General features: G+C 57.6%; 102 protein-coding genes, 4 tRNA genes and 6 pseudogenes (2 of these 112 only partly in view). 64 read left to right on the top strand and 48 right to left on the bottom strand.

What is annotated here, in order from left to right; genetic code table 11:
- The 3 genes from katB to radA form a co-directional block, all read left to right on the top strand.
- Positions 1-1,269 carry the 3' portion of a catalase KatB gene (gene katB / locus HX805_RS12505; RefSeq protein WP_003215817.1) on the top strand. It extends 273 nt beyond the left edge of the window, so 1,269 of the gene's 1,542 nt are visible here — the last part of the coding sequence; the start codon falls outside the window, past its left edge; it ends in the stop codon at positions 1,267-1,269.
- Between the two features lie 105 nt (positions 1,270-1,374).
- Positions 1,375-1,914, top strand: a complete 540-nt coding sequence (locus HX805_RS12500) for an ankyrin repeat domain-containing protein (protein ID WP_102369936.1) — start codon at positions 1,375-1,377, stop codon at positions 1,912-1,914.
- 35 nt (positions 1,915-1,949) lie between these two features.
- Positions 1,950-3,317 carry a DNA repair protein RadA gene (gene radA / locus HX805_RS12495; RefSeq protein WP_003215821.1) on the top strand — a complete coding sequence of 456 codons (1,368 nt, stop codon included), beginning with the start codon at positions 1,950-1,952 and terminating at the stop codon, positions 3,315-3,317.
- 115 nt (positions 3,318-3,432) lie between these two features.
- Here radA and HX805_RS12490 read toward each other — a convergent pair whose 3' ends face one another.
- Entirely contained in the window at positions 3,433-3,801 is a 369-nt protein-coding gene (locus HX805_RS12490) for a PilZ domain-containing protein (RefSeq protein ID WP_177116889.1), read from the bottom strand.
- A 173-nt stretch (positions 3,802-3,974) separates the two neighbouring features.
- Between HX805_RS12490 and HX805_RS12485 the strand changes: the two genes are divergently transcribed.
- The 3 genes from HX805_RS12485 (at position 3,975) to yjiA (ending at position 7,361) form a co-directional block, all read left to right on the top strand.
- A complete protein-coding gene (locus tag HX805_RS12485) occupies positions 3,975-6,041 on the top strand; it encodes a carbon starvation CstA family protein (protein ID WP_177080074.1) in 2,067 nt (688 codons plus the stop codon).
- 15 nt (positions 6,042-6,056) lie between these two features.
- Positions 6,057-6,254, top strand: coding sequence for a YbdD/YjiX family protein (locus HX805_RS12480; RefSeq protein ID WP_003176208.1), 198 nt, complete (start codon positions 6,057-6,059; stop codon positions 6,252-6,254).
- A gap of 147 nt (positions 6,255-6,401) precedes the next feature.
- A complete protein-coding gene (yjiA, locus tag HX805_RS12475; RefSeq protein WP_003215828.1) occupies positions 6,402-7,361 on the top strand; it encodes a GTPase in 960 nt (319 codons plus the stop codon).
- A gap of 197 nt (positions 7,362-7,558) precedes the next feature.
- Here the strand turns inward: yjiA and glyA are convergent, their stop codons facing one another.
- Both glyA and HX805_RS12465 read right to left on the bottom strand, forming a co-directional pair.
- A complete protein-coding gene (gene glyA / locus HX805_RS12470; protein ID WP_003215829.1) occupies positions 7,559-8,812 on the bottom strand; it encodes a serine hydroxymethyltransferase in 1,254 nt (417 codons plus the stop codon).
- A gap of 241 nt (positions 8,813-9,053) precedes the next feature.
- Positions 9,054-12,905, bottom strand: coding sequence for a bifunctional diguanylate cyclase/phosphodiesterase (locus HX805_RS12465; RefSeq protein ID WP_023659180.1), 3,852 nt, complete (start codon positions 12,903-12,905; stop codon positions 9,054-9,056).
- A gap of 285 nt (positions 12,906-13,190) precedes the next feature.
- Between HX805_RS12465 and ettA the strand changes: the two genes are divergently transcribed.
- Both ettA and gdhA read left to right on the top strand, forming a co-directional pair.
- A complete protein-coding gene (ettA, locus tag HX805_RS12460; protein WP_003215833.1) occupies positions 13,191-14,855 on the top strand; it encodes an energy-dependent translational throttle protein EttA in 1,665 nt (554 codons plus the stop codon).
- A gap of 349 nt (positions 14,856-15,204) precedes the next feature.
- Positions 15,205-16,542, top strand: coding sequence for an NADP-specific glutamate dehydrogenase (gene gdhA / locus HX805_RS12455; RefSeq protein ID WP_003215835.1), 1,338 nt, complete (start codon positions 15,205-15,207; stop codon positions 16,540-16,542).
- Here the strand turns inward: gdhA and HX805_RS12450 are convergent.
- The 4 genes from HX805_RS12450 to HX805_RS12435 all read right to left on the bottom strand — a co-directional run bounded on the left by HX805_RS12450 (position 16,539) and on the right by HX805_RS12435 (position 20,289).
- Positions 16,539-17,036: a GreA/GreB family elongation factor gene (locus HX805_RS12450; protein WP_177021861.1), complete on the bottom strand. Its 498-nt coding sequence runs from the start codon at positions 17,034-17,036 to the stop codon at positions 16,539-16,541. The two genes, gdhA and HX805_RS12450, sit on opposite strands and share 4 nt — an antisense overlap.
- A 70-nt stretch (positions 17,037-17,106) precedes the next feature.
- The gene (locus tag HX805_RS12445; RefSeq protein ID WP_003215838.1) at positions 17,107-17,463 is read right to left on the bottom strand and encodes a hypothetical protein; all 357 of its coding nucleotides are present in this window, start codon (positions 17,461-17,463) and stop codon (positions 17,107-17,109) included.
- A 390-nt stretch (positions 17,464-17,853) separates the two neighbouring features.
- Positions 17,854-19,707, bottom strand: a complete 1,854-nt coding sequence (locus tag HX805_RS12440) for a DUF4105 domain-containing protein (RefSeq protein WP_087695249.1) — start codon at positions 19,705-19,707, stop codon at positions 17,854-17,856.
- Between the two features lie 93 nt (positions 19,708-19,800).
- Complete coding sequence (locus HX805_RS12435) at positions 19,801-20,289, bottom strand: DUF3015 domain-containing protein (protein ID WP_003215845.1); 489 nt, start codon at positions 20,287-20,289, stop codon at positions 19,801-19,803.
- Between the two features lie 267 nt (positions 20,290-20,556).
- Between HX805_RS12435 and HX805_RS12430 the strand changes: the two genes are divergently transcribed.
- Together HX805_RS12430 and HX805_RS12425 are read left to right on the top strand one after the other, a co-directional pair.
- On the top strand, positions 20,557-22,995 hold the full coding sequence (locus HX805_RS12430) for a Lon protease family protein (protein ID WP_003215847.1): 2,439 nt from the start codon (positions 20,557-20,559) through the stop codon (positions 22,993-22,995).
- Positions 22,996-23,195: 200 nt separating this feature from the next.
- Positions 23,196-23,522, top strand: coding sequence for a hypothetical protein (locus HX805_RS12425; protein WP_003215849.1), 327 nt, complete (start codon positions 23,196-23,198; stop codon positions 23,520-23,522).
- Positions 23,523-23,573: 51 nt separating this feature from the next.
- Here HX805_RS12425 and HX805_RS12420 read toward each other — a convergent pair whose 3' ends face one another.
- On the bottom strand, positions 23,574-25,409 hold the full coding sequence (locus HX805_RS12420) for a hypothetical protein (RefSeq protein WP_003215851.1): 1,836 nt from the start codon (positions 25,407-25,409) through the stop codon (positions 23,574-23,576).
- 166 nt (positions 25,410-25,575) lie between these two features.
- Here HX805_RS12420 and HX805_RS12415 point away from each other — a divergent pair, with 166 nt between their 5' ends.
- A complete protein-coding gene (locus HX805_RS12415) occupies positions 25,576-26,064 on the top strand; it encodes a TIGR00645 family protein (RefSeq protein WP_003215853.1) in 489 nt (162 codons plus the stop codon).
- A gap of 113 nt (positions 26,065-26,177) precedes the next feature.
- Positions 26,178-26,795, top strand: a complete 618-nt coding sequence (locus tag HX805_RS12410) for an FKBP-type peptidyl-prolyl cis-trans isomerase (protein WP_003215854.1) — start codon at positions 26,178-26,180, stop codon at positions 26,793-26,795.
- A gap of 54 nt (positions 26,796-26,849) precedes the next feature.
- On the opposite strand, the gene HX805_RS12405 is transcribed toward HX805_RS12410, so the two are convergent.
- From HX805_RS12405 to HX805_RS12395, 3 genes are all read right to left on the bottom strand, one after another.
- The gene (locus HX805_RS12405) at positions 26,850-27,107 is read right to left on the bottom strand and encodes a hypothetical protein (RefSeq protein WP_003215856.1); all 258 of its coding nucleotides are present in this window, start codon (positions 27,105-27,107) and stop codon (positions 26,850-26,852) included.
- A 197-nt stretch (positions 27,108-27,304) separates the two neighbouring features.
- Positions 27,305-27,646 (bottom strand): zinc ribbon domain-containing protein YjdM, encoded by a 342-nt coding sequence (locus HX805_RS12400; RefSeq protein WP_003215858.1) that lies wholly within the window; start codon positions 27,644-27,646, stop codon positions 27,305-27,307.
- Between the two features lie 188 nt (positions 27,647-27,834).
- Positions 27,835-28,803, bottom strand: coding sequence for a polyprenyl synthetase family protein (locus tag HX805_RS12395; protein WP_003215860.1), 969 nt, complete (start codon positions 28,801-28,803; stop codon positions 27,835-27,837).
- 239 nt (positions 28,804-29,042) lie between these two features.
- On the opposite strand from HX805_RS12395, the gene rplU reads away from it, so the two are divergent.
- From rplU to HX805_RS12370, 5 genes are all read left to right on the top strand, one after another.
- Positions 29,043-29,357 (top strand): 50S ribosomal protein L21, encoded by a 315-nt coding sequence (gene rplU, locus HX805_RS12390; RefSeq protein ID WP_003176051.1) that lies wholly within the window; start codon positions 29,043-29,045, stop codon positions 29,355-29,357.
- 34 nt (positions 29,358-29,391) lie between these two features.
- Positions 29,392-29,667, top strand: coding sequence for a 50S ribosomal protein L27 (gene rpmA / locus HX805_RS12385; RefSeq protein WP_003215862.1), 276 nt, complete (start codon positions 29,392-29,394; stop codon positions 29,665-29,667).
- A 193-nt stretch (positions 29,668-29,860) separates the two neighbouring features.
- Positions 29,861-31,084 carry an Obg family GTPase CgtA gene (cgtA, locus tag HX805_RS12380; protein ID WP_003215864.1) on the top strand — a complete coding sequence of 408 codons (1,224 nt, stop codon included), beginning with the start codon at positions 29,861-29,863 and terminating at the stop codon, positions 31,082-31,084.
- A gap of 123 nt (positions 31,085-31,207) precedes the next feature.
- Entirely contained in the window at positions 31,208-32,326 is a 1,119-nt protein-coding gene (gene proB, locus HX805_RS12375) for a glutamate 5-kinase (protein WP_003215866.1), read from the top strand.
- 17 nt (positions 32,327-32,343) lie between these two features.
- Positions 32,344-32,808, top strand: a complete 465-nt coding sequence (locus tag HX805_RS12370) for a CreA family protein (protein WP_008432835.1) — start codon at positions 32,344-32,346, stop codon at positions 32,806-32,808.
- A gap of 100 nt (positions 32,809-32,908) precedes the next feature.
- Here the strand turns inward: HX805_RS12370 and rpsT are convergent, their stop codons facing one another.
- Positions 32,909-33,187 (bottom strand): 30S ribosomal protein S20, encoded by a 279-nt coding sequence (gene rpsT / locus HX805_RS12365; RefSeq protein WP_003215870.1) that lies wholly within the window; start codon positions 33,185-33,187, stop codon positions 32,909-32,911.
- Positions 33,188-33,441: 254 nt separating this feature from the next.
- On the opposite strand from rpsT, the gene murJ reads away from it, so the two are divergent.
- From murJ to ispH, 6 genes are all read left to right on the top strand, one after another.
- On the top strand, positions 33,442-34,980 hold the full coding sequence (gene murJ, locus HX805_RS12360; RefSeq protein ID WP_003215872.1) for a murein biosynthesis integral membrane protein MurJ: 1,539 nt from the start codon (positions 33,442-33,444) through the stop codon (positions 34,978-34,980).
- A gap of 118 nt (positions 34,981-35,098) precedes the next feature.
- Positions 35,099-36,037, top strand: a complete 939-nt coding sequence (gene ribF, locus HX805_RS12355) for a bifunctional riboflavin kinase/FAD synthetase (RefSeq protein ID WP_003215874.1) — start codon at positions 35,099-35,101, stop codon at positions 36,035-36,037.
- Between the two features lie 13 nt (positions 36,038-36,050).
- Positions 36,051-38,882, top strand: coding sequence for an isoleucine--tRNA ligase (gene ileS / locus HX805_RS12350; protein ID WP_177116888.1), 2,832 nt, complete (start codon positions 36,051-36,053; stop codon positions 38,880-38,882).
- Positions 38,875-39,384 (top strand): signal peptidase II, encoded by a 510-nt coding sequence (gene lspA / locus HX805_RS12345; RefSeq protein WP_093204931.1) that lies wholly within the window; start codon positions 38,875-38,877, stop codon positions 39,382-39,384. The genes ileS and lspA overlap by 8 nt, the downstream gene beginning before the upstream one ends.
- Before the next feature lie 7 nt (positions 39,385-39,391).
- Complete coding sequence (gene fkpB, locus HX805_RS12340) at positions 39,392-39,829, top strand: FKBP-type peptidyl-prolyl cis-trans isomerase (RefSeq protein WP_003215879.1); 438 nt, start codon at positions 39,392-39,394, stop codon at positions 39,827-39,829.
- Positions 39,830-39,945: 116 nt separating this feature from the next.
- A complete protein-coding gene (ispH, locus tag HX805_RS12335; protein WP_003215881.1) occupies positions 39,946-40,893 on the top strand; it encodes a 4-hydroxy-3-methylbut-2-enyl diphosphate reductase in 948 nt (315 codons plus the stop codon).
- Here the strand turns inward: ispH and HX805_RS12330 are convergent.
- Entirely contained in the window at positions 40,847-41,428 is a 582-nt protein-coding gene (locus HX805_RS12330) for a GspH/FimT family pseudopilin (RefSeq protein ID WP_008432843.1), read from the bottom strand. The two genes, ispH and HX805_RS12330, sit on opposite strands and share 47 nt — an antisense overlap.
- A 218-nt stretch (positions 41,429-41,646) precedes the next feature.
- Between HX805_RS12330 and pilV the strand changes: the two genes are divergently transcribed.
- The 5 genes from pilV to thiO all read left to right on the top strand — a co-directional run bounded on the left by pilV (position 41,647) and on the right by thiO (position 44,948).
- Positions 41,647-42,123, top strand: a complete 477-nt coding sequence (gene pilV / locus HX805_RS12325; protein WP_177116887.1) for a type IV pilus modification protein PilV — start codon at positions 41,647-41,649, stop codon at positions 42,121-42,123.
- A complete protein-coding gene (locus HX805_RS12320) occupies positions 42,120-42,827 on the top strand; it encodes a PilW family protein (RefSeq protein WP_134327338.1) in 708 nt (235 codons plus the stop codon). Before pilV ends, HX805_RS12320 begins: the two co-directional genes overlap by 4 nt.
- Before the next feature lie 7 nt (positions 42,828-42,834).
- Entirely contained in the window at positions 42,835-43,362 is a 528-nt protein-coding gene (locus tag HX805_RS12315) for a PilX N-terminal domain-containing pilus assembly protein (RefSeq protein ID WP_177116886.1), read from the top strand.
- A gap of 12 nt (positions 43,363-43,374) precedes the next feature.
- Positions 43,375-43,776 (top strand): type IV pilin protein, encoded by a 402-nt coding sequence (locus tag HX805_RS12310; RefSeq protein WP_003215892.1) that lies wholly within the window; start codon positions 43,375-43,377, stop codon positions 43,774-43,776.
- A 62-nt stretch (positions 43,777-43,838) separates the two neighbouring features.
- Positions 43,839-44,948, top strand: coding sequence for a glycine oxidase ThiO (gene thiO, locus HX805_RS12305; protein ID WP_003215894.1), 1,110 nt, complete (start codon positions 43,839-43,841; stop codon positions 44,946-44,948).
- Here thiO and HX805_RS12300 read toward each other — a convergent pair.
- Together HX805_RS12300 and HX805_RS12295 are read right to left on the bottom strand one after the other, a co-directional pair.
- Positions 44,935-45,168 (bottom strand): PP0621 family protein, encoded by a 234-nt coding sequence (locus HX805_RS12300; RefSeq protein WP_026078011.1) that lies wholly within the window; start codon positions 45,166-45,168, stop codon positions 44,935-44,937. The two genes, thiO and HX805_RS12300, sit on opposite strands and share 14 nt — an antisense overlap.
- 126 nt (positions 45,169-45,294) lie before the next feature.
- A complete protein-coding gene (locus HX805_RS12295) occupies positions 45,295-46,320 on the bottom strand; it encodes an outer membrane protein assembly factor BamD (RefSeq protein ID WP_177116885.1) in 1,026 nt (341 codons plus the stop codon).
- A gap of 149 nt (positions 46,321-46,469) precedes the next feature.
- Between HX805_RS12295 and rluD the strand changes: the two genes are divergently transcribed.
- From rluD to HX805_RS12260, 7 genes are all read left to right on the top strand, one after another.
- A complete protein-coding gene (gene rluD / locus HX805_RS12290) occupies positions 46,470-47,432 on the top strand; it encodes a 23S rRNA pseudouridine(1911/1915/1917) synthase RluD (protein WP_003215899.1) in 963 nt (320 codons plus the stop codon).
- The gene (pgeF, locus tag HX805_RS12285; protein ID WP_177116884.1) at positions 47,429-48,154 is read left to right on the top strand and encodes a peptidoglycan editing factor PgeF; all 726 of its coding nucleotides are present in this window, start codon (positions 47,429-47,431) and stop codon (positions 48,152-48,154) included. Before rluD ends, pgeF begins: the two co-directional genes overlap by 4 nt.
- A gap of 151 nt (positions 48,155-48,305) precedes the next feature.
- On the top strand, positions 48,306-50,870 hold the full coding sequence (gene clpB / locus HX805_RS12280) for an ATP-dependent chaperone ClpB (protein ID WP_003215904.1): 2,565 nt from the start codon (positions 48,306-48,308) through the stop codon (positions 50,868-50,870).
- Between the two features lie 300 nt (positions 50,871-51,170).
- Positions 51,171-51,246 (top strand) — tRNA-Asn (locus tag HX805_RS12275).
- 10 nt (positions 51,247-51,256) lie between these two features.
- Positions 51,257-51,333: transfer RNA gene (locus tag HX805_RS12270), tRNA-Pro, on the top strand.
- Between the two features lie 5 nt (positions 51,334-51,338).
- Positions 51,339-51,414 (top strand) — tRNA-Lys (locus HX805_RS12265).
- A 189-nt stretch (positions 51,415-51,603) separates the two neighbouring features.
- A tRNA-Pro gene (locus HX805_RS12260) sits at positions 51,604-51,680 on the top strand.
- 173 nt (positions 51,681-51,853) lie between these two features.
- On the opposite strand, the gene xerC is transcribed toward HX805_RS12260, so the two are convergent.
- Both xerC and mobH read right to left on the bottom strand, forming a co-directional pair.
- Entirely contained in the window at positions 51,854-53,173 is a 1,320-nt protein-coding gene (gene xerC, locus HX805_RS12255; RefSeq protein ID WP_047543628.1) for a tyrosine recombinase XerC, read from the bottom strand.
- Entirely contained in the window at positions 53,170-55,056 is a 1,887-nt protein-coding gene (gene mobH / locus HX805_RS12250) for a MobH family relaxase (protein WP_137205950.1), read from the bottom strand. The genes xerC and mobH overlap by 4 nt, the downstream gene beginning before the upstream one ends.
- 455 nt (positions 55,057-55,511) lie before the next feature.
- Here mobH and HX805_RS12245 point away from each other — a divergent pair, with 455 nt between their 5' ends.
- Positions 55,512-55,844 (top strand): hypothetical protein, encoded by a 333-nt coding sequence (locus HX805_RS12245; RefSeq protein WP_177116883.1) that lies wholly within the window; start codon positions 55,512-55,514, stop codon positions 55,842-55,844.
- Between the two features lie 31 nt (positions 55,845-55,875).
- On the opposite strand, the gene HX805_RS12240 is transcribed toward HX805_RS12245, so the two are convergent.
- Genes HX805_RS12240 through HX805_RS12220 form a run of 5 tightly spaced genes read right to left on the bottom strand, consistent with a single transcriptional unit; the run spans position 55,876 to position 60,522 of the window.
- Positions 55,876-57,393: a conjugal transfer protein TraG N-terminal domain-containing protein gene (locus HX805_RS12240; RefSeq protein ID WP_047543620.1), complete on the bottom strand. Its 1,518-nt coding sequence runs from the start codon at positions 57,391-57,393 to the stop codon at positions 55,876-55,878.
- The gene (locus tag HX805_RS12235; protein WP_047543618.1) at positions 57,390-57,758 is read right to left on the bottom strand and encodes a hypothetical protein; all 369 of its coding nucleotides are present in this window, start codon (positions 57,756-57,758) and stop codon (positions 57,390-57,392) included. The genes HX805_RS12240 and HX805_RS12235 overlap by 4 nt, the downstream gene beginning before the upstream one ends.
- Positions 57,759-57,771: 13 nt before the next feature.
- Positions 57,772-59,130: an integrating conjugative element protein gene (locus HX805_RS12230; RefSeq protein ID WP_047543617.1), complete on the bottom strand. Its 1,359-nt coding sequence runs from the start codon at positions 59,128-59,130 to the stop codon at positions 57,772-57,774.
- A 22-nt stretch (positions 59,131-59,152) separates the two neighbouring features.
- Positions 59,153-60,094: a TIGR03756 family integrating conjugative element protein gene (locus HX805_RS12225; RefSeq protein ID WP_047543616.1), complete on the bottom strand. Its 942-nt coding sequence runs from the start codon at positions 60,092-60,094 to the stop codon at positions 59,153-59,155.
- Positions 60,091-60,522, bottom strand: coding sequence for a TIGR03757 family integrating conjugative element protein (locus tag HX805_RS12220; RefSeq protein WP_177116882.1), 432 nt, complete (start codon positions 60,520-60,522; stop codon positions 60,091-60,093). The genes HX805_RS12225 and HX805_RS12220 overlap by 4 nt, the downstream gene beginning before the upstream one ends.
- Positions 60,523-60,720: 198 nt before the next feature.
- Here HX805_RS12220 and HX805_RS12215 point away from each other — a divergent pair, with 198 nt between their 5' ends.
- The 4 genes and pseudogenes from HX805_RS12215 (at position 60,721) to HX805_RS12200 (ending at position 63,345) form a co-directional block, all read left to right on the top strand.
- Positions 60,721-61,149 (top strand): LexA family transcriptional regulator, encoded by a 429-nt coding sequence (locus HX805_RS12215; RefSeq protein WP_047543613.1) that lies wholly within the window; start codon positions 60,721-60,723, stop codon positions 61,147-61,149.
- A complete protein-coding gene (locus HX805_RS12210; protein WP_047543611.1) occupies positions 61,139-62,437 on the top strand; it encodes a Y-family DNA polymerase in 1,299 nt (432 codons plus the stop codon). Before HX805_RS12215 ends, HX805_RS12210 begins: the two co-directional genes overlap by 11 nt.
- A 28-nt stretch (positions 62,438-62,465) precedes the next feature.
- Positions 62,466-63,095 (top strand): annotated as a pseudogene (locus tag HX805_RS12205) (SOS response-associated peptidase family protein).
- A gap of 52 nt (positions 63,096-63,147) precedes the next feature.
- Positions 63,148-63,345: a hypothetical protein gene (locus HX805_RS12200; protein WP_047543610.1), complete on the top strand. Its 198-nt coding sequence runs from the start codon at positions 63,148-63,150 to the stop codon at positions 63,343-63,345.
- A gap of 204 nt (positions 63,346-63,549) precedes the next feature.
- Here HX805_RS12200 and HX805_RS32340 read toward each other — a convergent pair.
- Positions 63,550-63,735 (bottom strand): annotated as a pseudogene (locus HX805_RS32340) (integrase); the annotation flags it as partial.
- 177 nt (positions 63,736-63,912) lie between these two features.
- Between HX805_RS32340 and HX805_RS12195 the strand changes: the two are divergent.
- Together HX805_RS12195 and HX805_RS12190 are read left to right on the top strand one after the other, a co-directional pair.
- Positions 63,913-64,131 (top strand): hypothetical protein, encoded by a 219-nt coding sequence (locus HX805_RS12195; protein ID WP_068937482.1) that lies wholly within the window; start codon positions 63,913-63,915, stop codon positions 64,129-64,131.
- Positions 64,132-64,273: 142 nt separating this feature from the next.
- A complete protein-coding gene (locus tag HX805_RS12190; protein WP_068932268.1) occupies positions 64,274-65,704 on the top strand; it encodes an IS1182 family transposase in 1,431 nt (476 codons plus the stop codon).
- 463 nt (positions 65,705-66,167) lie between these two features.
- Here the strand turns inward: HX805_RS12190 and HX805_RS12185 are convergent, their stop codons facing one another.
- The 3 genes from HX805_RS12185 to HX805_RS12175 all read right to left on the bottom strand — a co-directional run bounded on the left by HX805_RS12185 (position 66,168) and on the right by HX805_RS12175 (position 69,064).
- Positions 66,168-66,398 (bottom strand): alpha/beta hydrolase, encoded by a 231-nt coding sequence (locus HX805_RS12185; protein ID WP_371317075.1) that lies wholly within the window; start codon positions 66,396-66,398, stop codon positions 66,168-66,170.
- A gap of 661 nt (positions 66,399-67,059) precedes the next feature.
- Positions 67,060-67,851, bottom strand: a complete 792-nt coding sequence (locus HX805_RS12180; RefSeq protein ID WP_197999053.1) for an alpha/beta hydrolase — start codon at positions 67,849-67,851, stop codon at positions 67,060-67,062.
- Between the two features lie 259 nt (positions 67,852-68,110).
- Positions 68,111-69,064: an aromatic alcohol reductase gene (locus HX805_RS12175; protein WP_047541008.1), complete on the bottom strand. Its 954-nt coding sequence runs from the start codon at positions 69,062-69,064 to the stop codon at positions 68,111-68,113.
- Between the two features lie 96 nt (positions 69,065-69,160).
- On the opposite strand from HX805_RS12175, the gene HX805_RS12170 reads away from it, so the two are divergent.
- The gene (locus tag HX805_RS12170) at positions 69,161-69,619 is read left to right on the top strand and encodes a helix-turn-helix domain-containing protein (protein ID WP_047541009.1); all 459 of its coding nucleotides are present in this window, start codon (positions 69,161-69,163) and stop codon (positions 69,617-69,619) included.
- Between the two features lie 389 nt (positions 69,620-70,008).
- Here HX805_RS12170 and HX805_RS32235 read toward each other — a convergent pair whose 3' ends face one another.
- From HX805_RS32235 to HX805_RS12155, 4 genes are all read right to left on the bottom strand, one after another.
- Complete coding sequence (locus HX805_RS32235; protein WP_197999054.1) at positions 70,009-70,548, bottom strand: MFS transporter; 540 nt, start codon at positions 70,546-70,548, stop codon at positions 70,009-70,011.
- Between the two features lie 368 nt (positions 70,549-70,916).
- On the bottom strand, positions 70,917-71,108 hold the full coding sequence (locus HX805_RS32230; RefSeq protein WP_197999055.1) for a hypothetical protein: 192 nt from the start codon (positions 71,106-71,108) through the stop codon (positions 70,917-70,919).
- A gap of 318 nt (positions 71,109-71,426) precedes the next feature.
- Positions 71,427-72,314 carry a GntR family transcriptional regulator gene (locus HX805_RS12160; RefSeq protein WP_047541010.1) on the bottom strand — a complete coding sequence of 296 codons (888 nt, stop codon included), beginning with the start codon at positions 72,312-72,314 and terminating at the stop codon, positions 71,427-71,429.
- Between the two features lie 114 nt (positions 72,315-72,428).
- A complete protein-coding gene (locus HX805_RS12155) occupies positions 72,429-73,745 on the bottom strand; it encodes a CitMHS family transporter (RefSeq protein WP_047541579.1) in 1,317 nt (438 codons plus the stop codon).
- Positions 73,746-74,093: 348 nt separating this feature from the next.
- Between HX805_RS12155 and HX805_RS12150 the strand changes: the two genes are divergently transcribed.
- The 7 genes and pseudogenes from HX805_RS12150 (at position 74,094) to HX805_RS32600 (ending at position 83,036) form a co-directional block, all read left to right on the top strand.
- On the top strand, positions 74,094-76,700 hold the full coding sequence (locus HX805_RS12150) for an aconitate hydratase (protein WP_047541011.1): 2,607 nt from the start codon (positions 74,094-74,096) through the stop codon (positions 76,698-76,700).
- Positions 76,701-76,731: 31 nt separating this feature from the next.
- Positions 76,732-77,880, top strand: a complete 1,149-nt coding sequence (gene prpF, locus HX805_RS12145) for a 2-methylaconitate cis-trans isomerase PrpF (protein ID WP_137205930.1) — start codon at positions 76,732-76,734, stop codon at positions 77,878-77,880.
- A 79-nt stretch (positions 77,881-77,959) separates the two neighbouring features.
- Positions 77,960-79,186, top strand: a complete 1,227-nt coding sequence (locus tag HX805_RS12140; RefSeq protein ID WP_235364489.1) for a lactonase family protein — start codon at positions 77,960-77,962, stop codon at positions 79,184-79,186.
- Positions 79,187-79,219: 33 nt separating this feature from the next.
- Complete coding sequence (locus HX805_RS12135; protein ID WP_137205929.1) at positions 79,220-79,930, top strand: TerC family protein; 711 nt, start codon at positions 79,220-79,222, stop codon at positions 79,928-79,930.
- A complete protein-coding gene (locus HX805_RS12130; protein ID WP_047541021.1) occupies positions 79,927-80,664 on the top strand; it encodes a transporter substrate-binding domain-containing protein in 738 nt (245 codons plus the stop codon). The genes HX805_RS12135 and HX805_RS12130 overlap by 4 nt, the downstream gene beginning before the upstream one ends.
- Before the next feature lie 746 nt (positions 80,665-81,410).
- Positions 81,411-82,181: pseudogene (locus HX805_RS32605) on the top strand (MCP four helix bundle domain-containing protein); the annotation flags it as partial.
- On the top strand, positions 82,173-83,036 hold the full coding sequence (locus HX805_RS32600; RefSeq protein ID WP_371317074.1) for a methyl-accepting chemotaxis protein: 864 nt from the start codon (positions 82,173-82,175) through the stop codon (positions 83,034-83,036). The pseudogene HX805_RS32605 and the gene HX805_RS32600, both read left to right, overlap by 9 nt.
- A 340-nt stretch (positions 83,037-83,376) precedes the next feature.
- On the opposite strand, the pseudogene HX805_RS32335 reads toward HX805_RS32600, so the two are convergent.
- The 3 genes and pseudogenes from HX805_RS32335 to HX805_RS12105 form a co-directional block, all read right to left on the bottom strand.
- A pseudogene (locus HX805_RS32335) lies at positions 83,377-83,850 on the bottom strand (SMP-30/gluconolactonase/LRE family protein); the annotation flags it as partial.
- 39 nt (positions 83,851-83,889) lie between these two features.
- Entirely contained in the window at positions 83,890-84,363 is a 474-nt protein-coding gene (locus HX805_RS12110) for a DMT family transporter (RefSeq protein ID WP_047541029.1), read from the bottom strand.
- Positions 84,364-84,374: 11 nt separating this feature from the next.
- A complete protein-coding gene (locus tag HX805_RS12105) occupies positions 84,375-85,772 on the bottom strand; it encodes an amidohydrolase family protein (RefSeq protein WP_047541031.1) in 1,398 nt (465 codons plus the stop codon).
- Positions 85,773-85,916: 144 nt separating this feature from the next.
- On the opposite strand from HX805_RS12105, the gene HX805_RS12100 reads away from it, so the two are divergent.
- Positions 85,917-86,828, top strand: coding sequence for a LysR family transcriptional regulator (locus tag HX805_RS12100; protein WP_137205926.1), 912 nt, complete (start codon positions 85,917-85,919; stop codon positions 86,826-86,828).
- Here the strand turns inward: HX805_RS12100 and HX805_RS12095 are convergent.
- A complete protein-coding gene (locus HX805_RS12095; RefSeq protein ID WP_137205925.1) occupies positions 86,741-87,988 on the bottom strand; it encodes an MFS transporter in 1,248 nt (415 codons plus the stop codon). The genes HX805_RS12100 and HX805_RS12095 overlap by 88 nt on opposite strands.
- Positions 87,989-88,076: 88 nt before the next feature.
- Between HX805_RS12095 and HX805_RS12090 the strand changes: the two genes are divergently transcribed.
- On the top strand, positions 88,077-88,871 hold the full coding sequence (locus HX805_RS12090) for a helix-turn-helix domain-containing protein (RefSeq protein ID WP_137205924.1): 795 nt from the start codon (positions 88,077-88,079) through the stop codon (positions 88,869-88,871).
- A gap of 357 nt (positions 88,872-89,228) precedes the next feature.
- Here the strand turns inward: HX805_RS12090 and HX805_RS12085 are convergent.
- The 13 genes and pseudogenes from HX805_RS12085 to HX805_RS12025 form a co-directional block, all read right to left on the bottom strand.
- Positions 89,229-90,457 (bottom strand): annotated as a pseudogene (locus HX805_RS12085) (transposase); the annotation flags it as partial.
- Between the two features lie 192 nt (positions 90,458-90,649).
- On the bottom strand, positions 90,650-91,312 hold the full coding sequence (locus HX805_RS12080) for a thioredoxin domain-containing protein (RefSeq protein WP_047541039.1): 663 nt from the start codon (positions 91,310-91,312) through the stop codon (positions 90,650-90,652).
- Positions 91,312-91,611, bottom strand: a complete 300-nt coding sequence (locus HX805_RS12075) for a hypothetical protein (RefSeq protein WP_047541041.1) — start codon at positions 91,609-91,611, stop codon at positions 91,312-91,314. The genes HX805_RS12080 and HX805_RS12075 overlap by 1 nt, the downstream gene beginning before the upstream one ends.
- Positions 91,608-94,571, bottom strand: a complete 2,964-nt coding sequence (locus tag HX805_RS12070) for a conjugative transfer ATPase (protein ID WP_137205923.1) — start codon at positions 94,569-94,571, stop codon at positions 91,608-91,610. Before HX805_RS12070 ends, HX805_RS12075 begins: the two co-directional genes overlap by 4 nt.
- A complete protein-coding gene (locus tag HX805_RS12065) occupies positions 94,571-95,014 on the bottom strand; it encodes a TIGR03751 family conjugal transfer lipoprotein (RefSeq protein ID WP_137205922.1) in 444 nt (147 codons plus the stop codon). Before HX805_RS12065 ends, HX805_RS12070 begins: the two co-directional genes overlap by 1 nt.
- Positions 94,992-96,482 (bottom strand): TIGR03752 family integrating conjugative element protein, encoded by a 1,491-nt coding sequence (locus HX805_RS12060; RefSeq protein ID WP_137205921.1) that lies wholly within the window; start codon positions 96,480-96,482, stop codon positions 94,992-94,994. Before HX805_RS12060 ends, HX805_RS12065 begins: the two co-directional genes overlap by 23 nt.
- A complete protein-coding gene (locus HX805_RS12055) occupies positions 96,472-97,365 on the bottom strand; it encodes a TIGR03749 family integrating conjugative element protein (RefSeq protein WP_137205920.1) in 894 nt (297 codons plus the stop codon). The genes HX805_RS12060 and HX805_RS12055 overlap by 11 nt, the downstream gene beginning before the upstream one ends.
- Positions 97,365-98,018: a PFL_4703 family integrating conjugative element protein gene (locus tag HX805_RS12050; protein WP_137205919.1), complete on the bottom strand. Its 654-nt coding sequence runs from the start codon at positions 98,016-98,018 to the stop codon at positions 97,365-97,367. The genes HX805_RS12055 and HX805_RS12050 overlap by 1 nt, the downstream gene beginning before the upstream one ends.
- Positions 98,015-98,395 carry a TIGR03750 family conjugal transfer protein gene (locus HX805_RS12045; protein WP_137205918.1) on the bottom strand — a complete coding sequence of 127 codons (381 nt, stop codon included), beginning with the start codon at positions 98,393-98,395 and terminating at the stop codon, positions 98,015-98,017. Before HX805_RS12045 ends, HX805_RS12050 begins: the two co-directional genes overlap by 4 nt.
- Positions 98,396-98,407: 12 nt before the next feature.
- Complete coding sequence (locus tag HX805_RS12040) at positions 98,408-98,746, bottom strand: TIGR03745 family integrating conjugative element membrane protein (RefSeq protein ID WP_047541053.1); 339 nt, start codon at positions 98,744-98,746, stop codon at positions 98,408-98,410.
- Between the two features lie 18 nt (positions 98,747-98,764).
- Entirely contained in the window at positions 98,765-99,004 is a 240-nt protein-coding gene (locus HX805_RS12035) for a TIGR03758 family integrating conjugative element protein (protein ID WP_019819651.1), read from the bottom strand.
- The gene (locus tag HX805_RS12030; protein ID WP_189663491.1) at positions 99,001-99,309 is read right to left on the bottom strand and encodes an RAQPRD family integrative conjugative element protein; all 309 of its coding nucleotides are present in this window, start codon (positions 99,307-99,309) and stop codon (positions 99,001-99,003) included. The genes HX805_RS12035 and HX805_RS12030 overlap by 4 nt, the downstream gene beginning before the upstream one ends.
- Before the next feature lie 157 nt (positions 99,310-99,466).
- Positions 99,467-99,778, bottom strand: a complete 312-nt coding sequence (locus HX805_RS12025; RefSeq protein WP_047541057.1) for a hypothetical protein — start codon at positions 99,776-99,778, stop codon at positions 99,467-99,469.
- Positions 99,779-101,055: 1,277 nt separating this feature from the next.
- On the opposite strand from HX805_RS12025, the gene HX805_RS12020 reads away from it, so the two are divergent.
- Both HX805_RS12020 and HX805_RS12015 read left to right on the top strand, forming a co-directional pair.
- On the top strand, positions 101,056-102,078 hold the full coding sequence (locus HX805_RS12020) for a diguanylate cyclase (protein WP_177116881.1): 1,023 nt from the start codon (positions 101,056-101,058) through the stop codon (positions 102,076-102,078).
- Positions 102,079-102,428: 350 nt separating this feature from the next.
- Positions 102,429-102,631 (top strand): annotated as a pseudogene (locus HX805_RS12015) (IS3 family transposase); the annotation flags it as partial.
- 462 nt (positions 102,632-103,093) lie between these two features.
- On the opposite strand, the gene HX805_RS12010 reads toward HX805_RS12015, so the two are convergent.
- The gene (locus HX805_RS12010; RefSeq protein WP_137205916.1) at positions 103,094-104,026 is read right to left on the bottom strand and encodes a LysR family transcriptional regulator; all 933 of its coding nucleotides are present in this window, start codon (positions 104,024-104,026) and stop codon (positions 103,094-103,096) included.
- Between the two features lie 235 nt (positions 104,027-104,261).
- Between HX805_RS12010 and HX805_RS12005 the strand changes: the two genes are divergently transcribed.
- The 10 genes from HX805_RS12005 to HX805_RS11960 form a co-directional block, all read left to right on the top strand.
- Complete coding sequence (locus HX805_RS12005; protein ID WP_137205915.1) at positions 104,262-105,266, top strand: 4-hydroxythreonine-4-phosphate dehydrogenase PdxA; 1,005 nt, start codon at positions 104,262-104,264, stop codon at positions 105,264-105,266.
- A gap of 54 nt (positions 105,267-105,320) precedes the next feature.
- Positions 105,321-106,604, top strand: coding sequence for an MFS transporter (locus HX805_RS12000; protein WP_137205914.1), 1,284 nt, complete (start codon positions 105,321-105,323; stop codon positions 106,602-106,604).
- Between the two features lie 26 nt (positions 106,605-106,630).
- Positions 106,631-107,557, top strand: a complete 927-nt coding sequence (locus tag HX805_RS11995; RefSeq protein WP_137205913.1) for a YncE family protein — start codon at positions 106,631-106,633, stop codon at positions 107,555-107,557.
- On the top strand, positions 107,554-108,513 hold the full coding sequence (locus HX805_RS11990; protein ID WP_318279305.1) for an amidohydrolase family protein: 960 nt from the start codon (positions 107,554-107,556) through the stop codon (positions 108,511-108,513). The genes HX805_RS11995 and HX805_RS11990 overlap by 4 nt, the downstream gene beginning before the upstream one ends.
- Before the next feature lie 30 nt (positions 108,514-108,543).
- Positions 108,544-110,055: a sugar ABC transporter ATP-binding protein gene (locus tag HX805_RS11985; protein WP_137205912.1), complete on the top strand. Its 1,512-nt coding sequence runs from the start codon at positions 108,544-108,546 to the stop codon at positions 110,053-110,055.
- Positions 110,056-110,100: 45 nt separating this feature from the next.
- Positions 110,101-111,120, top strand: a complete 1,020-nt coding sequence (locus HX805_RS11980) for an ABC transporter permease (RefSeq protein WP_244657470.1) — start codon at positions 110,101-110,103, stop codon at positions 111,118-111,120.
- 25 nt (positions 111,121-111,145) lie between these two features.
- Complete coding sequence (locus HX805_RS11975) at positions 111,146-112,261, top strand: substrate-binding domain-containing protein (RefSeq protein ID WP_137205911.1); 1,116 nt, start codon at positions 111,146-111,148, stop codon at positions 112,259-112,261.
- Positions 112,262-112,272: 11 nt separating this feature from the next.
- Positions 112,273-113,184, top strand: a complete 912-nt coding sequence (locus HX805_RS11970; RefSeq protein WP_137205910.1) for an SMP-30/gluconolactonase/LRE family protein — start codon at positions 112,273-112,275, stop codon at positions 113,182-113,184.
- Positions 113,185-113,223: 39 nt separating this feature from the next.
- On the top strand, positions 113,224-114,240 hold the full coding sequence (locus HX805_RS11965) for a c-type cytochrome (protein WP_137205909.1): 1,017 nt from the start codon (positions 113,224-113,226) through the stop codon (positions 114,238-114,240).
- Between the two features lie 92 nt (positions 114,241-114,332).
- Positions 114,333-115,343: the 5' portion of an OprD family porin gene (locus HX805_RS11960; protein WP_137205908.1), read on the top strand. It continues 237 nt past the right edge of the window; 1,011 of the gene's 1,248 nt are visible here — the first part of the coding sequence; it begins with the start codon at positions 114,333-114,335; its stop codon lies off the right edge, out of view.

The raw sequence follows: 115,343 nt of genomic DNA, 5'->3' as shown, positions 1-115,343 counted from the left end.
ACCGTCACCGATAACCTCAGCGACCTGACCAAGGCCAAGGTATTTGCCGCCGGCGAAGCCACGCCGGTATTTGTGCGCTTCTCTGCGGTCGTTCACGGCAACCATTCGCCGGAAACCCTGCGTGACCCGCGCGGCTTCGCCACCAAGTTCTACACCGCCGAAGGTAATTGGGACCTGGTCGGTAATAACTTCCCGACGTTCTTTATTCGCGATGCGATCAAGTTTCCGGACATGGTTCACGCCTTTAAACCCGATCCGCGCACTAACCTGGACGATGATTCCCGTCGCTTTGACTTCTTCTCCCATGTTCCGGAGTCCACTCGTACGTTAACCGAGTTGTACTCGGACTCCGGCACTCCAGCCAGTTACCGGGAAATGGACGGTAACGGTGTACATGCCTACAAGTTGATTAACGCCAAGGGCGAAGTGCACTACGTCAAGTTCCACTGGAAGAGCCTGCAAGGCATCAAGAACCTCGATCCTAAACAAGTGACTGAAGTACAGGGCCGCGACTACAGCCATATGACCAATGATTTGGTCACGCACATCAATAAGGGCGACTTCCCCAAGTGGGACCTGTATGTGCAAGTGCTGAAACCGGAAGACCTGGCCAAGTTTGATTTCGACCCGTTGGATGCCACCAAGATCTGGCCGGACGTACCGGAGCGCAAAGTCGGGCAGATGGTGCTGAACCGTAACCCGGCCAACGTCTTCCAGGAAACCGAGCAAGTCGCCATGGCGCCGGCCAACCTGGTGCCGGGCATCGAGCCGTCGGAAGACCGCCTGCTGCAAGGCCGGGTGTTCTCCTATGCCGATACGCAAATGTACCGCCTGGGGCCAAACGCCCTGCAACTGCCGATCAATGCACCCCGGGTGACCGTCAACAACGGCAATCAGGATGGCGCCATGAACTTCGGCAAGACCACCACTGGCGTGAACTACCAGCCAAGCCGCCTGCTGCCACGGGAAGAGCCGCAAACCGCGCGGTACAGCCAGTCGGCCCTGTCGGGCAGTACCCAGCAAGCGAAGATCCAGCGTGAGCAAAACTTCAAGCAGGCCGGCGACCTGTACCGCTCGTTCAACAAGAAAGAGCGTCAGGACTTGATCGACAACTTCGGCGGCTCCCTGGCCACCACCGATGACGAGAGCAAGCACATCATCCTGTCGTTCCTCTACAAGGCGGATCCGGAGTACGGCACCGGCGTGACCAAAGTGGCCAAGGGCGACCTGGCCCGCGTCAAGGCATTGGCCGAAAAGCTGACCGACTAACCGCCCACGCTCCCTGTAGGAGCCGGCTTGCCGGCGATAACGCCCACAAGTACGCCATCGCCGGCAAGCCGGCTCCTACAGGTGGCACATCATTGAGAATTTGCCATGCGAATCTTTATAGGCGCTGTCCTTGCGTGTTTGTCGTTCAGCGTATTGGCCGAACAAGCTGCCCCGGCCGCGCTTAAGGCACAACTGCAGGATTACTACTTCGACGCCGCCCGCCGTGGCGACGTGGAAATGCTCAACACCTTCATCGAATCCGGCTATTCGCTGAACACCCAGGATGAAAAAGGCTACACGGCGCTGATTCTCGCCGCCTATCACGGTGAAAGTGCCTACGTGGACCGATTGCTCGCCGCCGGCGCCGATGCCTGCGTGCAGGACAAACGCGGCAACACCGCCTTGATGGGCGCGATCTTCAAGGGTGAGCTGAAAATCGCCCAGCGCCTGCTCGCCACCGACTGCAACCCCGACCAGCGCAACGGCGCCGGACAAACGGCGGCCATGTATGCCGGGCTGTTCAAACGCGTGGAACTGCTGGATGAACTGAAAGCCAAGGGCGCCGATCTGAATGCCGAAGACCCGATCGGTAACAGCGCTTCACGTTTGGCCAGCGGTGAAATCCGTACCCCGGCGCCGCGCTGAGCTATCATCGCGGTTTTTCGGTTGGAGGTTCTCAAATGGCAAAGGCCAAGCGCATGTATGGCTGCACGGAGTGCGGCGCGACCTTTCCCAAGTGGGCCGGCCAGTGCACGGAATGCGGTGCGTGGAACACCCTGACCGAAACCATGATCGAAAGCGGCGGCGCCGTGGCCCCCAGCGGCCGTTCCGGCTGGACCGGGCAACAAACCCAGATCAAGACCCTGGCAGAAGTCAGCGTCGAAGAAATCCCGCGTTTCTCCACCGCTTCCGGTGAACTGGACCGGGTGCTGGGCGGCGGCCTGGTGGATGGCTCGGTGGTGCTGATCGGCGGTGACCCGGGCATCGGTAAGTCCACGATCCTGCTGCAAACCCTGTGCAGCATCGCCAGCCGCATGCCGGCGCTGTATGTCACCGGCGAAGAATCCCAGCAGCAGGTGGCCATGCGTGCGCGCCGCCTGGGCTTGCCTCAGGACCAACTGCGGGTGATGACCGAAACCTGCATCGAAAGCATCATCGCCACCGCGCGCCTGGAAAAGCCCAAGGTGATGGTGATCGACTCGATCCAGACGATTTTCACCGAACAACTGCAATCGGCACCGGGTGGCGTGTCCCAGGTGCGGGAAAGTGCCGCGCTGCTGGTGCGCTATGCGAAACAGAGCGGCACGGCGATTTTCCTGGTGGGCCACGTGACGAAAGAAGGCGCACTGGCCGGCCCGCGGGTGCTGGAACACATGGTCGACACCGTGCTGTATTTCGAAGGCGAGTCCGACGGGCGGTTGCGTTTGTTGCGGGCGGTGAAGAACCGTTTTGGCGCGGTCAACGAGTTGGGTGTGTTCGCCATGACTGACCGGGGCTTGAAAGAAGTCTCCAACCCGTCAGCGATTTTTCTTACCCGCGCCCAGGAAGAAGTCCCGGGCAGTGTGGTGATGGCAACGTGGGAAGGGACCCGACCGATGCTGGTGGAAGTCCAGGCGCTGGTGGACGACAGCCACTTGGCCAACCCGCGTCGTGTCACCCTGGGCCTGGACCAGAACCGGCTGGCGATGTTGCTGGCGGTATTGCACCGCCACGGCGGCATTCCCACCCATGACCAGGACGTGTTCCTCAACGTGGTGGGCGGGGTCAAGGTGCTGGAAACCGCGTCTGACCTGGCGTTGATGGCGGCGGTGATGTCCAGCCTGCGCAACCGGCCGTTGCCCCATGACTTGCTGGTGTTTGGCGAAGTGGGCCTGTCGGGTGAAGTGCGCCCGGTGCCCAGCGGCCAGGAGCGCCTGAAGGAAGCGGCCAAGCATGGCTTCAAGCGCGCCATCGTGCCCAAGGGCAATGCGCCGAAAGAAATGCCACCGGGGCTGCAAGTGATCGGGGTAACGCGCCTGGAGCAGGCGCTGGATGCCCTGTTCGAATAGTCGCCAGCCACACAGCCCCCCTGTGGGAGCCGGGCTTGCCCGCGATGGCGGTGTATCAGCTGATTGATATGCAAACTGACACACCGCCATCGCAGGCAAGCCAGCTCCCACATGTTCAGGTCTCCAGCAAGGCGGCGAATTCCCGCTCCAGCTCTGCCTGATCACCGAGGTTCAGCTCGATTACCCGCCGCAGGTGGCTGATGGAGTCGAGGTCGATGTGTTCGCACACAAAGCCGAGCTGCCCATGATCATCATGGGTCAGCCGCACCTGCATCTTCACGTCGGTCTCGGCGTCGAGATGAATGTCCACATCGAATGATTCGTAGCGATGGCCGTGCCAGTCTTGCGGCCGTTGCACCAGCAATCCCTTGAGCGACAAATCCACCAGTTGCACCGGCCAGACATGGCCGTCTTGCGTGAGCTCGGTCCTGGCATCGAAGGCAATTCGTCGGAAGCGGCGTCGGTCTGAAGGCTGTTCGCGCATGGTGAAACCCTCTGTGGATAAAGGAATTGTAGCCGTGCGCCATCATGGGGCGGTTTTTTCTGCTTTTTTCGCCCCGGCAAGGCTCTAGACCAACGTAGGGGGGTGGCCTTTAAGGCCAGTAGCGCTAAACTCGGGATGGCTGTCTTTCTGTCCACCCTGGCTGGAATATAAAAATGAAAAATAATAATAGCCTGCTACGCCATCTACCCTGGCTGCTGCTGGCAATCGTAGGAGCGTGCGCCCTGGGCGTAGTGGCCTTGCGCCGCGGCGAGGCGATCAACGCCTTGTGGATCGTGGTCGCAGCAGTGGCCATTTATCTGGTTGCTTACCGTTACTACAGTCTGTTCATCGCTAACCATGTGATGCAGCTCGATCCACTGCGGGCTACCCCCGCTGTGCTGAACAACGACGGTCTGGACTATGTGCCGACCAACAAACACATCCTTTTTGGTCACCACTTCGCGGCAATCGCCGGCGCAGGGCCTTTGGTCGGCCCGGTACTGGCGGCGCAGATGGGCTACCTGCCCGGCACGTTGTGGCTGATCGCCGGCGTGGTGCTGGCCGGGGCGGTGCAGGACTTCATGGTCCTGTTCCTGTCCACTCGTCGCAACGGCCGTTCCCTGGGGGACATGGTCCGCGAAGAAATGGGCCGTGTGCCCGGGACCATCGCGCTGTTCGGCTGCTTCCTGATCATGATCATCATCCTCGCGGTGCTGGCGCTGATCGTGGTCAAGGCCCTGGCCGAAAGCCCGTGGGGCATCTTCACGGTGATGGCAACCATCCCGATCGCGATGTTCATGGGCATCTACATGCGCTACATCCGCCCGGGCCGCATCGGTGAAATCTCGATTGTCGGCGTGCTGTTGCTGCTGGGTTCGATCTGGCTGGGCGGGCAGATTGCCGCTGACCCGGTGTGGGCCAAGGCCTTCAGCTTCACCGGCATCCAGATCACCTGGATGCTGGTGGGTTATGGCTTCGTGGCTGCCGTGTTGCCGGTGTGGCTGATCCTCGCGCCACGGGACTACCTGTCTACGTTCCTGAAAATCGGCACCATCATCGCCCTGGCGATTGGCATCCTGGTGACCATGCCCGACCTGAAAATGCCGGCGCTGACCCAGTTCATCGATGGCACCGGCCCGGTGTGGAAGGGCGGTCTGTTCCCGTTCCTGTTCATCACCATCGCCTGTGGCGCGGTCTCGGGTTTCCACGCACTGATCTCCTCGGGCACCACGCCCAAGTTGCTGGCCAGTGAAGGGCACGCCCGTTACATCGGCTACGGCGGCATGTTGATGGAGTCGTTCGTGGCCATCATGGCGATGGTTGCCGCTTCGGTGATCGAGCCAGGGGTGTACTTCGCCATGAACAGCCCGGCCGCGATTGTCGGCGGTGACGTGGTGGCTGTGGCGCAAACCGTCAGCAGCTGGGGTTTTGCAATTACCCCGGAAGCGTTGCAGGCGGTGGCCCATGACATTGGTGAGTCCACCATCCTGGCCCGTGCCGGTGGTGCGCCGACCCTGGCGGTGGGTATCGCGCAGATCCTGCACAGCGTCCTGCCGGGTGAAAACACCATGGCGTTCTGGTACCACTTTGCGATCCTGTTCGAAGCGCTGTTCATCCTGACTGCGGTCGACGCCGGTACCCGTGCCGGTCGCTTCATGCTGCAGGATTTGCTCGGCTCCTTCGTGCCGGCGCTCAAGCGTACCGAGTCCTGGACGGCCAACCTGATCGCTACCGCAGGTTGTGTGGCGATGTGGGGTTACCTGCTGTACCAGGGCGTGATCGACCCACTGGGCGGCATTAACACCTTGTGGCCGCTGTTCGGTATCTCCAACCAGATGCTGGCCGGTATCGCGCTGATGCTCGCCACGGTTGTGCTGATCAAAATGAAACGCCAGCGCTACATCTGGGTGACCATGCTGCCAGCCGTATGGCTGCTGATCTGCACCGTGACCGCAGGCTTCATCAAGCTGTTCGACGCCAACCCGGCGATCGGCTTCCTGTCGCTGGCCAAGAAATACAGCGATGCCCTGGCTGCCGGCCAGATCCTCGCACCGGCCAAGAGCATCGACCAGATGCAACACGTGATCTGGAACGCCTACACCAACGCAACGCTGACGGCGCTGTTCCTGTTCGTGGTCTTCAGCATCCTGTTCTATGCGCTCAAGGTCGGCATTGCTGCCTGGGGCAAAAAGGAACGTACGGATAAAGAAGCGCCATACCAGGCCATCCCGGACGCTTGATAGAGGATTGCAATCATGTTCAATGACATCAGTCGCCTCGGTAAATACCTCGGTCAGGCCGCGCGCCTGATGGTCGGCATGCCCGACTACGACACCTACGTCGAGCATATGCAAACCAAACACCCGGACAAACCGATGATGGACTACAAGGCGTTCTTCCGGGAACGCCAGGAAGCCCGTTACGGCGGCAAGGGTGGGCCCAAGTGCTGCTAGCCCGGTAGTTCGGGCTGCGGTAATCCCTTGTGGGAGCGGGCTTGCTCGCGAAGGCGGTCTTTCAGTGATGCATGTGCTGACTGACACGCCGCCTTCGCGAGCAAGCCCGCTCCCACATTTGTTTTGTGTTTCTTCAAGGAGAATTCTTTGTCCTCTCCCATCCCCGTCACCGTCCTCAGCGGCTTCCTCGGCGCTGGCAAGACCACCTTGTTGCGTCACCTGCTCAAGGCCGAGCACGGCTTGAAAATCGCCGTGATCGAAAATGAATTCAGCGACGCCGGTATCGACACCCAACTGTTGGGCAGCGAGCCGGTGCAAGTCATGACCCTGTCCAATGGCTGCGTGTGCTGCACCATCCACACTGACCTGACCAAGGCCCTGTACCTGTTGCTGGAGCGCCTGGACAGCGGCGAGATCGCCTTCGACCGCCTGGTGATCGAGTGCACCGGCCTGGCCGACCCGGCCCCTGTGGCCCAGACCTTTTTCATCGATGAGGAACTGCGCGAGCGCTACATCCTCGACGGCATCATCACCCTGGTGGACGCGGCCCACGCCGAGCACCACCTGACCCAGACCATCGCCCAGGCGCAGATCGGGTTTGCCGACCGCCTGCTGGTGAGCAAGCGCGACCTGGTGGACGATGCCACCTTCGACGCCCTCAGCGAGCGCCTGACTCGTATCAACCGCCGGGCGCCGATTCGTGTGGTGGAGCACGGCAAGATCGACCTCGCCGAACTGCTGGATGTGCGCGGCTTCAACCTCAACGCCGGCATGAGCCTGCGCCCGGTGAGCCAGGCGCCGTCCATCGATCGTATTTCCAGCCTGGTGCTGCGCACTGACCAGCCGCTGGATATCGACAAACTCAGCGAGTTCATGAACGAGCTGCTGGAAGACCACGGCAAGCAATTGCTGCGCTACAAAGGCGTGCTGAACATTGCCGGGGAAGACCGGCGCATGGTGTTCCAGGGCGTGCTGAAGCTCTACGGGTTCGATTGGGACACCGAATGGGCCGAAGGCGAAGCGCGGGAAAGTGTGATTGTGTTTATTGCTGACGAGTTGCCGGAAGAGAAGATTCGCGAAGGCTTTGCGCGGGTTTACCAATCCTGACTTGAAACGCAGTCAAAATGTGGGAGCGGGCTTGCTCGCGAAAGCGGTGTGTCAGTCAGCACTTGCATCAACTGACACACCGCCTTCGCGAGCAAGCCCGCTCCCACATTTGATGTCATTTCAGATTGAGAAAGCAGCGTTTTCAGGCATAAAAAAGCCCGGCTCTTGAGCCGGGCTTTTTGTTCAAGCTACTGCAATCAAGCGCCGTATACCGGCAGCTTCTTGCAGATGGCCTTGACCTTCTCACGAACAGAATCAATCACTGCTTCGTTGTTCAGGTCAGCCAGGATGTCGCAGATCCAGCCAGCCAGTTCCTTGCACTCTGCTTCCTTGAAGCCACGAGTGGTCACAGCCGGGGTGCCGAAGCGCAGGCCGGAGGTGACGAACGGCGAACGTGGGTCGTTCGGTACCGAGTTCTTGTTAACGGTGATGAAGGCTTTGCCCAGAGCGGCGTCAGCGTCTTTACCGGAGATGTCCTGCTTGATCAGCGACAGCAGGAACAGGTGGTTCTCAGTACCGCCGGACACCACGTCAAAACCGCGCTCGATGAACACGCCGGCCATGGCCTTGGCGTTTTTCACCACTTGCTGCTGGTAGGTCTTGAACTCAGGCTGCAGCGCTTCCTTGAAGCAGATCGCTTTGGCGGCGATCACGTGCTCCAGCGGGCCACCCTGGCCGCCCGGGAATACCGCGGAGTTCAGCTTCTTCTCGATCTCGGCGTTGGCGCGAGCCAGGATCAGGCCGCCACGTGGACCGCGCAGGGTCTTGTGGGTGGTGGTGGTCACGACGTCAGCGAACGGCACCGGGTTCGGGTAGACGCCAGCGGCGACCAGACCGGCCACGTGGGCCATGTCGACGAACAGGTAGGCGCCGACCTTGTCAGCGATTTCGCGGAAGCGTGGGAAATCCAGGATCTGCGAGTAGGCAGAGAAACCGGCCACGATCATTTTTGGCTTGTGCTCAACGGCCAGGCGCTCGACTTCGTCGTAGTCGATCAGGCCGTTGCCGTCGATGCCGTACTGAACGGCGTTGTACAGCTTGCCGGAGGAGGAAACGCTGGCGCCGTGGGTCAGGTGACCGCCGTGGGCCAGGCTCATGCCCAGGATGGTGTCGCCCGCTTGCAGCAGGGCCAGGTACACGGCGCTGTTGGCTTGGGAGCCGGCGTGGGGCTGGACGTTGGCGTAATCGGCGCCGAACAGTTCCTTGGCGCGGTCGATGGCCAGTTGCTCAACGATGTCGACGAACTCGCAACCGCCGTAGTAGCGCTTGCCCGGATAGCCTTCGGCGTACTTGTTGGTCAGAACCGAACCTTGAGCCTCCATCACGGCGGGGCTGGTGTAGTTTTCCGAAGCGATCAGCTCAATGTGCTCTTCCTGGCGCTGAGCTTCTTGCTCCATGGCGGCAAAGAGATCGGCGTCGTACTTGGCAATAGTCAAATCACGGCTGAACATGGCGGTCCTCAAGGATCGGGGGCAGAAAAGAAGCGCATTCTAACCCAATGGGTTTTAGATGGCATATGAAAGGACATCATGTCGCGGACAAGCGGGGCTCATCTGGGGATAGGTGGTGTTTGTTCGGGCCCCTTCGCGAGCAAGCCCGCTCCCACATTCAATCGGGTTCCTTCAGGTGGGATACGGTCGAATGTGGGAGCGGGCTTGCTCGCGAAGAGGCCATCCGCATCACCTGAGGATTTCAGTCGAACATAAACAGCGCATCATTGCTGAACTGCGCCTCAAACCGGTTCGCCGGCATCGGTCGCCCGAACAGGTAGCCCTGCACCTCATCGCAACCGTGCTCCCGCAGGAAGTCCAGCTGCTCATGGGTTTCCACACCCTCGGCGATCACCGCCAGGTTCAGGCTGTGGGCCATGGCGATAATCGCCCGGGCAATCTGCGCATCCTGCTCACCCGACGGCAGGCCGTCGACAAAGGTGCGGTCGATCTTCAGCACGTCGATGGGGAACTGCTTGAGGTAGTTCAGCGATGAATAACCGGTGCCGAAGTCATCTACCGCGATGCTCAGGCCGAGGTTTTTCAGGCTGGCGAGGATCTGCATCGCTTCGTTGACCTCGCGCATCAGGATACTTTCGGTCAGCTCCAGCTCCAGGCACGCCGGCGGCAGGCCGGTGTCCTTGAGGATGGTGGCGATGCGCTCGCCCAGTTGTCCGTCGGAGAACTGCCGGGCCGAAATGTTGACCGAGACCTTGGGTACCCGCACCTTGTTCTGGTGCCAGGTCTTGAGTTGGCGGCAGGCTTCGCTGATCACCCAGTCACCCACGTCCACCACCAGCCCCAACTCCTCCAACACCGGGATGAAGTCCCCCGGCGGCACCAGCCCGCGACGCGGATGGCGCCAGCGCAGCAGGGCTTCGGCACCGGTCAAACGTTTGCCGTCGCCGCTGAACTGCGGCTGGTAATACAGCACGAATTCGTTCTGTTCCAGGGCGTGGCGCAGGTCGCTTTCCAGCTCCAGGCGTTCCAGGGCGCTGGCGTTCATGTCGGCCTGGTAGAACTGGAAGTTGTTCTTGCCCCGCTCCTTGGCGTGGTACATCGCCGTGTCGGCGTTTTTCATCAACTGGCTGAGTTCGTTGCCGTCCTGCGGGCTCAGGGCGATGCCGATACTGGCGGTGACGAAGAACTCGCGGCCCTCCAGCACAAACGGCTTCACCAGGCTGGCCAGAATCTGCTCGGCCACGTGAATCGCCCGGTTCAGCGCCATCTCACGGTTGACCCGCGGTTGCAGCAGCAAGGTGAACTCGTCGCCACCCATGCGCGCCACGGTGTCGTCTTCGGCGACGCAGCCCAGCAGGCGGGTGGCCATTTCCTTGAGCATGCGGTCGCCGGCGGCGTGGCCCAGGGAGTCGTTGATCGGCTTGAAGCGGTCGAGGTCGAGGAACATCAGCACCACCCACGACTTCTGCCGTTCCGCCGATTGCAGCGCGGTGTGCAGGCGGTCCTGGAACAGCGTGCGGTTGGGCAGGTGGGTCAGGGCGTCGTAGTAGGCCAGGCGGTGGATGCGCTGCTCGCTGGCCTTGCGTTCGCTGATGTCACTGAAGAAACACACGTAGCTGGCCAGGTCGCCTTCGTCATCGAACACGGCAGTAATTCCGACCCAGGCCGGGTAATGCTCGCCGTTGCGGCGCTTGAGCCACACTTCGCCTTCCCAGGTGCTGTGCTGGTGCAATTGCTTGAGCACGTAGCGCAGGTGGGCTTCCTGCTGTTCGTCGACGGTGAGCATGTTCGGCAACTGGTCGAGCACGTCCGCCACCGCATAACCGCTGACCCGGCTGAACGCCTCGTTGGCCTGCACGATGTAGCCGGCCGGGTCGGTGATCAGGATCGCCGAGGTGGAGTGTTCGAATACAGTGGCCGCCATGCGCAGGTCTTTTTCCGCACGGCGCTGCTGGCTGATATCGCGACCCACGCCAAGGATGCCCTCGAACGCGCCGTGTTCGTCCCACACCAGCACCAGGCGCAGTTCGATGGGGATCTTGCGCCCGTCGGCCCGCAGGCAGTCGAACAGGAACAGTTGGGTCTGCACGTCGTTGCGCAAGGCCGCGAGGGATTCGGGTTGGTCCAGGGCGCGGCTGACTTGCTCCACCAGGGAGTAGATACCGGTCAGTTGCTGCGGGTTGGCGATGGTCGATTGCCAGCCGTTTTCGAAGATCCAGTCGACGTCATAGCCCAGCACCGCGTTCACCGAAGGGCTGACGTAGTTGAGGGCCAGCTTGCTGTCGGTGGAGAAGATTACGTCGCTGATGCTTTCCGCCAGCATGCGGTAGCGCTGTTCGCTGTCACGCAGGGATTCACTGGCTTCGATCTGGTCGGTGATGTCCTTGGCCACGCCGATGATGCGCGTCACCTGGTCAGTCTTGTCACGGGCCAGGGCCTGTTCGCGGATGTCGAAGCGCCGCCATTGGTTGTTGCGGTGGCGAAAGCGCAACTGGCACTGCAACTGGCTCAGGTAGCCGGCCTGGCGCTGTTGCAGGCGCAGGTCGTGGTAGCGCTCGGCGTCTTCGGGGTGCAGCAGGATCTCCCAGAAGTACTCGCCCATCTGCTGCAGCTCGGGCTTGTTGTAGCCCAGGGTGTGGCCCAGGTGGTGGTTGCTGAAAATCATCCGCTGGCTGATCACGTCCTGCACATACAGGTGATCGGGCACGGTGCGCACCACGTCCGACCAGAAACTCTCGCGCTCCACCAGTGACAACTCGATCAGCTTGCGGCTGGTGATGTCGCTGATGCTCAGGATCACGGCCTTGAAGTCGTCCTGTTGTTCCGGCAGGCGCATCACCAGCCACAGGTATTGGTCGTTGCCTTCGATATCGCTGAGCTGGATTTCCAGTTCAAGCTGCTTCTGCTGGGTCAGCACCGCGTCGATCACCTGGTTGCCGATGGCGGTCGGGCTCGACGGGCAGGCGTCGATCAGGCGCTCCCAGGCTTGCTCGCAAGAAGCGACATTCAGCAGGCGCACCGCCACCTGGTTGACCTCGGTGATGCGCAGTTCCTTGAGCAGTTGCTGGCGCTGTTCCGGGTTGTCTTGCAGCAACTGTTGCAACTGCTCGCGGGTTTGCAGTCGGGCTCTATCGAAGAACGCGCGCAGGCCCGACAGGTCGAGCACGCACAGCGCCACGCCGGTGCCTTCGAAAATATCCTGGTAGCGCCGGCGCCCCTCGTGCACCTGGCGCTGGCGGCGGCGCATGTTCAGCAGCACGATCACCGGGATCAGCGAGAAGGCCAGGCCCAACAGGCATTTGCCGATAAAGGCTGGCAGCAGTTGCTCCAGCACGGCGGCGCGGTCGAACAGGCCGCGCAGTTGCCAGTCGCTCTTGCTCAGGGGCGTGACCAGTACACTTTTGTTCAATTCGTCCGGGGTCAACGCGGTGGCCCATTGGGCCGGCATCCCGCTGTCACGGCTGACCACCCGGTGGTTCAGGCGGTTTTCGATGACCCACATCGGGCGCTGGCCCTGGCCATCCTGGCGGGTCAGGTTGGCCAGGTAATTGGGGGCCAGGCGCAAGGCCCAGTACATCTTGGTGCCGCCGCTGGGCTGGTGCAGCAGCAGGTAGATGACGGTGCCGTCGTTGTTGTTGCTCAGGTAATAGGACTGGGCGTGGCTGCGCTTGACCAGTTCTTCGAGCCAGGCGCTGTCCTGGCTGTCGCTGGCGCTGTCACTGATCATCGCGCCGCTGGGGGCGAGCAGGGCGACGCTGCGCAACTCCGGCAAGGAGCGTTGCAAGGTGCGCATCAGGATTTGTTGCTGTTCGGCGTCCCGCGGCGGTTCGACGATCGGCAGCAGGTTCAGCGCAATCTGCGCACTGAGGGCCATGTTCAGGCTGATCTGTTCGGCCAGGTCGGCGCTGTAGTCGATGGTGTATTGCTGCTGGTTTTTCTGGTTTTGCTGCAACTGGTCCAGCAGTTGCCAGAACAATAACGCGAGCAGCAACAGGACCAGCGTCGCCAATGCGCCCTTCAGGGTTCCGTGCAGGGGCGCTCCCGGCGCTATATGAGCGGCGCGCAGGGGAGTTGGCGGCGTTACGTTGGACAAACTGTGATCCTGCGGTTTGGCTGGACTGGCGCGCGACGTGCACTATAAGCCGGACGCCCGGAGGGCGGCTAGCATGCCTTGTGTTGTGGCAAAGTGCCAGCCCCGCCTGGCTGGACTGCCCACCCGCATTCAGGTAGCTTTGCCGGTTACGCGAGGGCGTTCCAGCCCCAGACAATCAGGCATCTACCGCACGCAGGCATTGATAGACATCAACGGCCCGCGCGGCGCATGGCCTGGCACGGGTTTCGCCCGCTTAATTCATCAGTCACTGACGCTAGGTTCACCATGGCTCAATACGTCTTCACCATGCATCGGCTGGGAAAAGTTGTTCCGCCGAAGCGGGAAATCCTGAAAAACATTTCTCTGTCCTTCTTCCCGGGCGCCAAGATCGGCGTGCTCGGCCTCAACGGTTCGGGTAAATCCACCCTGTTGAAAATCATGGCCGGCGTCGACACCGAGTTCGACGGCGAAGCCCGCCCGATGCCCGACCTGAACATCGGCTACCTGCCACAGGAACCTATCCTGGACCCGACCAAGACCGTGCGTGAAGTGGTCGAGGAAGCGGTCAGCGTGATCAAGAACGCCCAGGCCCGCCTGGACGAGGTATACGCGGCCTACGCTGAAGAAGACGCCGACTTTGACAAACTGGCGGCAGAACAGGCCAAGCTCGAAGCCATCCTGCAAGCCGCCGACGGTCACAACCTGGACCGCCAGCTGGAAGTCGCCGCCGACGCGCTGCGCCTGCCGGCGTGGGACGCCAAGGTTGAACACCTGTCCGGTGGTGAAAAGCGTCGTGTGGCCCTGTGCCGCCTGCTGCTGTCGGCCCCCGACATGCTGCTGCTCGACGAACCGACCAACCACCTGGACGCCGATTCCGTCGCCTGGCTGGAGCATTTCCTGCACGACTTCCCGGGCACCGTGGTTGCGATCACGCACGACCGGTACTTCCTGGACAACGTTGCTGGCTGGATCCTCGAGCTCGACCGTGGCGCCGGTATCCCTTACGAGGGCAACTACTCCGGTTGGCTGGAAGCCAAGTCCGACCGTCTGGCCGCCGAATCCAAGCAACAGTCGGCCCATGAAAAGGCCATGAAAGACGAGCTGGAATGGGTGCGTAAAGGCGCCAAGGCGCGTCAGTCGAAATCCAAGGCCCGTCTGGCGCGTTTCGAAGAGATGCAGTCCCAGGAATTCCAGAAGCGTTCCGAGACCAACGAAATCTACATCCCGGCCGGTCCGCGCCTGGGTGACAAGGTCATCGAGTTCAAGAACGTCTGCAAGGGCTACGGCGACCGCGTGTTGATCGACAACCTGTCGTTCTCCATGCCAAAAGGCGCCATCGTTGGCGTGATCGGCGGTAACGGTGCGGGTAAATCCACACTGTTCCGCATGCTGATGGGCAAGGAGCAACCGGACTCGGGCACCATCGAAGTCGGCGAAACCGTGCAACTGGCTTGCGTTGACCAGAGCCGCGACGACCTCGACGGCAGCAAGACGGTGTTCCAGCAGATTTCCGACGGTTCCGACCAGATCCGCATCGGCAACTACGAAATCCCGTCGCGCACCTACGTGGGTCGCTTCAACTTCAAGGGCGGCGACCAGCAGAAGTTCGTCAAGGACCTGTCCGGTGGTGAGCGCGGTCGCTTGCACCTGGCCCTGACCCTGAAAGAAGGCGGCAACGTATTGCTGCTCGACGAACCGTCAAACGACCTCGACGTTGAAACCCTGCGTTCCCTGGAAGAAGCCCTGCTGGACTTCCCGGGCGCCGCCATTGTGATCTCTCACGATCGGTGGTTCCTTGACCGCGTGGCCACTCACATCCTGGCGTACGAAGACGACTCCCAGGCGGTGTTCTTCGAAGGCAACTACACCGAATACGAAGCCGATCGCAAGAAACGCCTCGGCGAAGCTGCTGCCCAGCCGCATCGTGTACGGCACAAGAAGCTGGCCTGATCCGGGTTGGTGGTTTGAACAAGCGGAGCCTTCGGGTTCCGCTTTTTTTTGCGTGTTTTCAGGTGGACCGCGTCGTCTGCATCGCAGGCAAGCCAGCTCCCACAGTTGACCGCATTGTCATGGATGTACTGGATCAAATGTAGGAGCTGGCTTGCCTGCGATAGCGGATTAACTGTTGGTGCAAAGCCTGGATTGAAATCCTCATTAAGGTGCAAAAAACGCCTGTATTTATATCTAATGCACCATTTAAATTCACAAAGGCGACATTTTGCCCTGTCGCGGTGCGACATGAATTGATAAAGTCCGGGACAAATCTCCTTTAACGACAATAAATTTGCCGAGACTTTTCATGATCGAATCCGTTGAATCCTTCCTTGCCCGCCTCAAGAAACGCGACCCCGACCAGCCGGAATTCCACCAGGCCGTGGAAGAAGTCCTGCGCAGTTTGTGGCCGTTTCTTGAAGCCAATCCCCACTACCTGAACTCGGGCATCCTGGAGCGCATCTGCGAGCCGGAGCGTGCGATTGTGTTCCGGGTGTCGTGGGAAGATGACCAAGGCAAAGTACGGGTCAACCGCGGGTTCCGGATCCAGATGAACAGCGCCATCGGCCCCTACAAAGGCGGCCTGCGCTTCCACCCGTCGGTGAACCTGGGCGTGCTGAAATTTCTCGCCTTCGAACAAACCTTCAAGAACTCCCTGACCTCGCTGCCCATGGGCGGCGGCAAGGGCGGCTCGGACTTCGATCCCAAGGGCAAGAGCGACGCCGAGGTGATGCGTTTCTGCCAGGCGTTCATGAGCGAGCTGTATCGCCATATCGGCTCGGACGTGGACGTGCCCGCCGGTGATATTGGCGTGGGCGCCCGGGAGATCGGCTTCCTGTTCGGCCAGTATAAGCGCCTGAGCAACCAGTTCACCTCGGTGCTGACCGGCAAGGGCATGAGCTACGGCGGCAGCCTGATTCGCCCGGAGGCCACCGGTTTTGGCTGCGTGTACTTCGCTGAAGAAATGCTCAAGCGCAACGGCGAGCGGGTCGAAGGCAAGCGCGTGGCCATCTCCGGCTCCGGCAACGTCGCCCAGTACGCGGCGCGCAAGGTCATGGACCTGGGCGGCAAGGTGATTTCCTTGTCCGACTCCGAAGGCACTCTGTACTGCGAAAGCGGTTTGACCGAAGAACAATGGTCGGCACTGCTTGAACTGAAAAACGTACAGCGCGGGCGCATCAGCGAGCTGGCATCGCGTTTCGGCCTGGAATTCCGCGCCGGCAAAGCACCATGGGAGCTGGCCTGCGACATCGCGTTGCCCTGCGCCACTCAGAACGAACTGGACGCCGAAGCGGCGCGCACCCTGTTGCGCAATGGCTGCGTCTGCGTGGCCGAAGGCGCCAACATGCCGACCACCCTGGAGGCGGTGGATATCTTTATCGAGGCCGGCATCCTGTTCGCGCCAGGCAAGGCGTCCAATGCCGGCGGGGTGGCGGTGAGCGGGCTGGAGATGTCGCAGAACGCCATGCGCCTGCTGTGGACCGCCGGTGAAGTGGACAGCAAGCTGCACAACATCATGCAGTCGATCCACCATGCGTGCGTGCACTACGGCGAAGAGAACGGCCGGGTCAACTACGTGAAGGGCGCCAACATTGCAGGCTTCGTGAAGGTTGCGGATGCAATGCTGGCCCAGGGCATCGTTTAACCCTCGGGTTCGATGCGCAGGATTTCGATCAACTGATCACCGACGGGGCGCTTCCACAGCACCTCGTCGCCCACCTGTGCGCCCAGCAGAGCGCGGCCCAGTGGCGAACCCCAGTTGATCAGGCCCACCGTGGCGTCGGCCTGGTCTTCGCCCACTAACTGAATGCGCTGCTCTTCGTCCTGTTCGTTGGCAAAGGTCACCCAGCTGCCGATTTGCACCTTGTCGGTGGAGGTTGCCGGCGCCACCACCTGTGCGCTTTGCAGGCGCTGGTTGAAGTAACGCAAATCCCGCTCAAGGTCGGCCTGGCGCTGTTTATCGGCCTGCTCGCCCTTGGCGGATTCTTCGCTGTGCTCATGCTGCAACTGCGCGACCCTGGCCTGCAATTGTGCAAGTCCGCGGGCAGTGAGGTGATTGGGTTGCGCGCTGACCTGGCGTTCCACCGGTTGGCTGGCCTGGGCAGCGGCGCTGTCTTCGTTGACGAAAGCTCGACTCATGACGTTCTCCTGCTATGGAGTTTGGGCCATGGTCGCAGGGGTTAAGTTTCGCTGGATGTCTGGAAGCGACCTATTGCGAGCGAAAGGCCCTGGCAGCGTCGCGGTCTTTTTCCTGTTGCCAGGCGCGTTCGCGGTCGTCCCAGTGGCGATTCTTGTAGTCGTTCAGGTCTTCGTTCTCGCGCATGGCTTTGCATTGGCGAAAGCCATCATCCCAGCCTTCGGCGTAGGTGCGGTCTTTCAGGTAGCGCGGGACGTTCTTGCGAAATTCCCCGGTGATCACCCCGGCAGCCTGGCGGCCGCTGCTGCAACCGTCGTCATAGCCATCGGCGAAGGCGGGTGGATAACCCTTGGCCAGCAAATCCTCATGGGTTGATTGGCAACCCGACAGCAGGGCCAACAGGCCCAGCACTACAGCGTACCGCCACATCGCTTGCTCCCTGGCCGTTGAACGGCTGATGGGGGAAGTGTAGGAGTGGATTCGTTCGGGGTATGTGAAACGGATGTGAGAAATCCGTGTGACGCTGCGGCTTCGGGCGATCACGCGCGCCCTGTGGCGAGGGAGCTTGCTCCCGCTGGGGCGCGAAGCGGCCCCTGTTCAGGGTATAGAGATATTACAGAGAGGGTGAGGTGTCTGGTTTTGGGGCTGCTGTGCAGCCCAGCGGGAGCAAGCTCCTTATGGACTAATTAGAGATCGTTCCCACGCTCTGCGTGGGCATGCCGCTCTGGACGCTCTGCGTCCGCTTTTAAAGGTCGTGACGCAGAGCGTCACAGGATGCATTCCCCACGCGGAGCGTGGGAACGATCTACGGCTCAGGGATTAATAGTGATACCACTTCACTTCCAGCATCACTTCGTTCACCGGTGTCGCGAGGTGGCTGTATTCCCGCTGCGCACTCAGTCTCAGCCCCAGGTTGCGCGACAATTCCCACTGTTGATTCAGGCTTATACTGCGCCGCACCTCGCCATTGGTGAAGAAGTCACCCTTGGCTTCCAGGCTCAGGTTGCCCAGCGGGTTGCGCCACAACACACCTGTATTGAACCCGGCAGCCGGGGAGATGGCTTCACCGAAGTCGCTGTTGTGCTCCACGCGCACCGTGCCGAGGGCGAAGCCAAGCATGTCGTCGCGCAGTTGCCAGGTGCCGCCCGCGCCACCGTTGACGTGGCTGACGAGTGTCTCGTCGTCATGCTTGCCCGGTACGCGCTCCAGGCCGCCGGTGACTTGCCACGACCATGGCTGCAGCAGCTCGTTGCGTGGGGTCAGTGAGCGGATGGTTGCCAGATCCAGTTGCTGCAATTGCCAGTGGTTGCCTTCGTACTGGCGCAGTTTCATTTGCAGGATTTCAATCTGCGCGCCCAAGGGGAAGCCTTCGGCGTTGTCGTTCAGGTCGTGGTAGGCCATGCGCAGGCCGTATTCGCCGAAGGCCTTGTCGCCCCGGGTGCCGATGCCGGCTTGCCAGGTGCGGGATTCGTGGCCGTCTTCGGGCAGGCCGGGGCGTTCGATCTTCAGGTCCGGCGCCGGGTTCTGGTTGATCGCCCGCAGCAGTTCGAAGCTGCGCTGGGAGCGTTCGGTGTCGCGCTCCAGGCCGTTGGCGCGGTAGCGGCCAAGGCGGTAGGCGGCGTCGATGATCAGGGCCTGGCGGTCTTTGGCGATGGCCTTGAACGCCGGGTCCTGCAGTTGTTTCTGGTCGTCGCTGATCTTCAGCACCCATTGCTGCTCGTCGCTGTCCAGCGGCTTGGCGCGTTCCAGCAGCTCCCGTTCACGGGAAGGGCGGTAATCGATTTTCTCCACCAGGCCGGCTTCTTTCACGGCTTTTACCGTGTCGGTAGGGATCGCGGTCAGCGGGAATTGTTCGGTCAACCGCAGGCTTGGGCGGGCCACTTGCAGCAGTTCCAGCAGGCGATAGGAGCAGTTTTCGTCGAAGAAGAAATAGTCGAATTGGATCTGCTTGAGTTCCCACACGTGCTCGACCATGCGCTCGGTCTCGACCTGGGTCAGGTTCAGGCGGTATTCCCACAGGTCGCGGTTCTCCAGGCTACGGTATTCCGAGAGTTTTTCCTGGTAGGGTACCAGCGCGAACAGGCCCGGGTAGCCGCCCATCAGGCCCTTCCAGGCGTAGAGGATGCTGTTGTCCGAGCCTTCGATATAGGCGCCAAAGTTGATCGCGTAGCTGAGCAGGGCGGTGTTGTTGCTCTGCACGTCAGCCTGGTCGATGCGCAGCAGGGTATGGCCGAACATTGATGACGGGCTGTTGAGGTAGGCCGCCGGGAAGATCATCACCGCGCTGTGGGGGGCGACGTCCTTGAACCATTGCTTGAACTCCTTGCAGTCCAGCGCCGGCAAGTCGCTCAGGTGCAACTGGTCCTTGAGCCAGCGTGTACGTGCCGGGTAAACGCATTGGGCGTGCTTTTCGCCGAGGCTGGCCGGGGCATACAGCGCCTCGACAGTGGCCTTCAGCTCCTGGTCCGGATGGTGGGCGCCATCGGGAGCGAGGAAGAATTTCTTGTCGCTGACATAGCTGCGCCAGCCTTTGAACTTGCCGGATTCGTAGTGCCCCAGCGAAAGCCAGAACGGGTCGTTGGCCAGTTGCTGCAAACGTTGATCATCAAGGTGCGGCGCCGCATACAGCGGGGCGCAGGCGAAGAGTGCCAGGTAGGCAAGGCGTTTGAGCATGTGGGCAACTTAAGTCGAGATAAAAAGACCCAAAGGGGAGGCAGGTCCAAAAATAATAAAACCCGTGCCTCGAAAGGCACGGGCGGGTCGAGCTTAAGCCTGGGTAGCGTATTTCGCCAGACGGGTGTCGCTTTTCAGTACAGCCAGGGTGTTGTTGTGCACGTCATCAGCGGTTACGTCAGCCTTGCTGAAGATTTGCTGGAAGTGCTCGTGAGTCACAGCGGCAAAGTGCTCGCGATCTTCAGGAGCAACGCCCAGTACTACAGCGTAGGTAGTCAGCGCTTCGCCGTTACCCTTGGCCATGTCTTCGGACAGCTCGTTCATCATGCCATTCATGGCAATCCACGATTTGCCACCGTAGGTCAGTGCGCTGTTGGTGCTGCAGCCGTTGGTGCCCGAGGTCATGCCGAACGTGGCGTTACCCGAGGTACCGTTGGTGGTGGAGGCCAGGAAGTGAGCCGGAGTGCCGCGTTGGCCTTCGAACAACATGTTGCCCCAACCGCAGTTCGGGCCACCTGGCGCTTCTGCCATTGCATTGAGGGAGACGACGGTGAAGAGAGTACCGAGAAGGATCCGTTTCATAGCTTTGTTCTCTTTGTGTGCAAACCAATGGACAAGGGTTCAGGTGCCTGACAGCACCCTAGGGGTCGGTTATTAGTCCAACCCGCAGCAGGTTGGAGTTTAGGCATGATCCAAGGGTTCCGTGACTTTTTATGAAACAAGCCGGAAACACTCGGTTTTTTTACAGCCCCGAACACGGGTCTATGCTTTCCCCAAGCCGTCCTTGCCAGCCGGCCCAACCCGGCGCCAGAATGCCGTCATCTGCCCCGCCTGATGTAAGGAAGCCCGATGCCTGATCCTGTTGCTGCCAGCTTGCGTCTAGCGCCCGAAGCGCTGACTCGTCCTTTTTCCGCTGAACAGTTCAGCTTCTCGACCACCAATGATTTGGAGCCCTTTCGCGGTGTGCTTGGCCAGGAACGTGCGGTCGAAGCCTTGCAGTTCGGTGTGGCCATGCCACGCCCCGGTTACAACGTATTTGTGATGGGCGAGCCCGGTACCGGGCGCTTTTCGTTCGTCAAACGCTACCTCAAGGCCGAAGGCAAGCGCCTGCAGACCCCGGCCGACTGGGTCTACGTCAATAATTTCGATGAGCCTCGCGAACCCCGCGCGCTGGAACTGCCTGCGGGCGGTGCTGCCGCGTTCATCTCCGATATCAACGGCCTGATCGACAACTTGGTCGCGACCTTCCCGGCGGTGTTTGAACACCCGACGTATCAACAGCGCAAAAGCGCCATCGACCGTGCCTTCAACCAGCGTTACGACCGTGCCCTGGACGTCATCGAGCGCCTGGCCCTGGAAAAAGACGTGGCGCTGTACCGTGACAGCACTAACATTGCGTTTACCCCGATGCTCGACGGCAAGGCCCTGGACGAGGCCGAGTTCTCGCAGTTGCCCGAAGCCGACCGCGAGCGTTTCCACACCGATATTTCCGAACTGGAAGAACGCCTCAACGAAGAACTCGCCAGCCTGCCCCAGTGGAAGCGCGAGTCCAATAACCAGATGCGCCAGTTCAACGAAGAAACCATCACGCTGGCCTTGCAGCCACTGCTGGCGCCGTTGTCCGAAAAATATGCGGAGAACGCGGCCGTCTGCGGCTACTTGCAGGCGATGCAGGTCTACCTGCTGAAAACCGTGGTCGAGCAGTTGGTGGACGACGCGAAAACCGACGCCCAGGCCCGCAAGTTGCTGGAAGAACAGTACTGCCCGAGCCTGGTGGTGGGGCATCCGATCAACGGTGGCGCCCCGGTGGTCTTCGAGCCGCATCCGACCTACGACAACCTGTTCGGTCGTATTGAATACAGCACCGACCAGGGCGCGCTCTACACCACCTATCGCCAATTGCGCCCGGGTGCGCTGCATCGTGCCAACGGTGGTTTCCTGATCCTTGAAGCCGAGAAGATGCTCAGCGAGCCGTTTGTATGGGACGCCCTCAAGCGTGCCTTGCAATCGCGCAAGCTGAAGATGGAATCACCGCTGGGCGAACTGGGCCGCCTGGCCACGGTGACCCTCAACCCGCAAGTGATCCCGTTGCAGCTCAAGGTGATCATCATCGGCTCCCGCCAGTTGTACTACGCGTTGCAGGACGCGGATCCGGACTTCCAGGAGATGTTCCGGGTACTGGTGGATTTTGACGAAGACATCCCGATGGTGGATGAAAGCCTGGAGCAGTTCGCCCAGTTGCTGAAAACCCGCACCTCGGAAGAAGGCATGGCGCCGTTGACCTCCGATGCGGTGGCGCGGCTGGCGACCTACAGCGCGCGGTTGGCGGAGAACCAGGGCCGCTTGTCGGCGCGTATCGGTGATTTGTTCCAGCTGGTCAGCGAGGCGGACTTCATTCGTCACCTGGCCGGTGATGAGCGCACCGACTCCGGGCACATCGAGCGCGCACTCAAGGCCAAGGCCACGCGCACCGGGCGGGTGTCGGCGCGGATTCTCGACGACATGCTCGCCGGGGTGATCCTGATCGACACCGCCGGCGCGGCGGTGGGCAAGTGCAACGGGCTGACGGTGCTGGAGGTGGGTGACTCGGCGTTTGGTGTGCCGGCGCGGATTTCTGCCACGGTGTACCCGGGCGGCAGTGGCATCGTCGATATCGAGCGTGAAGTTAACCTCGGCCAGCCGATTCACTCCAAGGGCGTGATGATCCTCACCGGTTACCTGGGCAGCCGTTATGCCCAGGAATTCCCGTTGGCGATCTCGGCGAGTATCGCCCTGGAGCAGTCCTACGGCTATGTCGACGGCGACAGCGCGTCCCTGGGCGAAGCCTGCACCTTGATCTCGGCCCTGTCGAAGACGCCGCTCAAGCAGTGCTTTGCCATCACCGGCTCGATCAACCAGTTTGGTGAGGTGCAGGCGGTCGGCGGGGTTAACGAGAAGATCGAAGGTTTCTTCCGTCTTTGCGAGGCCCGCGGGCTGACCGGCGAGCAGGGGGCGATCATTCCCCAGGCCAACGTCGCGACACTGATGCTCGATGAGAAGGTGTTGCAGGCCGTGCGGCAGGGGCAATTCCACGTCTATGCCGTGCGTCAGGCCGACGAGGCCTTGAGCCTGCTGGTGGGTGAGCCTGCGGGTTCGCCCGACGAAGAGGGGCAATTCCCCGAAGGCAGCGTCAATGCGCGGGTGGTGGAGCGTCTGCGGGCGATCGCCGAGATGATCAGTGAAGATGACCTGAAGGAAGCCGAGAAGGAGTTGGCGCAGGAAGCACTGGCTGAGACCAAGCCGGTGTAATCAATGCCGAAGGGGCCTGGTTCCAGGTCCCTTCGGCATATTTTTGACGCCGTCGTGACGGCAGTCATCCGTTGGTCCCCCAGCCTTGGTTTGTACCGGGTTTCTTCTATTCTCAGCTCAAGGGATAGCCACAGGAGTCGCTGGATAGAAACAGTCTTGCCCTGCGAGGCTGAATACCGGATCTACCGAGGGTCGCCGCCATGTCGCGCAACCTCTGCCTCACCCGCCAGTGCCTGGGCCTGGTCACCCGTATCGAATGTTCCATTCGCCCTCTCGCGGGGGATACCGGGATGTGGACCTTGTTGTTTGCCGCCGGAATGACCGGCGAACAACCCTCCACCATCAAGTCCCAAGGCCCGTTCCACGGACCTTTCGTGGCACAAACCATCCTCGATTCGATTGTTGAAAGCCTGACCCTGCACGGGTACGAGCTGGCTGACGACCCGCAGATCTGGTGCCTGCACCTGCAGGCGCACTTGCGACAACTCAACGGTGGGCGGCAGACGGTGCTAAGCGATATCCGCTGACCGCACTCCCCCCGTAGCAGCTGGCGCTCGACAGCTGCTACGGGGGAGGGGCTATGGCTTGGGGGCAGGGGCCGCCTCGGGTTTGTCCAGCTTCACCTCAAACCCATACTGCACCGTGTCCAGGCCGGTGCGCTGGTAGGTTTCCAATGTCGTCGGCTGGCCGTAGAAGTAATGCACGTCGAACAGCGCCGTGCCGTATTCCTCGGCGCGGTGGCTGACGCCGAGAATTTCCTTCAGGTAGTTGCCGCTGGCGTCCTTGGCATAGAACCGCCAGCTGTCAGAGGGGAACAGCTTCTGGTCGACAATCAGCGCGTTGTCCTTCAGCTCCAGGCCCTTGGGCAGTTGCCCGGCAGTGAGGCTGCCTTTCTCGATGGTCGCCAGGAACAGCGGCATCGATCCGACGGCAAACCCCGGGTTTTCAGGGAACAGGTTCAGGTCATAGGTGATGGTGCCGCGCCCCGGGTCGACCTCGTAGGCTTCGGCGGGCAGTTCGATCGGCTCGCCAAGCTTGCCTTCGTCGTTGGCGGTGAGGAACGTCACCGGGGCATCGCCGCCGCCGCGGTCCTCGCCCAGCAGGTCGTCGTTGAAGGTGTAGGGGTGATCGAACTCAACGTGCGCCGCACTGGCGTCATCCACCGACTGGTTGATGGTGACGCTTTTCTTCAGTTGGTCTTCGGACAGGGTGGCGTCCTTGAGCCAATCCGCGGCCTGGTCGTCATACACCGTGACGGGCATCGGCAACGGCTGTACGGTTTTTTCCAGGCTGTTCTTGTCGAAGCGCCGTACGGGCAGGTCCAGGTCCTTGCGGGTCACCGTGGCCTGGGAAAAGTCGAGCACGCTGACTTGCACATTGTCGATCAGGCCATTGAAGTACACCTTGGTGTAGTGGCTGTTCTGCTTGAGCTCGAAGGCTTTCTGCTCGTCTTCCAGCTGTTTCTCGAAGGCGTCGGACCAGGCCTTCTGCTTCTGCATTTCGGCCAGTTGCTTCTCGTAGAACGCCAGTTGCGCGGCGTTTTCGTTGATCGAGCCCGAGCGCGAGAGAAATTGCCCGGTGGTGTCACGAGCCTGCACCAGCAACGGGTTCGGCGATTCGTCCGCGACTTCCGGCGCCAGCGGGGCGCTGTTGGTCAGTTCGATCTCGGCGTAGTTCTTTTCCAGGGCCAGCAGGGTGACGGTGACGTTTTCTTCGGTGCGCTTGCGGCCCACGTCCTTTTTCGACAAGTCGAAGGTGAAGACTTTACGCGGGGCAATCACTTCCACCTTGCCCTTGAGGGTGACGGGCTGCGGCTGGCTTTTGTTCTCCGTCTCGACGCCTTCGACGAACGGGTAGGTCACCGTCAGGTCATCGGGGTTGGTCAGGTTGGAACTGGTGGGGCTCAACTGGATGCCCGGATCGGTTTCCGACCATTCCGGCTGGAACGGGATGACCTTGTTGTTGCTCAGGGTCACCGACTGCCATTCCAGGCCGTGTGGGAAGGGGAACTGGTCGGGCATGTTGAAGTTGAACGGGAAGATCGGCTGCAGGTCCGTCAGGTAGTCCGAATGGGACGCCTTGCGCAGGACAAACAGGCCATTGATGTAGGTATCGACCAGGGCCTGCGGCGTAGGGTAATGCTTGAGCAGCGCCAGGGCGTCTTCGCTGTACTCGGCCTCGATGGGCTTGGTGGCGAGCTTGGCGCGCGCCCGTTCCAGCAACAGCAGCGAGCCTCCGAGCTCGGACACGGCGTCCTTGAGCTTGGGGTCCTGGATGGCGTCCAGGGATTGTTCGAACTTGGCGGTTTTCTCTTCGAGACTGGCTTGCTTGTGTTCATCGCTTGGGGAACAACCGCTGCCCATCAGCAACGCCGCACACAGGCCAAGGCTGGCCAAAGGGGATCGCACATCCATTATCTGAGTTTTCCTGTCCGACATCATCGAGCCGAGTTGATGAGCTCGACACTAGCAGAAAAATTCCTTAACAGATGCCGTACAGATCAGTTTTCTCGACGGTTTCTGGGGTTTGGGTGCGGCTGGTATACTCGCCGCCATTTTTAGCCAAGCTGTGTGAGATTCAATGGAACGCTTTATCGAAAATGCAATGTATGCCTCACGCTGGCTGTTGGCGCCGATCTATTTCGGGCTGTCCCTGGGGCTGCTGGCGCTGGGCCTGAAGTTCTTCCAGGAAGTGTTTCATGTGATTCCCATCGTGTTCACCATGAGCGAGTCGGATGTGATCCTGGTGCTGCTGTCGTTGATCGACATGGCCCTGGTGGGCGGCCTGCTGGTGATGGTGATGATCAGCGGCTACGAGAACTTCGTCTCCCAGCTGGACATCGACGAAAGCAAGGAGAAGCTCAACTGGCTGGGGACCATGGACTCCTCGTCGCTGAAGATGAAGGTCGCGGCGTCCATCGTGGCGATTTCGTCGATCCATCTGCTGCGGGTGTTCATGGACGCCAAGAACGTCGATCCCGAGCACCTGAAATGGTACGTGATCATTCACATGACCTTCGTGGTGTCGGCGTTTGCCATGGGCTACCTGGACAAGGTTACCAAGCATTAATCAGCCCCTGGCGCTCTCCTGCGCGGGGCTCATCAAGGGCGTGGCTTGTGTGCTAGTCTGCTCGCCCTTTTAGTTTGGACGGCACCTGTGTCGTCCTACAGCGGAGCCTTTCCATGTCCGAAGTTAATCTGTCCACCGACGAAACCCGCGTGAGCTACGGCATTGGCCGTCAGTTGGGCGACCAGCTGCGCGACAACCCGCCACCGGGCGTGAGCCTGGACGCGATCCTGGCTGGCCTGACCGACGCTTTTGCCGGCAAGCCTAGCCGTGTGGACCAGGAGCAAATGGCCGCCAGCTTCAAGGTCATCCGCGAAATCATGCAAGCCGAAGCCGCTGCAAAGGCTGAAGCTGCTGCTGGCGAAGGCCTGGCTTTCCTGGCTGAAAACGCCAAGCGTGACGGCATCACCACCCTGGCTTCCGGCCTGCAATTTGAAGTGCTGACTGCAGGTAGCGGCGCCAAGCCGACCCGTGAAGACCAGGTGCGGACTCACTACCACGGCACCCTGATCGACGGCACTGTGTTCGACAGCTCCTACGAGCGCGGCCAGCCTGCGGAATTCCCGGTTGGCGGCGTGATCGCCGGCTGGACCGAAGCCCTGCAACTGATGAATGCCGGCAGCAAATGGCGCCTGTACGTGCCGAGCGAACTGGCTTACGGCGCTCAAGGCGTTGGCAGCATCCCGCCGCACAGCGTTCTGGTGTTTGACGTCGAGCTGCTCGACGTTCTGTAAGACCTTACCTGCAGGAGCGAGCCTGCTCGCTCCTGCAGTGTTTTGCGCGGTTGCTCATGGATGAAACTTGCCATTGAGATCCGTCACCGGGCGCAACGCTCGGGCATAGCAGAACAGAAACAGATTTCTCACCACTTCCTTCAGCACCCCGGGCTCACTGGAACTCAGGCCATTGACGTCCAGGTCGCCCTGATCCTGCAGTTCGCTTAACGCCTCTTCTTCCAGCACCGCGCAGACTTCCCCGGTTTCCCGATGGAGGATTCGCAAGTAAGGGTGTGGACGGTCCAGCCAGGCATCGATCAAATAAGTCATGGGAAGTATCTCCTTGATGGGTTTCAATGAGAATAATTCTTATTCGTAGAATAGCAAGTCCCTATTGGCCATTTCCGGACTTTTCTGTGTGGATATTGTTTTTGATCAAAAGGCCTGGCCTTTTGCCGCCAGTGCGGAACTGACGCGGGGAGGGTGAAGCGCCATCCCGTGCAGGGCACGGGATGGAGGCAGCATATTCAGACCTTGCGGACGAACTCGGACTTAAGTTTCATCGGGCCGATACCGTCGATCTTGCAGTCGATATCGTGGTCGCCATCGCACAGGCGGATGTTCTTGACCTTGGTGCCGACCTTGACCACCAGGGACGTGCCCTTGACCTTGAGGTCCTTGATCACGGTGATGGTGTCGCCGTCCTGCAGGACGTTGCCCACAGAGTCTTTCTTCACGGATTCATCGCTGGCCGCCTCGGCTTCGCCGCCGACGGCCCACTCATGGGCGCATTCCGGGCAAATCAGCTGGGCGCCATCTTCGTAGGTGTATTCGGAATTGCATTTCGGGCAGGGTGGCAACGTGCTCACTAAAGCTCCTTTGGTTTCAGGATGGCTAAAAAGCGCACATTGTATAGGGTTTTAGCCGGGCAGGGGGCATCAACGCCAGAGAACGCTGCGGGAGCTGGCTTGACTGCGATGCAGGCACCTCGGTTTGTCTGTTACACCGCGGTGATGCAGTCGCAGGCAAGCCAGCTCCTGCATGGAGCAGAGCAGAATCAGTGAGTACGGGCGACCGCGAACTCACTCAGCTCAACCAGGGCGTCCCGGTATTCGCTGGCTGGAAGGGCTTCCAGGCATTGGATCGCGCGAGCCACGTAGTCACGGGCCAGTTGCGCGGTGTATTCGAGGGAACCCGAGGCTTCCACGGCTTCGCGGATGCTTTCCAGGTCTTCGATCCCGCCTTTCTGGATCGCCTTGCGCACCAGGGCGGCCTGTTCCGGCGTGCCTTCGCGCATGGTGTAGATCAGTGGCAAGGTCGGCTTGCCCTCGGCCAGGTCGTCACCGACGTTCTTGCCCAGGGTTTCGGCGTCGCCGCGATAGTCCAGCAGGTCGTCCACGAGCTGGAAGGCCACGCCCAGGTGATCGCCGAAGGTGCGCAGGGCTTCGCTCTGCTCGGGCGTCGCTTCGCACAGGGCGGCGGCGCTGTGGGTCGAGGCTTCGAAGAGCATCGCGGTTTTGCCGCGAATCACTTCCATGTAGGTTTCTTCGGTGGTGCTGGCGTCGCGAACCTTCGACAGCTGCAACACTTCGCCTTCGGCGATGATGCGCGTGGCCTGTGAAAGAATCTTCATCACCGGCATCGAGCCCAGCTCGACCATCATTTCGAACGAGCGCGAGTACAGGAAGTCGCCCACCAGCACGCTCGGCGCATTGCCCCACATCGCGTTGGCCGTCTCGCGACCACGGCGCATGCCGGACATGTCGACCACGTCGTCGTGCAGCAGGGTGGCGGTGTGCAGGAACTCGATGGTCGCGGCCAGCAGGCGCAGGTCATCGCCTTCGCGGCCCAGGGCCTTGCCACACAGCAACACTAATAAAGGACGCAGGCGTTTACCGCCGGCCGACGTAATGTAGTCGCCAATTTTGGAGACCAGCGGCACTTTAGAAGTCAGCTGCTTCTTGATGATGCCGTCGACGGCGCTAAAATCGTCCGCCACCGCGCGGTAGAAAGCTTGGGGTTGCATCAGCGACAGTCGCTCCAGAAGGGTTGCGCGGCATGCTAGGACCCGCGTCCCGTAGTGTCAAGGCGCGATAGACGGCTACTTGCAACACCTCCATAGCTTGCGTACAATCGCGCACCCTGAACTTCCTGGGCAGCACCTGCCTTACGCAATTGCATTCGGGACGTCCATCCCATGCAGCCATGCCAGCCAATACCTCTTCTTATAAAGCGCTGGGTGAGCAGGATTATCGGAGAAATACCATGTCGTACGCAGTAATTGTTACTGGTGGCAAGCAATACAAGGTCGCCCCAGGTGAATACCTGAAGATCGAGAAGCTGGAAATCGCTACTGGCGAATCCGTTACTTTTGATCGCGTTCTGTTGGTCGCCAATGGCGATGACGTGAACATCGGCGCTCCAGTTGTTGCAGGCGCTACCGTTGTGGCTGAAGTGATCTCCCAAGGTCGTCACGATAAAGTCCGCATCATCAAGTTCCGTCGTCGTAAGCACCACATGAAGCGTATGGGCCACCGCCAGTGGTACACCGAGATCAAAATCACCGGTATTCAGGCTTAATTTCAGCCTAATTCCTCACTAGGAGAATTGACTCATGGCACACAAAAAAGCTGGTGGTAGTACCCGTAACGGTCGCGACTCAGAAGCCAAACGCCTTGGCGTGAAGATGTATGGCGGCCAGGTTATCATTCCGGGCAACATCATCGTGCGTCAGCGCGGCACCCAATTCCACGCCGGTTACGGTGTTGGCATGGGTAAAGATCACACTCTGTTCGCTAAAATCGACGGCGTGATCAAGTTTGAAGTAAAAGGCGCTTTCAACCGCCGTTACGTGAGCATTGTCCCGAAGACTGAAGTCGTCGCGGCATAATTACGTAGTTGCTGGAAAAGCCCTGTCTCGCGACGGGGCTTTTTCGTTTGTGGGGTGAGTCTCTTGCAAAGCTGTTTGTGATGGGCGAAAGCAGTGGATTTGCGGTCGTTGCTTGAGGTCGCTGCGCTCATTTTTGCAAGAGTCTTATGTCTTGGTTTCTTAAGCTCGTCCGTGTGGCGAGAGGCGTTTTGTTATGAAGTTCGTTGATGAAGTTTCGATCCGAGTAAAAGCTGGCGACGGCGGTAACGGTTGCATGAGTTTCCGTCGGGAAAAATTCATCGAAAACGGTGGTCCTAACGGTGGTGATGGTGGTGATGGCGGCTCGGTCTACATGATCGCCGACGAAAACCTCAACACCCTGGTGGACTACCGTTACACCCGGCACTTTGATGCCGAGCGTGGCTCCAACGGCGGCAGCACTGACTGCACCGGTAAAAAAGGCGAAGAGTTGGTGCTGCGGGTTCCGGTTGGTACCACCGTGATCGACTCCGCAACCCAGGAAGTCATTGGTGACCTGACCAAAGCCGGTCAGCGCCTGCTGGTGGCTCATGGCGGCTGGCACGGTCTGGGCAACACCCGTTTCAAGTCCAGTACCAACCGTGCGCCACGCCAGACCACGCCGGGCAAGCCAGGCGAGCAGCGTGACCTGAAGCTGGAAATGAAGGTGCTGGCTGACGTGGGCCTGCTGGGTCTGCCGAATGCCGGCAAAAGTACGTTCATTCGCTCGGTGTCTGCTGCCAAGCCGAAAGTCGCCGATTACCCGTTCACTACCCTGGTGCCGAACCTGGGTGTGGTCAGCGTTGACCGCTGGAAAAGCTTCGTGGTTGCGGACATTCCGGGCCTGATCGAAGGCGCTTCCGACGGCGCAGGCCTGGGGATCCGTTTCCTCAAGCACTTGTCCCGCACCCGTTTGCTGCTGCACCTCGTCGACATGGCGCCGCTGGATGACACCAGTGCACCGGACGCTGCTGAAGTGATCGTCAGCGAGCTGACCAAGTTCAGCCCGTCCCTGGCTGAGCGTGATCGCTGGTTGGTGCTGAACAAGTGCGACCAGATCCTCGAGGAAGAGCACGAAGAGCGCGTCAAGGAGATCGTTGATCGCCTGGAATGGACCGGTCCGGTCTACGTGATCTCGGCCATTGCCAAAGAAGGCACTGAGCGCCTGACTCGCGACATCATGCGTTACCTCGAAGACCGTGCCGATCGCCTGGCCGCCGACCCTGTCTACAAGGCCGAGCTGGCTGAACTGGATCAGCGCATCGAAGACGAGGCTCGTGCCCAGTTGCAGGCGCTGGATGATCAGCGTGCCCTGCGTCGCAGTGGCGTCAAGTCGGTCCATGATATCGGTGACGATGATTGGGACGAGGAAGACGTGGATGATGAAGATGGTCCGGAAATCATTTACGTGCGCGACTGATTCGTTGCAGTAAACTTAAGCGCCGCTCAATCGAGCGGCGTTTTGGTATCTGGAAATCGGTAGTCACGAATAACGTTATGGGCGGCGCTGGGTCGCGCGGCCCTCTATCTAAGGTTGAAGATGATGCGGAGCAAGGTGACAGGTGCGCAGCGTTGGGTCGTTAAGATCGGTAGCGCGCTGCTGACGGCGGATGGCAAGGGGCTGGATCGTGCGGCCATGAGTGTCTGGGTGGACCAGATGGTGGCCTTGCATGAGGCCGGCGTCGAGTTGGTGTTGGTGTCGTCCGGGGCGGTTGCCGCCGGCATGAGCCGCCTTGGCTGGACCGCGCGACCCAGCGCGATGCACGAGCTGCAAGCCGCTGCTGCCATTGGTCAGATGGGCCTGGTGCAGGCCTGGGAGTCCAGCTTTGCCGAGCACGGGCGCCACACGGCGCAGATTCTGCTGACCCATGACGACTTGTCCGACCGCAAGCGCTACCTGAACGCCCGCAGCACCCTGCGTGCCCTGGTTGAACTCAAGGTGATCCCGGTGATCAACGAGAATGACACCGTGGTGACCGACGAGATTCGCTTCGGTGACAACGACACCCTGGCAGCGCTGGTGGCCAACCTGGTTGAGGCTGATTTGCTGGTGATCCTCACGGATCGCGACGGCATGTTCGACGCTGACCCGCGCAATAACCCTGAGGCCCAGCTGATTTACGAAGCGCGTGCCGATGATCCGGCGCTGGATGCGGTGGCTGGCAGTGTCGGCGGTGCCCTGGGGCGTGGCGGCATGCAGACCAAGCTGCGTGCGGCACGGCTGGCGGCGCGTTCCGGCGCGCATACCATCATCGTTGGCGGTCGGATTGAGCGGGTGCTGGATCGCCTCAAGGCGGGCGAGCGCATCGGTACGCTGCTGTCGCCTGAGCGTGGCATGCTGGCGGCGCGCAAGCAGTGGCTGGCGGGGCATCTTCAGACGCGCGGTACCCTGGTGTTGGATGCTGGTGCGGTTTCAGCGTTGTCCCAAGGCAACAAAAGCTTGCTGCCGGTGGGTGTAAAACTGGTCCAGGGCAGCTTCCGCCGTGGCGAAATGGTGGTGTGCGTGGCGCCGGACGGTCGTGAGATTGCCCGTGGCCTTGCCAACTACAGCGCCCTTGAGGCGCAGAAAATCATCGGGCAGTCGTCTGAGGCGATTGTCGGTCTGTTGGGTTACATGGCTGAGCCGGAGCTGGTTCACCGGGATAACCTGATTCTGGTTTAAGTAAAAAGGAAGTCTCGATGCGCGTAATGAAGGGATTGCTCGGTTTGCTGCTGGCGATGCCGTTGCTGGCGTCGGCCGAAGAGATTGGCCAGGTGTCGACGGTGTTCAAGTTTGTCGGCCCCAATGACCGGATCGTGGTCGAGGCCTTTGATGACCCGAAGGTGGATGGCGTGACCTGCTACCTGTCTCGCGCCAAGACGGGCGGGGTAAAGGGTGGGTTGGGTCTGGCGGAGGATCGCGCCGAGGCGTCGATTGCCTGTCGCCAGGTAGGTGCGATTCGCTTCAAGGGCGAGCTGAAGGATGGGGATGAGGTGTTCAAGGAGCGCACGTCCCTGGTCTTCAAGACCATGCAGGTGGTGCGTTTCCTCGACAAGAAGCGCAATACCCTGGTGTATCTGGTCTACAGCGACCGCTTGATCGAAGGCAGCCCGCAGAATGCGGTGACGGCGATTCCGATCTTGCCGTGGCCCACAGCGCAATAAATCTGAAGCAGAGCCGGCATGCCGGCTCTTTTTTTGGCTTTCCCAAATCGCAGGCAATAAAAAACCGACCCTGGGGTCGGTTTTTTAACAAGCTTATCGCTTAGGCTGCAGCAGCAAGGTTCAGAGCCTTGATGTGGCCATTCAGACGACCTTTATGGCGAGCAGCTTTGTTCTTGTGGATGATGCCTTTATCGGCCATACGGTCGATAACTGGCACAGCCAGAACGTAAGCAGCTTGAGCTTTTTCAGCGTCTTTTGCGTCAATGGCTTTAACTACATTCTTGATGTAGGTACGAACCATGGAACGCAGGCTGGCGTTGTGGCTGCGACGCTTCTCAGCCTGTTTTGCACGTTTTTTGGCGGAAGGTGTGTTGGCCACCGTCGAGCTCCTCGAAAGACTTTTTAGGAAATAGCAAACAAAATAGGCCGCGAATCATGCCGATGAGTTGAAGTCTTGTCAAGGGCGTGTGATGCGAACTGCTGAGTGGTCGATCTTAAGAGGCGGGTGATTTATTTCCGGCGCTTGACCTGTAAACTCGCGAGCTTTGGCTCTGTGCTTGTTGCAGGCGCGGAGTATCGCATATGTGGGCCGTTTGTTCGCCTGCTCTTTATCTATAGGCAAAAACTCTTTCAATGAATCTGCTCAAATCGTTGGCCGCTGTCAGCTCTATCACTATGATTTCCCGGGTTCTGGGGTTTGTGCGTGACACGCTGCTGGCACGTATTTTTGGCGCCAGCATGGCCACGGATGCCTTCTTTATTGCCTTTAAACTGCCCAACCTGCTGCGGCGGATCTTCGCCGAGGGGGCTTTTTCCCAGGCATTCGTGCCGATTCTGGCGGAGTACAAGGCCCAGCAAGGCGAGGAGGCGACCCGCACCTTCATTGCCTATGTTTCGGGTTTGCTGACGTTGGTGCTGACGCTGGTGACGATCGCCGGGATGCTCGCCGCGCCCTGGGTGATCTGGGCCACGGCCCCCGGTTTTGCCAATACACCGGAAAAATTCGCCCTGACCACTGATCTGTTGCGGGTGACCTTTCCTTATATATTGCTGATTTCCCTGTCGTCCCTGGCCGGGGCGATCCTCAATACCTGGAACCGTTTCTCGGTGCCGGCCTTCGTGCCGACCCTGCTTAACGTCAGCATGATTATTTTTGCGCTGTTCCTGACACCGTATTTCGATCCGCCTGTGATGGCCCTCGGCTGGGCGGTCCTGGCTGGTGGCCTGGCACAACTGCTGTACCAGCTGCCGCACCTGAAGAAAATCGGCATGCTCGTGCTGCCGCGTTTGAATCTCAAGGACACCGGTGTCTGGCGGGTGATGCGCAACATGCTGCCGGCCATCCTCGGGGTTTCCGTCAGCCAGATTTCCCTGATCATCAACACCGCCTTCGCCTCGCTGCTGGTCTCGGGTTCGGTGTCGTGGATGTACTACGCCGACCGTCTGATGGAATTGCCGTCCGGCGTGCTCGGCGTGGCACTCGGCACCATCCTGCTGCCAACGCTGTCGCGCACCTATGCCAGCAAAGACCGCCACGAATATTCGCGGATTCTCGACTGGGGCCTGCGCCTGTGCTTCGTGCTGGTGCTGCCGTGTGCCGTGGCCCTGGGGTTGCTCGCCGAGCCACTGACGGTCGCGCTGTTCCAGTACGGCCAGTTCACTGCGTTTGACGCCTCGATGACCCAGCGTGCGCTGATCGCCTATTCCGTTGGGCTGCTGGGCATTATCGTGATCAAGGTGCTGGCTCCCGGCTTTTATGCTCAACAAAACATCCGTACCCCGGTAAAGATCGCGATCTTCACCCTGGTGGTTACCCAGCTGCTCAACCTGGCGTTCATCGGTCCGCTGAAGCATGCCGGGCTGGCGCTGGCGATCAGTGTGGGGGCCTGCATCAACGCCGGGCTGCTGTTTTATCAGCTGCGTAAACAGAAAATGTTCCAGCCTCAGGCGGGCTGGGGCTTGTTTGCGCTCAAGTTGGTGGTGGCGGTGGGGACGATGGCCGCGGTACTGCTGGGCCTGATGCACTTCATGCCGGCCTGGGAGCAGGGCCATATGCTCGAGCGCTTCATGCGCCTGGGAGCGTTGGTGGCGGCTGGTGTGCTGGTGTACTTCGGCATGTTGCTGCTGATGGGCTTCCGCTTGCGGGATTTCAATCGCAAGTCGCTGAGCTAGAGACTTTTCGTCGATAAGACGGTTGTTTTATCGATTCGCGCAAATGGCCTGCGCTGTTGCCTGTCGTCCGGGGCCGGGTGTGGTTATAATCGACCACTTTATGAGCAAGAAGCGCGTTATGCAGCTGGTTCGAGGTCTCCACAACCTGCGCCCCCAGCATCGGGGCTGCGTCGCCACTATTGGCAACTTTGACGGTGTTCACCGTGGCCACCAGGCTATCCTGGCCCGCCTGCGTGAGCGTGCGGTTGAGTTGGGCGTGCCCAGCTGCGTGGTGATTTTTGAACCACAGCCGCGAGAATTCTTTACCCCGCAGACGGCGCCGGCGCGTCTGGCCCGCCTGCGGGACAAGCTGCAACTGCTGGCTGAAGAAGGTGTGGACCGCGTCCTCTGCCTGGCTTTCAACCAGCGCTTGCGCAGCCTCAGCGCCGCCGAGTTCGTCGACCGTATCCTGGTGGACGGCCTCGGCGTGCAGCACCTGGAGGTCGGTGACGACTTCCGTTTCGGTTGCGACCGGGTAGGGGATTTCGATTTCCTGCAACAGGCCGGCGTCACCCAGGGTTTTACCGTCGAAGCCGCGCAAACCGTCGAACTGGACGGCCTGCGCGTGAGCAGTACCCAGGTGCGTAACGCCCTGGCCGCTGCCGACTTCGCCTTGGCCGAGCGTTTGCTCGGTCGCCCGTTCCGGATTGCCGGGCGGGTGCTGCACGGCCAGAAGCTGGCGCGCCAACTGGGCACGCCAACCGCCAACGTGCAGCTCAAGCGCCGTCGTGTGCCACTGACCGGGGTTTACCTGGTGAGTGTCGACATCGACGGCCAATCGTGGCCCGGAGTCGCCAACATAGGCGTCAGGCCCACGGTTGCAGGTGATGGCAAAGCCCACCTGGAAGTTCACCTTTTGGATTTTGCCGGTGATTTGTATGACCGGCGTTTGACGGTGGCTTTCCACCAAAAGCTGCGTGAAGAGCAGCGTTTCGCCTCCCTGGAGGCGTTGAAAACGGCGATCAATGCGGATGTCGCCGCCGCCCGTGCACTAGCCGCACCTAGCGCCCATCGCTAATGAAGAGCCTTAAATGACCGACTATAAAGCCACGCTAAACCTTCCGGACACCGCCTTCCCAATGAAGGCCGGCCTGCCACAGCGCGAACCGCAGATCCTGCAGCGCTGGGACAGTATTGGCCTGTACGGAAAGTTGCGCGAGATTGGCAAGGATCGTCCGAAATTCGTCCTGCACGACGGCCCTCCTTATGCCAACGGCACGATTCATATCGGTCATGCGCTGAACAAGATTCTCAAGGACATGATCGTTCGCTCGAAAACCCTGTCGGGTTTCGACGCGCCTTATGTCCCGGGCTGGGACTGTCACGGCCTGCCGATCGAACACAAGGTCGAAGTGACCTACGGCAAGAACCTGGGCGCGGATAAAACCCGCGAACTGTGCCGTGCCTACGCCACCGAGCAGATCGAAGGGCAGAAGTCCGAATTCATCCGCCTGGGGGTGTTGGGCGACTGGGCCAACCCGTACAAGACCATGAACTTCAAGAACGAGGCCGGTGAAATCCGCGCCTTGGCCGAAATCGTCAAGGGCGGTTTCGTGTTCAAGGGCCTCAAGCCCGTGAACTGGTGCTTCGATTGCGGCTCGGCCCTGGCTGAAGCCGAAGTCGAGTACGAAGACAAAAAGTCCTCGACCATCGACGTGGCCTTCCCGATCGCCGACGAAGCCAAACTGGCGCAAGCCTTCGGTCTGGCGAGCCTGGCCAAGCCAGCCTCTATTGTGATCTGGACCACCACCCCGTGGACCATCCCGGCCAACCAGGCGCTGAACGTGCACCCGGAATTCACCTACGCCCTGGTGGACGTCGGTGACAAACTGCTGGTGCTGGCTGAAGAGCTGGTGGAGGCGTGCCTGGCCCGCTACAACCTGCAAGGCTCGGTGATCGCGACCACTACCGGGTCCGCGCTGGAGCTGATCAACTTCCGTCACCCGTTCTACGACCGTCTGTCGCCAATCTACCTGGCCGAGTACGTCGAACTGGGCGCCGGCACCGGCGTGGTTCACTGCTCGCCTGCCTATGGCGTAGACGACTTTGTGATCTGCAAGCAGTACGGCCTGGTCAACGACGACATCATCAATCCCGTGCAAAGCAACGGCGTGTACGTGCCGTCCCTGGAATTCTTCGGCGGCCAGTTCATCTTCAAGGCCAACCCGGCGATCGTCGACAAGCTGGCTGAAGTCGGTGCGCTGCTGCACACCGAAACCATCACCCACAGCTACATGCACTGCTGGCGTCACAAGACCCCGCTGATCTACCGCGCCACTGCGCAGTGGTTTATCGGCATGGACAAAGAGCCGACCAGCGGCGAAACCCTGCGCAAGCGTGCGATCAAGGCGATCGAAGACACCAAGTTCGTTCCGGCCTGGGGTCAGGCGCGCCTGCACTCGATGATCGCCAACCGTCCGGACTGGTGCATCTCCCGCCAGCGTAACTGGGGCGTGCCGATCCCGTTCTTCCTGAACAAGGAAAGCGGCGAGCTGCATCCACGTACCGTCGAGCTGATGGAAGTGGTGGCCCAGCGTGTTGAACAAGAGGGCATCGAAGCCTGGTTCAAACTGGACGCCGCCGAGCTGTTGGGCGACGAAGCGCCGCTGTACGACAAGATCAGCGACACCCTCGACGTCTGGTTCGACTCGGGTACCACCCACTGGCACGTACTGCGCGGCTCGCACCCGATGGGCCACGAGACCGGCCCGCGTGCCGACCTGTACCTGGAAGGTTCGGACCAACACCGTGGCTGGTTCCACTCCTCGTTGCTGACCGGTTGCGCGATCGACGATCACGCCCCGTACCGCGAGCTGCTGACCCACGGTTTCACCGTCGACGAGAACGGTCGCAAGATGTCCAAGTCCCTGGGCAACGTGATCGCGCCGCAAAAGGTCAACGACACCCTGGGCGCCGACATCATGCGCCTGTGGGTTGCCTCTACCGATTATTCGGGCGAGATGGCCGTTTCCGAGCAGATCCTGCAGCGCAGCGCCGATGCCTACCGCCGGATCCGTAATACCGCACGCTTCATGCTGTCGAACCTGACCGGTTTCAACCCGGCCACCGACATCCTGCCGGCCGAGGAAATGCTCGCCCTGGACCGTTGGGCCGTGGACCGTACCCTGTTGCTGCAGCGCGAGCTGCAAGAGCACTACGGCGAATACCGCTTCTGGAACGTCTACTCGAAGATCCACAACTTCTGCGTGCAGGAGCTGGGTGGTTTCTACCTCGACATCATCAAGGACCGCCAGTACACCACCGGAGCCAACAGCAAGGCCCGCCGTTCGGCGCAGACCGCGCTGTACCACATCTCTGAAGCGCTGGTGCGCTGGATCGCCCCGATCCTGGCATTCACCGCCGACGAACTGTGGGAATACCTGCCGGGCGAGCGGAACGAGTCCGTGATGCTCAACACCTGGTACGAAGGCCTGACCGAATTGCCGGCCGACTTCGAGCTGGGCCGCGAGTACTGGGAAGGCGTAATGGCCGTCAAGGTTGCCGTGAACAAGGAGCTGGAAGTGCAGCGCGCGGCGAAGGCCGTTGGCGGCAACCTGCAGGCCGAAGTCACGCTGTTTGCCGAAGAAGGCCTGACTGCCGACCTGGCCAAGCTGAGCAACGAACTGCGCTTCGTCCTGATCACCTCGACCGCCAGCCTGGCGCCGTTTGCCCAGGCGCCTGCAGACGCAGTCGCGACCGAAGTCCCGGGTCTCAAGCTCAAGGTGGTCAAGTCCTCCTTCGCCAAGTGCGCCCGTTGCTGGCACTGCCGTGAAGATGTCGGCGTGAACCCTGAGCATCCGGAAATCTGCGGTCGCTGTGTCGACAACATCTCTGGCGCTGGCGAGGTTCGTCACTATGCCTGAAGCCAGTCGTTTTGGACGCCTGGGCTTGCTCGTGTTGAGCGTGCTGGTGCTGGTCATTGACCAGCTCAGCAAGGCTCACTTCGAAGGCGCCCTGGAGATGTACCAGCAGATCGTGGTGATTCCCGACTACTTCAGCTGGACCCTGGCCTACAACACCGGCGCTGCGTTCAGCTTCCTGGCTGACAGCTCCGGCTGGCAGCGCTGGTTGTTTGCCCTGATCGCCGTGGTGGTCAGTGCCGTGCTGGTAGTCTGGCTCAAGCGCCTGGGGCGTAACGACACCTGGCTGGCCATTGCGTTGGCGCTGGTGCTGGGTGGCGCATTGGGCAACCTGTACGACCGCATTGCCCTGGGCCATGTGATCGACTTTATTCTGGTGCATTGGCAGAACCGCTGGTACTTCCCGGCGTTCAACTTTGCCGACAGCGCGATCACCGTCGGTGCAATCATGCTGGCGTTGGATATGTTCAAAAGCAAGAAAACCGGAGAGACCGTTCATGACTGAACAGGTATTGGCTGAGCAACGCATTGGCCAGAACACGGAAGTCACCTTGCATTTCGCATTGCGCCTGGAGAATGGCGACACGGTCGACAGCACGTTCGACAAGGCCCCGGCGACCTTCAAGGTCGGCGACGGCAACCTGCTGCCGGGTTTCGAAGCGGCACTGTTCGGTTTCAAGGCCGGCGACAAGCGCAACCTGCAGATCCTGCCGGAAAACGCCTTTGGCCAGCCCAACCCGCAAAACGTGCAGATCATCCCGCGTTCGCAGTTCCAGGACATGGAGCTGTCGGAAGGCTTGCTGGTGATCTTCAACGATGCGGCGAATACCGAGCTGCCGGGTGTGGTGAAAGCCTTTGATGACGCGCAAGTGACCATCGACTTCAACCACCCGTTGGCCGGGAAAACCTTGACCTTTGATGTTGAAATCATCGACGTTAAAGCGCTGTAACTAACGAAATCGGCCTACTGCAGGGGCGAGCTTGTTGGGGCTGCTTCGCAGCCCAGCGGGAGCAAGCGCCCTCGCCACACAAGCTCGATCCTACAGGGCAAGACACGAGGCACAGCATGCAAATCAAACTCGCCAACCCCCGTGGCTTCTGCGCCGGCGTGGACCGGGCGATTGAAATCGTCAACCGCGCCCTGGAAGTTTTCGGGCCGCCGATTTACGTGCGCCATGAAGTCGTCCACAACAAGTTTGTGGTCGAAGACCTGCGCAGCCGCGGGGCCATCTTCGTTGAAGAACTGGACCAGGTGCCGGACGACGTTATCGTCATCTTCAGCGCTCACGGCGTTTCCCAGGCGGTACGCACCGAAGCAGCAGGCCGTGGCCTGAAAGTGTTCGACGCCACCTGCCCGCTGGTGACCAAGGTGCACATCGAGGTCGCGCGCTACAGCCGTGATGGTCGTGAGTGCATCCTGATCGGCCACGCCGGTCACCCGGAAGTCGAGGGCACCATGGGCCAGTACGATGGCAGCAATGGTGGTGCGATCTACCTGGTGGAAGACGAAAAAGACGTCGCTGCATTGCAGGTGCACAACCCTGAAAAGCTGGCTTTCGTTACCCAGACCACCTTGTCCATGGACGACACCAGCCGCGTCATCGATGCCTTGCGCTCGCGCTTCCCGGCCATCGGCGGTCCACGCAAGGATGACATCTGCTACGCCACCCAGAACCGCCAGGATGCGGTCAAGCAATTGGCCGACGAATGCGATGTTGTGCTGGTGGTGGGGAGCCCCAACAGCTCCAACTCCAACCGCCTGCGCGAACTGGCCGAGCGCATGGCCACCCCGGCCTACCTGATCGATGGTGCCGAAGACATGCAGCGCAGCTGGTTCGACGGTGTCGAACGCATTGGCATCACTGCCGGGGCGTCGGCCCCGGAAGTCCTGGTGCGTGGCGTTATTCAGCAACTGCAGGCCTGGGGCGCCACGGGCGCTGATGAACTGGCTGGCCGTGAAGAGAACATCACTTTCTCCATGCCCAAGGAGCTGCGGGTTCGTTCGCTGCTCTGAGGCCCAGAGTGCCGGCATAGCCCCGGCACAAAGCCTGCTCGGTCTTGTTACTGCGCAGGCTGATACGCCCGCTGGCGGCCAGCACTATTTGATACAGGCTCAGTTGCTGGTCCGTCGCACACACGTGGACGGTGCCGGCGCTGAATGCCCCTGCTGACAGCAGCGGTTCACCCAGGCTGCTGAAGCGTATCTGGGTTCTCACCGGCGTATTCCCCACAATCGGTATCTGCCCACTGTCCTGGCGCTCCAGCAGCACCGGGTTTTTGTCGTCCAGATGGCCGCGACCGTTCAGGTCCAGTATCACCCTCCAACCCCGGCTCCAGTCATCGTCCAATGCATGGATAACCACCGTGCGATTGCGTGCGATGGCTTCTGTGCGGGCATAACGCAGTCCGCCGGCAAGGGATTCGGCGGCGCTCTGGCGTCGTTGCGACTCGAGCAGCCCCTTGAGGCTCGGCACTGCCAGATTGGCCAGGATGCCGCTCAGGAACAGGCCGAGTATCAGTTCAATCAGCGAGAAACCTCGTTGTTTCATGGGCCGTCCCTCCGTGGACGCGGTGTGCTTTTTCAGTCGGTGCCGGATGGCAGACATAGTTATAGCGCCCAGTCCGGCGGGTCGAATGGTGGCCATTCTGTCCAAAGTATTTCGCTTTGTTCCGGGGGGCAGCGCCCAGGCAATACCGGCGCTAGTCTTGCGTCGCACAGCAGGTTTGCGCTGCTTTCTGATGACCTTCGACATGGATGGCGATGGTAATGAACGCTTTTCCCGTAACGCCCCACCCGCAACCGACCCAGGCCGGAATGACCCTGATCGAGGTCCTGGTATCTGTGCTGATCCTCGCTGTCGGCCTGCTAGGGGCGGCAGTCATTCAGCTCAATGCATTGAAATACACCGACAGTTCCAGGATGACCAGTCAGGCCAGTTTCATTGCCTACGACATGCTCGACCGGATCCGCGCCAATTCGGGTGCTGATTACTCCTGGGATCAGGGTGAACGCGCGCCCTCCAGTACCTCGGTCGCGAGTGTGCGTGATCTGGACCTGCACGACTTTGAAGCGAATATCGTCGGGTTCGCCGGGGAAAGCGCCAAGGGGTCGGTTGCGGTCAATCAGCGAGAAGTGACCATCAGCATCAGTTGGGACGATTCCCGTGGAGCGAAGGCTCAAGGCACCCGGGAAACATTCACCCTGACCAGCCGGGTTGCAGTCGACCCGAGGGTGTTGCCATGAGAGGTCCAGTGTGCGGTTTCAGCCTGGTGGAGATGCTGCTGGCATTGGCCCTCGGCCTGATGTTGATCCTGGGGGTGACCCAGATTGCACTCAGCTCCCGAACCACTTATGCCAGCCAGAGTGCGGCTTCGCTGTTGCAGGATGATGCACGGTTCGCCCTTGGCAAGCTGATTCAGGAAATACGCCAGGCGGGCATGTTTGGTTGCTTGTCCGCTGCATCAATCAGCAACGCTCCCGCAGGTTTTGATCGTCCCATTGGATGGAGTACCACCGGCAGTTCCCGGTCCCTGACGCTGGTGACCGCCGACGTCGGGGAGGGTGGCAGCAAGCCGGACTGGACGGTGCTTTCCGATTGCACCGGCTCTGCCCACGCCTATGTTGGAAGCCCGCCGGCAGCGACGCCCGGGCAAATCCACTTCCCACTGCGCAAGCTGACCTACACCTTTGAGGGCGGGCAGCTGAAGTTCAGTACGCTGGCGGCCCCGAGCAAAGCGGTGCTGGTGGATAACGTGGGGGCATTCGATATCAGTTTCGGCGTGGCCGAGAAGCCAGGCTCAACGGTTGTCAGCCGATATGACCCCAACCCCGGCGATGAGTCGCTCATCCGCAGCGTGCGGATTCTGCTGACACTTCAGGATCCAAATGGGTTGGTGAAAGACCAGGCCTACAGCGTGGTCGCGGCACTACGTAATCGCCTGGAGTAGCGTGCCCATGGGTTATTACCTCTCCCGTTCGAGGCAGGCAGGCATGGTTTTGCTGATCAGCCTGGTATTCCTGCTGCTGTTGGCACTCCTCGGAGTGTCTTCGATGCAGGGAGCAATCTCGCAAGAAAAAATTACCGGCAGCCTTCGGCAGCGCAACCAGTCGTTTCAGCAGGCTGAAAGCGGCCTCAGGCTTGGCGAGTCTTTGGTGCAGGTGTCAGGTTTCGCCCTGCGCCCTTGCCACTCGATGGCTGCGTGCGCGCCACCTGCCGAATCGGTTTCGGTAGTGGGGCCGGGGACGAATCCCGTATCGACTGTGACCTGGATAGGGATGAAAGATGGCGTCTACGGTATTCAAAACCTGGGGCCGGGAACGGGTTTGGCTCAGCTCCCGGCAGAGGCCCAGGCCACCGTCTATCGCGTGACATCAGTGGGCGTCAGTGGGCACTCACGCTCCGTCCTGGAGTCTGTGTATGCCCGTGTGGGCAGCGGGCCCGGCGAGCGTTTTCGACGAATCATGTGGCGACAACTTCAATAGGTGAGCAGCACGATGGGCAAGGATTGCACAGGCTTCACCCTGATCGAATTACTGATCGCCGTGGCGATCGTCGGACTCCTGGCGGGCGTCGCCTATCCCGGGTATCTCAGCCATATGAAAAAGGTCTATCGCGCGGAAATTGCCGGGTTGCTGAGTGAGCAGGCACAGTACCTTGAGCGTTATTACGCGAGGAACGGCACTTTTATTGATGCGACTGGCGTCATCGCCGGCAATGATCGCTATAGAATCACCCCTGCATTGAACCCTCAGGATTTCGTTCTGCTTGCCACGCCGGCAATTGACTCGGTGATGGCGGGCGATCCCTGTGCCGCCTTCAGCCTGAGCAGTACCGGTGCGCGAAGCAATCCGGGAGCCGCGCCTGATATGACGCGCAAGGCGTGCTGGGGGCAATGATGAGGAAGCTGGACGATTGGGCGCCGGGCGTGCCTTTTTCTTTTTATCGGCTGGATCGAACAATGGCTAAGCAACAGCAAGTAGTGGTTGTGGGTGGTGGGGTAATCGGGTTGTTGACGGCGTTCAACCTGGCGACCCAAGGGCAAGCGGTTGTGTTGCTGGATCGTTCGGCGGTCGGTCAGGAGTCTTCCTGGGCCGGCGGCGGCATTGTCTCCCCGCTCTACCCGTGGCGCTACAGCCCGGCCGTGACGGCCCTGGCGCACTGGTCCCAGGATTTTTACCCGCAACTGGCAGAGCGTCTGTTCGCGGCCACTGGCATTGACCCGGAAGTTCACACCACCGGCCTGTATTGGCTGGACCTGGATGATGAAACCGAGGCGCTTGCCTGGGCAGCCCGCGAAGGGCGCCCGCTGAGCAAGGTGGATGTTTCAGCTGCCCATGACGCTGTGCCGGTGCTGGGTGCCGGGTTTTCCCAGGCGATCTATATGGCGGATGTGGCCAATGTGCGTAATCCGCGGTTGGTCAAATCCCTCAAGGCGGCCTTGTTGGCCCTGCCGGGCGTGACGATTCACGAGCAGTGTGCGGTTGATGGGTTTATTCAGCAGGGCGGCAAGGTTGTTGGGGTGAATACGGCGCTCGGGCCGATCCATGGCGATCAGGTAGTGCTGGCCGCCGGCGCCTGGAGCGGTGAGTTGCTGGGCCGCCTGGGGCTTGAGTTGCCCGTGGAGCCGGTCAAGGGGCAGATGATCTTGTACAAGTGTGCGTCGGACTTCTTGTCGTGCATGGTCCTGGCCAAGGGGCGTTATGCGATTCCCCGGCGGGATGGGCACATTCTGATTGGTAGCACGCTGGAGCACGAGGGGTTCGACAAGACGCCCACCGACTCTGCACTGGAAAGCCTGAAAGCCTCTGCCGTCGAGTTGATTCCGGCCCTGGCCGATGCCGAAGTGGTGGGGCATTGGGCCGGTTTGCGGCCCGGCTCGCCGGAGGGCATTCCGTATATTGGCAAGGTGCCAGGTTTCGACGGGCTGTGGCTCAACTGCGGTCACTACCGCAACGGCCTGGTGCTGGCGCCGGCGTCCTGCCAACTGTTTGCCGATTTGTTGCTGGGACATGAGCCGATCATTGATCCGGCCCCGTATGCGCCGGCAGGCCGAATCAACGCTGGATAGATTTCGGCCCTTGCTCCAGATGCGCCTGGGTGCAATACCATTCCTGGCGCAGGCTCAAGGCTCGATCCTGTGGCAGGTGAAGGCCACAGTGGGCGCAACGAACCATCTGGATCGGGCCCTGTTCGCTGGGCCGCTGCTGTTTGGCGGCCGGACTTTTGAATTTGCGCCAAAACCATACCGCGGCAGCAATAACGGCGATCCAGAACAGTAGACGAACCATGGTGGGCAGCTTCTCGACAAGGAATCCCGCAGTTTAGCCAAGGACGTGATGGGCGCACAGCGCAATTATGCAGCGCAATAAAAAAGGGAGCTCCGAGGAGCTCCCTTTTTGCATCGCGGCGAACAATCAGTCAAAGATACCGAAAGTCATGTAGCTGAACCACGAGCGATCTTCGTTATTGCCCAGGGCTTGAGGCCCTTGCTCTTCGATGATGTCGCCGTTTTCGTCACGCGGCTTGAGGTCCGATGGAATCGAATCCTTGGCGTCCTGGTATTGCTTGATGATGTCCTGGTTGGCGCGGGTTTCGCCCGGCGGCAGCGGTGGACGGGACTCGATCAGGCCCAGGGTGTACTTGCTCAACCACGAGCGGTTGTCGGCTTCGGCAACCTGCGGTACGAACTGGCCGTCCTTCAGGCTTGGGTGGTCCGGGTAGTTGAGCTTCAGGGTTTCCAGGCTGGTGGCCGCCAGGGCGTCCAGGTGCAGGCGCTGGTAAGCCTCGGTCATCACGGCCAGGCCGTCACCCACCGATGGGGTTTCCTGGAAGTTTTCCACTACGTAACGGCCACGGTTGGCGGCAGCGACATACGCCTGGCGGGTCAGGTAGTAGTCGGCTACGTGGATCTCGTAGGAAGCCAGCAGGTTGCGCAGGTAGATCATGCGCTGCTTGGCGTCCGGCGCGTAGCGGCTGTTGGGGTAGCGGCTGGTCAACTGGGCGAACTCGTTGTAGGAGTCGCGGGCAGCGCCCGGGTCACGCTTGGTCATGTCCAGCGGCAGGAAGCGCGCCAGCAGGCCAACGTCCTGGTCAAACGAGGTCAGGCCCTTGAGGTAGTAGGCGTAGTCCACGTTCGCATGCTGCGGGTGCAGGCGGATAAAACGCTCGGCGGCGGACTTGGCAGCTTCCGGCTCGGCGTTCTTGTAGTTGGCGTAGATCAGCTCGAGCTGGGCCTGGTCGGCGTAACGCCCGAACGGATACCGCGACTCCAGTGCCTTCAGTTTTGCCGTGGCGCTGGTGTAGCTGTGGTTGTTCAGGTCGGTCTGAGCTTGTTGGTACAGCTCGACCTCGCTCAGGTTTTCGTCGACGACTTCCTTTGTTGACGAGCAAGCAGCAGTCATGGCGAGGATGGCGATCAGCAGCAGGTGTTTCACTTGCATGGCGGCTTGCGTCCCTATGACGGCCGCTGTCTTGGGCGGGGCCGTCCTGTTATGATGAGCGCCCCTTGGAAAGCCTCGGGGCAAAAGACGCCGTATTTAACCACAAGCGCGCAGCCGAAACCAAAGGCTGTGCCACGCCTAGTCTGAGCATGTCCGATAAAATTGAACTTCGCGCAGAGGTGCCGTCCGAATTGGGCGGCCAACGCCTCGATCAAGTCGCCGCACAATTATTCGCTGAGCACTCGCGCTCGCGCCTTTCCGCCTGGATCAAAGACGGCCGCCTGACTGTGGATGGAGCGGTTATCCGCCCGCGAGACATAGTCCATGGTGGTGCGATTCTTGAGCTGACTGCCGAGCAGGAAGCCCAGGGAGAATGGATCGCCCAGGACATTGAACTGGACATCGTCTATGAAGACGACGACATCCTGGTGATCAACAAACCTGCCGGCCTGGTGGTTCACCCGGCCGCCGGGCACGCTGATGGCACGCTGCTCAATGCCTTGTTGCACCACGTGCCGGACATCATCAATGTCCCGCGCTGCGGCATCGTGCACCGCCTGGACAAGGACACCACCGGCCTCATGGTGGTAGCCAAGACCATTCAGGCGCAGACGCAGCTGGTCACACAACTGCAGAGCCGCAGCGTCAGCCGGATCTACGAATGCATCGTGATCGGCGTGGTAACCGCCGGTGGCAAAATCAATGCCCCGATCGGCCGCCACGGCCAGCAGCGCCAGCGCATGGCGGTGATGGAAGGCGGCAAGCAAGCCGTCAGCCACTACCGCGTGCTTGAGCGTTTCCGCTCCCACACTCACGTGCGGGTAAAGCTGGAAACCGGTCGTACCCACCAGATTCGGGTGCACATGGCGCACATCAACTTCCCGTTGGTCGGAGATCCGGCCTACGGTGGCCGCTTCCGCATTCCGCCGGCGGCCAGTGCAACCATGGTTGATTCGCTGAAAACCTTCCCGCGCCAGGCGCTGCATGCACGCTTCCTGGAGCTGGATCATCCGACGAGCGGTAAACGGATGAGCTGGGAATCGCCACTCCCAGACGATTTTGTCTGGTTGTTGTCGCTGCTCAAGCAGGATCGCGAGGCGTTTATCGGATGAGTGACTGGCTGATTCCTGACTGGCCCGCGCCGGCCGGGGTGAAAGCCTGCGTTACCACCCGTGCGGGCGGCGTCAGCGTGGCGCCGTTCGACAGCCTAAATCTCGGCGATCATGTCGAGGACAGCCTCGAAGCCGTGCTCGAAAATCGCCGTCGTCTCTGCGCTGCCTTCAATATCCAGCCCGCCTGGTTGCGCCAGGTTCACGGTGTGGTTGTCGTCGAGGCGGATCCCGGCCGGACTGCCGAAGCCGATGGCAGTTGGACCAGCACTCCGGGCATCGCCTGCACTTCGATGACGGCTGATTGCCTGCCTGCCTTGTTTTGCAATCGCGCCGGTACCCGCGTCGCGGCAGCCCATGCCGGCTGGCGTGGCCTGGCCGCTGGCGTATTGGAAGCGACCGTTGAAAGCCTGGATACCGAGCCTGCCGACGTACTGGTGTGGCTGGGGCCGGCCATCGGTCCGCAAGCCTTTGAAGTCGGCCCGGAAGTGCGTGAAACCTTTATGCAGCAACTTCCGGAAACGATTGAGGCGTTCGTGCCCAGTCAGAACCCGGGCAAGTTCATGGCCGACATTTATCAGCTGGCCCGCCTGCGGCTTGCCGCCCGCGGCGTCACTGCCGTGTACGGTGGCGGCTTGTGCACCGTGACGGATCCCCGCTTCTATTCCTACCGTCGCAGCCCGCGCACCGGTCGGTTTGCCTCCCTTGTCTGGCTTGAACGCTAGACTCCTTTGACTTGGGTCAATCCTGACGCAAGTCAGCGGTCGCCCGCTTGAATCTTCCAGAATCCACCCCATCTATAAGGGTATCTGGCAGGTTTCTTCATTCAGGATGTGTTTGTTCATAGCTCCGGCCTGCTCAAAAGGAAGGTGACTAATGCGTATTGATCGTTTAACCAGCAAATTGCAGTTGGCTTTATCCGATGCCCAATCTCTGGCGGTTGGCCTGGATCATCCGGCCATCGAGCCTGCGCACTTGATGCAAGCGCTCCTGGAGCAGCAAGGCGGTTCCATCAAACCCTTGCTGATGCAGGTGGGCTTCGACGTCAACAGCCTGCGCAAGGAGTTGAGCAAAGAGCTCGACCAACTGCCGAAAATCCAAAACCCGACTGGCGACGTGAACATGTCCCAGGATCTGGCGCGTCTGCTTAACCAGGCGGATCGACTGGCGCAGCAAAAGGGTGACCAGTTCATCTCCAGTGAAGTGGTGCTGCTCGCCGCGATGGACGACAACAGCAAACTCGGCAAATTGTTGCTGGGCCAGGGCGTGAGCAAAAAAGCCCTGGAAAACGCCATCAACAACCTGCGCGGCGGCGAGGCGGTAAATGACCCTAACCACGAGGAGTCCCGCCAGGCCCTGGACAAATACACCGTCGACCTGACCAAGCGCGCCGAAGAAGGCAAGCTTGACCCGGTGATCGGCCGTGACGACGAAATTCGTCGCACCATCCAGGTCCTGCAGCGTCGCACCAAGAACAACCCGGTGCTGATCGGCGAACCTGGCGTGGGTAAAACCGCGATTGCCGAAGGCCTGGCCCAGCGCATCATCAATGGTGAAGTGCCGGACGGCCTTAAAGGCAAGCGCCTGCTGTCCCTGGACATGGGGTCGCTGATTGCCGGCGCCAAGTTCCGTGGCGAGTTCGAAGAGCGCCTCAAATCCCTGCTGAACGAACTGTCGAAGCAGGAAGGGCAGATCATTCTGTTTATCGACGAACTGCACACCATGGTCGGCGCCGGTAAAGGCGAAGGCTCGATGGACGCGGGCAACATGCTCAAGCCGGCACTGGCGCGGGGCGAGTTGCATTGCGTGGGTGCGACCACGCTGAACGAATACCGCCAGTACATCGAGAAGGACGCGGCCCTTGAGCGTCGCTTCCAGAAAGTATTGGTGGAAGAACCGAGCGAAGAAGACACCATCGCGATCCTGCGTGGCTTGAAAGAGCGGTATGAGGTCCACCATAAAGTCGCGATCACCGACGGTGCGATCATCGCGGCGGCGAAACTGAGCCATCGCTACATCACTGATCGGCAGTTGCCGGACAAGGCCATCGACTTGATCGACGAAGCGGCCAGCCGCATTCGGATGGAGATCGATTCGAAGCCCGAAGTGCTGGACCGTCTGGATCGGCGCCTGATTCAGCTGAAAGTTGAATCCCAGGCCCTGAAGAAAGAAGAAGACGAGCCGGCGAAGAAACGCCTGGAAAAACTCCAGGAAGAAATTGTTCGCCTGGAACGCGAGTATTCGGACCTCGAAGAAATCTGGACCTCGGAAAAAGCCGAAGTGCAGGGTTCTGCGCAGATCCAGCAAAAGATCGAGCAGTCCCGTCAGGAACTGGAAGCAGCCCGCCGTAAAGGCGACCTGAACCGCATGGCCGAGTTGCAGTACGGGGTGATCCCGGACCTGGAGCGTAGCCTGCAGATGGTCGACCAGCACGGCAAGCCCGAGAACCAGCTGCTGCGCAGTAAGGTGACCGAGGAAGAAATCGCCGAAGTCGTCTCGAAGTGGACCGGTATCCCGGTGTCGAAAATGCTCGAAGGCGAGCGCGACAAGCTGCTGAAGATGGAAAGCCTGTTGCACCAGCGCGTCATCGGCCAGGAAGAGGCGGTGGTCGCGGTGTCCAACGCGGTGCGGCGTTCGCGGGCCGGGTTGTCCGACCCGAACCGTCCGAGCGGCTCGTTCATGTTCCTCGGCCCGACCGGCGTGGGCAAGACCGAGTTGTGCAAGGCCCTGGCTGAATTCCTCTTCGATACCGAAGAGGCGATGGTGCGGATCGATATGTCCGAGTTCATGGAGAAACATTCCGTGGCTCGCCTGATCGGGGCGCCACCAGGCTATGTAGGGTACGAGGAAGGCGGTTACCTGACCGAGGCGGTACGGCGCAAGCCTTACTCGGTGATCCTCTTGGACGAGGTCGAGAAGGCCCACCCGGATGTGTTCAACGTGTTGCTGCAAGTGCTGGAAGATGGCCGCCTGACGGACAGTCACGGGCGCACCGTGGACTTCCGCAATACGGTGATCGTGATGACCTCCAACCTGGGCTCGGTACAGATTCAGGAGCTGGTGGGTGATCGTGAGGCCCAGCGTGCAGCGGTAATGGACGCGCTGACCAGCCACTTCCGGCCGGAGTTCATCAACCGGGTCGATGAAGTGGTGATCTTCGAGCCTCTGGCGCGGGATCAGATCGCGGGCATTACCGAGATCCAGTTGGGCCGCCTGCGCAGCCGTCTGGCGGAGCGCGAGTTGTCCCTGGTGCTGAGCCGCGAGGCGTTGGACAAGCTGATCGCGGTTGGTTACGACCCGGTTTATGGCGCACGGCCGTTGAAACGTGCGATCCAGCGCTGGATCGAGAACCCGTTGGCGCAGCTGATCCTGTCGGGCAGCTTTATGCCGGGCACCAGCGTCGAGGCGACGGTGGAGAACGACGAAATCGTCTTCCACTAAGCCCAAGCGGTACTGCTATAAGAAGAGGCCCCGCATTGCGGGGCCTTTTTTTTCGATAGGGCGTTGAACTGTAAGGCAAAGGCTTGTAAAGTGCGCCCCGCAGCAACGTCAGCCCAACGGTTTCTTCTCCCCAAGGAGAAATCAGAAAGAAGCGCAAATCATTGTCTTAAAAGCAATTTAAAGGGTTGACAGGGGTTTTTAAGATTGTAGAATAGCGCGCCTCAGAGACACTAACGTAGCGATACGGAAGCGTCGAAGAGAAGGTAGCATGCAACAACGTAACACTTTGAAATACGTAGTTCCGTGATAGCTCAGTCGGTAGAGCAAATGACTGTTAATCATTGGGTCCCAGGTTCGAGTCCTGGTCACGGAGCCAATTTCAAAACCGGGGTATAGCGCAGTCCGGTAGCGCGCCTGCTTTGGGAGCAGGATGTCAGGAGTTCGAATCCCCTTACCCCGACCATATTTGGGTCGTTAGCTCAGTTGGTAGAGCAGTTGGCTTTTAACCAATTGGTCGTAGGTTCGAATCCCACACGACCCACCATTTTTGAAACCAGTTAGCGCTGGAATCAAATCTTAGAATCAGAGGTTTTTGCTCTGATAGAGGCGGTTTTACGGTTTTGGAAAAGTGTTGCAGCACTTAGATAACGCCGTAGACATGCAGCCGTCTGAGGCGAACAGTAGTTTCGGTTCGTCATGATGTCAATGTGCATCGGTCTTGCGATGCGCATTCCGGGGTATAGCGCAGTCCGGTAGCGCGCCTGCTTTGGGAGCAGGATGTCGGGAGTTCGAATCCCCCTACCCCGACCATATTCAAAGAAAAAAGGCGCCTTTATGGCGCCTTTTCTCGTTTTTCTATCAAAATTGAGTCGTTAATAGAGAAATGCTTTGTTGAAGCGGTCTAAATATTTTTTGCGGGGCGCGCAAAATCTTCCGGTTAACCGAAATTCGTTTTAGCGGTGCGCTTTGACTTTTAGGACGTGCTACGGAGAAGCTTGAGAGAACGATGAGATTCCCATTGATCGCTCAGTTGAGGTGCGCTTCTTGAACGTGCCGACACCTAGCCCGCTCGCCATTAGCGTCAATAATAGACTCTGGTCTATCTGATCTGCAGTGGGATCCATTGCCGATGGCGTGGGGCTGCGATGCAGTTGCGCTGATGCATATTCAAGAGCCTTCTGAAGCGCGCTTGGTCCAACCGATCTGATTGGCCTATCAACAATAATTTCGTCGGAGCTCTGCGGATGTTGTCGTATCGGCAACTTCTTGGGCTCTGGATTGGCCGTTTCTGGTTGAGGTAGCCTTCTTTGGCTGGTGGCGGGTACGGGTGTTCCACTAGGGTCTACCCGCCTAACCCGGCTTAAAGCACCTTGAGCCAAACTTCGCTCATGCAGAACCGCCCGCATGTGGTCGTAGTCGGCCTCGATGTAGTTCATCGTCGTCGCTATATTTGAGTGGTTCAATAGGCTTTTTGTTAGGTGGATGTTGCGTTCTGGCTGTTTCATCAGGTCTGTTGCCAGGGTGTGTCTAAAGCGGTGAGGGGTCATCCGCACGCCGATCTTATCGGTGAGCTTGCGGTACATCGACTCCACCTGGTCGATGTTCATTTCCTTCCCATGATAGTGACGAGAGAATCTGTTGACGTTGAACAACTGGTCGTCCGGTGAGAACCCTGTCTTTTCCGCTTCGCCCAGAATCCTGCATAGGTGCGGGGCGAGGCCCTCCATAATCGGCAGGAAAAACTCGCGATGGGTTTTTTCCGTTTCACCTCGGACCAAGATCATTTGGTTGTCCCAGTCAATATCCTTGTAGCGCAGGCACAGTAAGGCATTGAGTCGAATGCCTGTGTAATAAAACATCTCGAAAGCAGCAAGCCAAAACCATGCAGGTGTTATTTGGCTGCGTTCGTGGGTACAGCGTTCTTGCCCTACGAGAGCGGTGAGCCAGTTGCGTGCTCTTTGGATGGCTTCTCCATTGACTGTCTTGCTGGCCCGTTTTGGCGGAATAACGCTGGTTTTTTTGAATGGGTTGATCGAGGTGTGAGTAGTCAAGCCATGTTCTATTGCATAGCCCCAAACAGTACGAAGATGATTTGCATAGGTGTTCCAGCTACGTTTGGATAATCCACCCTCAAGTCGCTTCTTTCGCCAGGCCAGGATTGCACGGTGGTCGATTTCCTCGATCGGGGTAGTACCGAAATGCATGAGTAGCGCTTTGGTGGATGCGCGATAGATTTTTGCGCTAGCGGAGCGTAGATCGTGGGCAAAGATGTACTCCTCCGTCAGCGTCAAGGGCGTCGTCATTGTGGCGGCTCCGTTAATTCTGACTTAAGGGACAGGCTGATGTTGTCGAAGGGGACCTCCGAGAAGATCGTGAGAGGATCTTGGAGCAAGTAGCCCTTAAGCTGCTTCGATTTTCGAGGTCCAACAACGTCACACGTCCAAATATTCAGGCTTTTATGAGTTTTTTGATGAAGTTTCTGCTTCTCGAAACTGCGCTGAACCAACTGCCAAGCGTTAGCTTGTTGGGCTTTGGCTTGCTGTTCGATGTGTGGAAACTCAAGGACGTAGCGCTTGAATATCCCCGGCGTCACCAGCATGGCGGTCCCTGCTACGGTATGAACCAGAGCTTTGGTGTCGTTGATAATGATGCTGCGGGATGCAATGCCTTTTTTAAGCCATTCAACAAATCTCTGACCGAGCTCGGTGTTATTGCTTGGCATCGGAGCGACTTCTTCGACGGTTGCATGAGGCGCACCTCCTTGCTCGGAGGTTTGGGAAGGCTGGATTTCATCCAGTTTCGGGGGCGCGGTGTGTGCCGCTGAGACCTGATTATTTTTGGTGTCTTCTAATGGCTCATTGATACTACCAAGGAGGGCCAGTAGTGCGTCAAATTCTGCAGGATTGTTCGAAGGGTGCTGCTGAGTTTCAAAAGGTGATAACTCTGCCGGCGCTAAAACTGCTGGCGCAGCATTAGGTTCGAAGTTGAGGGACGAGGTTTTCGCTGGTGCAGCGACAGGGTTTTCTATCGAGGGATCTTCTGCCGGATTGCCGGTTTCTACCTCAAGAGTGCCTGTGAAAGCTGTAGGTCGGTCATTTGGGTCATTCCAGATCAGGGCAGGTGAGAGCTTGAGCAGGGTGAACGTATTTCTCCAGCCGCGACCGTTGTCGATCGTTGCTTTCCAGATGGCCTTATCCTGGGCGTTGGTCTGGATTACACCCTGGTCCTGCAGCATGTTGAAAAAGGGGGCGTTCGAGCTGGGAACACCTTCAACGCCTTGGGTCAGCAAGTAAGCGCGTAGTTGATCGGCAATCGGTTTGCTGACGAGCCATAGAGCCTCTTGTGTCAGCCACCCATCTGAGGGGCCATCAGGCTGATTCAGCTTGAACGTGTCACGCACCAGGTAGCGCAAACCGTCCGCCAGTTGACGTTGCAAGGACTGTTTTGGCGCTGACACCGCACGAGCAGGGTTACCGCCGAGCTCCTGCGCGACAGAAGCTTGGTCGGCCTTGACCACAATCTCGCCCAATATGCCGGCGTGCTCATACTGGCCGGCCAGCACAAAGATCAGTTGCGACCAAGCTTCGGGGAATCCGCTGAGCCAGTCCAGGATTTCCGAGGACAGGATCTGCGCGTAGATCAGTGCGGCAGCGGCCCCGTGCAATTGGTAGTTGCGTCCTTTCACATAGCGAAAGCGATAAGGGCGGTTGATTGGACCATGCCATGGGTGCCAGATTTTACCTCCCTCCAGTTCGATGTGCACGTCGACGGCTATCTTGCCGAGGTCATGGATCAAAGCCCCATAAGCGGCTGCGGCAGTCCACGCCTCAGCCTGGGCCGATTGAGACTCCGGTGGTGCGCCGATGGGTAGAAGGTAGGTCTGTCGAATCTTCAGCGCATAGGCGACGATCTCTAAGCCGTGATCAAGCATGCCGCCTGGGTGTGCATGGTGGTGGTTCTGCGAGGCAGGGAGCTGCTGGACCAACTCTGCGTAGCGCTCCAGTGGGCGCCGATAGAGCTCCACAAACTGTGAGCGTGATAACGAAGCACGCTGCCAGATGTTCTCCAGCAATTTTTGACGCCGTGGGGTCGCCAGCAGATCCTCTCCCTGGGCAGGTTTCAGAAAACCGTTTGGTGAAGGGGCGGCAGCAGGCAAGGGTTTGCTGCGGCGGAAAAATGAGAACATCACCAGCTCCATCAATGAATCATGGACTGGCTTTTCCGTTATCTGGTGGGTTTACTTCAATGGGAAAAGGTCACCGGCTGCGTTAGGGTATTTCGAGAGGCGTTACGCCATCAGTGTGACGCTCCAGGTGATTTCGCCTGCGCAGAACAGTTGCACGACGAGTTTCCGAACCCTTTTTTTATTGAGTGTCGCTCCATGAGTTGCAACGAACAGCAGGTGAAGGCGACGACCTTTTTGCGTAGCAAGCCCTTTCGGGTAGGGCTTTTACCCTTGTGAACCATTCCATTCGCTTTTAGAGACCATTTACCCTTTTGGGCCATTTGGCGGTGGGTGGGGGTAGGGCGTCCGCGAACTCATGACGGCGCACCCGTTTATCCATTGGCCTTGCGGCAGCGCGAAATCAGGATTATAAATAATGTCAAAGCGCCTCCAGTTTAAGGAGGGCTAGGAGAAACATGATGACCGCATACACTTCACAGACCGTTGCAAGCCGCTTGGGCTATGGCCTTGGTCGTGTGGTGCGCTTCTTTCTGCATGATTCGAATCTAGTGCTTCGTTGGTTCAAACGGCTGACGTTGTTATCAGTGGTGCTTTTTTTCTCGGTACCACTGTTAAACTGGATAATTGGCATGTTGACTGCAGTAGCTTTCATCGCGACTACCACGCTGATCATGGCTAAGGTTGATAATCAAGAGACTGTTAATGTTCAAAGCAAGTCTCAGAGTCTCTGGGATCGGAATGGTCCAAACAGTTTGTGGCGTCGTGAAGACGAAAGCCAAAAGTGGTGAGGCATGAAGTGTTGTGCATTGTCTACATCCCTCACTTTGTAATTTTGCTTTCTGCTGTTTGACCAACTTTCTCTCCAGCACCTCGAACGGCTAGTGTTCCACTCGTAAGTCCCTCTAGCGCCCTACCTGCACTAATACCCGCCCATCCAAGTGCTCCTATCCAGAACAACGGTAGGATGATAAACATCGAACCCATCACGAAATTCAGGATTGCATCCTGAGTCGTAGCGTTCAAACCCATGACAGGGTCAAATGACAAATGGGGTGAGCCTGCTCCATACAGGGCGTCCAGGATAGTTGTATCTACCCACCGTGCCAGTTGAAACCAAAAGTCTACGAAGATCAGCGCAAAAAATACCACTGTCATGGTCATTGCTACTTTCAACTGATAAGCGCCGACAATCAGTACCAGCGGGATGCAAATCACCATCGCCATCTTCAAGAACGCCATAACCATTGGTAGCGCCTGACGAACCATGTCCATAGCCGGGAAGTAGGCCAATGAGCCCAGTGCTACCCCTAGGGTGCCGGTGACACGGGCTGCGCCATTCCACACCGTCCCGTTAATTTGGCCACCGTAGTCCGTATAAACATCCCCTTTCACCTGGTTCGAAGGCGAGACCAGTTGACGAACAAGCGAGTCGGTCACTTCGTCCTGGGACAGCCACTTCGCCCAACCAAGCATTTTTGTCATGAGGTCAGGTGATACCTGATCTTTGATACGATCTCTTAAGCCTACTCCACTATCGGACCACCATTGTTTACAGGTTGGATATCCTCCACCTCCGCTCACCTGTGGCAACCCTACATCACGCGAAGCGTTGTACGGCCAGGACGTTCTGGGTGTCTTGGAGTAGTCCGTGTCGTAGTAACCCAAGGTGTTCAGCAAGAAGTGGGAGCCAATCCAACTAAGATCCTGTAAGAACTGGGGATCATTGGCTTTCGAGCCCAAGTCTGGTTGACGCATGAAGAGCCGGGCGCGTGAAGGTCCATAACAGTCATGAGTAAAATCGCCGATTTCCTGTGCCAGCAATGGGTTATTGATCTTGGTGTTGTTTACGTCCATTCGCATTTGTCGCAGATCGGTCCCGCAAGGGATGGCTGCGACCGCACCACTGGTCAACCCTTTTGATAACGCATGCATAAAAGCCCACCACATGGGCATCTGTGCACTCTTTCCAGCCAGAGAGCTAAATGTCGTGTTCCAGCCCGTGTCAGCTGGTTTGGGTACGTTGTACTGGCATTGCTGGGCTCTACTTTGATCGAACGCCAAAGTATCGAAGCTCACATTGACGGCCGGGACTGCGAAGAATGCGACGACGACGTACCCAACGTAGATGTTGGTCTCGATCCGGGCCAGTGAAAGCACGCCTTTGTTACCTTCATCAGCCCCTTCACCACGGACCTTGAGCCATTCTCGAATCACGATTATGCAGAAGGGCAGGGCGAACAGGCCGGTATCTGAAATCATGTCCCAGATGCCGTTGTTGATGATCCAGCCCACCAGGGTCAGGTAGTACTCCAGATAGTCATTGGTGTAGAGGGTCACTGGACACCTCCTGCTTGATACAGCACTTTGCTCATCTCAACCATGGCAAACAACAAAACCACCATGACCTCGATCTTCAGCAAGCCTTTGCGCTTCGATTGCGGCAAATGAGCTTTGAGCTTGAGCCAGGCAACCGTCAATGCGATATAAAGCATCAGTCGCCAGGTGAGCAGCGGCCAGTAGTTGTCGACACGCCATGCTTGCCATTGCTCAGCACTGTCGAACATGCTCATCAAGACGGCGTTGAGTAACACCACGAGTGCTGTAGCGGCTAGCAGAGTGCCTAGAACAACGAGAATGCCCCGCCCGACTCGTCGAGTTAGGGAGCGGTGGGGGGGGGCGACAGGATCTTGAATATCAGTCATGGCCTACACCTCACTATTTGCTTTTGGCAGGTGATTGCAACTGATTCAGGCGATCCGTTTCTGGATCTCCTGGAAACACGCCGCGTGAGTCGTCGGCCCGAGCTTTGCCGCGTTCAATGATGGTCAGTGGTGAGTTCTTCGCGAGCTGCTGACGCATGTCCAGCTCCATTTTCAGGTTGCTGATTTCCTGTTGCAGCGACGAGCTCTGTTGACCGACGGCCTGAACGGCCAGGTCGTTAGCCGCGACGTTTGGTTCTCGGCTACCTGCCATCAACGTCCGTTGAAGGGTCAACGCTTTCTCCAGTACATCCGACAGCGCGACTTCGGAGGCAAGTCTGCGAGCGAGTACTTCTTGATCTCGCTCATCCTTGAGAGCCGCCACAACTCCACGGGTGATGGGCAGAGAGTTACTGCTTGCGGCCTCAAGGTTCTCGACCGATAAACTTTTGCTTCCAGTCAGCAGCTCCTGCAGCGCTTTAAGCTTGGTGTCATACGTTTCCTGGATCAGTGGTGTGAGGCCTACACCCGCTGCTGTCACTGTTTTCGGGCAACTGTCACAGGTTTGTTGTTGCTGTTCTCCCAGCACACGATTGGCGAATGTGGTCGCCTCTTGGGGCGATGACCAGACATTGCAGACCATGCCATTGTTGCAGCTGTCTTTGCTGATCGAGCCGGTGTCACCGGCCGCACGTTTGTTCAGCAGGTTGTAGCCTGCTTTGGTGACGTCCCCCACGATACGAATGGGCTTCTGACCTGAGCCGCCTGCTCGATCACCTCCAACCCAGGTGACACCATCGTTGCCGCCTTTCTTTTCGACCTGCTCCACTGCCGACACTGCGTCCGTGTTGGACGTCAGCGCCTGGCTCATCGCCTGACCTTCAGCGAGCTTGCCCCAACCCATTTGATTGCCGGCGATATCCGCCATTTTTTCGCCAATGGCCCTGCATGTGCCTTTGGACCGGTCAAAGTCCAATCGAGCTTGCAAGATGCCGTTCGTGATGAGGTTGTACAGCGCTGGATTTGCGCGTTGGAGGATCAAGGCTGGCAGCGAGGCGACGGCGCTGGTGGCGTTCTGCACCACCGAGCTCATGATGTTCTGGAACCCAGACGTGGCACCATTCAACTGGTTCTGCAGGGTATTGCTCATGCTCATGTTTCCGCAGACCAGATTGTTGTTCCAGCCACCGCCTACGGAAATACTGTCCATGTTGCCGGCGCTCCCCATGGTCACGGCGTTCCCTCCGCCGATGTTGTAGAGCACGTCGTCACCAATGACGCTGCCAGAGGACGAGACGTTGATTGGGTCAGCAGATTGGGCTACTGCGCTGCTGAGACAGCAGATAAGGCAGATCGCCAAGGGGGTGAGTTTCATGTGGTGCTCCGATCACTGAAGTTCATTGGAAGTCCGTACTGCCCAGGAAGGTCTGGCCACGACGCTGGCAGCATGAATACGGACGCCAGAGCGCCCAGGCGTAGCCTCCGTCCTGGGCATCGATATTGGGTGTGATGGTTGGAAAGGTTGCGCAGGTGGGATTGAGCACCGGAGTCAGCTCTTGCCACTTGCCAGTGGAGGCATCGCCTTCGCGTAGTGGCCCTGCAGGCCAGTAGCCGGGGTAGGGAATGGCCAGCATTGGCAGATAGACATGTACTTGACCCAAACGGGTGACCACATCGCCGGCACGCTGTGCAATGACGGCGCCGGTCTTGTAGTCATCGGTCTGGTTGAGAAAACCACTACGTGGATAGACGTTCCCCCAGCTGCTCGCAGACAGCAGGCTGCCGACCTCACGCAGACCAGGAATGAGTGCTTCGGGGTATACGGCCTCGGGCACGCCATATCGCCAGGCGATGGGGTCCAGGGTACTGAGGAAGTAAGGCACAAGAGGTAACGCTGCACCTTTGCAGGCATATCCCGAAGCGCTGGCGAACTGGCTTAACGTCGCGCCACCTGGATGGCCAATGACGTCGGCCTCCTTGAATTTGATGATGTTGTTTTCGGCGACGTGGTTGGTGGTGCCATCGTTACCTGCTTGAGCCATCGGGTTAGGTGTGCCGAGAGGCGACATCTCAATCCATGGATTGGCTCCCGTGTTTGAGTAGGCCGACACCACGGCGTCCGGCACATAGTGACGAACTTTGGTGGACGTTTTGACCTTGCAGCCGAAGGGCGTGCAGAGGAGCCAATAGCAAATGCCGACGACTTTGTATTCCAGACAGGTCGGCGACAGCGTCGAAGCAATGATTGTGGCCGAAGTGATCGCAGCTGATGCGCTAAAGGACAAGCTGAAGGTGATGGCCAGTGACAGTGGGCGGATCGCTAAGCGTGAGCGTCTCATCGTGACAGGCTCCTAGCTCGATCAATCTGCGCTATGGCTTTTGCCACGTCCGCCTCCCCGTACACAACGTAGCGGCGGTCGACGACAACTGCGGGGATTTTTTCAACCCCCACACTCCAGGCATCTGTAATGCCCTGCTGTGCTTGAACCAGGTCGCTTTGAAGACGTTTGCCGGCTGGGGTTGCTAAGTAGCGTTGAATGGTTGCTTCAGCCTGGCGTTGATCGTTAGGAAGCTGTTGAGACAGCAGCTCTTCAAGGCGTTGCTGGTCGTCGAGACGAATGATACGCACGCCAGTAGGTGCGGATACAGGATGTGCCTGATCAGTGATTACCCATGTTTCCGCGTGCGCTGTGGCAGATAGGAGCGTCAAGGCCATGGAGGCAAGCCAAAGCCTCGTCCTGCGGGAAGGTTTATTGATAGGGTTCATCGCACCGTACCTGAAGTGGGTTCAGGTACAGGAAACCGGATGGCTGCGTTGAGTGCAGTAAGAAATAGGAGTTCGAGTGGTATAGGTTTTCGGCTGGACTCAATTCAGGTCGGAGGGCATTTGGTCGGCTCAAATTGACGCGACTTCTGCGGCGCAGTTAACTGTGTATCCATACAGTTATTTGTTCAGGCCAGGTTTATGAGCGTGACCCTTCTTGGTCCCATTGCCAGCGGTGGTGTGTCACTTCCGCTGTATTCTTCCCAGGTGTCTGCTGGTTTCCCATCGCCGGCAGCTGATCACCTGGAAAAATTGATTTCGCTCGATGAGCTGTTCGAAATCCGGGCACCCCACGTGTACCTGGCCAAGATCCAGGGCGACAGCATGCAAGGCGCCGGGATTTTCAGCGGTGACCTGGTGGTGGTTGATCGAAGTAAAACGGCGCGGCATGGCGATATCGTCATTGCAGCGCTGAATACCGAGTGCGTGTGCAAGCGTTTCCACAGCCGCGATGGCCAAGTGGTGTTGATGGCCGAAAACTCCAAATTCCCGCCCAGGTACGTCATGGAGGGGGACGAACTGGTGATATGGGGTGTGGTGAACTACAGCGTGCGCGACCATGCACGTTAGAACCGCGCTCTACGCGGGCTTACCCGTGTTCGGCCTGGTAGATTGCAATCATTTCTACGGCGCCGTTGAGCGTGTTTTCCGGCCAGATCTGGCCCACACGCCCATTGTTGTTCTCAGTAACAACGATGGGTGCGTGATCGCTCGTACTTACGACGCCAAACCTTACGTCAAAATGGGCGCGCCCTATTTCCAGATCAAGGACACGCTACGTCGGCACGGAATTGTGGCTTTCAGCAGCAATTACGCGCTGTACGGCCAAATGTCCGAAAGGGTGATGACCCTCATAGAATCAATGGTTTGCGACAGCGAAGTGTATTCCATTGACGAGATTTTCTGCGACCTATCGGGAATGCCGGGCGACCTCACAGAGTTCGGGCGGACCATTCGGGACAAGGTCCTAAAACACACAGGTATTCCCGTGGGTGTGGGCATTGCCCACACCAAAACCCTGGCCAAGTTGGCCAACCACACCGCGAAGCGTCTGCAGGCGCAGACAGGCGGCGTCGTGAATCTTTGCGACCCCTTTAAACGCGATTGGGTGTTGCGTAATACGGCCGTTGAAGAGGTATGGGGCATTGGTCGACGTATGACGGCGCAGATGCATGCCCTGGGTATTAACACGGCCATGGACCTGGCCAAGGCCGCCCCCGGGCTGCTCGGCCGTAAATTCAGTGTGGTGCTGGAGAAGACGGTGCGTGAACTCGCCGGCACGTCGTGCCTGGCCCTGGAAGATGCGGCGCCGGCCAAGCAGGAGATCTGCTGCAGCCGAATGTTTGGCGTGCGCCTCGAAACACTTGAGCCAATCAAGGAGGCGGTGGCTACCTACGCGCAGCGCGCCTCAGAAAAGCTGAGAGCCCAGAATTCGCTGTGCAAGAAGATCCGCGTGAGCATTCGCACCGGCATGTTTAACCCGGACGAGGCGCGTTACGCTAACGGCGTGTTGGTGGAGCTTCCCTATCCCACCAATGACGTACGCTTGATCACCAAGGAAGCCACGCGGGCAGTGGAACGCCTGTTCCGGCCTGGGTTCCGATATAGCAAGGCAGAGGTGTTGCTGATGGATCTGCGTCAACCAAGTGAATTTACCGATGACCTGTTTGCGCACACGCAGCCTGCTACGGCCGACAAGGTGATGAACGTCCTGGACGAAATCAATAACCGCTGGGGTCGAGGCACGCTGCGTACCGCCGCTGTGCCGGCGGCGCCGGCATGGGCGATGCGCCATGAGCTGAAAAGTCCGAGCTACATCACCAGGCTTGACCAGTTATGGACGGTAAATGCCAATTGAGGCATTAGGATCCGGAGGGAGTCAGTGTATGTGCAGTCATTACGAAGCACCGTCGCCGCAGCGGGTGGCCGAAACATTCGGCGTTGGGCCGTTCGAAGAGGGTAAGTTGCAATTGTACCCAGGCTATACCGGGCCTTTCATTCGCAATGCGTACCACGTCGACGAAGAATCGCCTGCGTTGATGGAAGCGCTGACAGGCGTGTTTGGGCTGATTCCGACCTGGAGCAAGGATACCAAAAACGTATGTAGCACCTACAACTGCCGATCAGAGACGGCCAGTCAAAGGCCGTCGTATTGCACAGCTAAGCGTAAGGCCCAGCGCTGCATTACCTCTGCGGCGGCCATTTATGAACCAGACTGGCGAACGGGTACTCCGATTGCAACGTTGATTGGGCGGGCAGACGTTGAATTAATGGGCATAGCGGGCCTATGAGAGCAGTGGCGCGATCCCGGTACCGGGGAGAGACGGCACAGCTTCACCATGCTGACCATTAATGCGGATGATCACCCGTTCATGCGCAACTACCACAAGCCCGAGGATGAAAAGCGCATGGATCCTGTTGCAAGGGCTGTATGGCGATTGGTTGAGTGCTGGCGCCAGCCACAGTATGGCGTCATTCGCTAGTACCCAGCCGACCGCCTTGTCATCGCCATGTAGTCTAGGGCAGCGGCTACGTCATGCCCTGAGCAAAAAAAACGAGAGCAATTGAATGACTAAAGAAGAACTCAGAAAACAGTTGCAGGTGCAGTTTGACCAGCATCTGCTGGTCCATCCTGATGCGGTAACGCATTACGCGGCTAAGCCGGAACCGGAAACCAGGCCTTGGAAAAAGAAACCGAGCTTGCTTGATCAGGCATTTGCCCAAGACCTGGCTGCCATTGAAAAAGAACTGCAGACCAAGGACTAATTTTCCGTGAGCCAAACAGAAATAGCCATCGGGGGACTAATGTTAGATACCCAATCATGTTGGTGGGCAGTCTAGCGGGCCGCTATCGGCCGAGGCTATGTAAAACGGTTTTGAAGGCGGCAGATACTCAAAAACTTGACTGAGAATCGCGCTTCTACGCGAAACACGAATCTGCTGAAGTGCCTATAAATTTCAGATTTAGCGGTCGAAGAGAGCCAAATCTCGGGTTATTTCCGCAATTTGAAACCTTATTCGGATGGTCCAGATATCGCTAAGTCGTAGTGGGGTTCTATTCCCGACTAGTTTTCCTTTGTTCCAGGGCTGACGGCTGCAGGTAGCGATAATGTTCCCGACAAGTCCTCCATATTTGGAAAGACAAGGGTGACTAATGGGAGCAAGGTCGCTTACCGGCCAGAAGCGTACGTTGGCATGCGACCGCTAACGGCTCAGAGTGTGTAAAAACTCCAAAGCCAGCTCGGATGATTAAAAATCGCTCCCAAACGCGCATTGCCGCATCTGTCCGGCGCCAGTAGGATTCGGTCATCGCTGACATAAATGGATGTGTATATGGAAAGCATGCCGAGACTGGAAATTGAGCGCGTTGCGTATCAAGAGTTTTTAACTCTTTGGGAACGCGGAGCATTCGATAATCAGCGCTTAGGCCAAGCGTTCTATAACCATTTTCGGCTTCATCGTCTGAGCGACCAAACGCGCCTGTTCGGTCTCTATGAAACTGACGGAGATAAGGCCATGACCGCGATCTCCCGCCTGTTCCAAATCAGATAACTCCGACCCCGCGTTTCGCGAGAGCAGGGTCAGCCTTGGGTCAATAGTTGCCTCTCATAAAAGACTGCGTTTGTTCAGAGTGTGTAAACGCTTTTGCGAACCCTTGCTATGATTTCTGAGGATTTCATCGCAGGGATCGCCCATGAAGCGCTTTATCCAAGGTGAATATCGAGGCCAAGGCACCTTACTTCCGGCTAGCCTCGACGACTACGTCAGCGATACCAATCCGGTGCGCGTAGTCGATGTATTTGTCGACGAACTCGACTTGGTCAATCTGGGTTTTGAAGGTGCCGTTCCAGCCGATACTGGCCGGCCTGCCTACCACCCCGCGATCTTGCTGAAGATCTACATCTACGGCTATCTCAACCGCATCCAGTCGAGCCGACGTTTGGAGCGAGAAGCCCAACGCAACGTCGAACTGATGTGGTTGACCGGGCGTTTGATGCCGGACTTCAAGACCATCGCCAACTTCCGAAAAGACAATAGCAAGGCCATCCGAGGCGTCTGTCGCCAATTCGTTGTGCTGTGTCAGCAGTTGGGACTGTTCGGAGAAAATCTGGTCGCCATCGATGGCAGTAAATTCAAAGCCGTCAACAATCGTGACCGCAATTTCACCAGCGCCAAACTGAAGCGGCGAATGGAAGAAATTGAATCGAGCATCAACCGTTACCTGACGGCACTCGATGCTGCCGATCGGCAAGAACCAACAGCTTCCGAGCCCAGTGTCGTGCGGCTGGAAGAAAAAATCGCCAAGCTCAAAACTCAAATGAAGGAGCTTCAGGCGATCGAAATCCAGCTCAATGAATCGCCTGATAAACAGGTCTCACTGACCGACCCAGATGCTCGCTCCATGATGACGCGCGGCACGGGAATCGTCGGCTACAACGTGCAGACAGCGGTCGATACGCAGCACCATTTGATCGTTGCACATGAGGTGACCAACGTTGGTTCCGACCGCGATCAACTCAGCTCAATGGCCAAGCAGGCCCGCGAGGCCATAGCGTCAGAAACATTGTCGGTGGTGGCGGATCGAGGTTACTTCAAAAGCGAACAAATCCTGGCTTGTCACGATGCAGGCATCACCGCCTACGTGCCCAAGCCGATGACCTCTGGAGCCAAGGCTGACGGGCGTTTCAATAACGATGCCTTCATCTATGACGCGGAAAAAAACCAATACATTTGCCCGGCTGGCGAGGCGCTGATCTGGCGCTATTCCAACGTTGAAAAAGGCCTGAAGTTGCATCGTTACTGGAGTTCGAAATGCCAGGGCTGCGCGTTGAAAGCACAGTGCACGCCGAGCACGGAACGACGAGTTCGACGCTGGGAGCATGAAGCCGTCTTAGAGGAAATGCAGCTTCGGCTGAGCAACGCGCCAGAGATGATGCGAGTCCGAAAACGGACGGTTGAGCATCCCTTCGGGACGCTCAAACAATGGATGGGTGCGGCGCACTTCCTGACGCGAAAGCTGGCCGGGGTGAGTGCAGAGATGAGCTTGAGTGTGCTCGCCTACAACTTGAAACGGGTCATGAAGATCATGGGTGCCAACGGTTTGATGAAAGCGCTGACTGCCTAAAAAGGCCGATTTGGCCCATCCCAGAAGCTGTAAGAACAGGCTGGTGTGTTCCAAGTTACGACTGATGCGACCCGCGACATTGACCGTGCGATCGCTCAGCCACGAACGTAAATGACCCAAGACGATCAGGTTATGAGCGTTTTTACACACTCTGGGCCGATAGTGGCCACTTCCCTATCTCGGCTTTGCCATTTCCTCAACCATTGGCTTCCTAGTGCATCAGCAACGGTATACCCTCATCATAGGGACTGCGCGGAAACCGATAACTAATGGATCACTCAGCCATCACCCTCGGACTTCGTTTGACTGCCGTGAAGCTCTCGCCAGGAGCTTTTTCAACACGTTCTGTGTGCGGCCCGTAGGCTAGCTTTGGGCTTGCTGCTGATAGATTGCACATTGTCATTACTCGGCGCTTACCTATCTTAATCAGCACCAAAACAATGTCGATTCGGTCAGCTTCGGCTTAACCAACATGCCTTGACGAAGATTTGGACCTCTTGCAGTAGTTCTTCATCCGCTGCCTTGCCCCCCCCCCCGTGAATCCGCCATGTGGCATGCCTTCCCCAAGGTAAAACTCTACCGGTACCGCTGCCCGGCGCAACACACGATGTAGGCGCGCGGCATCAGAAAGGAAGAGATCGCAAGTACCAATCTGCAGTAAGTTTGGCGGTAGTCCTTCAAATTTGCCAAACAGCGGCCAGAGCTGAGATCGGCTAGGTCAGCCCCCCTCCGGCGTAGAGCTTATTAGTCTGCATTAGAGGTAGAGGAAGCTAAGGGGCTCCTGACATCGCGGAAAAATCCGAATAGCCCTCCGGGCATCGATTCCCAGCCATGGCTGTGCCCTCAGATAGAAGTCAAACGTCAGACTAGACCGCTCTACCAACTGAGCAGCAAATCAAAGAAAACGCTGATGTCTGGGTCTAGTGCCCAACCGATGTGGACGAGGGGCTCACAGAACAGAGCCAGTGAACGCTTAGGGCAGCCTTTGGTCAATGCCCTTGGGGGCAGTGGAGCCTCGTTGTCATTGACCAGTAATAAGTGATGGCGGAGAGGGTCATGAGAGAAGAAACAAACGATTTGCCGGAGCCAATAAGGCGGCAGGCCGACAGAATCCTCTATGAGATAGAACTTGCAGGATCGATGATTCTCGCCGTTAAAAGTGGCGCTAAAGCCCAAGGATTCGTAATGGGAATAGCATGCTGTGAGGGTCTGTCCGCAGATCGCTGTGAACTGTTATCAAGGCATTTTGACAGTGTTGTCGAGCAAAGACTCAGGTCGCTGACATTAGGGTAGTAGCGTCAGATGAATAGAGGAAACTTTGCGATTAGAATCGCATAGCGATGCCACGCTGGAACTTAAACGTGTGACTGCTCACTCAACACCCTTTGAAACCAGTCAGCAACGATGTCGATTATTGAAGGTTGAAACCAGTAGATATCTCCATGACCTGCACCTTCGACAAGGTAATAATCGGCGCTATTTCCACGTGCGACTAATTCGGTATAAAGCCGTTCCGACTGCATCGGGGACAAGAGTTTGTCTGCAGTACCATGCATGATCAGAAATGGAGGTTTTTTCCCGTCGAGATAGCCTATTGGGCTGCACGAGATAACCAGTTGCGGATCATCGTGAATGCTTTTTCCAACACGATCACCAATCGTTAGACCGTGTAAAAGCAGCGCTTCAGGCAACGCTGCAGATGCGAGTGGGGCATGATCGAGCTCTGAGGCATGGCCGTTGACATCTAGCAAAGAGGAAATGCCATATAAACTGGCAACCGCCTGCACAGCCGACGAATGTTCCAGATAGGGGCCTTTATCGAATTTAGATTCGTCGTTGGTTAGGCCGAGCATTTGGACAAGATAACCACCAGCGGAATTGCCAATAACACCTATTCGATCGGCATCGATTCCGAAGTCTTTCGCGTGAGCGCGTAGATACCTGACGGCGGTCTTGCAGTCCTCGACCGGTGCCGGGTAGCGCTCTGGCAGAACACGATATTGCGCGGCGGCAACTACAAATCCTCTCTGGGCTAGAGCGTATCGAAGCTCAATAAATCTATCGTGATGGCTGGAAATGAAGCCGCCGCCAGGGAAAAAGATTATTGCAGGCTTGGGCTTGTCGTTTCGTGGAATCAGCAAGGACATCTCGAGCTTGCGTACCGACCGAACATCTGTGATTTGGGAGTAGACGACTCCTGACAGATGATCGATTTGATCGCTGAGTGGCAGCTGGGGGAGCGCTATGATGCGTGCCCCCGATGCCGATATCCGATGAGCTGTTGTCGTATTTTCTCTCGGCATTTACACAATAACTCGCTATCACTGCGCGACGCGGTCAGCGCCCATTTCTAGACTTAATAGCTTTTATCAGGTTGACTCCAAGCTCGGCAACTACTGTTCGCTACTAATCCTTCGCTTGTAAGGCTCGCAGATTTGCCTTGGCCCACTGCTCAGCGGTCGTGACTTGAATTGATTGCTGCGCGTTGAACGTACCTGCCTTGGGCCACGCCACACCTCTGCCTTGGGCAAATACGGCACGGTACTTCTTGATGTGATGAGTTGGGTCTTTGTCCAGCTCATGTAGCAAGTACGGAACAGTCCAGACGTTAGTTTTGAACGGTCGGCCCAGTACACGTTCGAGCAGGCTCGCAACCTCTGCGTACGTTACGGTATCTCCTGAGAGGTACACAATCTGATTGCGGAAGCGAGGTTCGAAGAAAACGATTTCCGCGGTCAACGCACCGATGTCTTCTGGGGTCGTGAGTGTGACGCTGGTCTCAAGACTGCCCAGCGCGTTTACGGTATCGTTTTCGAAGTCGACGACCTCGAACACAGGCTCGAACATAAAACTGGTGAACATACCCGTCGAGATGATTACCCATTCAGTTTTGTTCTGGGCACGAAGCAGCTCGCGAACATCAAGTTGAGCATCGAACAGATCCTGAGGGCTGCCTCGACCGATCACCTCGAAGTCAACACCAAACTGCCACGGGAAGTAGCGCTTCACTCCCGATTTGATGGCAGCGGTAGCCAGCTTCATCGGAGTTTCTCTACCTGCAACCATGCCTGCGCAGCCGATGACGGTATCGAAACGGGCGAATACTTCAGCCAACTGATCGATCGAGTCATTCACGAGATCTGCGGCGACCATGTGGATGCCTAAGCCACGAAGCTCATCGATCTCGGCCTTTTTCTCGGGCACTTGAGAGTTGATGGTTGAATCCCTGAGCAGCACGCTGATTCTGGAACCGGGCGCACGCTTTGCGACTCGCGCAAGATTGCGTAAAACCGGTCGACCAAGCTCGCCGGCGCCTAGTACAAGAATGGATTGGGGGGATAGCTGGGCCGTTTCGGTCATGATTTCTCCTGAGACCTGTTGCTTGTAAGATGGGCAAATGCTTGCACGATTAAGCAACGCACGTAAGAAGGCACACTCGTGATACCAGAGAAAGAAATGATCGACCAAGAGGCTCTCAGTCAGGCGGAAAAGGTCTGCCGTACGCTTAGAGAAGAAGATGATGGAGTCAGGCGGGAAGTGCTTGCTCACGCAGGCAGCCGCTGGTCATTGGGTATTCTGCATGCGCTTGGGGTGTACGGCGCAATGCGCCATGCCGAGATAAAAAGGCAGATGAGCGGTGTGACTCAGCGAATGCTGACGAAGACGCTACGCTCTATGGAGCGTGACGGTTTGGTAGTTCGACGGGAGTTTGGTGAAATTCCGCCACGTGTCGAATATGAGCTTACGCCGCTAGGCATGGGATTGTTGACCCGAATGTCTCCTATTTGGACTTGGGTTGTCGAGAACGTTGAGGATTTCCGTAAGGCGCGACGTATTTTCGACAGCCAGGATAACAAGAAGCCCTCCTGGCAAATACCTGCATCGACACCATTAGATTCCCAAGCGTCTGAGTGAATCTGATTCATTGCTTGGCAACTTACGTGATTCAGTTCCAGCGAGCCGCAACCCTCAGCACCTTACAGCTAACTCAATGTCACGGCGACGCCAGCGGCTATTCCTCATGAGCGCCATCTAAGCAACACATCAGGAGCGGTGTTTAAAGCGAGTCATTTAGCTGGTCATTCATCCGCGCAGCACCTCTGCAGTGGTCTACAACGTCCGTTTCGCTATCGCCTCCTAGTTTGGCATACCCGAGAAAGATAGGTTTAAGTGGACCGGACAATTACTTGTCCAATGGCTGACAGCTCAACATGGATGATCGGTTTTCGGGTCATGTTCAAGATCACGGCCGCCCCAGTTAGGAGGAGTATGTCGGCAATGCCAAACGCCCAGTTGTGGCTGCCTCAGGCAGTACCGACGTAGCCCGTGACAACGGGCGCCAACATGCCAAATACATTACCACCTACTACTACGAATGCCATGGCACGACCTAATTCTCCAGAGCTCGGCAGCATATCGTTGAGCAGCGAGAAATTCAGAGACTTGGTCGAAGCAATGCCTGCCAGGGTGAGGGAGAAAATCAGCACAAGAAGTGCGATGTTGTTTACGAACGGGATCAGCAGAATGCAGCTCGCAATTATCATGGTCAGGGCGATGACGTTACGGCGTTTGCCTGAGGTGGCACCGCCGCCATTCTTCAGATACTGGTCACTCAATTTCCCAATAACCATGCAGAGCACCACGGCGGCTGCATAAGGGATGGCAGTGAAGAGACCGCTCCAGCGATAGTCAGTTGTCGCACTTCTTGCAGATAGCTTAGTAACCAGGTCAGGAACAGGTACTGCGTGTATATGTTGCAGCCTTGTGCTATCGCCAAGCCCCACAAGGTAGGGGTCTTGAGGATCTTTTTTGAGCCCATATGCCAAGGTGTGAGCGTTGCCCATTGTGCTGTTTGTACGGGTTGCAACGATATGCTCACGCTCGACGTCGGCAAGCCATCTGACGCCCCTCAGGTTTGCCGTAAAAGAAATACCACGCGACCAGCCAGAAGATTCCCACAGCGCCGGCGATCACGAACGATATGCGCCAGCCGAATGCGGCGACCAGGGTAGCCAGAACGACTGAACAGATGGCTGGGCATGCGTAACAGTCGTTGTTGAAGATGCGGTGATGGTTCCGCGCTCGGTGCTTGGAATCCACTCGCGAATGGCTTTGGTACCGACAGGGTTGCTAACTGATTCGCCAGCGCCCATAACGAGCCGTGCCGTGAGAAGACTTGCGAAGCTGGAGGTGGCACCCGTGAGCGCGGTAGCTATTGACCAATGAAAATACCCAGCCCGCCGACGCGTTCAAAGCCGTACTTATCGATCAATAACCCGACCGGAATCAGGAACAGTGCATAGCTCCAGATGAAGGATGAGAACAGATAACCCATTTCCACCGACATATGGTGAAACCCCTCGGCACTAGGTTTGGCGGCGATGGAAAGCGCGATGCGGTCCATGTAGTTGATCATGGCCAGTGTGAAAAGGAAGACGGCTATCCAGCCTCGACGGTATGACGTGTGATCACCATTATTCTCATTGTGCGGTGTGCGCGTAATCGAGTTCCTGGCATGAGTGTTCAGGTGGACAGCATGTAGGCTCGATTTCTTTCGAAAAATCAAAGTGCACTTTGTGTTGATAAAAATCAATATGTCTTTTGTTGAAAATGCATGCTGCCGACGGCTGACTTTTGGAGGCGCCGGTTTGCGGAAGGTCAGTCAGGATGACGCGCACGATCAATAAGACCGTGTGATGATTCAGGAGGGAGTCGCTTAGTTTTACTCGAAGAGAGCGGGGTCTACCTTATGTCGTCTGGCTTGTTCTAGATGGCGGCGCATCTGATCAGCAGCAGCTAATCGGTCTCCTCTTTCCAAACACTCAATGATTGCCAGGTGCTCTTCGGCCTGCCCTTTGCGCGGGTTACGGGAGCTTGCCTGGCGATATTCGACCAGCCGTCGTAATTGGTCGAGCCGCCGCACAGTTTGCTGTAGGAAACGATTGCCCGAGCTGGCTGCCAAGACCTCGTGGAACTGCGAATTGGCCTCGAACAGCTCCTGAGCCGTCATGGTCAGGTAGCCTCCATTAGCAATGAACTCTTGCTGCTTGCGACAGGCGGCCAGTGTCTCGCGGTCAATCTGGAATGTTGGCGAAAGGATCCCGGAAGGCTCAATCGTGGCTCGAAAGGAATAGCTTTCTTCGTAGGCTTCGATAGAGTCGATCATCGGCATTAACCGCCATCCCTGACCCGTGCGTTGTTCTATCCAGCCTTCCTGTTGAATGCGCAGAAGCACGGCGCGTAAAGCAGCTCGCGAAACGTCGAATTGACGCATGAACTCGATTTCAGTAAACAACTCGGGAAGCTGTCGGCTGAGGCGAAGCTCCGCGAATTTCAGATACAGCGGATCGTCAGTTTTCTCCATGACTTCAGAGACGAGGTCGCCCAAGTCGTCGCTGCCCCGGGCTAGGAAAAATCCCCTGTTGCGGTCATAGGTCAGCATGCCCTTTTCGACCAAATGCCCCATGGCGAATTTGACCGGGGTACGCGACACGTTAAGGGTTGCGGCCAATTGGGATTCGACCAGATGATGACCAACGGCGAAGCGTTCACGACGTACGTAAGAAACGATGTCACGCGCAATGCGTGCTTGCAGCGGGCTTAGGGGCATTGGATCGAAAACCACAAAGATTTGAATCGAAAGGTTGCCATTCTAGCGCGTCATTTTCCAAAGCGGCAGAGACCCCCTTCAGATCTCTACCTTGGTTTATAGGCGCTTAGATCGTTAACGAACTTGATACAACGGGAATGCACCGAACAACAGCCCTCCAACCAACAACGCTAAACTCGCGAGAATAGCCCACTTCAACGCGAAGCGCTGATGGTCGCCTAGGTCGACTTTTGCAAGAGCAACCAGCAAATACAGCGAGGGCACCAGTGGACTGAGGAGGTGGACTGGCTGGCCAACGACGGAGGCGCGGGCGATTTCCAACGGGGTAATGCCGTACTGAGCAGCGGTCTGGGCGATCACCGGAAGAATTCCGAAATAAAACGCGTCGTTCGACATGAAGAATGTGAACGGCATGCTAACGAGGGCGGTGAAGACAGCCAGGAACGGGCCGAAGCTTGGTGGGATGACATGCAGCAAGCTTTTCGCCATTGAGTCCACCATGCCGGTTCCGGAAAGGATCCCCGTGAAAATGCCCGCAGCAAAAATGACTGCTGTTACTGCCAACACATTCGTCGCATGAGCGGCAATACGTGCTTTTTGCTGTTCAATGTTCGGGTAGTTGAGCATGATGGCAATGGCGAAGCCGACCATGAACAGGATCTGGATAGGCATTGCGCCAATGATCAGGCAAGTGATGAGGCCTAGCGTCAAGATCAAATTCGGCCAAAACATTTTCGGACGACGATTTTCATCACATTGCTCTGCTGATCCATTGCCCAGCGACACAGGGCCGTGATGAAGACCGTCCATATCAAGAATGCCAATGCGCGCACGCTCTTTGCGCCCAATGACTACGGCAGTAAAGATGAGGCAGGCGCAACCTAGCAGCATGCCAGGAATCATGGGCAGGAAAATCTCCATTGCATCCACATGCAGCGCTGCTGCTGCGCGAGCAGTTGGCCCACCCCACGGCGAGATATTCATGATCCCGCTGGCAATGTTCACCAGGCATGTCATGCCCAGCACGCTCATCCCCAGTCGCTGATACAGCGGCAGGAATGCAGCGCAGGCAATCATGTAGGTAGTCGAGCTGTCACCATCCAGCGACACCAGCATCGTCAGCACCGCAGTGCCTACCGAGACCTTGAGAGGGTCGCCTTTCACCACTTTCAAGATGAAGCGGACGAGCCCGTCGAACAGCCCAGCGTCGATCATTATGCCGAAGTAGAGAATCGAGAAGGTCAGCATCACGCCGGTTGGAGCAAGTGTTTTGACGCCGTCGAGCATCATGGCACCGAGGCCTACGTAATGGCCTCCGATCAGCGCGAAAACGATAGGTATCAAGATCAACGCGATGAGCGCAGAAAGGCGCTTCGTCATGATCAAGTACATGAAACAGATAACCATTGAAAAGCCAAGGACTGTTAGCACGGTCGAACTCCCATTTTTCAGATCTATGTGGCTCTGGTCGGCCATATGGCATGGATAGCGCAATAGGTCTCAGGTCGAGACCGGCTCGATCCAAATGGGAGTGGTGGGGGAACGGGGGCAAAAGAGCTTGTTCATGGCGGGCCTCGATTTTTCTTATCTTTATTTTTTCTACCGTACCTGACTGGACGATACGTCGAAGGAGCGAGCATGCGCAGTAGAAATCGTTAGTTGGGTACGTCCGACACTCAAACGAGATGAATCGGATGAGTCAACATTGACCTATATCATCACAAAGTGCAATATGCGTCCCACAAGAACGTTACCCGTGTTGTTTGTGAGGAATAGTCAATGCCTAAGTCAAAGGGTCAAATCGTTTCCGCCAACGGAATCGAGTACCGTGTCAGCGACATCCGGGGGGTCGTGACCGACCTGGGTGGTGATTACGCGAAGCTGCCCTACAGCTTGCGAATCCTTGCCGAGAACGTTTTGCGTGGAGAGGCTGACCCTGAAGCCGCGCTCAAAGTCATCTGCGCCCGCTCTAAAGAATTCGACATTCCTTTCCGTCCAGCTCGCGTCGTTCTGCAGGATCTGCTCGGTACGCCGGCGCTGGTCGACCTCGCGGGTCTGCGTGATGCCGTCGCTGCTCAAGGCGGCAACCCAAGGCTGGTTAACCCTGTTACACCGACCCACCTGGTAGTGGATCACTCGCTCAACGTAGAGCGTTGGGGCGATGCCAACGCGCTGGCCGATAACGAAGCCACTGAGCGTGAGCGCAACGCCGAGCGTTTCCAGTTCCTCGACTGGTGCAACAAGGCATTCAGCAATCTGTCGATCATTCCTTCGGGCAAAGGCATCCTTCACCAGATCAACCTTGAGCGCCTGACCACTGTGGTCGGTACCCAGCGCCGTGACGGCGAGCTGTGGGCATTCCCGGATACCTTAGTCGGCACTGACAGCCACACCACCATGATCAATGCCATCGGCGTGCTGGGTTGGGGTGTCGGTGGTATCGAGGCTGAAGCAGCGATGCTGGGTAAATCCCTGATGCTTCGTCTGCCTGAAATTGTCGGTGTGCGTCTGGAAGGCACCCTGCCTCAGGGCTACCTGGCAACGGATATCGCCTTGGCTCTGACCGAGCTTCTGCGTAAAGCGGGCGTAATTGGCGCGTTCCTGGAGTTCTTCGGCCCAGGCGTTCCTCAACTGTCCCTCGCTGACCGTGGCACTCTGTCCAACATGGCGCCTGAGTTCGGCGCAACGGCAGCGATGTTCGCAATTGACGACCGTACGCTGCACTACCTGCGCATGACCGGTCGTGGCGGTCAGATCTCGGGGCTGACTGAAGCCTATGCTCGTGCTCAAGGCCTGTGGCATGACAGCCTTGGCGAGGTTGAATACAACCGCGTTGTAACCCTGGATCTCGGCACCGTGGCGCGTTCCATCGCCGGCCCGAAACAGCCTCACCAGCGTATCGTGCTGGGTCAGAAGGCACCGGCAACCAATCTACCAACTGGCCTGGACAATGGTTCGGTCGTGTTGGCTGCAATCACCAGTTGCACCAACACCTCCAACCCGCGTGGTGTGATCGCCGCTGGTCTGGTAGCACGCAACGCCCGTAAGCGTGGTCTGAAGCGCGCTCCATGGGTAAAATCTTCGTTTGCGCCAGGTTCGATGGTGGTTGCTGATTACCTGGAACGTTCGGGTCTGAACAAGGATCTGGATGCACTGGGCTTCAACCTGGTTGGCTACGGGTGCACAACTTGTAACGGTATGTCGGGCCCACTGCTGAGCCCTGAGATCGAAGAGGAGATCCGCACTCGCAAGCTGGAAACCGTGGCTGCGACATCCGGTAACCGTAACTTTGAAGGCCGTGTTCACCCACTGGCTCGCGAAGTCTTCATCATGTCGCCGCCGCTGATCGTTGCTTACGCTATCGCCGGTACCTACCTGATCGACCCGGAAAAAGACGCGCTGGGCGTGGATGACAACGGTGTGCCTGTCTACCTGCACGAGCTGTGGCCAAGCGACGAGGAACTGACGTCAATCGAGGCTGAAAACCTCACCGCCGACCTGTTCGACAAGGCGTATGAAGACGTCCCTCGCGAAGCCGGCCTGATTGCCAGCGACCTGCGCGCCGGTGTCAGCGACCAGTACGCATGGCAAGAGAAAAGTACCTACATTCGCAAACCTCCCTACTGGAGCGATGCGGTGACGGCCACTGACATCAGCAAAGACTTGAGCAACATGCGCGTCCTCGCGATGCTTTCGGACAACATCACCACCGACCATATTTCTCCATCGGGTGCGATCCTGCCGGAAAGCGATGCGGGCCATTACCTGCAATCGCACGGTATCGCGGTGCCTGACTTCAACTCCTACGGCACACGTCGCGGCAACCACGAGGCTGCGCAGCGCGCCACCTTCGCAAGCCCGCGCCTCAAGAACGAGCTGCTCGAAGACGGTCGTGAAGGCCCATGGACGCTGCTGCTGCCTGAGAAAGAGGTCACCACCATCTTCCAGGCTGCCGAGATCTACGCCGATCGTAAGCAGACCCTGATCGTTGTCGCCGGCAAAGAGTATGGCAGCGGTTCGTCTCGTGACTGGGCGGCTAAAGGCCCACGCCTGTTGGGTGTGCGCGTGGTAGTAGCTGAGAGCTTCGAGCGTATCCACCGCACCAACCTGGCGGGTCTCGGCATTCTTCCGCTGCAGTTCGAGCAGGGTGTCTCGCGCCAAAGCCTGGGTCTGAATGGCCGCGAAACGTTCAGCGTGGAAGGCATCACCGATGACTTCCAGCCAGGCGCCAAGGTCACTCTGGTGATCGAGCGCGAAAACGGCGAAACCGAGCGCGTCACTGTAGTGAGTCGTCTGGATACCTTCGAGGACGTTCGTTACTTCCGCAGTGGTGGTCTGTTGCCGCAGTTGCTGATCGAAAGCATGAAGAACGCATCCGCTAACTGATGTGCCGCTGATTTGTCGCAGGAGATATCAAATGACTCAAAGACGTATTCCAGCCGTTTACATGCGTGGCGGCTCCAGCAAGGGTGTGTTCTTTCTCGACAAGGATCTGCCGCCTGCAGGCCAAGAGCGAGATGCCATCCTGCTCCGCGTGATCGGCAGCCCGGATGTGTACGGCAAGCAGATCGACGGGATGGGTGGTGCGACCTCCAGCACCAGCAAGGTGGTGATCATCGGTAAATCCAATCGCGAAGATTGTGACGTTGATTACCTGTTCGGGGCTCCGGCCATTGAGACGCCAGTGATCGACTGGTCGGGCAACTGCGGCAACCTGAGCTCGGCTGTCGGCCCATACGCCATCTCTGAAGGACTGGTAGATGCGCCTCGCGATGGCATCGCCGTCGTCCGTATATGGCAGGCCAATATCCAGAAACGCATCATTGCGCATGTGCATATGCGCAACGGTGAGGTTCAGGAAGAGGGTGATTTCGTGCTCGACGGTGTGGCGTTCCCCGCTGCTGAAGTCGTGCTGGAGTTTCTTAAACCAGGTGGCTCGGGGGGCAGCATCCTGCCGACGGGTAACGCCATCGACGAACTGGATATTCCAGGCATTGGCAATATGCCCGTCACGTTGTTGAACGCTGGTAACCCTACCATCTTCGTTGAAGCTGGCCGAGTGGGCCTGAAGGGCACCGAAACTCAGGATCAGGTCAATGGCGATGCTGAGCTGCTGGCACGCTGCGAAACCATCCGTGCCCACTGCACCGTTGCCATGGGACTGGCCGCCACCGCCGAAGAGGCAACTCGTCTGCGTCCGCACACGCCGAAGCTGTGCTTCGTGGCCAAGCCTCAGGCCTATCAGGCTGCAGGCGGCAAGCTCGTTGAGCCTGGTGATATCGATGTGATCGCCCGGATCTTGTCGATGGGCAAACTTCACCATGCGATTACGGGTACTGGTGCAGTCGCTGTCGCCGTCGCGGCAGCTCTCGACGGCACGCTGGTGAATCGTATCGCGGGTGACATCGGGGATCGTCAAGTTCGTATGGGGCATACCGCTGGCAGCGTGGCAGTAGGCGCAAAAACTGTGCTGGAGGACGGTGCCTGGAGTGTGGACAAGGCTGTGATGAGCCGCAGTGCTCGCCGGCTGATGGAGGGCTGGGTACGGATTCCTGAAGTCCTCTGATCCAGCCCGTGCTCATGTCGGCTTCCGTCCGGCATGAGCACAACCCTGATCAATAATAAAAACAACAGAGAACCACACCATGAGTTCATCCGAATTCCCGCGTCACTCGATGCTCCGCCGTCAATTCATTCAGCTTTCTGCGCTCGCGGCAGGCGGTGTCTTGGCTGGTGGCTTCACCCTCCCGGCACACGCTGCTGCTACCCGTGATGAAAGCAAGATGACCAATAACAAACGGTCGCATACCCCTCGGTTTGCTTATGTTGGATCACGCACAACCAAAGAGCGCAATGCCCGTGGCGTAGGCATTACTGTATACCGTTATGCGCCTGAAACGGGTGCGTGCACGTTGGTTCAGACGCTCAATGATCTGGTGAATCCATCGTTTCTGACCTTCGACCACTCGCAGACTCATCTTTACTGCGTACATGGTGATCTCAGCGAGGTGAGCTCGTTCGCCATTGATGCGAAGAGCGGTGAGCTGACCAAGCTCAATACAGTTGGCACCCAAGGCAAGAACCCCGTGCATCTCAGCGTCGATCCTTCCGGTAAGTTCCTGGCTGTTGCGAACTACGCCACTGGCGGTTTTGCGATCTTCCCGATTCAGGATGATGGTAGCCTCGGCGCACTGGCTCATCTGGAGTCGCTGCCTGGCGAGCCTGGGCCGCATAAAGTGGAGCAAAGCAGTTCTCATCCACACATGATTCCTTTCGATCCGTCCGGACGATTCTTGGTCATTCCCGACAAAGGATTGGATGGCGTCTTCGTCTACCGGGTGCAGCAGAACAACGCGAAATATGGCGCCACCCTGGTCAGCATGGTCAAAGCCCGCGAAGGCTCGGGCCCGCGTCACGTGGTATTTACGCCGGTAGGGAAGAACGCTTACGTCGTAAACGAACTCGACAGCAGTGTCACCGGGTACGCCTACGATCCTGAGCAAGGCTCGCTAAAGCCTCAGGAAATTGTCTCCACTCTGCCGTCGAACTTCACAGGCAACAGCCGTGCAGCGGCCATCGTGATGGCTCCGTCTGGAAAATACCTCTACGTGTCGAATCGGGGCCATGACAGTGTGACGACTTTCGCGCTGGAAGAGAGTGGGGCATTTGCTGCCAAGGCTCACACTTCGTCTCAAGGGCGTAAGCCTCGCTTCATGAACCTGACTCCGGATGGCACGCGTCTGTTTGTCGCCAACGAAGAGACAGACACCATTGTCGGCTTTGATGTTGATCAGGCTTCCGGGGTGCTTACCTCGAACGGTCAGGTGATCAAGACCGGCAGCCCGGTGTGCATGATCTTCAAAACTGTCTGATTAACCGGCCCCCACTGGCTTGGAGAGCTCATTTTGATCGAACTCATAAACTCGCCAGGGTTCTGGCTGGCGGTGATGCAAATCATCGCCATCGATATTTTGCTGGGTGGCGACAACGCGGTGGTCATCGCGCTGGCTTGCCGCAAGCTCCCAGAAGCTCAGCGCAATCGCGCCATCATTGGTGGCGCGTTGGGAGCGATCCTTCTCCGGATCGCCATGATCTTCTTCGCTCTGCAATTGCTGGAGCTGCCGTACCTAAAGCTAGTTGGCGCCGTGCTCCTTCTGTGGATCGGGATCAAGCTGATCGTTCCCGAAGGCGAGGACGCTCACGACAACTTGGCTGCGAGCCCCAAGCTTCTGGGGGCAATCAAAACGATCATCGTCGCCGACGCGGTGATGAGCCTGGATAACGTCGTTGCTGTGGCGGGAGCATCCAACGGCCAACTGGAACTCGTGATCTTCGGCATCGTCATCAGCATTCCCATCATCATTTGGGGCAGCAAGTTGGTGCTGCACTTCATGGATCGGTACCCGTTAGTCATCACGCTGGGAGCGGCACTGCTGGGCTGGATCGCGGGTAGGATGGCGATCACCGACATCAGCGTGCCGGCAGTGCCGACATGGTCTCATTACGCCGCTGGAGCACTAGGTGCGCTCATGATTTTGATTATCGGAAAAATGATTATCCATTGGAAAGAGGCAGGCGCTAGCCAGTCAGAAGCGGAAAGGAGCGAGCGATCGTGAAATTTGAACTTGCCAAAGTGTGTAGGGATTTGGCTCCTCACGGGACACTGCGGGTGGCCATTAACCTTGGCAATCCTGTCTTGGCGAAGCGAGATGAGCAAACTGGAGTTCTATCCGGAGTGTCAGTTGCGTTGGCAAAGGCCCTTGCCGATGAGCTTGACATCGAAATTTCGATGGCGACGTACGATGCTGCCGGCAAGGTGTTCGCTGCTTTAGAAGAACAGGCTTGGGATCTTGCATTTCTGGCAGTCGAGCCTGTTCGGGCCGAGAAAATCGCGTTCTCGAACCCCTACGTTTCTATCGACGGAACCTATCTTGTGAAGGCCGATAGTAAATTCCATCGAGCCTCTGCTCTGGATACTGGCGGAAACCGTATCGCCGTAGGAAAGGGTGCCGCCTATGACCTATTCTTGTCCCGCACGTTGAAACACTCAGAGCTCGTTCGTGCAACGACGTCATCAGGTGCCATCGATATATTTATGGAGCTTGAGTTAGAGGCAGCCGCCGGGGTACGTCAGCCACTCGAGCGCTTCGCCAAATCCAGCACGGGCGTGCGTGTGCTGAAGGACAATTTCACTGAAATACTTCAGGCGATAGCAGTGCCGAAAGGAAGGTACGCCGCAGCGGAGTACGTCCAGAACTTCATTGACCGCCGTCTGCGAAGCGGCTTTGTCGCCGAAGCGTTTAGCGACAGTGGTGAGCGTGACGCCCGTGTTTTGCGTCCTGCCGAGTAGTTTTCAAAATCAATGAAATGTGGTGCACACATTTAGGATAGCTGCCTATTAGGGGCGGCAGGAACTAATTTATAGTTGTGATGAGGCTACCTTATGTAAGCAGGATAAAGAATGACGGCTGGTGTTCTGGGCACTGCAGGAGCTGCTAGTGGTTAGGCACAGTGTCGTTGCCGAAAATTTCTTGCATAAGTCTGGATATTACTAAGTGGTCATCACGTATGTTTTGGTTTTCGAATTGTACATTGTGAATGTTTGCTATTTGACTTATTCATATTTTTACCTTAAATCTGGAAATGCGCCGCATCTGCGGGGCAGCGCATTTTTTACGGAAAGTTTTCAATATCGCGCCTTAAGAATGAATTACCCCGCCAGATGTTAATACCTGTTCATAGCAGCTCGTTTTCTGACCACCAACTATTCAACAGATCGGAACGGCAGCTTGCCAAACGTGCATGGCTCCGAAATTTCAAATGCAGAACGATTTACACTCCCAATAGGGTTCAGAAAGATAGCTTGCTAAGTTCTTGGGAGCTATCGAATTTATTAGCTCACTGCTTTCTGAGTGTCAGTTAAGTGGCGTCAGAAAATAATTTACATGATTTGTTAATGTAATTGCGGGTTCCTGCCGAAAGAGTTATTAAGGTTCTAGACTTTATATCTGAAACCTTCGTTAGGAAGCGTGGAGTTGCTTCCTAACGTTTACAGCATGGATCGCTTACAGCTGTTCACTCTTATGAGGTAAATCCATGTTCTTAAGAAAAATAAACATTGCTCCAAGGGCGTTTCTCGGGTTTGCATTTATTGCACTGTTAGTAATCGGATTAGGGTTTTTTGCGTTGAATCGTATGTCACTCATTCGACAAGCCACAGTGGAGATGGAGACAAATACCTTGCCCAGTATCACCCTTTTAGGGAACGTTAAAGAAATGGCAATGCGCTTGCGAGTTTTCTCATTGCGCTTAGTAGTTAATAGAGAACCGGAGATGATTCAGGAAAGCGCCCAGATAATTGCAGAGACCATTGCTCAGTTGCAGAGCGATAAGACGAATTATGGTTCCTTGCCAGCTGGAGTGGAGGAGAAGGCTACTTATCAAAAATTTGATGCTTCTCTAGGTCAGTATGTTAGTTATCTTAATCAAGCGGTGCAACTGTCGCGTGAAGGTAAGTTTGAGGATGCTCGAACTATGATTAATGCGACTATGAGGCGAACTTCGGACCTGATGACTGCGCAGCTTAATGATTTGGTCAATATTAATAAAAAAAGCACGGTAACTTTATCTGAGGCAGCGGGCAGAGAGTATGAGATAGCAACGACCGCTATTATTGCTGTGGCGATTATTGCCTCACTGCTAACCGTTGTGCTTGCTTGGTCGCTGACTCGCAGTATCGTAGCGCCTTTGTCGCGAGCCGTCAGCGCAGCGCAGGAGATCGCCACGGGAAATCTCACCAAGCTTATCCAAATTGACGGTGACGATGAGGCTACACGTTTACTCGAAGCATTGGTGATCATGCAGAAAAGTTTGCGTGAAACGATCGAATTGATATCAGGCTCGGCCACACAGCTGGCGTCGGCAGCTGAAGAACTGAGTGCTGTTACAGAAGAATCGTCACGCGGGCTACAACAGCAAAATGGCGAGCTTGAGCAAGCGGCAACCGCCGTGAATGAGATGACTGTAGCGGTCGAAGAAGTTGCTCGCAACGCTGTGTCCACGTCTCAAGCCTCAGAGCAATCTACTCAGACTGCACGTCAGGGGCGCGACAAAGTTGTCCAGACGGTGCAAGCGATTCAAGTAATGACGGAAGATGTTAAGGCGGCATCAAGCCTCGTCGAAGGTTTGGCTGAACAGGGTCGCGATATCGGTAAAGTTCTAGATGTCATTCGCTCTATTGCTGAGCAGACAAACCTTTTGGCTCTTAACGCTGCCATCGAGGCTGCGAGGGCTGGCGAAGCTGGCCGTGGATTTGCAGTAGTGGCTGACGAGGTGCGGGCCCTTGCTCATCGCACCGCTCAGTCTACGCGTGAGATCGAGCAGATGGTGGCCGGTATTCAGAGTGGGACAAGCGAAACCGTTCAATGTATGGCTTTGAATACTAGTCGTACGCAAAACACCCTTGAGTTAGCGCGCGCTGCGGGAGACGCTCTGGAGCAGATCACAGATGCTATTTCGCAAATCAATGAGCGAAATCTGGTTATTGCTAGTGCCTCTGAAGAGCAGGCCCAAGTTTCTCGCGAGGTCGATCGTAACCTAGTCAATATTCGTGACTTGGCAACTCAATCTGCTGCGGGTGCGAATCAAACAAGTGCCGCCAGTCATGAGCTTTCAAGGCTGGCGGTTGATTTGAATGGTATGGTAGCACGCTTTGTGATCTGATCGATATACACCAATTGCTTAAAGGCTCCGCTGCTGGGGTTGCAGCAGAGCCTGGCGCTCCTTGTGTTGAATCCGAACTAAAAAAATAGGCTCATGTACTCTCTGAGTAAGGCAAGTGTAATTACCACTTGGATTTTTCGATCATAGATCCACTCGTTTTTTCTCTGGCGCTGTGTTGTCGGATGGACAGTCCTATATGTGAAGCTGCTTAATCAGTCGACTAAATTCAATTCCAATTATAGAAAGCTCAGAACTTGAAATGGCTGGCTAATTGAATTCCTCTTAGTCTTGATTTGAAGGGGCTCGTATGCTGACTAGCCTACGGTCCACCTCCCTCAACATGCTCCAGGGCATTGGTCGCTGTCGTGGCTCGCAACCCATGCACGCCCAGGCCTTCGATGTGAATATCCGCCGCCTTGGCCCACTGGGCCACCACCTTATAGATGCCATCGGGACAGATCCCGGTACCGGTGGTGCGGCCACGGATCGAGCGAAACAACGGGCCAGGGCCGGGCTCGCGTTGGATATCGGGCTCCAGGTACGCATGGATCCGTTCGGCCGAGACGGGGTGCAATGGTAAGTTGTAATAGCCCAGGCAGGAGGCTAGCCCCATTAGTAATACGTCTTCATCTACTGTGAGGGCAAAAGATCCCAGCGGCTCCGACAGTGACCAGCGCTGCACTTGACCGCGAAAGGGGTCCAGAGCAAGCAACTCGCAGCCGGGGATATCGGTCCAGAACAGGCGTTCGGTTCTTTCACACCAGACAGGGCACTCGCCAAGAAGACTGGTGGTGCCGGTTAGGGTTTCAAACATGGTTGCGTCCTACGAAACAGGATGGGCCAAACAAGGCAGTCAGTCGGAGAAAAGTGCTAACCACCTGTCACCGAACAGGGCGATGGCCAGGCCTGCGAGCATCACCATCGACCCGGCCAACTTGACGAGAGACACGGGCCTTTCCGATGCCCCCATCAATCCGAAATGATCGATAACCAGTGAAGAGAAAATCTGACCTGCGATAGCGAGGCCCAGCAGGGCTGATAGACCAATTTTTGGTGCAAGCACCACGTAACTAAGCAAGGCACCGGCACCCAGCAGACCGCCCAGCAGGCTCCACCATGGCTGGGCAGGTATAGCCGCCAGTGAGGCCACTATCCCGCCACGCATCAATGAAAAGACACCCAGGCATACCGCTCCGGCAGTAAATGAGAACAGCGCCGCCGCTACGGAATCGCCACCCACGCCTTTAGCGAGTTGGCCATTCAGCGTGGTCTGCAGGGTGATGCCAAGCCCCGCGCAAACTGCCAGCAGGTAGTAGGCTACGTTCATACCACGCCTCCTTAACTGGCTGACTCAAGCTGCATGAATGTCGAGGCAAAAATATCCGGCTGGTAGCCTGCCGCAGCAAACAGATGCTCAAGGGACTCGTCGATTGCTGCACGCAGCCTTTCGCTGTCCACGCCCAGCACCTTGCCGCCGCGCTTGACGATGCGACCGCCAATGATGACCGTATCGACATTGCTGCGCTCGGCCGCGTGTACAACGGTGCCAAATGCGTTACCCAGCGGGTAAAGGTTGATGTCCTGCGCATTGATAAGGATCAGGTCGGCCTGTTTGCCGGGAGCCAGGCTGCCGACTTTGTCCTGCAATCCGGCACAGGTGGCGCCGTCGAGAGTGGCGGCTTTGAGCAGTCCATGAGCAGGCAGGGTCACCGGATGAGGTTCTGCGCCGCAGCAGCGCTGCTGGTGCATGCCCATGACGCGTTGCAGGTAGAACGCCACCCGCATCTCCATGAACATGTCACCGCTGTAAGAGGTTTCGTTATCGACACTCAGCCCCGGGCTGATGCCGTGACGCTGGGCCGACTGCATGGCGAACATTCCATCTTCAATGCCGTAGTGGGCATCTGAACGCGGACATACGTTGACCCGCACGCCTGCCTCGCGAAGGATTTTCCAGCCGGCGTCCGGCAGCGCGGTGCAGTGGTTGAAGATGTTATCGGGGCGCAGAAGGCCCTCGCGATGCAAACCCTCCAACTCAGTTGCCATGTCCCCGCCAAAAAATTCGGTAATGATCGGCAGCCCCAGACGCCGGGCTTCAGCCCATAGCTCAGGTTCCAGCTGCGCCATCACAGCCAGCGAGAGCAGTGGGTTGTCATCGTTCTTGACGTATTTTTCCTGCAGGCGCTCCAGGTTGCCGGGCCAGTGGGCTTTGTCCCACTCACCAGAAACTGGCGCACCGGAGGCGTGTACAGATCGGATACCAGCATCAAGCAGCGCCTCGACCGCAGCATCGGAGTGCGCGCCGGTGCGGCTGTTGTGCGAGTTATCGACCACGGTGGTGATGCCGGCATCGATGCAGCCCAATGCAGTCAGCAGATTCCCGATATACATGTCAGCCGGGCGATAGTATTTGGCGAACGAGAAGTGCGTGGCGTTGCAATAGTCTTCCAGGGTTTCGGCATTCGGATTGATTCGACGCAGCTGCCCTTCCCAGGAGTGACGGTGCGTATCGACCATACCGGGCATGGCAATCATGCCGGATGCCTCGATAACAACGGCGTCGCCGGCCTCGATGTTTTCACCTATGGCCGTGATGGTGCTGCCTTCGATAAGGATATCGCCGCGCGCCAGATTGCCGATATCACCGTCCATGCTCAGCACAGTGGCGCCGCGGATAAGGGTGCGGGCGGCCGGAGCGGCCGGGGCCTGCACGATGCTGCGGTTATATTCGGCCATTTTCGGTACACCTCTTCAAATTTCGTTGGAAGCAATGTACGCAATGCGATACTGCGGGAAAAAGATGGTTAAACTGTTTTTATTATTCAATATTTACGAATAATAAAGACTTCCCCGATCACTGCTTTGAGGCTGCTAACAGTCATGGACCGTATTCAAGCGATGCAGGTTTTCGTACGTGTGGCAGAAGCAGGAAGCTTTATCCAGGCGGCGCAAACGCTCTCTTTGCCGGCCTCGACAGTTACCAGCAGCGTTAAAAATCTTGAGAAGTACTTGCAGGTGCGCCTATTGAACAGAACAACACGGCGGGTCAGCCTAACGTCTGAGGGCATACAATATCTGACGCAATGCCGGGAAATATTGGAGCTGATAGAACACACAGAGACCAGCCTGACGGATTCCGTAAAACGGGCACAGGGGCGTTTGCGTGTCGATATGCCGGGTGGCATTGCACACTTCATCGTCATGCCAAACCTGCAAGACTTTTACCGGCGCTACCCGGATATCTACCTGATGATAGGCGTCAATGACCGGCAGGTTGATCTGATTCAGGAGGGTGTCGATTGCGTCATTCGTACAGGCGAGCTCGATGACTCAACGCTCGTTGCGCGCCCCCTCGGCCGGTTTCGCTGGTTGACCTGTGCGTCTGCCGCCTATCTCGAAGAGAACGGTACTCCGCAAACTCCGCAAGATTTGTCTCACCACCGGGCCATCCATTACTTCTCGGGCCGCGCAAGGCAAGCAGGTGAAATGCGCTTTGCCCGTGGCACCGAAAAAATCTCAGTCCCGGTGAACGGCACAGCGGCTGTCAACGAGACTGGGCTTTACATCAAAATGTGCCTTGAAGGCTTCGGGCTGGTGCAGCTCGCTGAGAACGTGGTCAGCGAGCATCTGCGAGAAGGGCGGCTGGTCGAAGTGCTTGCTGACTGGCAGCCCGCATCGGTTCCTGTGCACCTGCTATACCCGCATCAGCGCTTTCTATCACCAGCTGTGAGCGCATTCGCTGACTGGATTGCCGGGCTTGTTCCCGACGATGATTCAGCAGGTTCAAGTTGAACGTTGCGCCCGGCCAGCATGCCGGTGAATGCGCCGGCTACGGAGATTGCGACTGTGATCAGCAGCGGCGATGTCCAGCCACCGGTCCAGTCGTGCAGTTGGCCCAGCAGCAAGGGGCCTGCGGCTGCCATCAGGTAGCCGACGCACTGCGCCATTCCTGAAAGTGCCGCCGTGTCACCGGCATTTTTTGTGCGCAAGCCGATGAAGGTCAGGCCGAGCATCATGCTGGCACCAGAGCCGAAGCCCAGGAACGCGGCCCACAACATGGCGTAGTCTGGCGTGTAAATGAGCCCGATCAGGGATGAGGCGGTTAACAGGCTGACGGTAGCGGCTGCCAGTTTCTGGTCTTTGAGGCGACGAAGCGTGGCCGCCAGAATCAAGCCGGGAATGGCCGTGGTCAGTTGAAGCGTGCCGTGTACCGTGCCAGCTTGCTCCGGGGATATGCCATGGTCCATCAGAATCGTCGGCAGCCAGCCGACGGCGACATAAAAAGGCATCGCGTTCAGCCCCATGAACAGCGTGACCTGCCATGCCAGCGGCGAACGCCAGACGGCCACGGTTGGCGCTTTTTTCGGAGCTGACAGATTTACGTGTTCGTGTTTTTTCAACTGCGGCAGCCACACCACCAGCGCCAACAACGGGGCTGCGACCAACAAACTCAGGGCAATCGGCCATCCCCATGATTGGGTCAGCGGAACTATTACGGCTGAACCGACAGCGCCCGCTGCACCCATCGTGATGGAATAAGCGCCGGTCATGGACGCCATTTTTGTCGAGAAGTCGCGTTTGATCAGGCCGGGCAGCAGCACGTTGCCCAGGGCGATCCCAGTGCCTATCAATATCGTACCGGCGTACAACGCCCACGCGCTGCCTGCGGAGCGGAGCAGGATGCCCGCTGAAATGACCAACAGTGCACCGAAAAGCGTGCGCTCGATGCCGAACCTGCGGGCGACCGATGCGCTGAGCGGGGAGAAGGCTGCAAAGGCAAGTAATGGCAGTGAAGTAAGCAGGCCTAGAGCTGAGGCGCTCAAGCCAAAATCATTCTGGATCAGCGGCAAAACGGGCGCGATGCTGGTAAAGGGAACGCGCAGGTTCACGGCGATAAGCAGAATGCCTGCGACGAGCGCGATGGCATGCCACTTGTTTTTTGTATCTGACATATTCTTTATCTGTCCTCTTAAAAGAAGACAACTGTAGAGAACTTCAGAACCGTCTAATATAGATATCAAGACACCTGATATCTAAATTATGCCAAGCTCAAAAAGTGTCGTTTCCTCGCCGGAAGATTTCGATTCAGACCTTTTCGCCCAGGCAGCGATTGCCCTCAAGGTTGCGCCTGACCTGAATAATTCCGGTGCTTGTCCGCATGATCATCGCAAAGGCCAGCTCATCCTGTCTTTGCATGGCGCAGTGAGCTGTGAGGTGCAAAATGCACTCTGGCTTGTCCCTCCCCAGCACGCCGTATGGATCCCGGGCGGCACGCCGCACAGTTGCCGAGTGACCGAAAACGCCCGGACCTGCTTTCTGTTCGTTGAGCCCGGTGCGGCAGCCATGCCTGAAGAATGCTGCACGGTTGCCATTACGCCCCTTGTTCGGGAGATGGTCCTGCATCTCGCTGAACAGGAACCTGCTTACCATTCCGAGGGCAAGACAGCTCGGCTGGTTGCAGTGCTGCTTGAGCAGCTTTCCGATGCCCCGCTGAAAGAGCTGCATTTGCCGATATCAGACCACCCCAAGATCAAACAAATCGCGGATACGCTCTTCTCAGATCCAGGCGACCGAACCACTTTGCGCGAGTGGGCCACTCGGCTTGCAACCAGTGAACGGACGCTGGCCAGGCTTGTAGAAAGCACGACCGGGCTGAGCTTCGGACGCTGGCGTCAACAATTGCATTTGATGATCGCACTGAGTCATTTGGCGGAGGGGGTATCCGTGCAACGTGTGGCGGGCATCCTGGGATATGACTCTGTTAATGCATTCATCACGATGTTCAAAAAAGCCCTGGGAAAACCGCCTACTCAGTATCTTTCCTCTCTGCGCTAGTGCTCAGCTGGCTGATACAAAGCGCCGAGGCTGTAGAACGATCTGTCTGCTATTGCCGATAGTGGCCACTTCCCTATCTCGGCTTTGCCATTTCCTCAACCATTGGCTCCCTAGTGCATCAGCAGCGGTATACCCTCATCATAGGGAAACTGAATCGCCCAAGTTTCGTAGATACCTCAGGGGGGCCGCTTATGGCCGATTCTGTTGAAAAAAGTCTGATTTGCAGATCGGCTGAACTCACGCACGATCTCCACTGGAGAACCTACTCACCACATTGAGTGGTTTTTCGACCCTTCGTTGAGCTTTGCAGCTCGGCTATTGTATTGATTGGAGATTTTTTGCTTTGTGCAGAAGCACCTATCCCGTAACCGGTGGCCCTTGAGAAGAAAATTTGGCCAGCCGTCGCAGGTTCTGCACCGCAGCAGCAAGGGTGAATTCATCAGTCGCGCCACTCATGCCACGTAGTCGCAAGCGATCCAGTTTCAGAATGCGCTTGAGGTGGGCGAACAACATTTCGACCTTCTTACGTTCGTGGCGAGAGCGCTGATGCGCCAGCGTTACTGCAATGCGCCGAGCCACATCACGAGCAGCTTAATGGACGCTGCGGACAATCTTACGAGCCGACGTGTTGGGGCGGCACTTGGCTTTCATCGGACAGGTAACGCAGTCGGTCTGCCGGGATCGGAAGATGATGGTGTTGGCTTTGGTGACGTGTGAACGCTCATTTTTTTGAAGGCTCGCCATTCGCTGCGCAATGGGTTTCCGGCCGGGCAGCGGTATTCCTCAGCCTCTTCATTCCAGTGGAAATCGTTCCTCGAAAAACTGTCGTTCTTTCGCTCGGTTTTGTCCCACACCGGCACATGCTGTTCGATGTCTTTTACCTCAACCATCCAGGCCAGCATTGGCGCTGTACCGTAAGCGGTGTCGGCAATGAGGCGCTATGGCTTGATGTCGAACTGGACTTTGACCCGATCTATCATTGTCTTGACGCTCCCGACTTCCGCGGTTCGATGAGCCGGTGTGGGCTCGACATCTATGACCACGCCGTGCTCGGTATCGATCAGATAATTCGTGGAGTAAGCGTAGAACGCTGGGCCACCTGCAGCCGCGGTCCAGCGGGCTTGAGGATCAGTCAGCGATAGGCGCTTCGGTAGGGTTTCGGCCAGAGCCTCTTCATCGAGTGCCTCAAGATACTCACGCACGGCGCGGGTGCTTAGGGCCGGATCACTCCAGTTCGCCGGTTCATCGCCCGGTACACCGCGCTGCCGGCTGGCATCCGCTTTGATGATGCTGGCGTCCACGGCATAGCCTTCGCCCTTGACCAGACCGGCGTTCATGCAGCGACGCAGCACTTCTTTGAACAACCAGCGAAACAGATCACTCTCCCGAAAACGGCCGTGTCGATTTTTGGAAAAGGTCGAGTGATTGGGGACTTCATCTTCAAGACTTAATCGGCAGAACCAGCGATACGCCAGGTTTAAATGGACCTCTTCGCACAGCCGCAGCTCGGAGCGAATACCGTAGCAACAGCTCACGATCAGCATGCGGATCATCAACTCTGGGTCAATCGAAGGACGCCCAATTGGCTACCTAAAAGGGTGTTCGGTTTCATCAGACCAGTACAGTACCTGGCTGCTGCAGGTTGGCTTGCTCTACTTTATACGCCGGCGTGGGCGGTCTTTTAGATCTCCTAGGCTCGACACAACTATATTTTCACCTTTCGCACATGAATTACGGTTGCTGGCCGCGTATGCACATAGTGGAAATATGGTGTAGAGCTAGTTGCCTTTCTCAATCAACAAGTCAATTGCCGACAGCAACATCACATCATCGGCAGGACCTTCCAGTTTTAGAGACCTTCCGGTTTTATTGTCTCTAATCAGCACGGTGGGGGTCGCTGTGACCCCAGACCTCATCGCTTCTTCAGCCTGGCGACTGATGCGTAGAGCGATCTGTCTATTATTTGCAGCACAGGCCATCAGTGCCTGGTGACTAACGTCGTTGATATCCAACTGACCATTAAAGCCTAGGCCGTTGCTACGGGTTCGTTCAAAGACCTGGTCGACGGCTTGCCAGAAAGCCGGCGCGCCGCTTAACTCTCCCGCGCATTCAACGATTTTGGCTTCGGTTATCGCGGCCGAACCATGAAAATCCAGTGGCAGGTGTTGCCACTGCAAGTTCACGCTTTTCTGCTGCTGTACCCAGGCTTTCAGCGCCGGTGTATAGATCTTGCAATACGGGCATTCCAGATCCGCAAACTCAGTCACAGTCCAGCGAGCATCGGCTGGTCCTAAAAGCCAAGGGCCGGTGTGCCGCGGTATTTGTGCCTCTCTTTTAATGAAGGCGTTGATAAGCAGAGCCGATAAGGTGATGAGGCAAGCCAATGCCACGCTTGCCAGAAGAAGGTTTGAAGGAATTGCCCATCGTCTACCAAGACGCATCACGTCTGAGCCTCTGCTGCGGATTTCGATGACAGAAGCGCTTGTTTGCGCAGGGCTTCAAGAAGGGCGTGTTCAGCACTCTCGGGTTGTGGATGTTGGCGAAGCCAATTGGCCAATACTGTTTGAAGCTGGGACTCGATGTCACGACGGTCCACGGCACGTATCAAGACCTGTTGCAGCTCCTCTATCAGGACGGGGGCGCAAACCTCCAAAGTTTGCAAAGCATCCTCACCGGGCTGTTCAAGCAACTGGGTCAGACTTTCAATCAGGTTCTGGGTCAAGGAATTCAGTGTTCTCATACGTGGCGCTCCAAGGCCGTGACTTGCTCGGGAAAAGTGATGATGTGAGGTTCGATACCGCGATAGCGGTCTAGCGTTGCTGCCACTTCAATGGCCGCGTCGAGCTCATTGCAGCTTGTGGCCTGCATGATGTCGTAGCGTTGTTTCTTCTCTTCCGGTTCCGTCATGGCCAGGGCCAGGTACAAACTAGGTGGTACCACCCGGAACAACATTTCCATGCTTTTGGACAGCACCACACCCTCGGTAAACTTCCCGCTTTCCTTGCGTGCGGACAGCATCATCGACTTCTGAGCGGGGGTCAGTTCACGAAAGCGTGCGATCTTCTCCACTTCATCAGGCGGCATGTTCAAGCAGATCCACCACTCAATCATGTTGAGTAGGGCCGATGCCTCTGGTGGTACGTCGTCAACGTTTTGAGTGGCCATCCAGAACCAAGCTCCCAGCTTCCGCCACATTTTGGTGATCTTGACGGAGTAGGGGGACAGCAGCGGAACCTTCAACTGGATGTGGCCTTCGTCGGTGAAGAAGATCAGGGGGCGGCCTTTGAATTGATCCCGCTCTGCGATGTTGTTGACTGTGTTGAGCAGCGAAATGTAGGCGATGGCCATCTGTGCGCTGTAGCCTTCTCGGGCATACGTGGCCAGGTCCACAATGGTGATGTCCGCTTCGGGCCATGGCGTACCTGGGCGGTTGAACATGTCGCCTTCTGTGCCCATGCAGAACATGGACAAGGCTTCCGCCATCTCCAGGAAGCGTGAGCTTCGAGCGGCCGGTATACCCGGTTCATGCCCCATCTCTCGCAGTGACTCACGGATGTCTTCAGGGAGAACGATGCGTTGCTCCGCTACACATTTCTGTGCCGCATTGAGGATGCATTGGCGGATGGCGCTGCGATCAGCCCGGGTAAGGCGCGCATCTTCTTTATCCTCCCCGCCAGTGATCATCAGCCTGGCCGTAATTTCCATCTCTCCCAGGATGTCGCGCTGTTCGTCTTCGGTTTGGCTTGCCAGGTGTTCGTCCGAGGCATCGAGGTCATCAGCCTTAAGCGTTTTGACGTTCGCGGTCGACTCAATGAGTTTTTCCGCATCGGCGAAGGGCGCTAAGCTGACCCCTGATCCTGGTGCGAGACGGACGCGGTTGACCGTCAAACCGAGCTTCTTGGCAAAGTCTCCCAGCAGACCAAAACTGTTGCCGGCTTCAACGATGAAAAGTCGCGGCCGATAGATGGCCACGATCTGACTAAGGATATTCGTTGCGCTGGCCGACTTCCCTGAACCGGTAGGGCCGAAGATGAATAGATGCGCATTCATTTGGCGGTCCAGCTTGTTCAGCGGATCGAAGGTAATCGGTGCTCCACCTCGGTTGAACAGGGTGATTCCTGGGTGTCCCGTTCCGGTTGACCGTCCCCAGACGGGGGCCAGGTTCGCAATGTGTTGAGCGAACATGAGTTGCGCGTACCATTCCAGTGCCTTGCGCTCATTTGGATCAAAATTGCCGGGCAACCATCTGAGGTACGAGTTTAAGGGGGCAACCTCATCGCGGGGTTCCACGGGCTCCATACCCGCTCCCAGCAAAGCACTGCTCAGTTGCAAACTGCGCTCCTGCAGCTCCAAGTCGTCTTTCCCGCGTAGGTAAAACGCTACGCTACCCCGGTACAGCTTGTGCTTGCGGCCGAGCAACTGGCGGGCGACAGCAACGTCTTCGCGGGTCAGGATCGACGCTTGGGTATCACCAACGGCCTTGCGTGAAAGCTGCTCCAGGTGGCCTTCAAGTATGTCCTGCGGAGTGATCACGAGGGTTATGCAGAGAATGGTGTCCTCTGGCATTTTGTCGAACAGCGCATTGAGCGCATCACCGCCCTTGCGTGTTTCACCGGTCAGGTGTCCCGTCTTGGGCGCTTCCCGCAGACGATCGAGCATCACCACGCGGTGGGGCAGGCCGTCGAAGTACCACAAGCCTTTCTCTGTGTCCGACAGCGGTTCGCGGTAACAGAGGTTTTGCGAAAAGTCGGTACCGCTGGCCAGCGGTAACTCGCCTTCCTCAGTTTCCGGCACCTGCTTGCAAACCACCTCATAAAAACGGCGGATATCAGCGTCTGTAGGGCCGAGGTGGTCAGGCCGCGGGTTGAACCAATGAATCAACCAATGGCGTATAGCGTGACCATCCATGCGATGCGTCTTAATGCCGGCGTTCGCCAGGCCGCCTACCAAGCGATCACAGATGATTTTGAGATAAGGGGCAGGTGCTTGGCCGCGCACGTCAGTTTGTGCCCCCTGAGTACGTCGGTAAACAACAATGCGGACGCGGCGCTGTTGGCCCCTCCATGGCAGTTGGCTGACCTTGGTGTCTTCAAACAGCCCGCCTGGCTTGGAAATGGCTTCCAGATGTTGCTTGATCAGCTTCAAGTAAAGCTCGGTGAAGTCACTGCCCTGTGCCCGGGGTTGAATGTAGTCGTGCAACTGCTGCAGGTAGTTGTCCCAACTGGTTTCGTCCTGAGCGTATAACTGCACGACCCACGGGGAGGTTTCAAGCTCATCGAAAGAGTCTTGTAGGGCGTTTTCCAGGGCATCCCGGGCTTTGCGCAACCAGTCGGGATCTCGACCTTCGGTGCCGATCGGTGTCAGCTCAAAGAACGCAGCACGAGACACACCATCTTCCAACAGCATGGCTTTTTCCGCCGGCAGATAGTCCACCCACGGCAGAAGATCCACGAAAGAGGGGTTAACGTCATACATGCGGTCGACGTCAGCGGTAGTCGCTGGTTTTTTCTTTGGGTTGCGCCAATCACTCGGCGAGGGAATGCCCATGGAAGCCAGGCGTGCGAAATAGCGCTCAGTCGCTGCCTCAAAGGACTCAGTCGCTGATGCCTGCACGTCGACGTGCTCGGTAGCATTCACTGCGAGCTTCGGCTCGACTCGGTCTGAGCCACGTCGTGTTTTAAACCGCTCAAAAAACCTCATTAATAGGCCTCCGTGCGTTCGCCAGGCATGGCGTATTGCACGCGCTGGTACAACGGGAACACTGTGGTGTAGCCCGGGATAGGGGCTGGATCAGAGCCCGCCAGATGGGGAAAGACATACATGACCAGGTCCGGATTGGGCAGACGCTTAAACTGGCTGTAAATCTCGCTCTGAGCCGTACGGGTAAATTTGGCATTCTCGCCCAGGGCTCCAGGCTGATTGGGTTGCAGAGGCCTACGCAGATCCTGTCGGGCATCGAGCAACTGGCGGTTACTCGTGCTATTGCCTGAACCACTGGCACCTTGATCCCAAACGTCCATCATCGTGCTGTCGCCATGGGAGAGCAGCTCGTCCTTACTGGTGGAGCAGCCAGTCCCGAGCATTGCGATCACCAGGTAGGTTCCGATTTTTAAAGAATGATTAGTCAAGCGCAGTCGAAGCATGACGGGCTCCTGAGCGATAGTTGACCTTGCGGCCTTGGAGTTCGTAATCGATGGTCAGCTGCTGGTCCAGGTGAACGGCAACTTTCGCACCGGGCTGCACGTACACTGCCGCGAAGGCTTGCCCGTAGAGCTTGTTCACCCAACTGGACACATCATTGACGCCTTGGCCGATGATCTTGCCCATGGCGTCACTGCCTGAGCCGCCAACTGACCCGATGGTCCCGGACTGCGGATTTATAAATGAACTGCTGTTTCCGTCCGATTTGATGAGGGAGGCAGCTCCGGCTCCGGCCGCGGTAATCAGTACCTGGGAACCGATGTATTGCGAGGCGTTGCTTTTACGATCGCCACTGATGCACGGAATACCGTAGGCATCGCTGATCCAGCCCAGGCCTCCCTGTATGGTGTTCTGGTTGCCATTGTTCTGGTTATTGCTGTTCTGACTGCCATTCGTTTCTTCTTGTGGCTGTGGCAGCGTCCGTACCGTGCCGTCATTGAAGACAAAGGTCAGGCTTTTGATCTGCCCGCGTACGCAAGATAGAGTCCAGTCGCCGGACGCTGTGCCGCTGGCCACGGCGCCGGCGACGTCGGGCAAATCGATACCATTAGCGGTGAGGTTGTCCGGGCCTATCAGTACTTTGAAGGGGTAGGGGTCGTTGACCGTGCCGTCGATGGGCACCCGGCCGATCAGCGCAGACATGGCCACCGAACCCATCAATGTGGAGTTCTGTGGCAGCGTATAGACCTTGCGTACCTGTTTGCGGGCCTCCTGTGGCGAGATCTCACTCGCTACGTTCTGAGCGCCCGTACGCAGAGCATTTTGGCCTCGATCTACGGACTCGCCGAAGGAGGTCGGGAAGTTGAATCCCGAGGCGGTTTGATTGGAACCGGCCGCAATGGGCTTCCCATTGATATCGACAGGGGTTGCGTCCTGCGGCTCGATCCAAACGAAATCCGGTCCAGGAGCGCCTTTGAAGTCTTGCCCATCACCAGGCTGAACGCCGAATCCGATCGGCAAATCCGATCCCGACTGATTGCTGTTAGCTGATTTGCTGCTCAGGCTGTTGTATTGCTGCTGCAGCGTATCCAGGATGGTCTGGCTTTGTTGTTGTGACTCCTGTTTCATTGTTTGCTGGACGTTTTGCAGCTTGCTGTCAACGTTGTCGTTGATCGACTGCAAACGTCTTTGTAGCTCAAGGTTTTGTTGTTTCAGCTCATCATTGTTCTTCAACGCATTGGAAACCTGGTCTTTGAGCTGTCTGCTTTCCACCACGATGGTGCGCAGCGTGTCGCCGGGGGTATCGCCGTCAACGCCAAGCTTTTTAGCTTCACCCGTACTGAGCACGATTGTTTCTGGAGCGTTAGCCTGTTTCTCAGAACTGTCCTTACTGAACAGTTTGACCACCATGAATAACGCCAGGATCGCGAAAGGGATGACCAGGAATTTGACCAGAGGATTACTCTTCATGGCGACCTCCTTTCGGATCGATCTGGCTGACGGCCGCCGGCAGTAACGATTCGGCCAAACCACGGCCGCGTGTCACCAAATAGACCGTTGTGGTGTCACTTGCATCACCCTTGGTGCCGAGGTAAGGGTGCTGAAACGTCGCCGTGATGAAGTCTCCCATCAGCTCCCGCGGATCGAGGGCAAGGTGCTGAGTGCTGGTGTTGCGCAGTTTCACTGCCGTCACCCAGTAATCGTCTAACCGCCATGCTCCTAATGCAGAGGCGTCGACCGGCAACGTCGGCAGCAACGTCGTGAGGTTCAGACCCCGCTTAAGATTGACCTGGGCGATACCGTCCACAGGCTCCACGGTGCGCAGAGGGGCATAGAGCATCTGTGCGGCGTAGCGCGTAATAACCACCGGAAGAGGCGTCTCGCGGCGCGGAGTCGGCGGATCCGCGTATTGAACGTTGGGCTCCGACGTGGGGACCGGAGCGCGACTGCTTGTCGGCTTCGAACTGGCCTGCCCGTAACGAGGCGAGTGACCTTCGCCGGCAACAATTTTTGCAGGCTCGGGTGCGGCCTGATTTGGTTTACCTTCTGTAGCGATGATGTCCACCAACATGATTTCGCCACTGCTCATATTTTGGAGCTGCAGGCGAGTCGGAGGTATGGGTTCTTTGGCCAGGAGGTACAGTGCGCCACCGGTGCTCTGGACGCGCAGCTTATCAACCAAATTCCGGGGTACACCCACTCGAACATTTTGGTCGACAAAAACAATGCGTTCCTGGCCGACGATCAAGGGCAGTGCCAGTGGAATTCGGTCCCAGCGTAAAATCTCAACGGCGTTGGCCATGCCGAAGAAGTTGAGCATGAGCAATCCGATAATCAGCAGCCGACGCATCATCATTTGCCTCCCGATCGGGTAGGTTCTGCGGAGACTTCGATGCGCTGAGGGTTGCTGCTGTAGCAGTCCCAGGCGAGTCCAAAAGAATTTTTCTCGGGGTCAATGTCGGATCGGATGATGTGCAGCGGATAACGCGCTAGTGCCCGTTTCACGCGTTCTCCGCCGTAGTGCTCGTCAGCGGTGATATCCAAGTTGACCGTCCAGTCGTTGATGCTGTGCTGCTCAATATGTTGTTCCGATTTATCGTCAATTCCTCGGCCAGGAATCTCGAATACACCACGCTCGCGTTTGCGCAACTCCCCACTGTTGCGGCGCAGTTCGAAGTCTTTTTGCAGATAGGCTTTGCAACTGGGCGTCAGGTAGCCACTTAATCGGGCGATGTTGTCCTCGTAGTCGGTTTCACCGTCGACGGGCCAGCGGTTCATCTGTTGAAAGATGTACAGTCCAAAGGCATAGACCGACTCAGGTGGGATATCCCACCACTGTCGTGTACTACCTGAACGCAGGTCTGGTGGTACATGAATAGTCAGGTCACGTGGTGCACTCTGCCAGCCATAGGCCATGTACAGCCCCAGGGCGATCAGCAGGCCAATGACCAGGCGCAGGCTGTTGATATGGGACAGTTGGGCGTCCACTTTTTTTCGATAAGTCATTGAGCCCCCGTTCTACGGCAGGTCCACGCACCCGTGCGTGTGATCAGGTGGGCCTTGTTCCAGGTAGGAAGATATCGTGCAATGCTCAGTTGCATCTGGCGGTAGAGCCAGGTGTCCGGTCGGCCGCGTTTCCAACGCCTTAAAAAGCGGCTCGCAAGAGTCAGCCCAAGGATCGCAAAGAGCATGGCCGTGGCGATGATCAGCGCCCAGATATGGGTCAAAATTGCTGCCAGAATCCCAATTACCAATCCTGAGCCGGCACTGATCGCAAGGGTTGCCCACATTTCATCGGCAGTGAGGCCGCCCATGATGACCGGCTGATTGTTCAGCCGTACCGGTAGGAAAATTAGCGTCCCATCGTCAGAGAGTTCTGTCATGGCCAAGGCTCTTTAAAGAATGTTAGTTGCCTTGGTGATCAGAAAGATGGCGACACCCAAGATGGCCACACCGACAGCGGCCGTTGCTCCTAGATCAGCCCATTTCTTCTTGCCGTGTTGGATCTCGTGGTAAACGCCGAAGGCGTGCCACGCTACCCCGGTGAAAATAACGGCGCAGACGATCAGGCCCATCAGCGACATGCCGTCAAAGGCGTAGTTCTGCATGGTTTGCATCAGGTTAGAGCCCTCACCTCGAGTCGGAGGCTGTGACTGGGGGAGGGCGGCCATGGACAGTTGCGGAAGAGCAAGCATGCCGATCAGCATGTAGCGTGTTTTTGAAAGCAAATTCATGGTGAGTCTCCAATACGATCAACTGAGTACAAAGGTGGTGAGGATCATGCAAAGCAGCAGGATGCGAACCAAAGAGGTCGAAGCAATCGTCCGGTCAAGGTTGCCGGTGGCCCATCCTCGGTAGCAGCTCCAGACGGCCCAGGCCCCCCACACGAACGTGATGGCGACGGCGACGCCGACGAAAAATAGGTAGCTCGACGAAGCCGGGAAACCACTCGCCGCTTGAAAGGCCGAAGCCTGAGCGCCGTTCATGCTCATGGCTGGCGACCTTCGGTGGTGTATTGTCCTGAAAGCTCGGCTGGATCCCGAGGTTGGGCTCGGCTTGGCGTCAGGTAGCCCTCCAAGCCATGGCGGATTCGGGCTATGTCGCCCGCCAAACGCTGGTAATCGAAGAAGTACCGTTTGCCCGGCTCGTCTGCTACTTGAGCGCTACGACGTGCTGTGTCCTCCAAGGCATTCAACTGGCGGATCATGACGTCCAGGTTGGCCTGTTCGGAGGCAGAAGCAGCTACCGCTTGGGAGGCAGACAGGCTGATCCCGAAAAGCAGGATCAGTCCTGTCAGTACGAATCGGCATGTAAGGGCGGGTAGGCGCTGTTTCTGGATCACGGCTGGGCTCAAGTCATTCCTGTTGCCGCCAGCTTGCCGTGATCAAGCTATAGTCGCCGCAAGAAAACCATACTCGGGGCTGTTAGGATTTCTCCGTGCGGTAACTGCACCCTCAGTCTCTGTGGATCGAGCGTTTGAAGAAAAGAAGATAGCCGGTTGGCAAGGCAAGGCCGTAGGCCCAGCCCTGAGCATTTTGATTGCCAATCTGGACTTCGCCCCTTACCACGGGTTGAACGCTGATCAGATCCCAGCCCTCTTGGCCTAGCTGAGCAAGGCGCTGCTGATGTTCCGGATCCTGCAGGAAGCCTTGAACGTCAGGTTCGGTAGATGGCTCTTCGGACTTGAACATGAAGAGCTTTTTGGTTCGGACGAGATAGTGCAGCGGGGCGAATTCGGTATGGTATTCAAATGCTTGGTAGCTCATTGCGACAGCCTCTGAAGTGTAGTCTCGTTAGACTTGCAGATGAGCGAATGAAAGGGGCATCAGAAATAAACAGTCGGGTAGCTAAGTTTTTTCTCGTGCCTAAACTACATGAGATTTCATCACTCACCTCTGGTTTTGAGATCTAGATGCGTTTTAAAATTTGAGGGTTGAGTGAGGTGCGCGAATGACAAAAACATCTTATTGCCAAGAGCGGCTGTGCCAGGTAACAGTCATATGATGCGCTTGGATGTGAGTGTTAGCCCGATTAGTACAGGTGGGTTAAAGTGTTATGTAAGGCAGGGACAGTTGCTTAAAAAGCAGGGCTGGAAGTGTAGAAAATAGGATAGGTGTTCGAATGGTCAGGAAGATGTAGCGGAGTATCATTTAATTAAATTTTTTTGGTCGGAGTCTCTATGTGTAGAAGAGATAGTTTGCGCAATGAAATTCAAGCACGCTTGCTTGAGCTGCAAGTTTCAAATATAGAGTTGATAAAGCTTGTTGGTTTGGATCTAGTCAATAGCGATGCATGGGGTTCGGCAATAGAAGATCATTCTAAAAGATTTAGAAAGTTCCAGCTGCTGCTTGATGCCCCACTGTCTGAGTGCTCTGACAGCAATTGTGCCGATACGTAGGGTTAATGGAGGTTTTTATATGTTTCCCAAATTTATTTTCTTATGCCCCGTATCTGTAGTGCGTCGGATTTTATGAAGTGCCTCCCAGTCGGACGCAGCCAGCCGCTCAACATAATGCATGGTGATAAATATAGGAGGGTTAGACGTGCTAGAAGTATAGCAATATTTCATAGCCTACCATTAGGCTTTGATTGTTCCCGTGATCGCTAAGGTCGACAATGGAAAATATGCAAGTTAGGATTACCGCTGCTGTGAACATTGGCACGAAGTTCTCTAGGTCTGCTCTAGCTTTATTCGGCGCGCACGACATAGTCCGAAGTCCACTATAATCCTGCACTGATAAGCATCTGGCCATCGGCGAATCATTCGAGAAAGGGAGCATCAACCCTGGAAAAGACGAGGGTTTGACGTCAAAAAATCGTACTTTTTCAGCATACGCTCGCGTCTAGGCTACTGGCGCCCCCAGTGCAGTGGCCGCATGAGTATAGGTACATGGAGATCGAAATGGATGCTATTTGCAGACGCAGGTAAGATGCGAAAAGCAGAAAAAAAAGTGCAAACCAACGCCTAAAAAACCAATTGCAGACGCTTACCAGCTAAAATGATGTCATATTGTCATTGCGGTTAGGCCATATGAGGTTGATGATGGACAAGTGGCAAAGCGGTATACGGTTCGCCAAAAGAATGTATTATCCTCGTATTGCTGGGACCTTGCTATGCTCCCCAATTATATTTGTATCAATTGTCCAATTTGATCAGCCAAAAATTCTAATATTTGCGCTCGCTTTAAATGTTCTAATGTGGCCACATTTGGCCTATAGAATTGCAAGGCAGGCAAAGGATCCTTACAAAACAGAAATATTAAATTTGAGTTTTGACTCATTATTTTGCGGGCTATGGATTTCATCAATAGGTCTCAACTCATTTGGTTCAATAAGCATGTCGGCGATGGTAATTCTCAATACCATTGCTACCGGTGGGGTGAGGTTCATGAGGAGAGGCTTATTGCTTCAGGCACTGGGCGTGTTCTTATATGGTATAGTATTTGATATTTCATTGCAGGAGAGCCCGGCATCCTCAGCGTGGGCAAGCCTGCCGCTCCTTGCTATCTACCCAATGATTGTAGGGTTTGCCTCTTATCAACTTGCCTCCGAACTGCAGAAAACGAAATTTACACTTAAAAGCTTGAGTGTTACGGATGACTTGACAGGACTCCTTAATAGGAGGTATGTCAATCAAGCCTTAAGTGATTTTGCGGAGGAGTCTTCAAGGTGTATGAATTCGCTTTTGATATTAATGGATATCGATAATTTTAAGAAGATAAATGATAGCTATGGGCATGACGTCGGAGACAAAGCCTTGTGCCTGCTGAGCGAAACATTAAAGAGCTCTTTACGTCCTGATGATGTCATCGCGAGGTTTGGTGGTGATGAGTTTTGCATTATTATGTGGAATACGTCTCAAGATCAGGCAGTGAAGATAATTTCAAGGATTCAATGTGCTTTTAAAGGGAATAGTCTTGATGCTTTCAATGAGTCGCTAAGTATCAGTGCTGGTATTGCTTCTTGGGACAGTACTCTGGAAAGCGCGAGTCAATGGTTTATTAGGGCTGATCAATTGCTCTATAAGGCAAAAGTAAATGGTCGTGACAGAGCTGAAGTTGATTAAGTTTTTTTAAAATTACAGGTTTGAGAGTATTGTTGTTATTATGTGCCGCCCAGGCGAGATGTGATCAAATGCCTGGCTACTCATGGCGGCCTCCTCAATATTTGGAGCTGCCAGGTTTTCAGTATTGAGGATATGTAATCAATCGGAAGTTGTCAGCAATAAACTAATTATTTTATCAGTAACGGTTAATTCCATCTGCGCAGCACCGCATTGGAGTCGACTCTCAGTTCCAGCCTTTTAAGCCATATATCAAAAAGATTTCGATATTTTCGATTTCCTGAGCAGGAAGAAATAGAGACCTGTTTCTTGAGGCTGTTGCGTTTCGACTACCACACTTTGACCCGGTGGCCAGCATGGGTCGTCGAGGTAACTGCACGACAACACTGTGGCGGAGAGCTTTTTCCAGTTGCTAAAGCGGGAGTGGATCAAGCGTAAAATCTACATTACGCGGGGAGATGCTCGTAGTGATGTGTTCGATTACGTGGAGATGTTCTACAGCGTAAAACGCCGCCCTGGTTTCAACATCCCGTCCTTGCCGCTGCGATTTTCCTGATGTATTGGTATTTCTTTTCTTCATGGACTCGAAATTTGGCATTCCTCTACGTCCTCAGCCCCAGATTTTTGAAGGTCGGGGCTTTAAGTATAGATGACGTTTCCATACGCGTACTGGCTATTGAGCCAATTAGCTGGTTCAGTGCTGAAACTTCTTTGGTACCTAACAGGTGGGGTGAAGGTCGCGCACGGCGTCATACAGCACTGAACTCTGCTCAAACACCGTCATACTTGGCCGAGCGCCGCGAATGCCTGATACAAGTCGATCAGATCTGCAAGTCGAGAGTGCTAAAAGCTGTAAGGCGCAGCGGGAAGATTATTCGATCGCATGTGGTCTCCTGCTTAGTCGTGATTGCGACTATGGCTCCCGTTGTACTGACCCAGCCCGCACCGCAGCAGGCTTTGTGGTAAAGCAATTTTATCATCGAAAAGCTCGTGATTGTTGTGCTGGGGTTTTGCGAAATTAGGAAGTCCTCACTGCCCCCATAAATGCCTGCATTGCTGACGACTTGATCCGATGCCGTCGGGTAATCAACCCGTAAGGCGGCAGGCGCGGCTCAACCTCGATTGGCAGTACGGCGAGTAGGTGTTTGCCGGGGTATTCATTGACCACCGACAACGGTGTAACGCCCAGCATGTCGGTGTGTTGGATCAGTGACAGCAGGGTCATGATTGAGGTGGTTTCGACGATGCTACTTGGGATGTCAAGTTGAGCGTTGTAGAACGCCTGGTTGATAATCGAGCGCATTGGACTGGGATGTTGCTGCAAGACCCAGGTCATGGCTTGCAGTTGGCCCCAGCTCAGGTCCTGGGCCGCCGCGCTGGCCAATGGGTGCTGGACGCCGACGATTACGCACAGGGCTTCCTCTCCGAGGCTGTCGAAGAGCAATTCATCGGCGCGGGCTCCAGGCGGGATACGCCCCAGAACCACGTCCAACTGGTCCTGTAACAAGGCCTGGACCAGTACGTCGCTTGTGTCTACCTGGATGCTCATCGAGAGGCGAGGATGGCTTTGTTTGATGGTGGCGATAGTGCGGGTCAGCAACCCGGACGCCAGTGCCGGAATCGCGCCGATGGTCACCCGGCCCAAGTTGCCGGATTCTAGCGCGACCAGTTCTTCACGCATACCTGACAGCTCGGCGAACACCATCCTCGCGTAGTAGATCACCGTTTCGCCAAACGGCGTGACCCGCATTCCGCGGGACATGCGCTCGAACAACTTGACCCCCAACAGGTTTTCGGCTTCGTGCAGCATCTTGGTGGCGGCGGGTTGAGTCATGCCGATTTTATCAGAGGCCCTGCGCAATGAGCCCAATTCATCCAGAGCCAGCATCAAGCGCAATTGCCTCAGGCGCAGGCGGCTGTGGATAAGGTGCGCTTCGGGAATTTGGCTCATGGGCAAGACTCGGGTCAGGAAGAGAACACCCAGAGTTACAAGAATTGTGAAGGTTTGCCAAGGGGGGGAGGGGAGGCATTGGGCGATAACCTCAGTATATCGCCCTATCATCACCTTTGATTGGACGGTTATCACTCGTAGCATTGATAGTTTAAGCCATCCAAGGGGCGATATCTTTTGTAACTGCGACCCTATACAAGAACAACAATGCACTCCGTTTTAAGAGGAATCCCGCATGACCGCACCCCGCATTGCCATGGTCCTGGGCGACCCCGCCGGTATCGGCTCCGAGCTGGTTGCTCGGTTGCTGGCTGACCCTACTGTCCGCGCCCAGGCCAATGTGCTGTTGATTGCCGATGAAGCGCAAATGTTGCGTGGTATGGCGATCTCCGGCTTGTCGTTTCCCTATCGCACCATTGACTCTCTGGATGATCTGGTGTTCAGCGACAATACGCCGCTTTTCTTCCCCTTCCTAGGCGATGCCAGTCGCGACTTTGTCTATGCCCAAGCCAGCGCCAACGGTGGCCGATACAGTCTCGACACCCTGCAACTAGGTCTACATCTGACCCAGCAAGGTACTACCGATGCCCTGTTGTTTGGCCCGCTGAACAAAACCTCTCTGCACATGGCCGGGATGGAGCATAGCGACGAGTTGCACTGGTTTGCCGAACTGTTGGATTTTGACGGCCCGTTCTGTGAGTTCAACGTACTTGACAACCTCTGGACTTCTCGGGTGACATCCCATGTGGCACTGGCCCAAGTGCCAGGCCTCTTAAGCCAGGACCGGGTGGTGCAGGCCATCCAGTTGATCGACACGGCGCTCAAGCACAGCGGTTTGTCGCAGCCGCGCATCGGGGTTTGCGGGCTCAACCCGCACAACGGTGACAACGGCAGTTTTGGTCGTGAAGAGTTGGACATCATCGGCCCGGCAGTCAAGTCCGCTCAGGCCCTGGGGATCGATGCCGATGGTCCGTATCCAGCCGACACGATCTTTCTCAAGGTCCAGGGTGATGCAAATGCCTTCGATGCGGTGGTCACCATGTATCACGACCAAGGTCAGATCGCGATCAAGTTGATGGGCTTTTCCCGTGGCGTCACGGTGCAGGGCGGCCTGCCAATTCCGATCACCACGCCGGCCCATGGTACCGCGTTTGATATCGCCGGGCAGGGCAAGGCCAATGTCGGCGCGATGCGCCAGGCCTTCGAAGTCGCCTGTCGCATGGGTCTCAACCGTCGATAGCAACCCAAGTACTCAAGCGCTTCCACAAAAAAAATAACAAGTGGGAATCAAGATATGCAAACCAGCTCTCCGGCGATTACCCAGAGTCCACGTGTTGTCGACCTCCGTTGGCTACGCGTGATTCCACCGATTGTTATCACCTGCATCATGTCCTACATGGACCGCATCAATATCGCCTTCGCCATGCCCGGTGGCATGGCTAACGAATTGGGCGTTTCCGCCAGTATGGTGGGCTTGGCGGGCGGTATCTTTTTTGTCGGCTACCTGTTCCTACAAGTGCCCGGCGGAAAGTTAGCGGTACATGGCAGTGGCAAGCGCTTCATCGGCTGGTCGCTGGTGGCCTGGGCGGTGATTTCGATCCTCACGGGCTTTGTCACAAACCAGTATCAACTGTTGTTCCTACGTTTTGCCCTGGGGGTGGCCGAGGGCGGTATGTTGCCGGTGGTGTTGACCATGATAAGCAACTGGTTCCCCGACAAGGAGCGTGGGCGCGCAAACGCCATTGTGATCATGTTCGTGCCATTGGCCGGCATCATCACCGCGCCGTTATCCGGCTGGATTATTGCGGCCCTGGACTGGCGGATGCTGTTCATCATCGAAGGTCTGCTGTCGGCGGTGGTTATGGTGTTGTGGATGCTGACCATCAGCGACCGACCGCAAGAGGCCAAATGGATCAGTGAGCGTGAGCGTGATTACTTGATCACCACCCTGGCCGAGGAACAGAAAGCCATTGCCGCAAAGGCCGTGAAAAACGCCTCGTTGTCCGAGGTCATGGCTGACAAGATTGTATGGCATCTGATCGCCCTCAACTTCTTCTACCAGGCCGGTATCTATGGCTACACCCTATGGCTGCCGAGCATCGTCAAGGAACTTACCCAGAGCGGCATGGGCAAGGTGGGCATGTTGGCGACCCTGCCTTATATCGCTGCAATGTTCGGCATGCTGATGTTCTCCAATCTGTCGGATCGCAGTGGCAAGCGTCGTGCATTTATTGCCGTGCCCCTGGTTGGCTTGGCGCTGTGCTTGACGTTGTCGGTGATCCTGCGTGAGCAGATCTGGCTGTCTTTTGCAGCGCTGGTGGGCTGCGGGTTCTTCCTGCAAGCGGCAGCGGGGATTTTCTGGACCATCCCTGCGAAAATTTTCAGCGCTGAAGCGGCTGGCGGCGCCCGTGGCCTGATCAATGCCTTGGGCAACCTCGGCGGGTTTTGCGGGCCATACATCGTCGGCGTTTTGATCAGCCAATACTCCCAAAGCATCGGCGTCTACAGCCTGGCCCTATCGGTGGCGCTGGCCGCGGTGCTCGCCATGACCTTGCCACACAAGTGCGAACAGGCTTAACACTTACCTTGAAGAGGAATCAAACCATGAATCAGGAAGTGCTCTTGCTGGTGCAAAAATGCGCCCACACCTTTAGCTTCTATGACGTGCATACGGGGGCGGTGCTCAAGCACATCCGTTTGCCGGAGTTCCCGCACGAGTTTGTGGTGGACTCGAAAAACCGCTTTGCCTACGTCGGCCATTACGGCATCGAAACTTCCAGCCACGAAGGCGAGGGCGGTTGCTCGGTGTTCGTCATCGACCTTGAGCGCGCCGAGCATGTACGCACCCTGAGCATCTGGCCGTTCCGCCGCCCTCATGGGCTGGCGATGGATGATCAAGACCGCCTCTACGTACTCAGCGAAGGCAACTCGACCTTGCTGATCTTCGATCAGCCCCACTTGCGTGATGTACCGGACCGGGCGATTCCTTCCGGCGGCTACAAGAGCCACCTGGTGGCTATGACTCGCAATGGCGAGACCGCGTTCGCCCTCAACCTGTTGAGCAACACCATCACCCGGCTCAAGCCCCAGGATCCGACGATTGCGCCGCTGCCCATGCAGCCGGGCAGCCAGCCGGAAGGCAATTGCTTCAGCCGTGATGAGCGCACGTTGTACGTGACCACGCGTGGCGATAACAGCATCGTCGCGGTCGACGTCGAGACCTTGAAAGTGACCCATCGTGGGCGTACTGGTGCGGACCCGACCCGGATCTACCGCGACCGCCAAGACCGGCTTTATGTGACCAATTACGGCGAACAATCGCTCTCGGTATTCAGCCCGCAGCTGGAGCAAATGCGCCGTGTCGAGTTGGACAGCACTGCCATTGCCATGAGCCTGCACCCCACGCGAGACCTGGCGTTTGTCACCCTCAAGGATCAGCGCGTGGGTATGCTCGACCTTAATACCTGGACCTTCGAGCGTTACTTCGAAACCATGCTGGAGCCGGATGTCTCCCTGGTCATCGTGCGGTGAGCAGCCTCGGCCTGCACGAACGCCTAGGCCTTGAGATGAACTGGGCTGCACCGATCACCCTGATCGACGCACACCATCACCTCTGGGACCTGGATTGCGGTCGTTACCCATGGCTGCAAGGGGCGCCGGACCCGGGTTTTTTCCTCGGTAACTATCAACCTTTGCGCCGGCATTATCGGGCGCCGGATTACCTGGGCGACAGCGCTGCGCACCGGGTGTTGGCCACTGTGCATTGCGAGGCCGAGCACGAGCGCAGCGATCAAGTGGGGGAGACCCGTTGGGTGCATGAGCAATATGTCCGCTACGGGTTCCCGAATGCGGTGGTGGCCCATGCCTGGCTGCATGCAGATAACTGCGCCGACATTTTGGGACAGCACCTGGAATTTCCATTGGTGCGAGGTATCCGCAGCAAGCCGCTCACCGCTGCCACGCCACACCAGGCTGACACTGTGCGCGGCTTGTCGGGCAGCCTGCAGGACGAGCAGTGGCTCAGAGGCCTGGCGCTGCTGGAGCGGCACGGGCTGTCCTGGGATTTGCGAGTGCCTTACTGGCATTTGGAAGAGGCGGCACAGGTGGCCGCGATGTTTCCGGGATTGACCATCGTGCTCAACCACATGGGCTTCCCGTGGGACCGCAGTGAGAGCGGCCTGGCCGGTTGGCGACGGGGGATGCAGGCATTGGCGGCCCAACCCAACGTCTGGGTAAAGGTTTCCGAACTGGGGTTGCGCGACCACCCCTGGACGGTGGAAGGCAACCGCGCTGTGGTCCGCGAAACCCTGGCTCTGTTTGGTATTGAGCGCTGCCTGTTCGCCAGTAATTTCCCGGTGGCTGGTTTGCGCATTGGTTATGACGCTTTGGTGCAGGCCATGGACGCCCTGTTGGATGGCTACGACGCAGTGCAGCGCGAAGGGTTTTTCTGGCGCAACGCGCAGCAGGTTTACCGCATCACGCTGTAGTCCCGAATAACAATAATGACGGTGCAATCCATGAATACTCTCGAATCTGGTCAGCGCGGCGCAGTGCCATTGCTGCACTTTGAAAATGTCTGCAAAAGCTTTGGCGGTACCTTGGCCGTCAATCACGTAAGCCTTGGGGTCGAGGCCGGCAGCGTGCTGGCGCTGCTGGGGGAAAACGGCGCGGGCAAGTCGACATTGATCAAGCTCTTGGCCGGTGTGCATCGTCTCGACAGCGGGCGGATCCTGCTTGACGGCCAGCCCATCGAAACCGAGGCCGACCGCAAGGGCATCGCCTTTATCCATCAGGATTTGGGGTTGATCGACTCTCTGAGTGCTGCCGAAAACATTGCCTTTACCTGTGGTTTTACCTGTCGTGGCGGCCTGATCGACTGGCGGCAAGTGCGGCGCAACGCCCGTGAAGCGCTGGCTTTGGTTGACGACAGCATAGATCCTGATACCCCGGTTGGTGAGCTGGAGCGCACTCAGAAATCCCTGGTCGCTATTGCCCGTGCGCTGGCGGTGGACGCGCGACTGCTGGTGCTGGATGAACCCACTGCGAGCCTGCCCGCCGACGACGCCGAGAGGCTGTTTGTGGTGCTTAAGCGCTTGCAGGCGCAAGGCGTGGGCATGATCTATGTGTCCCATCGCCTGGATGAGATTTTCCGGGTGGCCGATCAGGTGGCGGTGATGCGCGATGGTCGGCTGGTGTGCCGCAAAGCCATCGCCCAAACCGATCCCCAGGATCTGGTGCGCCAGATTGTCGGGCGTGAACCAGAACAACTCTACCAGGCGGCACCCTGCAGTCACGGCCCATTGCTGTTGCAGGTGCGTGATATGGCGTGCGGCGGGGTCAGCGGTCTGACCTTTGACCTGCACGCCGGGGAAATCCTGGCCCTGGCCGGGCTGCGTGGCGCTGGGCAGGAGCGCGTCGGCCGGGCCTTGTTCGGCTTGCTGGCGATAGACGCTGGCGAGGTGCTGCTTGATGGTGCGCGGTTGCGCACGCATTCGGCGGCCTTGGCCATGCGTCAAGGCTTGGGGTTGGTGGCGGGGGACCGTTGTGGTGAGTCGCTGCCAATGCCGTTGTCGGTGCGCGAGAACTTATTTCTCAACCCATTGGCCAGCGGCAAAGGGCTGCTGGGCTGGATCTCGCCTCCGGCTGAGCGGCGCCAGGCCGAGGCATTGGTCCGGCAATTCGATGTACGGCCCAATGCCACTGAATGCGCGGTGGAAACCCTGAGCGGCGGCAATCAGCAAAAAGTGGTGATGGCTCGTTGGTTAGAGATCACTGGGCGCCTACTGATCCTCGAAGAGCCAACCGCCGGTGTCGACGTGGGGGCCAAGGCCGATATCTACCGGTTGGTGCAACGCGCCTTGGAGCGCGGCCTGGCGGTGTTGTTGATCTCCACCGATTTCGAGGAGGTGGCCAACATCGCCCACCGCGCCCTGGTGTTCAGCCGCTCGACTGTGGTGGCGACCCTGGGCAAGGAGGACCTGTCGCTCAGCAGCCTGTTACACCGTGCTTCGGCCAGCGATGCTGCCTGAACCACCCTATTCCATTGAACTTTATCGATAACAAGAAGGCCCTCAATGAACGCTGATAATCCTGCCTCGGCGGTTAGCCCGAGGATCCTAACCCGCGACTTTTCGCGCCTGCTGCCGGTGTACGGCATGCCGGTGTTGTTGCTGGGGCTGATCGTGTTTTTCTCGGTGCTGCTGCCGGGCTCGTTCCCGACACTGCTCAACCTCAACTCGATCCTTGGCGACAAGGTGATCATTGCGATCCTGGCCCTGGCGGCGATGGTGCCGATGCTCACCAATAAGATCGACCTGACCGTGGGCTATGGCATTGTGCTCTGGCACATCCTCGCGATTAGCCTGCAGACCCGTTATGGCTTTTCCTGGCAAGCCTCGGTGCTGATCGTGTTGGCGGCCGGATTGTTGTTCGGCCTGATCAACGGCTTGCTGGTGGAAATGGCCAGGATCGACTCCTTTATCGCCACCCTCGGCACCGGCACCGTGGTCTACGCCCTGGCGTTGTGGCACAGCGGTGGCCGCCAGGTGTTTGGGGATTTGCCAGAAGGCTTTCTGTTGCTTAACGGTGCCAGCCTGTTCGGTTTGCCGATCGCGGCGTTCTACGTGCTGGGCCTGGCGCTGTTGCTGTGGGTGGTGACGGAGTATCTGCCGATCGGGCGTTTTCTCTATGCGATTGGTGCCAACCCGAAAGCGGCCGAGTTGAATGGTATTCCTTGTCGGCGTTATGTGGTCGGGGCCTTTATGGGCTCGGGCGTGTTGACGGCGTTTGCCGGGGTGTTACTGGCCTCGCGTTTGCAAATCGGGCAGGCCAGCGTGGGCCTTGAGTTTCTGTTGCCGGCCTTGGTCGGAGCGTTTCTCGGTTCGACCACGATCAAGCCAGGCCGAGTGAATGTGTGGGGCACGCTGATTGGCGTGGCGGTACTGGCGGTGGGCATCGCCGGTATCCAGCAGCTGGGCGGGGCGTTTTTTGTCGAGCCACTATTCAACGGTGTGACCTTGCTGCTGGCGATCGGCATTGCCGGTTATGCGGGCCGACGTCGGGTGCGGGTGCGCAATACACCGGCCAAACCCTGAACCATCATTTTTTTGGGAGAACCTTATGAGCCTTGAAGTGTTTCGTCGTACCCGCTTGCTCGTGTGTATCGCCGTGATCTCGCTCGCCAGTATTGCCCAGGCTGCGGCCGATGAGTTTGTCAAACAGGCCCGGCAACGGGTGGAGGCGGCCACTCAGCCCTGGACCACTTGGCAAGGACCGGACAGTGGACCTGTGGCGCAAGGGGGCAAACAGGTGCTGTTTATTGCCTCGGACTTGCGCAACAGCGGTGTGCTAGGGGTCAGTGAAGGGGTCAAGGCGGCAGCGCAAGTCATGGGCTGGAAGCTGCGTATTCTTGATGGCCAGGGCAGCGTCTCCGGGCGCACGGCGGCGTTGAACCAAGGCATCGTGCTCAAGCCGGACGGGATCATTCTCGGGGGCTTCGACGCCCGGGAACAGCTCAGCACCCTGAAGAAAGTCCAGGCAGCCAAGATCCCCGTGGTGGGCTGGCATGCCGGACCGAGCGCCGGGCCGATGGCCGATGAAGGCTTGTTCGTCAATGTCACCACCGACCCCGGTGATGTGGCGAAGATCGCCGCCTATTACGCTGTGGCGCAATCGGACGGAAAGGCTGGCGTGGTGATCCTCACCGATTCGCTGTACGCGGTGGCCACCGCTAAATCCAACGCTATGGCCGAGGTCATCAAGCAATGCAGTGGGTGCAGCCTGTTGGCGCTGGAAGATTCGCCGCTGGCTGAAACCTCGTCGCGCATGCCGCAGCTGACCACATCGTTGTTGCAGCGGTTTGGCGACAAGTGGAACTATACCCTGGGCATCAATGACCTGTATTTCGACTTTATCGGCTCGTCCCTCAGCCGCCTGGGGCGCAAGCCAGACCAGCCGCCGCTGAGTCTGTCGGCGGGCGACGGCAGCGAATCGGCGTACCAGCGCATCCGCAAATCCAGCTACCAGGCCGCCACCGTGCCGGAACCGGTGACCTTACACGGCTGGCAGTTGATTGACGAACTGAACCGCGCCTTTGCGGGGGTTGGGCCAAGCAACTATGTGACGGCGGTGCACTTGATCACGGCCAACAATATCCAGGTGGACGGTGGCCCGCGTAATACCTTCGACCCGGACAATGGTTATGCCGCGGCCTATCGCAAAATCTGGCAGCGCTGAGGGCGAGGCTCATGACCGGTATCGAGATTTTTGATCCGCGGCTGCACACCATTCTCAAGCCTGGCAGCGCGTTGCAGCGTCTTGGCGGCGGCGCCATCTGGGGTGAAGGCCCGGTATGGTTACCCGCCGAACAGGCCCTGGTGTGGAGTGATATTCCCAACAACCGTATGCTGCGTTGGCACGAAGGGCAGGGCGTGAGTGTGTTCCGCCAGCCGTCGCATTTTAGTAACGGCAATAGTCTGGATCGCGAGGGCCGGCTGGTCAGTTGCGAGCACGGCCGCCGGGGCATTTCCCGTACTGAGTCGGGCGGTGAGGTGCGGCTGCTGGTGGACCGTTATCAAGGACGACGGCTCAATTCGCCCAACGACCTGGTGGTCAAGTCCGATGGCAGCCTCTGGTTCAGCGATCCGTCCTACGGAATCATGAGTGACGTCGAAGGCTACAAGGCCGACAGCGAACAGGATGGCTGCCATGTGTACCGTTTCGACCCTTTCGCCAACGTCCTGGAACGAGTGGCCGATGATTTCCAGAAGCCTAACGGTTTGGCGTTTTCGCCGGACGAATCCTTGCTGTACATCTCCGATACCTCGGCCTCCCATGATCCAGCAGGCTGCCATCACGTGCGCGTGTTTGATGTCCAGGCGGGCCGCAGGCTGGTCAATGGCCGGGTGTTTGCGGTGATCGAACCGGGGCTGCCGGATGGCTTTAGGGTCGATCATCAGGGTTGGTTGTATATCAGCTCCCTGGACAGTATTCAGGTATATGCGCCTGACGGCATCTGCCTGGGGAAGATCCATGTGCCCGAGAAAATTTCCAATTGCACCTTTGGCGGACCGCGTGGCGAGCGCTTATTTATCAGCGCCTCGACATCGCTGTATGCCATCGACTTGAACACCCGGGGCTGTCAATTCGCAGCCGCTTGAACATCAACGCCGCGCCATAACGACAATAAGCGAGCCAGCATGTTTATGATCCTACCTTCGTGGTTTATGCGCGTAACGCTCCTGTATGGAGTGTTCACCACCACCGCAGTTCTCGCTGAGCCGGTGCTCGACCGCCAGGAGGCCGCGCAGTTGTTGCAGGCGCAGCAGGCCCGTGCGGTGCAGCCTTGGCGTGTGCCAAACGCAGTCGATATCGAACATCAGCCCAACGCCGTGCTGATCCGCGAGGGCCTGGCCTTGCTGCAAAAAACCACGCGCTTGGCCGGCCCCATGGTGGCCGACCCCGGCAAGCGTTTTTCGCGCAACAACCTCAACTGTATCAATTGCCACGAAGCCGGCCCGTCGGGATTGCCGGGCAGCAAACCGTATGGATTGGCGCTGGTCAATGCGATCCACGATTACCCCAAGCTCGATATCAAGAGCATGCGCGTGATCACCCTGGAGCAGCGGATCGCCGGTATGTTCGGCAAGGGTGAGGCGAGCATGAGCGGGGACACGCCCGAGATGAAGGCGATCCTGGCCTACTTGAACTGGCTGGGCAGTGAGGCGCAGCCGGGGATGAGCATGCAAGGCACGGGGCTGGCGCATATTACTTTGCCTGAGCGCGCCGCCGACCCTGGTCGGGGCCGGGCCTTGTTCGGCCAATACTGCGTGCAATGCCATGGCGCACAAGGCCTGGGGCTGAAGACACCTGACTTCGCCACTGGCGGCGGTTATGTGTTCCCGCCGATTGCGGGCGACGATACCTACGACGACGGTGGGCATATGTACATGGTGCCGCTTCTGACTCAATTCATTCACGCCAACATGCCGTTGGGCAGCACCGCCGACACACCGATGTTGAGTGTTGAACAGGCCTACGACATCGCCGCCTACATCAACAGCGAATTACCCCGCCGGCATGCGCCGCAACGGGTTGATGCCTACCCGGACCCCGCGTGGCGCCCGGCGGGTTTTGCCATACCTGAACACTTCCCCGATGACCCGACAGGTTATCAGCGCGCGCGTTTCGGCCCGTTCCCGACGCCTTCCGAATAGCCCTTTAACCCAACACTGACGGTTTCCTCCCCCGCCTCTGGGCCTTGTCGGCCCGGAAGGCTCCCTTGTGCCCATAAGAAAAGAGAGCAGCTATGAAACTTGTAGTAATCACACCCACGGCAATAGGGCTGGCACTGGTCACACCGATCAGTCCATTGATGGCCCAGGAACACGGCTTTATTGAGGATTCGAACGCCAACCTGCTGATGCGCAATTACTACTACGACCGCGATTTTCAGGGAGCGAGCGCAACCCGCAACAAGGCCGAAGAGTGGGCCCAGGGTTTTATCCTCGACTTCCGTTCCGGCTACACCCAGGGGCCGGTGGGATTTGGCCTGGATGTCAGCGCCTTGAGCGGTTTCAAGCTCGACAGCAGCCCGGATCGCACGGGTACCGAGTTGCTGCCACGTCACGATGATGGCCGCGCGCCGGACAGTTATGGACGGGCGGGGGTGACGTTCAAGGCCAAGCTGTCGGCCACCGAGCTGAAGGTCGGTGAGTTGCGCCCGGATATCCCGGTGCTGCGCGCCGATGACGGACGCCTGTTGCCGCAGACCTTTGAGGGGCTGGCACTGACCTCCCGCGAATTTGAAGGCCTGACCCTGAGCGGCGGGCAGATCCGCAAGGTGGCGCAACGCAGTTCCACCGATGACCAGGATATGTGGGCCAACCGTTTTCCAGGGGTTACCTCGGATCGTTTCAACTATGTCGGGGCCGAATATCGCTTCAACCAGGAGCGCACCCAGGTGGGTGTTTGGCAGGCGCAGCTCAAAGACATCTACCAGCAGCGCTATTACAACCTGACCCATCGCCAGCCTGTGGGCGACTGGACCCTGGCGGCCAAGCTTGGCTACTTCGTCGATCAGGAGCAGGGCAGTGCCAAGGCGGGCAACCTCGATAGCAAGGCCTGGTGCGGGTTGTTCTCCGCCAGCACCGGGCCGCACACGATGTTTGTCGGGTTGCAACGGGTCAGCGAGGGTACAGGCTGGCTGGCCCTGGCTGGCACCAGCGGCAGGACCATGGCCAACGATTCCTATAACAACAACTTCTCCAATTCAGATGAGCGCTCTTGGCAACTGCGTTACGACTTCAACTTTGTCGCA

It is taken from the genome of Pseudomonas sp. G5001, from assembly GCF_013385475.1.
Classification (GTDB): domain Bacteria; phylum Pseudomonadota; class Gammaproteobacteria; order Pseudomonadales; family Pseudomonadaceae; genus Aquipseudomonas.
The sequence above is the reverse complement of the archived record's forward strand: the minus strand, read 5'-3'. Positions and strand labels throughout refer to the sequence as shown.

Bases quoted from the DNA above. Each gene is read 5' to 3' on its own strand.
- HX805_RS12025 (WP_047541057.1), bottom strand. From the start codon at position 99,778: ATGAGCTACCAAGCATTTGAATACCATACCGAATTCGCCCCGCTGCAC.
- HX805_RS12090 (WP_137205924.1), top strand. From the start codon at position 88,077: ATGCCAAGCTCAAAAAGTGTCGTTTCCTCGCCGGAAGATTTCGATTCA.
- HX805_RS12440 (WP_087695249.1), bottom strand. From the start codon at position 19,707: ATGCTCAAACGCCTTGCCTACCTGGCACTCTTCGCCTGCGCCCCGCTG.
- HX805_RS12215 (WP_047543613.1), top strand. From the start codon at position 60,721: ATGAGCGTGACCCTTCTTGGTCCCATTGCCAGCGGTGGTGTGTCACTT.
- HX805_RS12190 (WP_068932268.1), top strand. From the start codon at position 64,274: ATGAAGCGCTTTATCCAAGGTGAATATCGAGGCCAAGGCACCTTACTT.
- HX805_RS12450 (WP_177021861.1), bottom strand. From the start codon at position 17,036: ATGAGTCGAGCTTTCGTCAACGAAGACAGCGCCGCTGCCCAGGCCAGC.
- pilV (WP_177116887.1), top strand. From the start codon at position 41,647: ATGAACGCTTTTCCCGTAACGCCCCACCCGCAACCGACCCAGGCCGGA.
- HX805_RS12395 (WP_003215860.1), bottom strand. From the start codon at position 28,803: ATGCAACCCCAAGCTTTCTACCGCGCGGTGGCGGACGATTTTAGCGCC.
- HX805_RS11980 (WP_244657470.1), top strand. From the start codon at position 110,101: ATGAACGCTGATAATCCTGCCTCGGCGGTTAGCCCGAGGATCCTAACC.
- HX805_RS12480 (WP_003176208.1), top strand. From the start codon at position 6,057: ATGTTCAATGACATCAGTCGCCTCGGTAAATACCTCGGTCAGGCCGCG.
- HX805_RS12420 (WP_003215851.1), bottom strand. From the start codon at position 25,409: ATGGATGTGCGATCCCCTTTGGCCAGCCTTGGCCTGTGTGCGGCGTTG.
- HX805_RS12055 (WP_137205920.1), bottom strand. From the start codon at position 97,365: ATGATGCGTCGGCTGCTGATTATCGGATTGCTCATGCTCAACTTCTTC.
- HX805_RS12110 (WP_047541029.1), bottom strand. From the start codon at position 84,363: ATGAACGTAGCCTACTACCTGCTGGCAGTTTGCGCGGGGCTTGGCATC.
- HX805_RS12235 (WP_047543618.1), bottom strand. From the start codon at position 57,758: ATGACTGATATTCAAGATCCTGTCGCCCCCCCCCACCGCTCCCTAACT.
- HX805_RS12405 (WP_003215856.1), bottom strand. From the start codon at position 27,107: ATGACTTATTTGATCGATGCCTGGCTGGACCGTCCACACCCTTACTTG.
- HX805_RS12095 (WP_137205925.1), bottom strand. From the start codon at position 87,988: ATGTCAGATACAAAAAACAAGTGGCATGCCATCGCGCTCGTCGCAGGC.
- HX805_RS12200 (WP_047543610.1), top strand. From the start codon at position 63,148: ATGACTAAAGAAGAACTCAGAAAACAGTTGCAGGTGCAGTTTGACCAG.
- HX805_RS12045 (WP_137205918.1), bottom strand. From the start codon at position 98,395: ATGACAGAACTCTCTGACGATGGGACGCTAATTTTCCTACCGGTACGG.
- HX805_RS12040 (WP_047541053.1), bottom strand. From the start codon at position 98,746: ATGAATTTGCTTTCAAAAACACGCTACATGCTGATCGGCATGCTTGCT.
- prpF (WP_137205930.1), top strand. From the start codon at position 76,732: ATGACTCAAAGACGTATTCCAGCCGTTTACATGCGTGGCGGCTCCAGC.
- HX805_RS12020 (WP_177116881.1), top strand. From the start codon at position 101,056: ATGGACAAGTGGCAAAGCGGTATACGGTTCGCCAAAAGAATGTATTAT.
- HX805_RS12160 (WP_047541010.1), bottom strand. From the start codon at position 72,314: ATGCCCCTAAGCCCGCTGCAAGCACGCATTGCGCGTGACATCGTTTCT.
- HX805_RS12010 (WP_137205916.1), bottom strand. From the start codon at position 104,026: ATGAGCCAAATTCCCGAAGCGCACCTTATCCACAGCCGCCTGCGCCTG.
- HX805_RS12140 (WP_235364489.1), top strand. From the start codon at position 77,960: ATGAGTTCATCCGAATTCCCGCGTCACTCGATGCTCCGCCGTCAATTC.
- HX805_RS11995 (WP_137205913.1), top strand. From the start codon at position 106,631: ATGAATCAGGAAGTGCTCTTGCTGGTGCAAAAATGCGCCCACACCTTT.
- HX805_RS12295 (WP_177116885.1), bottom strand. From the start codon at position 46,320: ATGCAAGTGAAACACCTGCTGCTGATCGCCATCCTCGCCATGACTGCT.
- HX805_RS12330 (WP_008432843.1), bottom strand. From the start codon at position 41,428: ATGAAACAACGAGGTTTCTCGCTGATTGAACTGATACTCGGCCTGTTC.
- ribF (WP_003215874.1), top strand. From the start codon at position 35,099: ATGCAGCTGGTTCGAGGTCTCCACAACCTGCGCCCCCAGCATCGGGGC.
- HX805_RS12100 (WP_137205926.1), top strand. From the start codon at position 85,917: ATGGACCGTATTCAAGCGATGCAGGTTTTCGTACGTGTGGCAGAAGCA.
- HX805_RS12050 (WP_137205919.1), bottom strand. From the start codon at position 98,018: ATGACTTATCGAAAAAAAGTGGACGCCCAACTGTCCCATATCAACAGC.
- HX805_RS11985 (WP_137205912.1), top strand. From the start codon at position 108,544: ATGAATACTCTCGAATCTGGTCAGCGCGGCGCAGTGCCATTGCTGCAC.
- HX805_RS12170 (WP_047541009.1), top strand. From the start codon at position 69,161: ATGATCGACCAAGAGGCTCTCAGTCAGGCGGAAAAGGTCTGCCGTACG.
- HX805_RS12225 (WP_047543616.1), bottom strand. From the start codon at position 60,094: ATGAGACGCTCACGCTTAGCGATCCGCCCACTGTCACTGGCCATCACC.
- HX805_RS12430 (WP_003215847.1), top strand. From the start codon at position 20,557: ATGCCTGATCCTGTTGCTGCCAGCTTGCGTCTAGCGCCCGAAGCGCTG.
- radA (WP_003215821.1), top strand. From the start codon at position 1,950: ATGGCAAAGGCCAAGCGCATGTATGGCTGCACGGAGTGCGGCGCGACC.
- HX805_RS12310 (WP_003215892.1), top strand. From the start codon at position 43,375: ATGGGCAAGGATTGCACAGGCTTCACCCTGATCGAATTACTGATCGCC.
- HX805_RS12180 (WP_197999053.1), bottom strand. From the start codon at position 67,851: ATGTCCTTGCTGATTCCACGAAACGACAAGCCCAAGCCTGCAATAATC.
- HX805_RS12195 (WP_068937482.1), top strand. From the start codon at position 63,913: ATGGAAAGCATGCCGAGACTGGAAATTGAGCGCGTTGCGTATCAAGAG.
- HX805_RS12485 (WP_177080074.1), top strand. From the start codon at position 3,975: ATGAAAAATAATAATAGCCTGCTACGCCATCTACCCTGGCTGCTGCTG.
- HX805_RS11970 (WP_137205910.1), top strand. From the start codon at position 112,273: ATGACCGGTATCGAGATTTTTGATCCGCGGCTGCACACCATTCTCAAG.
- HX805_RS32600 (WP_371317074.1), top strand. From the start codon at position 82,173: ATGCAGAAAAGTTTGCGTGAAACGATCGAATTGATATCAGGCTCGGCC.
- xerC (WP_047543628.1), bottom strand. From the start codon at position 53,173: ATGACGACGCCCTTGACGCTGACGGAGGAGTACATCTTTGCCCACGAT.
- HX805_RS12245 (WP_177116883.1), top strand. From the start codon at position 55,512: ATGATGACCGCATACACTTCACAGACCGTTGCAAGCCGCTTGGGCTAT.
- HX805_RS12315 (WP_177116886.1), top strand. From the start codon at position 42,835: ATGGGTTATTACCTCTCCCGTTCGAGGCAGGCAGGCATGGTTTTGCTG.
- ileS (WP_177116888.1), top strand. From the start codon at position 36,051: ATGACCGACTATAAAGCCACGCTAAACCTTCCGGACACCGCCTTCCCA.
- HX805_RS12445 (WP_003215838.1), bottom strand. From the start codon at position 17,463: ATGTGGCGGTACGCTGTAGTGCTGGGCCTGTTGGCCCTGCTGTCGGGT.
- HX805_RS12150 (WP_047541011.1), top strand. From the start codon at position 74,094: ATGCCTAAGTCAAAGGGTCAAATCGTTTCCGCCAACGGAATCGAGTAC.
- rpmA (WP_003215862.1), top strand. From the start codon at position 29,392: ATGGCACACAAAAAAGCTGGTGGTAGTACCCGTAACGGTCGCGACTCA.
- mobH (WP_137205950.1), bottom strand. From the start codon at position 55,056: ATGTTCTCATTTTTCCGCCGCAGCAAACCCTTGCCTGCTGCCGCCCCT.
- HX805_RS12500 (WP_102369936.1), top strand. From the start codon at position 1,375: ATGCGAATCTTTATAGGCGCTGTCCTTGCGTGTTTGTCGTTCAGCGTA.
- HX805_RS12300 (WP_026078011.1), bottom strand. From the start codon at position 45,168: ATGGTTCGTCTACTGTTCTGGATCGCCGTTATTGCTGCCGCGGTATGG.
- rplU (WP_003176051.1), top strand. From the start codon at position 29,043: ATGTCGTACGCAGTAATTGTTACTGGTGGCAAGCAATACAAGGTCGCC.
- HX805_RS12435 (WP_003215845.1), bottom strand. From the start codon at position 20,289: ATGAAACGGATCCTTCTCGGTACTCTCTTCACCGTCGTCTCCCTCAAT.
- cgtA (WP_003215864.1), top strand. From the start codon at position 29,861: ATGAAGTTCGTTGATGAAGTTTCGATCCGAGTAAAAGCTGGCGACGGC.
- HX805_RS12000 (WP_137205914.1), top strand. From the start codon at position 105,321: ATGCAAACCAGCTCTCCGGCGATTACCCAGAGTCCACGTGTTGTCGAC.
- HX805_RS12005 (WP_137205915.1), top strand. From the start codon at position 104,262: ATGACCGCACCCCGCATTGCCATGGTCCTGGGCGACCCCGCCGGTATC.
- HX805_RS32235 (WP_197999054.1), bottom strand. From the start codon at position 70,548: ATGGGCAACGCTCACACCTTGGCATATGGGCTCAAAAAAGATCCTCAA.
- HX805_RS12210 (WP_047543611.1), top strand. From the start codon at position 61,139: ATGCACGTTAGAACCGCGCTCTACGCGGGCTTACCCGTGTTCGGCCTG.
- lspA (WP_093204931.1), top strand. From the start codon at position 38,875: ATGCCTGAAGCCAGTCGTTTTGGACGCCTGGGCTTGCTCGTGTTGAGC.
- HX805_RS32230 (WP_197999055.1), bottom strand. From the start codon at position 71,108: ATGGACCGCATCGCGCTTTCCATCGCCGCCAAACCTAGTGCCGAGGGG.
- HX805_RS12425 (WP_003215849.1), top strand. From the start codon at position 23,196: ATGTCGCGCAACCTCTGCCTCACCCGCCAGTGCCTGGGCCTGGTCACC.
- HX805_RS12370 (WP_008432835.1), top strand. From the start codon at position 32,344: ATGCGCGTAATGAAGGGATTGCTCGGTTTGCTGCTGGCGATGCCGTTG.
- HX805_RS11965 (WP_137205909.1), top strand. From the start codon at position 113,224: ATGTTTATGATCCTACCTTCGTGGTTTATGCGCGTAACGCTCCTGTAT.
- pgeF (WP_177116884.1), top strand. From the start codon at position 47,429: ATGAGTGACTGGCTGATTCCTGACTGGCCCGCGCCGGCCGGGGTGAAA.
- gdhA (WP_003215835.1), top strand. From the start codon at position 15,205: ATGATCGAATCCGTTGAATCCTTCCTTGCCCGCCTCAAGAAACGCGAC.
- HX805_RS12490 (WP_177116889.1), bottom strand. From the start codon at position 3,801: ATGCGCGAACAGCCTTCAGACCGACGCCGCTTCCGACGAATTGCCTTC.
- HX805_RS12220 (WP_177116882.1), bottom strand. From the start codon at position 60,522: ATGAACCCTATCAATAAACCTTCCCGCAGGACGAGGCTTTGGCTTGCC.
- HX805_RS12320 (WP_134327338.1), top strand. From the start codon at position 42,120: ATGAGAGGTCCAGTGTGCGGTTTCAGCCTGGTGGAGATGCTGCTGGCA.
- thiO (WP_003215894.1), top strand. From the start codon at position 43,839: ATGGCTAAGCAACAGCAAGTAGTGGTTGTGGGTGGTGGGGTAATCGGG.
- glyA (WP_003215829.1), bottom strand. From the start codon at position 8,812: ATGTTCAGCCGTGATTTGACTATTGCCAAGTACGACGCCGATCTCTTT.
- HX805_RS12230 (WP_047543617.1), bottom strand. From the start codon at position 59,130: ATGAAACTCACCCCCTTGGCGATCTGCCTTATCTGCTGTCTCAGCAGC.
- murJ (WP_003215872.1), top strand. From the start codon at position 33,442: ATGAATCTGCTCAAATCGTTGGCCGCTGTCAGCTCTATCACTATGATT.
- HX805_RS11975 (WP_137205911.1), top strand. From the start codon at position 111,146: ATGAGCCTTGAAGTGTTTCGTCGTACCCGCTTGCTCGTGTGTATCGCC.
- clpB (WP_003215904.1), top strand. From the start codon at position 48,306: ATGCGTATTGATCGTTTAACCAGCAAATTGCAGTTGGCTTTATCCGAT.
- HX805_RS12065 (WP_137205922.1), bottom strand. From the start codon at position 95,014: ATGCTTCGACTGCGCTTGACTAATCATTCTTTAAAAATCGGAACCTAC.
- HX805_RS12415 (WP_003215853.1), top strand. From the start codon at position 25,576: ATGGAACGCTTTATCGAAAATGCAATGTATGCCTCACGCTGGCTGTTG.
- HX805_RS12105 (WP_047541031.1), bottom strand. From the start codon at position 85,772: ATGGCCGAATATAACCGCAGCATCGTGCAGGCCCCGGCCGCTCCGGCC.
- proB (WP_003215866.1), top strand. From the start codon at position 31,208: ATGCGGAGCAAGGTGACAGGTGCGCAGCGTTGGGTCGTTAAGATCGGT.
- HX805_RS12060 (WP_137205921.1), bottom strand. From the start codon at position 96,482: ATGAAGAGTAATCCTCTGGTCAAATTCCTGGTCATCCCTTTCGCGATC.
- HX805_RS12070 (WP_137205923.1), bottom strand. From the start codon at position 94,571: ATGAGGTTTTTTGAGCGGTTTAAAACACGACGTGGCTCAGACCGAGTC.
- HX805_RS12035 (WP_019819651.1), bottom strand. From the start codon at position 99,004: ATGAGCATGAACGGCGCTCAGGCTTCGGCCTTTCAAGCGGCGAGTGGT.
- HX805_RS12080 (WP_047541039.1), bottom strand. From the start codon at position 91,312: ATGCGTCTTGGTAGACGATGGGCAATTCCTTCAAACCTTCTTCTGGCA.
- HX805_RS12410 (WP_003215854.1), top strand. From the start codon at position 26,178: ATGTCCGAAGTTAATCTGTCCACCGACGAAACCCGCGTGAGCTACGGC.
- HX805_RS12175 (WP_047541008.1), bottom strand. From the start codon at position 69,064: ATGACCGAAACGGCCCAGCTATCCCCCCAATCCATTCTTGTACTAGGC.
- rluD (WP_003215899.1), top strand. From the start codon at position 46,470: ATGTCCGATAAAATTGAACTTCGCGCAGAGGTGCCGTCCGAATTGGGC.
- ettA (WP_003215833.1), top strand. From the start codon at position 13,191: ATGGCTCAATACGTCTTCACCATGCATCGGCTGGGAAAAGTTGTTCCG.
- ispH (WP_003215881.1), top strand. From the start codon at position 39,946: ATGCAAATCAAACTCGCCAACCCCCGTGGCTTCTGCGCCGGCGTGGAC.
- HX805_RS12075 (WP_047541041.1), bottom strand. From the start codon at position 91,611: ATGAGAACACTGAATTCCTTGACCCAGAACCTGATTGAAAGTCTGACC.